At 64.3% G+C, this 111,707-nt stretch carries 102 protein-coding genes and 4 tRNA genes (1 of these 106 running past the window's edge); 64 read left to right on the top strand and 42 right to left on the bottom strand.

Annotation, left to right across the window (positions count from 1 at the left end):
- Window positions 1–809 carry the 3' portion of an ATP-grasp fold amidoligase family protein gene (locus tag MRY80_RS02185; RefSeq protein WP_293287445.1) on the top strand. Its footprint begins 184 nt before the window's first position, so the window shows 809 of its 993 coding nt (coding positions 185–993); the start codon falls outside the window, past its left edge; the stop codon is at window positions 807–809.
- 13 nt (window positions 810–822) lie between these two features.
- Here the strand turns inward: MRY80_RS02185 and MRY80_RS02180 are convergent, their stop codons facing one another.
- Together MRY80_RS02180 and MRY80_RS02175 are read right to left on the bottom strand one after the other, a co-directional pair.
- Complete coding sequence (locus MRY80_RS02180) at window positions 823–1,560, bottom strand: alanyl-tRNA editing protein (RefSeq protein WP_293287443.1); 738 nt, start codon at window positions 1,558–1,560, stop codon at window positions 823–825.
- Window positions 1,560–2,594: a cysteine synthase A gene (locus MRY80_RS02175; protein ID WP_293287441.1), complete on the bottom strand. Its 1,035-nt coding sequence runs from the start codon at window positions 2,592–2,594 to the stop codon at window positions 1,560–1,562. The genes MRY80_RS02180 and MRY80_RS02175 overlap by 1 nt, the downstream gene beginning before the upstream one ends.
- 204 nt (window positions 2,595–2,798) lie before the next feature.
- Here MRY80_RS02175 and MRY80_RS02170 point away from each other — a divergent pair, with 204 nt between their 5' ends.
- From MRY80_RS02170 to MRY80_RS02160, 3 genes are all read left to right on the top strand, one after another.
- The gene (locus MRY80_RS02170) at window positions 2,799–3,452 is read left to right on the top strand and encodes a ChrR family anti-sigma-E factor (protein ID WP_293287440.1); all 654 of its coding nucleotides are present in this window, start codon (window positions 2,799–2,801) and stop codon (window positions 3,450–3,452) included.
- Window positions 3,453–3,542: 90 nt separating this feature from the next.
- Window positions 3,543–4,376 (top strand): SDR family NAD(P)-dependent oxidoreductase, encoded by an 834-nt coding sequence (locus MRY80_RS02165; RefSeq protein WP_293287437.1) that lies wholly within the window; start codon window positions 3,543–3,545, stop codon window positions 4,374–4,376.
- An 80-nt stretch (window positions 4,377–4,456) separates the two neighbouring features.
- Entirely contained in the window at window positions 4,457–5,611 is a 1,155-nt protein-coding gene (locus MRY80_RS02160) for an AAA family ATPase (RefSeq protein ID WP_293287434.1), read from the top strand.
- A 13-nt stretch (window positions 5,612–5,624) separates the two neighbouring features.
- Here the strand turns inward: MRY80_RS02160 and MRY80_RS02155 are convergent, their stop codons facing one another.
- Together MRY80_RS02155 and MRY80_RS02150 are read right to left on the bottom strand one after the other, a co-directional pair.
- Window positions 5,625–6,851 (bottom strand): cyclopropane-fatty-acyl-phospholipid synthase family protein, encoded by a 1,227-nt coding sequence (locus MRY80_RS02155; protein WP_293287431.1) that lies wholly within the window; start codon window positions 6,849–6,851, stop codon window positions 5,625–5,627.
- A gap of 69 nt (window positions 6,852–6,920) precedes the next feature.
- Window positions 6,921–7,781, bottom strand: coding sequence for a DUF1365 domain-containing protein (locus MRY80_RS02150; protein ID WP_293287428.1), 861 nt, complete (start codon window positions 7,779–7,781; stop codon window positions 6,921–6,923).
- A gap of 345 nt (window positions 7,782–8,126) precedes the next feature.
- On the opposite strand from MRY80_RS02150, the gene MRY80_RS02145 reads away from it, so the two are divergent.
- Window positions 8,127–8,669, top strand: coding sequence for a hypothetical protein (locus tag MRY80_RS02145; protein ID WP_293287426.1), 543 nt, complete (start codon window positions 8,127–8,129; stop codon window positions 8,667–8,669).
- Between the two features lie 255 nt (window positions 8,670–8,924).
- Here the strand turns inward: MRY80_RS02145 and MRY80_RS02140 are convergent, their stop codons facing one another.
- Together MRY80_RS02140 and MRY80_RS02135 are read right to left on the bottom strand one after the other, a co-directional pair.
- The gene (locus MRY80_RS02140) at window positions 8,925–10,265 is read right to left on the bottom strand and encodes an FAD-dependent oxidoreductase (RefSeq protein ID WP_293287521.1); all 1,341 of its coding nucleotides are present in this window, start codon (window positions 10,263–10,265) and stop codon (window positions 8,925–8,927) included.
- 29 nt (window positions 10,266–10,294) lie between these two features.
- Window positions 10,295–11,761, bottom strand: a complete 1,467-nt coding sequence (locus MRY80_RS02135; protein WP_293287424.1) for a deoxyribodipyrimidine photo-lyase — start codon at window positions 11,759–11,761, stop codon at window positions 10,295–10,297.
- A 193-nt stretch (window positions 11,762–11,954) separates the two neighbouring features.
- Between MRY80_RS02135 and MRY80_RS02130 the strand changes: the two genes are divergently transcribed.
- Window positions 11,955–12,443: a hypothetical protein gene (locus tag MRY80_RS02130; RefSeq protein ID WP_293287422.1), complete on the top strand. Its 489-nt coding sequence runs from the start codon at window positions 11,955–11,957 to the stop codon at window positions 12,441–12,443.
- 11 nt (window positions 12,444–12,454) lie between these two features.
- Here the strand turns inward: MRY80_RS02130 and MRY80_RS02125 are convergent, their stop codons facing one another.
- Both MRY80_RS02125 and MRY80_RS02120 read right to left on the bottom strand, forming a co-directional pair.
- Window positions 12,455–12,883, bottom strand: coding sequence for a hypothetical protein (locus MRY80_RS02125; RefSeq protein ID WP_293287420.1), 429 nt, complete (start codon window positions 12,881–12,883; stop codon window positions 12,455–12,457).
- Between the two features lie 138 nt (window positions 12,884–13,021).
- Window positions 13,022–13,096: transfer RNA gene (locus tag MRY80_RS02120), tRNA-Asn, on the bottom strand.
- Window positions 13,097–13,264: 168 nt separating this feature from the next.
- Between MRY80_RS02120 and MRY80_RS02115 the strand changes: the two genes are divergently transcribed.
- The 9 genes from MRY80_RS02115 to MRY80_RS02075 all read left to right on the top strand — a co-directional run bounded on the left by MRY80_RS02115 (window position 13,265) and on the right by MRY80_RS02075 (window position 24,288).
- On the top strand, window positions 13,265–13,552 hold the full coding sequence (locus MRY80_RS02115) for a hypothetical protein (RefSeq protein WP_293287418.1): 288 nt from the start codon (window positions 13,265–13,267) through the stop codon (window positions 13,550–13,552).
- A gap of 94 nt (window positions 13,553–13,646) precedes the next feature.
- A tRNA-Cys gene (locus tag MRY80_RS02110) sits at window positions 13,647–13,720 on the top strand.
- 42 nt (window positions 13,721–13,762) lie between these two features.
- Window positions 13,763–14,434 carry a protein-L-isoaspartate O-methyltransferase gene (locus tag MRY80_RS02105; protein ID WP_293287415.1) on the top strand — a complete coding sequence of 224 codons (672 nt, stop codon included), beginning with the start codon at window positions 13,763–13,765 and terminating at the stop codon, window positions 14,432–14,434.
- Between the two features lie 137 nt (window positions 14,435–14,571).
- Window positions 14,572–15,936 (top strand): TolC family outer membrane protein, encoded by a 1,365-nt coding sequence (locus MRY80_RS02100; RefSeq protein WP_293287413.1) that lies wholly within the window; start codon window positions 14,572–14,574, stop codon window positions 15,934–15,936.
- Window positions 15,937–16,071: 135 nt separating this feature from the next.
- A complete protein-coding gene (locus MRY80_RS02095) occupies window positions 16,072–16,986 on the top strand; it encodes a DUF2497 domain-containing protein (RefSeq protein WP_293287410.1) in 915 nt (304 codons plus the stop codon).
- Between the two features lie 93 nt (window positions 16,987–17,079).
- Window positions 17,080–19,893 (top strand): valine--tRNA ligase, encoded by a 2,814-nt coding sequence (locus MRY80_RS02090; RefSeq protein WP_293287408.1) that lies wholly within the window; start codon window positions 17,080–17,082, stop codon window positions 19,891–19,893.
- A gap of 305 nt (window positions 19,894–20,198) precedes the next feature.
- Window positions 20,199–21,485, top strand: coding sequence for an outer membrane protein transport protein (locus MRY80_RS02085; protein ID WP_293287406.1), 1,287 nt, complete (start codon window positions 20,199–20,201; stop codon window positions 21,483–21,485).
- Window positions 21,486–21,743: 258 nt separating this feature from the next.
- Entirely contained in the window at window positions 21,744–23,468 is a 1,725-nt protein-coding gene (gene ilvD, locus MRY80_RS02080) for a dihydroxy-acid dehydratase (RefSeq protein ID WP_293287404.1), read from the top strand.
- Window positions 23,469–23,538: 70 nt separating this feature from the next.
- Window positions 23,539–24,288, top strand: coding sequence for a tetratricopeptide repeat protein (locus tag MRY80_RS02075; protein ID WP_293287519.1), 750 nt, complete (start codon window positions 23,539–23,541; stop codon window positions 24,286–24,288).
- A gap of 6 nt (window positions 24,289–24,294) precedes the next feature.
- Here MRY80_RS02075 and MRY80_RS02070 read toward each other — a convergent pair whose 3' ends face one another.
- Together MRY80_RS02070 and xth are read right to left on the bottom strand one after the other, a co-directional pair.
- Window positions 24,295–24,558 (bottom strand): hypothetical protein, encoded by a 264-nt coding sequence (locus MRY80_RS02070; RefSeq protein ID WP_293287402.1) that lies wholly within the window; start codon window positions 24,556–24,558, stop codon window positions 24,295–24,297.
- Between the two features lie 60 nt (window positions 24,559–24,618).
- Window positions 24,619–25,401, bottom strand: coding sequence for an exodeoxyribonuclease III (gene xth / locus MRY80_RS02065; RefSeq protein WP_293287400.1), 783 nt, complete (start codon window positions 25,399–25,401; stop codon window positions 24,619–24,621).
- A 173-nt stretch (window positions 25,402–25,574) separates the two neighbouring features.
- Between xth and MRY80_RS02060 the strand changes: the two genes are divergently transcribed.
- A complete protein-coding gene (locus tag MRY80_RS02060) occupies window positions 25,575–26,945 on the top strand; it encodes a nucleobase:cation symporter-2 family protein (RefSeq protein ID WP_293287398.1) in 1,371 nt (456 codons plus the stop codon).
- 48 nt (window positions 26,946–26,993) lie between these two features.
- Here MRY80_RS02060 and erpA read toward each other — a convergent pair whose 3' ends face one another.
- A complete protein-coding gene (erpA, locus tag MRY80_RS02055; protein ID WP_293287516.1) occupies window positions 26,994–27,329 on the bottom strand; it encodes an iron-sulfur cluster insertion protein ErpA in 336 nt (111 codons plus the stop codon).
- Between the two features lie 135 nt (window positions 27,330–27,464).
- Here erpA and MRY80_RS02050 point away from each other — a divergent pair, with 135 nt between their 5' ends.
- The 14 genes from MRY80_RS02050 (at window position 27,465) to MRY80_RS01985 (ending at window position 43,339) form a co-directional block, all read left to right on the top strand.
- Window positions 27,465–28,694 (top strand): deoxyguanosinetriphosphate triphosphohydrolase, encoded by a 1,230-nt coding sequence (locus MRY80_RS02050; protein ID WP_293287395.1) that lies wholly within the window; start codon window positions 27,465–27,467, stop codon window positions 28,692–28,694.
- A 54-nt stretch (window positions 28,695–28,748) separates the two neighbouring features.
- Window positions 28,749–30,497 (top strand): arginine--tRNA ligase, encoded by a 1,749-nt coding sequence (gene argS, locus MRY80_RS02045; protein WP_293287393.1) that lies wholly within the window; start codon window positions 28,749–28,751, stop codon window positions 30,495–30,497.
- Window positions 30,498–30,584: 87 nt separating this feature from the next.
- On the top strand, window positions 30,585–33,011 hold the full coding sequence (locus MRY80_RS02040; protein WP_293287391.1) for an SPOR domain-containing protein: 2,427 nt from the start codon (window positions 30,585–30,587) through the stop codon (window positions 33,009–33,011).
- An 83-nt stretch (window positions 33,012–33,094) separates the two neighbouring features.
- Entirely contained in the window at window positions 33,095–34,129 is a 1,035-nt protein-coding gene (nagZ, locus tag MRY80_RS02035) for a beta-N-acetylhexosaminidase (RefSeq protein ID WP_293287390.1), read from the top strand.
- Window positions 34,130–34,240: 111 nt separating this feature from the next.
- Entirely contained in the window at window positions 34,241–35,029 is a 789-nt protein-coding gene (locus tag MRY80_RS02030; RefSeq protein ID WP_293287513.1) for a ScpA family protein, read from the top strand.
- 8 nt (window positions 35,030–35,037) lie between these two features.
- A complete protein-coding gene (gene scpB / locus MRY80_RS02025; RefSeq protein ID WP_293287511.1) occupies window positions 35,038–35,796 on the top strand; it encodes an SMC-Scp complex subunit ScpB in 759 nt (252 codons plus the stop codon).
- A 48-nt stretch (window positions 35,797–35,844) separates the two neighbouring features.
- Window positions 35,845–36,957 carry an ABC transporter ATP-binding protein gene (locus MRY80_RS02020; protein ID WP_293287388.1) on the top strand — a complete coding sequence of 371 codons (1,113 nt, stop codon included), beginning with the start codon at window positions 35,845–35,847 and terminating at the stop codon, window positions 36,955–36,957.
- A gap of 37 nt (window positions 36,958–36,994) precedes the next feature.
- Window positions 36,995–37,225: a twin-arginine translocase TatA/TatE family subunit gene (locus MRY80_RS02015; protein ID WP_293287387.1), complete on the top strand. Its 231-nt coding sequence runs from the start codon at window positions 36,995–36,997 to the stop codon at window positions 37,223–37,225.
- A 67-nt stretch (window positions 37,226–37,292) separates the two neighbouring features.
- Window positions 37,293–38,042: a Sec-independent protein translocase protein TatB gene (tatB, locus tag MRY80_RS02010; RefSeq protein ID WP_293287386.1), complete on the top strand. Its 750-nt coding sequence runs from the start codon at window positions 37,293–37,295 to the stop codon at window positions 38,040–38,042.
- Between the two features lie 26 nt (window positions 38,043–38,068).
- Window positions 38,069–38,890 (top strand): twin-arginine translocase subunit TatC, encoded by an 822-nt coding sequence (gene tatC, locus MRY80_RS02005; protein ID WP_293287509.1) that lies wholly within the window; start codon window positions 38,069–38,071, stop codon window positions 38,888–38,890.
- A gap of 93 nt (window positions 38,891–38,983) precedes the next feature.
- Window positions 38,984–40,261, top strand: coding sequence for a serine--tRNA ligase (gene serS, locus MRY80_RS02000; protein WP_293287385.1), 1,278 nt, complete (start codon window positions 38,984–38,986; stop codon window positions 40,259–40,261).
- 25 nt (window positions 40,262–40,286) lie between these two features.
- A complete protein-coding gene (gene surE / locus MRY80_RS01995) occupies window positions 40,287–41,045 on the top strand; it encodes a 5'/3'-nucleotidase SurE (protein ID WP_293287384.1) in 759 nt (252 codons plus the stop codon).
- A complete protein-coding gene (locus MRY80_RS01990; RefSeq protein WP_293287383.1) occupies window positions 41,042–41,704 on the top strand; it encodes a protein-L-isoaspartate(D-aspartate) O-methyltransferase in 663 nt (220 codons plus the stop codon). The genes surE and MRY80_RS01990 overlap by 4 nt, the downstream gene beginning before the upstream one ends.
- 114 nt (window positions 41,705–41,818) lie before the next feature.
- A complete protein-coding gene (locus tag MRY80_RS01985; RefSeq protein ID WP_293287382.1) occupies window positions 41,819–43,339 on the top strand; it encodes a LysM peptidoglycan-binding domain-containing M23 family metallopeptidase in 1,521 nt (506 codons plus the stop codon).
- Between the two features lie 9 nt (window positions 43,340–43,348).
- Here the strand turns inward: MRY80_RS01985 and MRY80_RS01980 are convergent, their stop codons facing one another.
- Complete coding sequence (locus tag MRY80_RS01980) at window positions 43,349–44,221, bottom strand: ATP-binding protein (protein WP_293287381.1); 873 nt, start codon at window positions 44,219–44,221, stop codon at window positions 43,349–43,351.
- Between the two features lie 134 nt (window positions 44,222–44,355).
- Here MRY80_RS01980 and yajC point away from each other — a divergent pair, with 134 nt between their 5' ends.
- From yajC to MRY80_RS01950, 6 genes are all read left to right on the top strand, one after another.
- Window positions 44,356–44,706, top strand: coding sequence for a preprotein translocase subunit YajC (yajC, locus tag MRY80_RS01975; protein WP_293287506.1), 351 nt, complete (start codon window positions 44,356–44,358; stop codon window positions 44,704–44,706).
- 102 nt (window positions 44,707–44,808) lie between these two features.
- On the top strand, window positions 44,809–47,367 hold the full coding sequence (secDF, locus tag MRY80_RS01970; RefSeq protein WP_293287380.1) for a protein translocase subunit SecDF: 2,559 nt from the start codon (window positions 44,809–44,811) through the stop codon (window positions 47,365–47,367).
- Between the two features lie 6 nt (window positions 47,368–47,373).
- A complete protein-coding gene (locus tag MRY80_RS01965) occupies window positions 47,374–47,781 on the top strand; it encodes an Mth938-like domain-containing protein (protein WP_293287379.1) in 408 nt (135 codons plus the stop codon).
- A gap of 19 nt (window positions 47,782–47,800) precedes the next feature.
- On the top strand, window positions 47,801–48,640 hold the full coding sequence (locus MRY80_RS01960) for a phytoene/squalene synthase family protein (protein WP_346433372.1): 840 nt from the start codon (window positions 47,801–47,803) through the stop codon (window positions 48,638–48,640).
- 84 nt (window positions 48,641–48,724) lie between these two features.
- Complete coding sequence (locus MRY80_RS01955) at window positions 48,725–49,165, top strand: hypothetical protein (RefSeq protein ID WP_293287378.1); 441 nt, start codon at window positions 48,725–48,727, stop codon at window positions 49,163–49,165.
- Window positions 49,165–50,157, top strand: coding sequence for a sterol desaturase family protein (locus tag MRY80_RS01950; protein ID WP_293287501.1), 993 nt, complete (start codon window positions 49,165–49,167; stop codon window positions 50,155–50,157). Before MRY80_RS01955 ends, MRY80_RS01950 begins: the two co-directional genes overlap by 1 nt.
- Before the next feature lie 3 nt (window positions 50,158–50,160).
- Here MRY80_RS01950 and MRY80_RS01945 read toward each other — a convergent pair whose 3' ends face one another.
- The 7 genes from MRY80_RS01945 to MRY80_RS01915 all read right to left on the bottom strand — a co-directional run bounded on the left by MRY80_RS01945 (window position 50,161) and on the right by MRY80_RS01915 (window position 55,827).
- A complete protein-coding gene (locus MRY80_RS01945) occupies window positions 50,161–50,865 on the bottom strand; it encodes an HAD family hydrolase (protein ID WP_293287377.1) in 705 nt (234 codons plus the stop codon).
- 19 nt (window positions 50,866–50,884) lie between these two features.
- The gene (locus tag MRY80_RS01940; RefSeq protein ID WP_293287376.1) at window positions 50,885–52,405 is read right to left on the bottom strand and encodes an inorganic phosphate transporter; all 1,521 of its coding nucleotides are present in this window, start codon (window positions 52,403–52,405) and stop codon (window positions 50,885–50,887) included.
- Between the two features lie 107 nt (window positions 52,406–52,512).
- On the bottom strand, window positions 52,513–52,962 hold the full coding sequence (locus tag MRY80_RS01935; RefSeq protein ID WP_293287375.1) for an NUDIX hydrolase: 450 nt from the start codon (window positions 52,960–52,962) through the stop codon (window positions 52,513–52,515).
- Window positions 52,963–53,079: 117 nt separating this feature from the next.
- The gene (locus tag MRY80_RS01930) at window positions 53,080–53,559 is read right to left on the bottom strand and encodes an NUDIX hydrolase (protein WP_293287374.1); all 480 of its coding nucleotides are present in this window, start codon (window positions 53,557–53,559) and stop codon (window positions 53,080–53,082) included.
- A gap of 74 nt (window positions 53,560–53,633) precedes the next feature.
- Complete coding sequence (gene trmFO / locus MRY80_RS01925) at window positions 53,634–55,055, bottom strand: methylenetetrahydrofolate--tRNA-(uracil(54)-C(5))-methyltransferase (FADH(2)-oxidizing) TrmFO (protein WP_293287373.1); 1,422 nt, start codon at window positions 55,053–55,055, stop codon at window positions 53,634–53,636.
- 174 nt (window positions 55,056–55,229) lie between these two features.
- Entirely contained in the window at window positions 55,230–55,376 is a 147-nt protein-coding gene (locus MRY80_RS01920; protein WP_293287372.1) for a DUF1127 domain-containing protein, read from the bottom strand.
- A 304-nt stretch (window positions 55,377–55,680) separates the two neighbouring features.
- A complete protein-coding gene (locus MRY80_RS01915) occupies window positions 55,681–55,827 on the bottom strand; it encodes a DUF1127 domain-containing protein (protein ID WP_293287371.1) in 147 nt (48 codons plus the stop codon).
- 198 nt (window positions 55,828–56,025) lie between these two features.
- On the opposite strand from MRY80_RS01915, the gene MRY80_RS01910 reads away from it, so the two are divergent.
- The 5 genes from MRY80_RS01910 to MRY80_RS01890 all read left to right on the top strand — a co-directional run bounded on the left by MRY80_RS01910 (window position 56,026) and on the right by MRY80_RS01890 (window position 61,177).
- Window positions 56,026–57,222, top strand: a complete 1,197-nt coding sequence (locus MRY80_RS01910; protein ID WP_293287370.1) for a DUF2157 domain-containing protein — start codon at window positions 56,026–56,028, stop codon at window positions 57,220–57,222.
- Window positions 57,215–57,793 carry a GDYXXLXY domain-containing protein gene (locus tag MRY80_RS01905; RefSeq protein ID WP_293287369.1) on the top strand — a complete coding sequence of 193 codons (579 nt, stop codon included), beginning with the start codon at window positions 57,215–57,217 and terminating at the stop codon, window positions 57,791–57,793. The genes MRY80_RS01910 and MRY80_RS01905 overlap by 8 nt, the downstream gene beginning before the upstream one ends.
- A gap of 111 nt (window positions 57,794–57,904) precedes the next feature.
- A tRNA-Leu gene (locus tag MRY80_RS01900) sits at window positions 57,905–57,989 on the top strand.
- 77 nt (window positions 57,990–58,066) lie between these two features.
- The gene (gene tig / locus MRY80_RS01895; RefSeq protein WP_293287368.1) at window positions 58,067–59,506 is read left to right on the top strand and encodes a trigger factor; all 1,440 of its coding nucleotides are present in this window, start codon (window positions 58,067–58,069) and stop codon (window positions 59,504–59,506) included.
- Window positions 59,507–59,644: 138 nt separating this feature from the next.
- A complete protein-coding gene (locus MRY80_RS01890; protein ID WP_293287367.1) occupies window positions 59,645–61,177 on the top strand; it encodes a cryptochrome/photolyase family protein in 1,533 nt (510 codons plus the stop codon).
- Here MRY80_RS01890 and MRY80_RS01885 read toward each other — a convergent pair.
- Window positions 61,158–62,297, bottom strand: coding sequence for an FAD-dependent oxidoreductase (locus tag MRY80_RS01885; RefSeq protein WP_293287365.1), 1,140 nt, complete (start codon window positions 62,295–62,297; stop codon window positions 61,158–61,160). The genes MRY80_RS01890 and MRY80_RS01885 overlap by 20 nt on opposite strands.
- Before the next feature lie 5 nt (window positions 62,298–62,302).
- On the opposite strand from MRY80_RS01885, the gene mnmD reads away from it, so the two are divergent.
- Window positions 62,303–63,001, top strand: a complete 699-nt coding sequence (gene mnmD / locus MRY80_RS01880) for a tRNA (5-methylaminomethyl-2-thiouridine)(34)-methyltransferase MnmD (RefSeq protein ID WP_293287363.1) — start codon at window positions 62,303–62,305, stop codon at window positions 62,999–63,001.
- Here mnmD and MRY80_RS01875 read toward each other — a convergent pair.
- Window positions 62,998–63,828, bottom strand: a complete 831-nt coding sequence (locus tag MRY80_RS01875) for a methyltransferase domain-containing protein (RefSeq protein WP_293287361.1) — start codon at window positions 63,826–63,828, stop codon at window positions 62,998–63,000. The two genes, mnmD and MRY80_RS01875, sit on opposite strands and share 4 nt — an antisense overlap.
- Window positions 63,829–63,968: 140 nt before the next feature.
- On the opposite strand from MRY80_RS01875, the gene MRY80_RS01870 reads away from it, so the two are divergent.
- Complete coding sequence (locus tag MRY80_RS01870) at window positions 63,969–64,970, top strand: hypothetical protein (RefSeq protein ID WP_293287359.1); 1,002 nt, start codon at window positions 63,969–63,971, stop codon at window positions 64,968–64,970.
- Window positions 64,971–64,973: 3 nt separating this feature from the next.
- Here the strand turns inward: MRY80_RS01870 and MRY80_RS01865 are convergent, their stop codons facing one another.
- From MRY80_RS01865 to MRY80_RS01845, 5 genes are read right to left on the bottom strand one after another with little or no spacing between them, the layout of a single operon-like run.
- The gene (locus tag MRY80_RS01865; protein ID WP_293287357.1) at window positions 64,974–65,360 is read right to left on the bottom strand and encodes a helix-turn-helix transcriptional regulator; all 387 of its coding nucleotides are present in this window, start codon (window positions 65,358–65,360) and stop codon (window positions 64,974–64,976) included.
- A 10-nt stretch (window positions 65,361–65,370) separates the two neighbouring features.
- Window positions 65,371–66,216: an S-formylglutathione hydrolase gene (gene fghA / locus MRY80_RS01860; protein ID WP_293287355.1), complete on the bottom strand. Its 846-nt coding sequence runs from the start codon at window positions 66,214–66,216 to the stop codon at window positions 65,371–65,373.
- A 25-nt stretch (window positions 66,217–66,241) separates the two neighbouring features.
- Entirely contained in the window at window positions 66,242–66,706 is a 465-nt protein-coding gene (locus MRY80_RS01855; protein WP_293287353.1) for a YaiI/YqxD family protein, read from the bottom strand.
- A 23-nt stretch (window positions 66,707–66,729) separates the two neighbouring features.
- Window positions 66,730–67,752 carry a methionine synthase gene (locus tag MRY80_RS01850; RefSeq protein ID WP_293287351.1) on the bottom strand — a complete coding sequence of 341 codons (1,023 nt, stop codon included), beginning with the start codon at window positions 67,750–67,752 and terminating at the stop codon, window positions 66,730–66,732.
- On the bottom strand, window positions 67,752–68,876 hold the full coding sequence (locus MRY80_RS01845; RefSeq protein ID WP_293287349.1) for an S-(hydroxymethyl)glutathione dehydrogenase/class III alcohol dehydrogenase: 1,125 nt from the start codon (window positions 68,874–68,876) through the stop codon (window positions 67,752–67,754). Before MRY80_RS01845 ends, MRY80_RS01850 begins: the two co-directional genes overlap by 1 nt.
- A gap of 63 nt (window positions 68,877–68,939) precedes the next feature.
- Here MRY80_RS01845 and MRY80_RS01840 point away from each other — a divergent pair, with 63 nt between their 5' ends.
- Window positions 68,940–70,334, top strand: coding sequence for a site-2 protease family protein (locus MRY80_RS01840; protein WP_293287347.1), 1,395 nt, complete (start codon window positions 68,940–68,942; stop codon window positions 70,332–70,334).
- Here the strand turns inward: MRY80_RS01840 and lipB are convergent.
- Entirely contained in the window at window positions 70,325–71,086 is a 762-nt protein-coding gene (gene lipB, locus MRY80_RS01835; protein WP_293287345.1) for a lipoyl(octanoyl) transferase LipB, read from the bottom strand. The genes MRY80_RS01840 and lipB overlap by 10 nt on opposite strands.
- A 133-nt stretch (window positions 71,087–71,219) precedes the next feature.
- Between lipB and MRY80_RS01830 the strand changes: the two genes are divergently transcribed.
- The 9 genes from MRY80_RS01830 to MRY80_RS01790 all read left to right on the top strand — a co-directional run bounded on the left by MRY80_RS01830 (window position 71,220) and on the right by MRY80_RS01790 (window position 83,037).
- A tRNA-Leu gene (locus tag MRY80_RS01830) sits at window positions 71,220–71,304 on the top strand.
- A gap of 493 nt (window positions 71,305–71,797) precedes the next feature.
- On the top strand, window positions 71,798–72,793 hold the full coding sequence (locus tag MRY80_RS01825; RefSeq protein WP_293287344.1) for a glycosyltransferase: 996 nt from the start codon (window positions 71,798–71,800) through the stop codon (window positions 72,791–72,793).
- Window positions 72,794–72,822: 29 nt separating this feature from the next.
- Complete coding sequence (locus MRY80_RS01820) at window positions 72,823–74,595, top strand: ABC transporter ATP-binding protein (protein WP_293287342.1); 1,773 nt, start codon at window positions 72,823–72,825, stop codon at window positions 74,593–74,595.
- Window positions 74,596–74,698: 103 nt separating this feature from the next.
- Window positions 74,699–75,862: a hypothetical protein gene (locus MRY80_RS01815; RefSeq protein WP_293287340.1), complete on the top strand. Its 1,164-nt coding sequence runs from the start codon at window positions 74,699–74,701 to the stop codon at window positions 75,860–75,862.
- A 75-nt stretch (window positions 75,863–75,937) separates the two neighbouring features.
- Window positions 75,938–77,005: a hypothetical protein gene (locus MRY80_RS01810; protein ID WP_293287338.1), complete on the top strand. Its 1,068-nt coding sequence runs from the start codon at window positions 75,938–75,940 to the stop codon at window positions 77,003–77,005.
- A gap of 268 nt (window positions 77,006–77,273) precedes the next feature.
- Window positions 77,274–79,658 carry a glycosyltransferase family 2 protein gene (locus MRY80_RS01805; protein WP_293287336.1) on the top strand — a complete coding sequence of 795 codons (2,385 nt, stop codon included), beginning with the start codon at window positions 77,274–77,276 and terminating at the stop codon, window positions 79,656–79,658.
- On the top strand, window positions 79,655–80,311 hold the full coding sequence (locus MRY80_RS01800; RefSeq protein ID WP_293287334.1) for a sulfotransferase family 2 domain-containing protein: 657 nt from the start codon (window positions 79,655–79,657) through the stop codon (window positions 80,309–80,311). Before MRY80_RS01805 ends, MRY80_RS01800 begins: the two co-directional genes overlap by 4 nt.
- Before the next feature lie 5 nt (window positions 80,312–80,316).
- The gene (locus tag MRY80_RS01795; protein ID WP_293287332.1) at window positions 80,317–81,573 is read left to right on the top strand and encodes a sulfotransferase; all 1,257 of its coding nucleotides are present in this window, start codon (window positions 80,317–80,319) and stop codon (window positions 81,571–81,573) included.
- A gap of 57 nt (window positions 81,574–81,630) precedes the next feature.
- A complete protein-coding gene (locus MRY80_RS01790) occupies window positions 81,631–83,037 on the top strand; it encodes a sulfotransferase (RefSeq protein ID WP_293287330.1) in 1,407 nt (468 codons plus the stop codon).
- Window positions 83,038–83,086: 49 nt separating this feature from the next.
- Here the strand turns inward: MRY80_RS01790 and MRY80_RS01785 are convergent, their stop codons facing one another.
- Window positions 83,087–84,073 carry a sulfotransferase gene (locus tag MRY80_RS01785; protein ID WP_293287328.1) on the bottom strand — a complete coding sequence of 329 codons (987 nt, stop codon included), beginning with the start codon at window positions 84,071–84,073 and terminating at the stop codon, window positions 83,087–83,089.
- Window positions 84,074–84,323: 250 nt separating this feature from the next.
- Here MRY80_RS01785 and MRY80_RS01780 point away from each other — a divergent pair, with 250 nt between their 5' ends.
- The 3 genes from MRY80_RS01780 (at window position 84,324) to MRY80_RS01770 (ending at window position 88,290) form a co-directional block, all read left to right on the top strand.
- The gene (locus MRY80_RS01780; RefSeq protein WP_293287326.1) at window positions 84,324–85,211 is read left to right on the top strand and encodes an alpha/beta hydrolase; all 888 of its coding nucleotides are present in this window, start codon (window positions 84,324–84,326) and stop codon (window positions 85,209–85,211) included.
- Between the two features lie 106 nt (window positions 85,212–85,317).
- Window positions 85,318–87,309 carry a threonine--tRNA ligase gene (gene thrS, locus MRY80_RS01775; protein WP_293287324.1) on the top strand — a complete coding sequence of 664 codons (1,992 nt, stop codon included), beginning with the start codon at window positions 85,318–85,320 and terminating at the stop codon, window positions 87,307–87,309.
- A 117-nt stretch (window positions 87,310–87,426) separates the two neighbouring features.
- On the top strand, window positions 87,427–88,290 hold the full coding sequence (locus tag MRY80_RS01770) for a lysophospholipid acyltransferase family protein (RefSeq protein WP_293287499.1): 864 nt from the start codon (window positions 87,427–87,429) through the stop codon (window positions 88,288–88,290).
- Here MRY80_RS01770 and MRY80_RS01765 read toward each other — a convergent pair.
- The gene (locus MRY80_RS01765) at window positions 88,284–89,126 is read right to left on the bottom strand and encodes a hypothetical protein (protein ID WP_293287322.1); all 843 of its coding nucleotides are present in this window, start codon (window positions 89,124–89,126) and stop codon (window positions 88,284–88,286) included. The genes MRY80_RS01770 and MRY80_RS01765 overlap by 7 nt on opposite strands.
- Before the next feature lie 213 nt (window positions 89,127–89,339).
- Between MRY80_RS01765 and MRY80_RS01760 the strand changes: the two genes are divergently transcribed.
- The 3 genes from MRY80_RS01760 (at window position 89,340) to MRY80_RS01750 (ending at window position 91,765) form a co-directional block, all read left to right on the top strand.
- The gene (locus MRY80_RS01760) at window positions 89,340–89,930 is read left to right on the top strand and encodes a nitroreductase (protein ID WP_293287320.1); all 591 of its coding nucleotides are present in this window, start codon (window positions 89,340–89,342) and stop codon (window positions 89,928–89,930) included.
- Between the two features lie 4 nt (window positions 89,931–89,934).
- Window positions 89,935–90,537, top strand: coding sequence for a flavin reductase family protein (locus tag MRY80_RS01755; RefSeq protein WP_293287318.1), 603 nt, complete (start codon window positions 89,935–89,937; stop codon window positions 90,535–90,537).
- An 88-nt stretch (window positions 90,538–90,625) separates the two neighbouring features.
- Complete coding sequence (locus tag MRY80_RS01750) at window positions 90,626–91,765, top strand: DUF2336 domain-containing protein (protein WP_293287316.1); 1,140 nt, start codon at window positions 90,626–90,628, stop codon at window positions 91,763–91,765.
- A gap of 14 nt (window positions 91,766–91,779) precedes the next feature.
- Here MRY80_RS01750 and MRY80_RS01745 read toward each other — a convergent pair whose 3' ends face one another.
- A complete protein-coding gene (locus MRY80_RS01745) occupies window positions 91,780–92,952 on the bottom strand; it encodes a GNAT family N-acetyltransferase (RefSeq protein ID WP_293287314.1) in 1,173 nt (390 codons plus the stop codon).
- A 93-nt stretch (window positions 92,953–93,045) separates the two neighbouring features.
- Between MRY80_RS01745 and MRY80_RS01740 the strand changes: the two genes are divergently transcribed.
- On the top strand, window positions 93,046–94,098 hold the full coding sequence (locus MRY80_RS01740; RefSeq protein ID WP_293287312.1) for a polysaccharide deacetylase family protein: 1,053 nt from the start codon (window positions 93,046–93,048) through the stop codon (window positions 94,096–94,098).
- Window positions 94,099–94,103: 5 nt separating this feature from the next.
- Here the strand turns inward: MRY80_RS01740 and MRY80_RS01735 are convergent, their stop codons facing one another.
- Window positions 94,104–94,319 (bottom strand): DUF2842 domain-containing protein, encoded by a 216-nt coding sequence (locus MRY80_RS01735; RefSeq protein ID WP_293287310.1) that lies wholly within the window; start codon window positions 94,317–94,319, stop codon window positions 94,104–94,106.
- A 190-nt stretch (window positions 94,320–94,509) separates the two neighbouring features.
- Between MRY80_RS01735 and MRY80_RS01730 the strand changes: the two genes are divergently transcribed.
- Window positions 94,510–95,586: a COX15/CtaA family protein gene (locus tag MRY80_RS01730; RefSeq protein ID WP_293287496.1), complete on the top strand. Its 1,077-nt coding sequence runs from the start codon at window positions 94,510–94,512 to the stop codon at window positions 95,584–95,586.
- Window positions 95,587–95,689: 103 nt separating this feature from the next.
- Here MRY80_RS01730 and MRY80_RS01725 read toward each other — a convergent pair whose 3' ends face one another.
- From MRY80_RS01725 to MRY80_RS01705, 5 genes are all read right to left on the bottom strand, one after another.
- Entirely contained in the window at window positions 95,690–96,340 is a 651-nt protein-coding gene (locus MRY80_RS01725) for a hypothetical protein (protein ID WP_293287308.1), read from the bottom strand.
- 211 nt (window positions 96,341–96,551) lie between these two features.
- The gene (locus MRY80_RS01720) at window positions 96,552–98,255 is read right to left on the bottom strand and encodes a VWA domain-containing protein (RefSeq protein ID WP_293287306.1); all 1,704 of its coding nucleotides are present in this window, start codon (window positions 98,253–98,255) and stop codon (window positions 96,552–96,554) included.
- Window positions 98,256–98,466: 211 nt separating this feature from the next.
- Window positions 98,467–98,787: a tautomerase family protein gene (locus MRY80_RS01715; protein ID WP_293287304.1), complete on the bottom strand. Its 321-nt coding sequence runs from the start codon at window positions 98,785–98,787 to the stop codon at window positions 98,467–98,469.
- Window positions 98,788–98,830: 43 nt separating this feature from the next.
- The gene (locus tag MRY80_RS01710) at window positions 98,831–99,574 is read right to left on the bottom strand and encodes an SDR family oxidoreductase (RefSeq protein WP_293287302.1); all 744 of its coding nucleotides are present in this window, start codon (window positions 99,572–99,574) and stop codon (window positions 98,831–98,833) included.
- Window positions 99,575–99,613: 39 nt separating this feature from the next.
- Window positions 99,614–100,009, bottom strand: a complete 396-nt coding sequence (locus tag MRY80_RS01705; RefSeq protein WP_293287300.1) for a cupin domain-containing protein — start codon at window positions 100,007–100,009, stop codon at window positions 99,614–99,616.
- Window positions 100,010–100,113: 104 nt separating this feature from the next.
- Here MRY80_RS01705 and MRY80_RS01700 point away from each other — a divergent pair, with 104 nt between their 5' ends.
- Window positions 100,114–101,007 (top strand): LysR family transcriptional regulator, encoded by an 894-nt coding sequence (locus MRY80_RS01700; protein WP_293287298.1) that lies wholly within the window; start codon window positions 100,114–100,116, stop codon window positions 101,005–101,007.
- A gap of 48 nt (window positions 101,008–101,055) precedes the next feature.
- On the opposite strand, the gene argC is transcribed toward MRY80_RS01700, so the two are convergent.
- The 4 genes from argC to MRY80_RS01680 form a co-directional block, all read right to left on the bottom strand.
- Entirely contained in the window at window positions 101,056–101,982 is a 927-nt protein-coding gene (gene argC, locus MRY80_RS01695; RefSeq protein ID WP_293287296.1) for an N-acetyl-gamma-glutamyl-phosphate reductase, read from the bottom strand.
- Window positions 101,983–102,110: 128 nt separating this feature from the next.
- Window positions 102,111–103,061 carry an agmatinase gene (speB, locus tag MRY80_RS01690; RefSeq protein ID WP_293287294.1) on the bottom strand — a complete coding sequence of 317 codons (951 nt, stop codon included), beginning with the start codon at window positions 103,059–103,061 and terminating at the stop codon, window positions 102,111–102,113.
- A 72-nt stretch (window positions 103,062–103,133) separates the two neighbouring features.
- Window positions 103,134–104,639 (bottom strand): mechanosensitive ion channel family protein, encoded by a 1,506-nt coding sequence (locus MRY80_RS01685; protein WP_293287292.1) that lies wholly within the window; start codon window positions 104,637–104,639, stop codon window positions 103,134–103,136.
- Window positions 104,640–104,744: 105 nt separating this feature from the next.
- Window positions 104,745–106,370, bottom strand: a complete 1,626-nt coding sequence (locus tag MRY80_RS01680) for an MFS transporter (protein WP_293287290.1) — start codon at window positions 106,368–106,370, stop codon at window positions 104,745–104,747.
- A 279-nt stretch (window positions 106,371–106,649) separates the two neighbouring features.
- Here MRY80_RS01680 and MRY80_RS01675 point away from each other — a divergent pair, with 279 nt between their 5' ends.
- Both MRY80_RS01675 and MRY80_RS01670 read left to right on the top strand, forming a co-directional pair.
- A complete protein-coding gene (locus MRY80_RS01675; RefSeq protein ID WP_293287288.1) occupies window positions 106,650–108,176 on the top strand; it encodes a glucosyltransferase domain-containing protein in 1,527 nt (508 codons plus the stop codon).
- Window positions 108,177–108,370: 194 nt separating this feature from the next.
- On the top strand, window positions 108,371–109,192 hold the full coding sequence (locus tag MRY80_RS01670; protein WP_293287286.1) for a hypothetical protein: 822 nt from the start codon (window positions 108,371–108,373) through the stop codon (window positions 109,190–109,192).
- Between the two features lie 188 nt (window positions 109,193–109,380).
- Here MRY80_RS01670 and MRY80_RS01665 read toward each other — a convergent pair whose 3' ends face one another.
- Both MRY80_RS01665 and MRY80_RS01660 read right to left on the bottom strand, forming a co-directional pair.
- Window positions 109,381–110,835, bottom strand: coding sequence for a PLAT/LH2 domain-containing protein (locus tag MRY80_RS01665; protein WP_293287284.1), 1,455 nt, complete (start codon window positions 110,833–110,835; stop codon window positions 109,381–109,383).
- A 268-nt stretch (window positions 110,836–111,103) separates the two neighbouring features.
- The coding region (locus MRY80_RS01660; RefSeq protein WP_293287282.1) for a hypothetical protein at window positions 111,104–111,707 on the bottom strand (604 nt) is incomplete at its 5' end.

The raw sequence follows: 111,707 nt of genomic DNA, 5'->3' as shown, positions 1-111,707 counted from the left end.
GCAAGGTGTTCGACCGCAACCCGGTCTACGCCCGTTTCTGCGACAAGCTGGCGACGAAGGACTACATCCGCGAGAAGGCGCCCGACCTCAAGCTGGCGAAGACGCTGTGGGTCGGCGACCGGCTGGATGACGAGGCGCATGCGCTGCTGGAGCAGGGCGCGGTGCTGAAGGCCAATCACGGCTGCAACTTCAACTACATCCCGGCGCGCGACAGGCTCGAGCGGGCTGCCGTGGAGCGGCTGGCGCGCAAATGGATGCGCCGGCACTACAACCGCCGCAACTACGAATATCTCTATTCCAAGGCGCGGCGGACGCTGTTCATCGAGGAATTCCTGAGCAAGCCGGGCGCGCGTATGACCGAGATCCAGGCGCGCGTCGTCGATGGGGAGCCCTTCCTCCTGTCCTCGACCACCAACCAGAAGACCGAGAACGAGCGGATCGCCTATTTCGACCTCGACGGCAATCGCCGCCGGGAGATGGAAATCGGCGAGGATGGCTGGGAGGATGACGGTTTCGAGGTCCCGGCATCCTATCGCGAGGTCATTCGCCAATGCGCGGCGCTCGGCGGCGGTCTGGACTATGTGCGCGCCGATTTCTTCGACCTCGGCGGCGAGCTCTATGGCGGCGAAATCACCGTCTATCCGACGGCCGGGCTGTCGGCGAACGACCGCAAGCCGGACGGGCTGACGCGGACGATCGCCTCACGCTGGAACTTGCGGCTCAGCCACTTCTTCACCGTGCGGCACGGGCCGCTGATCGAAGTCTACAAGCGCGCGCTTCTCGAGGCGCTGGACGCGGAAGGCCGGTAGGCGGCCACGCCGATCAGGGCTGCGGGCCGAAGCGAATGCGGAAGCGGCGGTTCTCGCGGCCCTTTTTCTCGATCTTGCCGATATGGATCTCGCCGACCTCTTGCGTCTCGGTCACATGCGTGCCGCCGCAGGGCTGGCTGTCGACGGAGGCGTCCTTGCCGATGCAGACGAGGCGGATTTCGCCGGTGCCGGTCGGCGGGCGGACGTTCTTGGATTTGACCAGACCGGAATTGGCGGCCAGTTCGGCGTCGGTGATCGTTTCGGTGTAGATCGGGTGGTTGGCCGCGACCAGCTCCATCAGCTTCTCGCTGATCGAGGCCTTGTCGCCGTCGAGTTCGGGGATGTCGAAATCGACCCGGCTTTCCGTTTCGCCGACGGACGCGCCGGTGATGGGGTAGGGGCAGACGACCGTGAGCAGGTGACAGGCCGTGTGCATGCGCATCAGATTGTAGCGCCGGTCCCAGTCGATATGCAGGGTCAGCGTCTCGCCGATGCCGGGGACCGGCTGGTCGGGCGCGGGGACGTGGATGATCTCGTCCTTGGTCTCGCCGCAGACCGTGGCCGCGATGGCGATCCTGGTGCCGTCGGCGCGCTCGAAGAAGCCGGTGTCGCCGGGCTGGCCGCCGGACGTGGCGTAGAAGCAGGTCTGGTCGAGGATGATGCCGCCGCGATCGTTGATCGCGACGACCTTGCCCTCGGCGACGGACAGATAGGCGTCGTCGCGGAACAGCGCCTTGACCGAATGCGCCATCACTCGGTCTCCTCGAACGGGACGTCGATGTCGGTGGTCTTGTCCATCCATTCAGGCACGGGCAGGTCCTTGCCGCGCAGGAATTCGGGGTTGAAGAGCTTCGACTGGTAGCGGTTGCCGTAATCGCAGAGCACGGTGACGATGGTGTGCCCGGGGCCCATTTCCCTGGCCATGCGGATCGCGCCGGCGATGTTGATGCCGGTCGAGCCGCCCATGACCAGGCCTTCTTCCTCGGCCAGCGCGAAGATGATCTTCAGCGCCTCCTCGTCGGGGATCTGGTAGGCGAAATCGGGCTTGAAGCCTTCGAGATTGGCGGTGACGCGACCCTGTCCGATGCCCTCGGTGATGGAGGAGCCTTCGGATTTGAACTCGCCGGAGGTGTAATAGGAATAGAGCGCGGCGCCCATCGGGTCGGCGAGGCCGATCTTGACGCTGGCGTGCTTGGAGCGCAGCCCCTCGGCGACGCCGGCCAGCGTGCCGCCGGAGCCGACGGCGCAGATGAAGCCGTCGACCATGCCGCCCGTGTCGCGCCAGATCTCAGGCGCGGTCGTCTCCACATGGGCCTGACGGTTGGCGACGTTGTCGAACTGGTTGGCCCAGATCGCGCCCTCGTCGGCGGTTGCGGCGATCTGTTCGGCCAGGCGGCCGGAGACGCGGACATAGTTGTTGGGATTGCGGTAGGGCACCGCCGGGACCTCGACCAGTTCCGCGCCGTAGAGCCGGATGGCGTCCTTCTTTTCCTGCGACTGGGTTTCCGGGATGACGATCACGGAACGATAGCCGGAGGCACGCGCGACCAGGGACAGGCCGATGCCGGTGTTTCCGGCCGTGCCCTCGACGATGACGCCGCCCGGCTTGAGCAGGCCTTTTTCCTCAGCGTCGCGGACGATGAACAGCGCCGCGCGGTCCTTCACCGACTGGCCGGGATTGAGAAATTCGGCCTTGCCCAGAATGGTGCAGCCGGTCTCCTCCGACGCGCGCTTGAGCTTGATGAGCGGCGTGTTGCCGATGGCCTCGAGCACCGATGTGAGCATATCCCGTTCCTTGCATATTTTCGCGCGACAGTATGTCCTCGACTCGCGTGCTTCAAGGCACAACTATTTCGGCTGGAAGGCGTGATCGCGGATTCAGCTTCTCGAAAAAACCGGTCACGTGGCATAATTCTTGTGATCCGCATTGCGGCAACGCGCGTAGCAATGGCATTGAAGCGCCTGGAACGGGCGTGACGACATTCAACCATGAGCGACAGCAGATTCGAAAACATGGATGCCCTGATGGCCGGCTTTGTGGCCGGGACGCTGCCAAGGCCGGTGGCGGTCATGGTGGCCGCGCATCTGGAATTGTCAGCGGGAAGCCGCGCGCTTGTGCGAGCCATGGAGGCTTCGGCCGGCGACCTGCTCGAGGCCGAAACACCCGTGCCGCTGACATCGCGTGATGCGCGCCTGGAGGCGATCTTCGCCTCCAAGGACGAAATTTCCGGAATGACGACGAGACCGCGCGAGCCGGGCGCAGTGCTTCCGCACGCGCTGCACGACTTCGTCGGCCACACGATCGAGACCATTCCCTGGAAGACGAAGCTGCCGGGATACCGCGAATACGACCTCGGTGAGGCGGATGGCTGCCATGCCACGCTGATGTGGATCAAGCCCGGGCGGACCATGCCGGCGCACACCCATGAAGGCGCGGAGTTGACGCTCGTGCTCGACGGCGCTTTCACCGATGTGAACGGGCGGTTCGGCCGCGGCGACATCTCGTTTGCCGACGAATCGCTGGACCATCGTCCGGTCGCAGAGAAGGGGCGGGCCTGCATCGCCTTTGCCGTCACCGACGCGCCGCTGCGGCTGACGGGCCCGCTGTATCAGCGGATCTCCGACATTCTCGGCACGACCTGAGCCCAAGTCGCCGATTTCTTTGCGGAAAAGGCAAACCGGGCGAGGCGGGTCTGCGTAGACCGGCCAGACACAGCAATCGGAATGAAGACCATGTCGCTTTATCGTGCGACGCCGGGTGACGGCGTTGCCTGGATCACCGGTGCGAGCACCGGGCTCGGCCGCGAACTGGCGCTGCAGATGGCGGCGCTGGGCTATGACGTCGCGGCGACGGCGCGCGGCGAAGACGCGCTCAGCGCGCTGGAGCGTGACAGCGCCGCGCTGGAGGGAACCGTTCGGGCATTTGCCTGCGACGTGACCGACCGGGCCGCGATGGCCGAGACCGTCGGCACGATCGAGGCGCAGGCGGGGCCGGTCCGGCTCGCGGTTTTCAATGCCGGCATCTACATCCCGACGCATGGCGAGGCGCTGGCGCCCGACGATTTCGACAAGACCTTCGCCGTGAACCTGACCGGCGTTCTCAACGGGCTCGCGCCGGTCGTGGAGCGGATGAAGGCGCATGGGTGCGGGCAGGTGGTGATCGTCGCCTCGGTGAGCGGCTATTCGGGCCTGCCGTCGGCCTCGGCCTATGGCGCGACCAAGGCGGCGCTGATCAACATGGCGGAATCGCTGTCGTTCGACTTCTCCAAGATGAACATCCGCATCCAGGTGGTGAATCCCGGCTTCGTCGACACGCCGGCGACCGAGCAGAACGCCTACGAGATGCCGTATCTGATGCCGGTGGAAAAGGCGGCCGCGCGCATGCTGGCGGGTATCGAAAACGGTGGTTTCGAAATCACTTTTCCGCGCCGCTTCACATGGCAGTTGAAGCTCCTGCGCATGCTGCCGCATCCGCTCTATTTCGCGATCATGAACCGCGCGACCGGATGGAGCACGCGGCCGCTCGATTTCCGCGACACGACGCCCGCGGCGAACCGGTCGCGATAGGCGTCGACGGTCCGCCGCGATTGCGACGGCAGGGCGTTCGCCTATAGTCCGCCTGACCGCGATGCGCCGGGAGGGCGAGCATGATCATCACACTGGCCGTTTCGGGCTATCGCTCGCTCCGGAACCTGGTCCTTCCGCTGGATCGGCTGACGCTGATCACCGGCGCGAATGGCAGCGGGAAGTCGTCGCTCTATCGCTCCATCCACTTGCTGGCCGATGTCGCGCAGGGCGGCCTCATCGGGGCGCTGGCGCGCGAAGGCGGGCTGACATCGACGCTTTGGGCGGGGCCGGAAACCATCTCGCGGGCGATGAAGACCGGGGAACACCCGGTTCAGGGCACGGTCCGCGACGGGCCGGTCAGCCTGAAGCTCGGTTTCGCCGAAGAGGATTTCGGCTATGCGATCGATCTCGGCATGCCAGTGCCCGCGCCGGCCTCGCAATTCAATTCGGACCCGGAGATCAAGGCCGAATCGCTGTGGTTGGGCGATTGCCTGCGGCGGTCGAACGAGGTCGCCAACCGGTCGGGTCCGCATGTCCAACTGCTGACCGAGGAGGGGCGGCGCAAGACGGCCTTCACGGACCTGCCGGGCTTCGACAGCATGATGACCCATGCCGCCGACCCGCGTGGCGCGCCCGAATTGCTGGCGGCGCGCGAGCGCATGCGCGCCTGGCGGTTCTACGATCATTTGCGCACCGACCGTGACGCGCCCTCGCGCGTTCCGCAGACGGGCACGCGCACGACGACGCTTTCGGCCGACGGGGCCGATCTCGCCGCGGCGTTCCAGACGATACGCGAGATCGGCGACGAGAGCGGGCTCGAAGAGGCGATCGAGGATGCGTTTCCGGGCAGTGCGCTCGACGTGCGCGTCACCGACGGGATGTTCGAACTGGAGATGCGGCAGCCGGGGCTCCTGCGGCCGCTGCGCATGGCGGAGCTTTCGGAAGGCACGCTGCGCTACCTCTTGCTGGTCGTCGCGCTGCTGACGCCGCGCCCGCCGCCGCTCCTGGTGCTCAACGAGCCGGAATCCAGCCTGCATCCGAGCCTCCTGCCGGCGCTGTCTCGGCTGATGGCGAAGGCCGCCCGCCGGTCGCAGGTGATCGTGGTGTCGCATTCGGCGCTGCTGATCGAGCCGCTGCAGGGCCAGCCGGACACGGCCTGCTACGAGTTGCGCAAGGAGCTCGGCGAAACCGTGGTCGATTGCGATCCGCCGCCGTGGAACTGGCCCAAGCGATGATCCCGCTTCACGCCTACCGCGCGTAGACGATCTGGCGGACGTCGATGAACTCGTCGCGGAAACCCGCCTCGCAATAGTGGAGATAGAATTCCCACATGCGCTTGAAGCGGGTGTCGAAGCCGAGATTGGCGATGTCTTCCCAGGCGTGCTGGAAGCGTTCGCGCCATGCGGCGAGGGTGCGGGCGTAGTCCTGAGCGAAGACGCGTTCGGCGACGCGGGAGAGGCCGCGCTCGGCGGTTAGCGCGTCGAGGATCTGCGGCGTCGGCAGCATGCCGCCCGGGAAGATGTAGCGCTGGATGAAATCCGGATTGGCCTTGTATTCGGGAAAGGCGCGCTCGTTGATCGTGATGATCTGGAGGCCTGCGCGGCCGCCCGCCTTCAGCACGTCGCGCAGCTTGTCGAAATAGGTCGGCCAGTACTGCTCGCCGACCGCCTCGAACATCTCGATCGACACGACCCGGTCATAGGTCTCGGTCTCGTCGCGGTAATCCTGGAACTTCAGCGTCACCTTGTCGTCGAGGCCGGCGCGGCGGATGCGCTTGCGGGCGAAATCGAGCTGCTCCTGGCTGATCGTTAGGCCGGTGACGCGGCAACCGATCTCGGTGGCCGCGAATTCGGCGAAACCGCCCCAGCCGCAGCCGATCTCCAGCACATGGTCGTCCGGGCCGATGCCGGTCGCGCGGGCGAGCGCCCGGTACTTGGCGGCCTGGGCCGACGGCAGGTCATTGGCGCCTTCGCCATAGAGGGCGGAGGAGTAGGTCATGCTGCTGTCGAGCCAGCGCGAATAGAAGTCGTTGCCGAGATCGTAATGGGCCGAGATGTTGCGCTTGGAATTGGTCTTGGTGTTGCGGTTCAGCCAGTGGCGGAACGTGTTGAAGGCGCGGAACAGGCGGTTGGCGCGGGCGATCTGGTACCCGAGCGTCTCGTTGGCGACGAAGAGTTCGAGGAAGGCGGTCACGTCCGGGCTGTCCCAGTCGCCGTCCATGTAGCTCTCGCCGACGCCGACGGTCGCTTCGGACAGGGCGCGGCGGGGCAGGTTCCAGTTGTGCAGGATCAGTTCGGCGTCCGGTCCGGGCGCGTTGCCGCCGACGCTGATTCCCCGCCCGTCCGGCAGTTGCACGGTCAATGTGCCGTGCGGAAGCTGCATCGCGGCGCGCAAGGCCAGCTTCGCCTTCAGCGGAATGCCCTGAAGGGTCCGGCGGATGTTGTCCGGCGTTAGCCGCACCGCATCCGTCTTCAATGTTTCCGCGAATCCCCCTTGTGAGGCGGATCCGCTCGTCAATTCGTAATCTGCGCTCATGGCGCGACACTAGCCGGATTGTTTCACCGGTGCCAGAGGGGCGTCGCCATCACGGTAACTGACCGCTTGCGGCGGTGCGCCGCGCGTATGGAACTTCGCGCCCTTCAGCCACAGCTTCGCCGCTTCGAGGTGGATGCCGGCCATGACCTTGAGCGTCATGAAGGGCAGGCGCGTCACCAGGGCAAGGAGCGTCGCGGAGGTCAGGGGCCGGGCCTCGCCGGCGAAGGCGGCCGACAGCAACGGCGTTCCGTGTTCGGTTTCGAGGATGCGCAATCGTACCGCGTCGCCCGGCGGCAGGACGCGGAAATGGTAGCGCGCGCCGAGATCGATGAAGGGTGAGACGTAGAAGATCTTGGTGCGTTCCTGGCGCAGGCCGGCGGCGCTCATCTGGCCGTCCTCGACCGGGCAGACATAGCTGTGCCGCTCTCCGAAGGTGTTGCGCACCGCGTAGATCACCGCCGTCAGGGCGCCGTCCGCACCGTAGCAGTAATAGACCGACAGCGGATTGAAGACGTAGCCCAGGATGCGCGGATAGGCGAGGAGATGGACCTTGGCGGGACGGTCGAGGCCGGCGTCGGCGACGAGCGCGTCGACGGCGGCGCGCAGGCTGGCCTGCGGCGTCTCGCCGGGGAGGTGATCCATCTCGTGGAAGGCGACGAGGTTGGCGCGATTGACCGAGAACGCCGCGGACAGCCGATCGGCGTCGTCAAGCCGGTCGAGATCGATCAGCAGCGAGAAGACGCGATAGGTGAAGCGGTGACCGAACGGATTGAGCCGCGCATGCATCACCTGGCCCGGGTAGAGCCGCGCGGCTTCGGCCACGGGCGGGAAGGATTCTCGGGGGTTCGATTCGGCGTGCAGGGTCGTCATGCTGGCTTGAGTATTCGCGCTCGCATTATTCGTCATTTATCCTACGCGTTTCGGCGTTTTCCGGATCACTTCAGAGCGATTTTTTCTTCAGAAACATGGGGATAATGGATTTCGGCATCGCGTACACGAAAATGTGATCGCCTAGTAAAGTTTCTAGCTAGTTTTTGAATTCTCATTCAAAACAGGTATTTGAGATGCCCCTTATCGTAGATAGTTTTACAGTTTAGAATTTTACAGATTTGAGAGGCTTTCCTTAAAGCGCCGCGGGGACGATTTTTACATTGCAGACACTCCGGGAGGAGGACGTCGAGCAATGACGAAAGCAGTAACCAGCGGAGTTTTGACATGAAATCGTTTCAGATCCAGGCGCCTTTCCGGATCACGGCAGCGGCGCTGTTTTGCCTGGCCAGCGGGAACGCCTATGCCATTGATCTCGGTGCCTCGGTCGGCGGAACGAGCGTCAGCGCGTCCGTTGGAGGCGGTGGCCGCAGCGGCGGCGGTGTGAGCGCCAGTGTCGGCGTGTCCGGCGGCGGTGGCGGCAGCGCGTCGGCGAGCGCCTCGCTCGGCGGATCGGGCGGCGGCGGGCTCGGAGCCTCGGTCAACGCTTCGATCGGCGGCTCGGGTGGTTCGGGCGCCGGCGTGGGCGTCGATATCGGCATCGGAGGCGGTGGCGGCACCGGTGGCGGTGGCGGCGGTGCTGGCGGCGGCGGTGGTGCCGGTGGCGGCGGCGGAGACGGTGTCGTTCAGCTCGTCCGCGGGTTCAACGCAATGTCCGGATCGAGCCAGGCGCGAGTCAAAAAGACCTGCCGGCAGGCCCTCGGCGTGAACGGCCGCGGATACGACCGCGACCTCGTCGCCTTCTGCAGGCTGCTGCAGAAATACCTCTGATTCGGACTGTGCGTATGGCCGGAGCGTCCGCTTCGGCCATACGTGGCATTTCAGCTTGCGCCGCGCCGATGCTGTAATCGTAGATCGGGTGCGGCGCTCTTGCGTGGGCCAGATGGTCGAAGCGTCCCGGACTCCTAAGCTCCGCCGATCTCGGGTCATCTCTACTTCATGTCCCGCATGGGCCTGGACGCCGTTCTTCAATCAGCATTTTCCAAGAGAGATCCACGATCGCGCCAGGCGTGAGAAGCGCTAGGGCTATTCTGCGGCTTCGACGAATGCCGGCCATGACTCATTGGCGGGCGCGGTGTCGTGGCGGGATCGCCAGGGGATGACGCCGCCGAGCGCCTCCGCCACCGACAGGCCGGAGCGCAGGCCGTCTTCGTGGAAGCCGTAGCCTGTCCACGCGCCGGCGTACCAGAGGCCGCCATGGCCCTGGATGCGGGCGAGGCGGGCCTGCGCGGCGAAGGCGGCCGCATCATATTGCGGATGATCGAAGGTCCATTCGCCGAAGATCGTGCCGGGCGCGGGTTCGCGAACCGGGTTAAGCGTCACGAAGAGCGGCCGGGCCGGGTCGAGGTTCTGCAACCGGTTCATCCAGTAGGTCACGCAGATTTCGCTCTCTTCGCCGCGATTGGCGTCGCGCAGATAGTTCCATGCGGCCCAGGCCGGGCGACGCTTCGGCATGAAACCGGGATCGCGGTGCAGGACCACGCGGTTCGGCTTGTAGGGGATCGCTTCCAGGATGGAGCGCTCCTCGGCCGAGGCCTCGGCCCGGCGCATGGCCAGTATCTGGTCGCTGTGCGCGGCCATGACCACGTCGTCATAGAGCGCCGTTTCGCCCGAGGTTCTGGTCACGGCGACCCCGCCGGCGACACGCGTGACGTCGCGCACCGCGGCGCCCGTCAGGAGGCGTCCGTCGAAATCCGCGATCATGCGGTCGAGATAGTTTCGCGATCCGCCCGACACGGTCTGCCAGAGCGGCGGTGCGATCTCCAGAAGGCGGTGGTTTTCGAAGAAGCTGACGAAGGCGCGCGCCGGGAAATCCAGCATGCGGACGCGCGGCGTCGACCAAATGGCCGCCGCCATGGGGATAAGGTAGTCGTCGCGAAAGCGCATGGAAAAGCTGCGCAGCGCCAGATAGTCGCCGATGGTGACGCGGTCGAGCAGGCCCGCCTGCCGGTCGGCCAGGCACTGGCGGTTGAAGCGCAGGATGTCCTTCAGCATCCACCAGAAGGAGGGAGAGACGAGGTTGCTGCGCTGCGCGAAGAGCGAGAGCAGGGTCTCGCCGCACCATTCGCGCGCGCCGCCGTCGAGCGACAGGGCGAAGCTCATGTTCGAGACTTCGCTCTTCACGCCCAGATGATCGAAGAGTGCGGTCAGGTTCGGATAGTTGCGCTCGTTGAAGACGATGAAGCCGACATCGACGGCCATCTGCTTGCCGTCGTAATCCACGTCGACCGTGCAGGTGTGGCCGCCCGGCCGGGTTTCGGCCTCGTAGAGCGTGACGTCGTGGCGCTTGGACAGCGCCCAGGCCGCCGAGACGCCGGAAATGCCGCTGCCGATGACGGCGATCCTTCTTCTGCCCGGCAGGCGCATGGCTGTAGCGGGCGGGACGACATTGACGGTCACGCGGCTTTCCCTTTCATGTCTTTATAGGCGACCATGGCGCGCTCGCGCGCACCGGCGTGTTCAACAAGGGGACGAGGATAAGTGTCGCCGAGTTTCACGCCGGCCTTGGACAGAACCGATTCCGGCGCGTCCCAGGGCTTGTGCAGGTATTTGTCGGGCAGGGCCTCGAGCTCGGGCACGAAGTGGCGGACATAGGCACCGTCGGGATCGAATTTCTCGCCCTGCAGGATCGGGTTGAAGATGCGGAAATAGGGGGCGGCGTCCGCGCCGGAGCCGGCGACCCATTGCCAGCTCGCCGCGTTGGAGGCCGGATCGGCGTCGACCAGCGTGTCGCGGAACCAGCTCTCGCCGTGCCGCCAGTCGATCAGCAGATGCTTGATCAGGAAGGAGGCGACGATCATGCGGACGCGATTGTGCATCCAGCCGGTTTGCCAAAGCTGACGCATGCCGGCGTCGACGATCGGATATCCGGTGCGGCCCTTCTGCCAGGCGGTCAGGTCCTCGCCCGGTTCGCGCCAGGGAAAGGCGTCGAAATCCTCGTTGAAGTTGGCGGTCGGCAGGTCGGGGAAGTTGACCAGCAGGTGCCAGGAGAATTCGCGCCAGACGAGTTCCTTTCGAAATTTGGTCATATCGGACGAGGGAGCGTCGCCGCGCCGTTCCTCCGTCGCCTCCCAGATCTGGAACGGGGTGATTTCGCCGAAGGCGAGATGCGGCGAGAGTTTCGACGTGGTCTCGCCGTCCGGGCAGTCGCGCGCGTCGCCGTAGCCGTCGATCGCCTCGTCGAGAAACCGCTCGAGCCTCTCGGCCGCGCCATCCTCGCCGGGCGTCCATTCGTCGGCGATGCCGCCCGACCAGTCCGGCTTCGTCGGCAGCAGCGACCAGTCGACAAGTTCGTCAGAGGCGGTGTCGCCGTCATGCGCGATCAGGCTGTCGGGCGCGTCGAGAGGCGGGCGCGGGGGCGGCGTCTCGGAAAAGGCGCGCCAGAAGGGCGTGTAGACGCGATAGGGGCCGCCGGAGCCAGTCTTCAGGCGCGTCGGTTCGTGCAGCAACGGCCCTTCATGGCTTTCCACCGTCCAGCCGGCGGCGCGCAGGTCGGATTTGATCTCGGCGTCGCGCTTCGTCAGGGTCGGCGTGTAGCGACGATTCCAGAAGACGGTGTCGGCGCCGGTTTCGTCCGCGATCTCCTTGAGGATCGCCAGCGGATCGCCCCGGCGAAGAATGAGCGGTGCGCCAAGTTCTTCGAGCGACTTGGAAAGTGCGGCAAGGGAATGATGCAGCCACCAGCGCTGCGCGCCGCCAAGCGGGATCGCATCCTCGGCGTCTTCCAGCACGAATAGCGGAACGACGGGACGCCCCGATTCTGCTGCGGCGTCGAGTGCCCGGTTGTCGGCCACGCGCAGATCGTTGCGGAACCAGACGATGACCGGTGCGGTGGCCTTGTCGGATTTTTTCGTGCTGGTCATGTCTGTCTTGGGAGCGTGGTTCCGGTCATGGTGATCGATACGCGGCATGCGCGCATTCGGATCAGCCGAAATTCGGACCGCCGGATCCGGCCCTCGCGGGGCGATCGGCGCGGGAAAGAGGAGGGGCGGTCTTGGTCGCGGAAGCGGGTTGATGTATCTGCGATGATGCAAACGCAGGGGGCATGGGACAGCGATGACGATTGGCACAGGGTCCAAGCGAGCGTGTCTGCGCGGCATCCTTTACGGGATCGCGGCGACGGCGGTCGCGTCCGGGCTTCTGGCCGTGGAGGCGCGGGCGAGCGACGGCGCGAGCCTCTACCTGGACAGTCTCGACCAGCCGCTGGAGGATGTGCGCTACGGCGACGCGATGATCGATTGTGCGGCCAGGATGCTGGCGAGCCGGGAGATCGCCTGCGATCTGGTGCCGGCGGAGAAGGAAGTTCAGCATTCCTTCTGGGTCTGGCGCAACGAGGGCGGCGCGTTCATCAACCGCACGCTCGACGGAAACTACAGGCTGCGCGAGGAGGAGTGCCTCGACGGCTTCTGTCGCTGGCAGGGCTGCCGCATCACCGCGTGGCCGACATTTGCCTGCGACGACGGATCGACGCGCACCGGCAGCGTGCAGGACCGTGTCCGCCTGATTCTCGACGAAATAGCCTATGAGCGCGTGCGCCAGGAATAGCGCCCCGGCGCCTAGCAGCCGTTGGCGCCGCGGGTGACGGAAATGTTCATCTGGCGGACCGTGCCGAAATCGGTCGTGTTGGTCGCGAAGCCGGTGCCGTCGCCCTTGCAAAAGAGCGCGTTGAACGGAAAATTATCCAGCATGCCCGCCTGCCGCATCGCGGCCATGGCCGGCGTTTCCTGGAGGGCCCATCCGGCATCCTGAAGCGCCTGCTCGTAGAAGGCGCGCAGTTCGCCATAGGAGGCGCCGGTTTCCAGCGTCACGCTGATGCCGTCTTCCAGAGTGTCGTTCGAACGCCCGATCTCCGTGACGGTCGCGCCCGGATATTCCGGCAGCGCCATCTCGAGGTAGAGCGGCGGATAGTCCGCCGCATGGGCCGGCGACAGGCCGGAAAGCGACAGGGCGGTGAAAACGGCGAATGTCGTCGTCGCGGATTTCATGGCAGCTCCTCGGTTCAGCATTTCTGAAGAGCCATTCTGCCCGACGAGTTTGACGTAACGTTAAAGGCAGGAAAGCGGGGAGCGGCGGCGCCGGAAACCATAAAGGGCCAGCAGTGAAACTGCTGACCCTTTTGAAACTGGCTCCCCGGGCCGGATTCGAACCAGCGACCAACCGGTTAACAGCCGGTTGCTCTACCACTGAGCTACCGGGGAATAGCGCTCAGGCTGAGCGGAGCGTATATCAAAGGTGCTTCCGATTTGCCAAGGCGGGAATCAAACTTTTTTGAGCCTATTTTTCGCGGGCGTCGCCGGCGGTGGCTCCGCCTGTGGAAAGAGGGGCCCGCGATGCCTATCTGCGGGGCGAAACCGGTAACCGACATCATGGCGAATGCATCCGGCGAGACCGGCCGCGCGAGCGACCGGCCGACGCGCAGCACGATCAGGGTTCTCAACAGGACAATGCCGCTGCCTGCCTCAAGGGCCGGGCGGATCGCGCTCGGCTCGGCGCTGGTCGTCGGCGGAGCGCTGGGATTCCTGCCGGTGGTGGGCTTCTGGATGCTGCCGCTTGGCCTTCTGGTGCTGGCCCATGACGTCGCCCGCGTGCGGCGCTGGCGGCGCAGATTGATCGTGCGATTCGCGCGCCGCGGGCAAAGACGAACGGATCGATAAAGCGATCGTTGAGGATAGTGCCGCGAACTTCTCAGAATGCCGCTTGACCCGCTTTCGGAAAATCCCTATCCGATCAACGACAACGCACCCGGACGGCCTCGTGGCGGAGTGGTTACGCAGAGGACTGCAAATCCTTGCACCCCGGTTCGATTCCGGGCGAGGCCTCCAGCGTTCGGGTGACCGGCGATACGACGAAGGCGGGCTATAATCATGGGGCACAAATTCGACGAACTGCGCCAGGCGATGGTCGACAGTCAGGTTCGTACAACAGACGTGACCGACCTGCGGGTCATCGACGCGCTGCTCTCCGTGCCGCGCGAGGCGTTCGTTCCCGATCAGCGCAAGCCCTTCGCTTACATTGATGACGACATCGAGGTTACCGGCCCGATGGCGGACACGCGGCGCTTCGTGATGAAGCCGTCGCCCTTCGCCAAGCTGGTGCAGCTCGCCGACGTGCGCGCAGGCGACCTCGTTCTCGATGTCGGATGCGGCACGGGTTACTCCTCTGCGGTGCTCTCGCGGCTGGCCAATGCGGTCATCGCGCTTGAGAGCGATTCGGAGCTGAGCGACCGGGCGACCGACCTGCTTCTTGAAAACGGCTTCGACAATGTCGCGGTCGTCACCGGCCCGCTGACCGAAGGCTATGCGGCCGAGGGTCCCTATGACGTGATTTTCGTCGGCGGCTCCGTCGATGCCGTGCCCGAGGCGCTTTTCGACCAGTTGAAGGACGGCGGCCGGCTGGTCGTGGTCGAAGGGCAGGGCCTGAGCGGCTTTGCGACATTTTATCTCAAGGAAGGCGATTACGTTTCCGGACGAAAAGCCTTTAACCTGAGCGTCAAGGCATTGCCTGGTTTCGCGCGGAAGCCGGAATTCTCGCTCTAGCGCCGAAGGGTTGCCGCTCGGCAACACCTCGCTTTTTGTTCGGGCGCTTGTCAGGGCTTGGTATTGCCGACACACAAGGCGGTTAATAAAACGTTTGGACCGACGACAGGTTGGTCATTTCAGTCAGGATAGTTCGGATGCGTTATTTCCTTGTAGCCGCGGCCCTCGCCGTTTCCGTTTCCATGGCGCCGCAGGCCACGCAAGCCGAGACCATCTTCGGTGCGCTCGCCAAAGCCTACGAAAACAATTCGGAGTTGAACTCGGCGCGAGCCGGGGTGCGGGTGCAGGATGAAAACGTCGCGCTGGCGCGCTCGGGCTACCGCCCGCGCATCCAGAGCACTGCGGGCATCACGAATTCCTGGAGCGAATCGTCGGCGGTCGGCGTCGGCGTGACGAGCGCCAGCTTCGGCGTGGAGATCAGCCAGTCGATCTTCGACGGCTTCCAGACCGGCAACAATGTGCGGGCGGCGACGTCGGGCGTGCTCGCCCAGCGCGAGAATCTGCGCAACACCGAACAGAACGTCCTCTTCGACACCGCGCAGGCCTATATGGACGTGCTGCAGAACCGCCAGATCGCGGTGCTGCGCCAGCGCAACCTGGCCTTCCTCGACGAGCAGGTGCGTGCCGCGCAGGCGCGCTTCGACGTGGGCGAGGGCACGCGCACCGATGTCGAGCAGGCCAAGGCGACCCGTGCGGCCGCCCAGGCGCAGCTCGAGGCGGCCCGCGCCGCGGCGCTTTCCAGCGCGGCGGTCTACCGCCAGCTCACCGGCTCGGAGCCGGACAATCTTCAGGCCGCGTCGGCGCTGAGCAAGGGCATGCCCGGGTCGCTGCAGTCGGCCCAGTCGGTCGCCTTCGCCGAGCATCCGGCCATCATGGTCAACAATCACCTGGTCGATTCCGGCCTGTTCAGCGTCAAGGCCGCCGAGGGCGCGTTCCTGCCTCAGGTCGGGCTTTCGGCCTCTGTGGGTCGCAGCTACACCAGCCGCACCGCCGGCGGCGGCTCGTTCACGGGCAACTCCGCTTCGATCGGCGCCCAGGTCACCGTGCCGATCTATCAGGGCGGTCAGGCCAGTGCGAATGTGCGCCAGAAGAAGGAACAGCTGGGCCAGGCACGCATCAATGTCGATGTCGCGCGCGATCAGGTGCGCGCCGCCGTCGCCTCTGCATGGACGCAGCTTCAGGCCTCCCGCGCCGCGGTCTCCGCCAACCAGGAGACGCTGCGTGCCTCCCGCCTGGCGCTTGACGGGGTAGTGCAGGAGCGCGATGTCGGCCAGCGCACGACGCTCGACGTTCTGAACGCCCAGGCCGACGTGCTGAGCGCCCAGATCGCCATGGTGCAGGCCGAGCGCGACGTCGTGGTCTCCAGCTATGCGCTGAGATCCGCCACCGGTCGCCTGACCGCCAGGAGCCTCGGGCTTCGTGTCGCGCTGCACGACCCCAAGGAGCATTTCGACGCCGTCCAGGACAAGTGGTTCGGACTGCGGACGCCGGACGGCCGTTAACCATAAGCAATTGCGATTCCTGTGAGTTGGCTCGGCGGCTTCCGCCGAGCCGATTCTCATCGTCCGGATCATCGGCTACCCTTGCAGGATGATTCGCCGGATGATTCGGCGTTCCAAGGGTTATGGTAGTCTCGAATGGCACACGGCAGCGCGCTTCGCGAACAACCCTCGATGGACGAGATTCTCGCGTCGATCCGCAGGATCATCGACGCCGGGGATGCCCGTTCCAAGCCGCCGGTGAAGCCGGTCGAGGAACGTGTCGAGCCCGCTTCGACGGCGGTTCCGCCGCCGGCCAACGATCCGGGCTTCACCCGGATGCGCGCGCCGCAATCCATGTCGCCGCAACAGCCCCAGACACGTCGTGCGCCGGAGCGCGTCACGCCGCGTTCGAACACCGCTGACGGGCTGGACGACGACATCGAGGCGGCGGTCAGCGCCTATCTCGCCGAGGAAAGCCTGAGCCGCAAGCCGGCGCGCATCGAGCCTGAGCTGCCCGATTTCAGCGCGTTTGAAACGCCGTTGCGCGATTCGGGGCTGCGGCTGTCGGCGTCGCTGAACGGGCGCGTGGACGACGATTATTCCTCTCCCGCGATGGATATCGATCCGACGCCGGCGGAGCCGGACATGTCGGAGGCCGAGGCCGTGCTGCTCGGCGACTTCTCCGATGTCGACCGCGACCTGCTTGCCGAGAAGCGGGCGAAATACGACGCCCGGTTCAGCGAGGCCGACAACGGGACATTCCAGAAGGTTGGCGATCTCTTGCGCGGCACGTTCGAGGTCGAGGCCAAGGCGCCGCCGGCCGGTCGCGACAAGCAGACGTCGCTGGTTTCCGAGGCGGTTTCGAACAGCGTCTCGCAATCCCTGTCCAGCCTCTCCAGCCTGGCCGAAGCCCTGCCGCAGCGCGCCGCACCGGACCTCGACGCCATGGCGGAAGAGATGCTGCGGCCGATGCTGCAGGAATGGCTCGACAACAACCTGCCGTCGCTGGTCGAGCGGCTGGTTCGCGCGGAGATCGAGCGCATCGCACGCGGCGAGCCGCGCCCGGCCTGATCGCCGGTCCCAACCGCGCCTTTGTTGACAGGCCACCGTGCTTCGGATTTACACGGGCGCTGATTGACCGACATCGCTCGCGGACGTTTCCACATGCTCGACAAGACCTTTGACGCGACCAGCGTCGAACCGAGAATTGCCAAAATCTGGGAGGAGGCCGACGCTTTCGCCGCCGGCGCAGGCTCGCGCGAAGGCGCCGATCCCTATTGCATCGTGATTCCGCCGCCGAACGTGACCGGCTCGCTGCATATGGGCCACGCGCTCAACAACACGCTGCAGGACATCATGATCCGCTACCAGCGGATGAACGGCAACAACGTGCTGTGGCAGCCGGGCATGGACCATGCCGGCATCGCGACGCAGATGGTCGTGGAGCGGCAGCTTGCCGAGAGCGGCGAGAACATGTCGCGCCGCCAGATGGGCCGAGAGAAGTTCATCGAGCGCGTGTGGCAGTGGAAGAACGAATCCGGCGGGATGATCTTCAACCAGCTGAAGCGCCTCGGCGCCTCCTGCGACTGGTCGCGCGAGCGCTTCACCATGGATGACGGCCTGTCCGAGGCTGTGCTGGAAGTCTTCGTGCGGCTCTACAAGGAAGGTCTGATCTACAAGGACAAGCGGCTGGTCAACTGGGATCCGAAGCTGCACACGGCGATCTCCGATCTCGAGGTCGAGCCGAAGGAAGTGGACGGCCATCTGTGGCATTTCCGCTATCCGTTGGCCGACGGGGCGACCTATGAGCACCCCTACAATCTCGACGACGAGGGCAACCGGATCGCCTGGAAGCCGTCCGACGGCGAGCCCGCCGGATACGAGACGCGCGACTATCTCGTCGTGGCGACGACGCGTCCCGAAACGATGCTCGGCGACACCGGCGTCGCGGTGCATCCGGACGATCCGCGCTACCAGGGCATTGTCGGAAAGCACGTGATCCTGCCGCTGGTCGGCCGGCACATTCCGATCGTCGCCGACGAATATCCCGATCCGGAAGCGGGCACCGGCGCGGTGAAGATGACGCCGGCGCACGACTTCAACGATTTCGAGGTCGGCAAGCGGCAGAACCTCGCCGCCGTGAGCGTTCTCGACGGGGAAGCGCGCGTGGTCCTGAAGGGCAACGCCGATTTCCATTACGGCGTCGAGCAGACGGAAGAGCTGGCGTCCACGATGAGCGAACTCGACGGGCTCGACCGTTTCGAGGCGCGCGATCGCATCGTCGCGATGCTGGAGGCGAGGGGCCTGGTCGACCGGATCGAGCCGCACAAGCACCAGGTCCCGCATGGCGACCGCGGCGGAGTGCCGATCGAGCCGTTCCTGACCGACCAGTGGTATGTCGATGCGGCGACGCTGGCCAAGCCGGCGATCGCATCGGTGCGCGAGGGGCGCACCGAGTTCGTGCCGAAAAGCTGGGAGAACACCTATTTCAACTGGATGGAGAACATCCAGCCCTGGTGCGTCTCGCGCCAGCTCTGGTGGGGCCACCAGATCCCGGCCTGGTACGGGCCGGACGGGACCGTGTTCGTCGAGAAGAGCGAGGAGGACGCAGTCGCTGCCGCCAGCCGGCATTATGGCGAAGCGGTTGACCTGACGCGCGACGAGGATGTTCTCGACACGTGGTTCTCTTCTGCCCTGTGGCCGTTCTCGACGCTTGGATGGCCGGAGCAGACCAAGGCGCTCGAGACCTGGTATCCGACCAGCGTTCTGGTGACCGGCTTCGACATCATCTTCTTCTGGGTCGCCCGTATGATGATGATGGGCCTGCACTTCATGAAGGACGAGAAGGAGGTTCCGGTCGAGCCTTTCCACACCGTCTATGTGCACGCGCTGGTGCGCGACAAGCACGGTGCCAAGATGTCGAAGTCGAAGGGCAACGTCATCGACCCGCTGGAGCTGATCGACGAATACGGCGCCGATGCGCTGCGCTTCACGCTGGCGATCATGGCCGCGCAGGGGCGCGACGTGAAGCTCGACCCGGCGCGCATCGCCGGCTATCGCAATTTCGGCACGAAGCTCTGGAACGCGACGCGGTTCGCGCAGATGAACGGCGTCAAGCAGGATCCCGATTTCGATCCGGCGGGCGCGACGCTGCAGGTCAATCGCTGGATCCTGACCGAGTTCGCCCGCACGGCGGCGAATGTCGCGACGGGGATCGACCAGTACCGCTTCAACGAAGCGGCGGGCGCGGCCTACAGCTTCGTCTGGCACACATTCTGCGACTGGTACCTGGAACTGCTGAAGCCGATCTTCAACGGCGACGACGAGGCGGCGAAGACCGAGGCGCAGGCCTGCGCGGCCTATGTGCTCGACGGCGTCTACAAATTGCTGCATCCGTTCATGCCGTTCATGACCGAGGAATTGTGGGCGCTGACCGCCGATCGTCGCGACACGCTTCTGTGCCACGCCGAATGGCCGCGTCCGGAATTCGCGGACGACGAGGCGGCCAGCGAGATCAACTGGCTGATCGAACTCGTCAGCGGCATCCGCTCAGTGCGCGCCGAAATGAACGTTCCGGCATCGGCCAGCGCGCCGCTGGTCATGGTCGGCGCGAGCACCGAAACCTGCGAGCGCCTGCTGCGCCACGATTCCGCGATCAAGCGGCTCGCCCGCGCCGAGGACATCCTGGCCGAGAGCGAGGTGCCGAAGGGCTCGGCGCAGATCATCATCGGCGAGGCGACGGCGTGCCTGCCGCTCGGTGGCCTGATCGACGTGGATGCGGAACGCGCCCGGCTTGCGAAGGCGATCGGCAAGGTCGAGGCGGATATCGGCAAGTTGCAGGGCAAGCTCGGCAACGAGAAGTTCCTCGCCAACGCCAAGCCCGAAATCGTCGCAGGCGAACGCGACAAGCTGGAAGACGCCTTGAGCGAACGCGATTCGCTGAAGGCGGCACTCGGCCGCATCGAGCAGATTGGCTGACGCAACGGCCGGCGGTTTGTCGCATGGCCGACGGTTGTGCGCAGAAAGCCGTCGGTTGTGTCGATTTTGCAACAACGCGCATTTCGCGCAATTTTATCAGGCAGACGACGCGGAAGTTGCCGAAAAAATGCCTTTTCGGCCCCTTCTGCCCTTAACGTAAACGTAAAAAGCGTCAGTTCGACGCAGATTGCCGTTTTCGGGGTCGAGGGCGGTCCGAAATGTGGCGTTTATTTGGCTAAAATCTGCTTGAAATTTGAGCGCATCCTCCGTCAGAACTATGGAAAAGCATGGTTTGGAGGACAAGAATGCGTAGGGGCACAAAAACAATAACGATCGGTCTCTTTGGCGCGACGGTGCTGAGCAGCGCTGCGCTGGCGGGGGGATTCAGCCGCGGCAGCGCCAATCTCGACGGGCTGTATGGCGACGGCTTCGAGTTCTACAGCGGCGTGACGTTCGTCTCGCCGGGGCGGTCCTACGAGAACATCTCGGGCTACAGCCTGGAGGGTTTCCTGGACGCACCCGACCAGACCTTCTCCAATGACTATTTCATCCCTTACGTGTCCGTGGGCGGAAAGCTCGCCGGGAACCTGAATTGCGTCGGTTCCTACACGCAGCCCTATGGCGGCGACTCGGAATATTCGGGTGCCATCCAGTTCGACACGGCCTATCAGAATTTCGTCGTGGACGAGCTCGGCCTGACCTGTTCGGTCGGTTTCGACGCCGGTCCCGGCCGCGCCTATCTCATCGGTGGCGTGTTCCATGAGAGCCTCGATTACAACGAGGCGCAGGACTTCCAGCTCTACGACGGCATCCCGCTGCCGAACCCGTTCTTCGACGACGGCGTCTACGGCCCCAATGCCGGCGACGTCAGCAGCCTCAACCTGACCGGCGAGTCCTGGGGCTACCGGATCGGCGTCGGCTTCGAAATCCCCGAGATCGCGCTGCGCGGCAGCCTGATGTACCGCTCGCAGACGGATTACGACGCGACGGGCATGTACAGCAGCACGCCGTTCGCGACCATCGCCGCGCACCAGATCGCCGGCGATCCGGACAGCCCGTTCTACGGCAACTATGCCGGCGCGCTGGGTTATGTTCAGGGCAACCTCTACCAGTCGCAGCTTTCGACCACCGCAAGCGCGTCGGCGTCCCTGCCGCAGAGCGTCGAATTCGCCCTGCGTTCTGGCATTCGTCCGGGCTGGCTGGCTTTCGCTTCCGTCAAGTGGACCGACTGGAGCGTGCTGCAGCAGATCCAGGTTGTCGAGGGGATCGCGGGCCAGGATTTCTCCAGCTCGAGCTTCTTCTTCAAGGATGGCTGGACGGTCACCGGCGGTCTGGCTCACCAGTTTAACGAAACACTGGCAGGATCCTTCTCCGTCACATGGGACAAGGGCGTTTCGGGCGGCTACGACACGCTGACCGACACCTGGACGGTCGCGAGCGGTGTGCGTTACGCCAAGGACAACATGACCTTGAGCGCCGGCGGCGCCGCCATCTACCTGTCCGAAGGCCAGAAGACCGAGGGCGACTACACCGCCTACTCGCCGGGTGAGTGGGGCTACGCCCTGTCGCTGTCCGGCAGCCTGAAGTTCTGATATCGGCCACGCCGATCCTTTTCGACCCCGCCGCACGTTCATGCGGCGGGGTTCTTCTTTGAGGCCCTGCCAGACACCGCAAGGCCGCCAAATCTCCTGAAACCGCGGTCTTTGTGACGATTTGGCAACACCTTCGTTCTAAGATTTCCTCTAGAAGCCCTGCCGGGCGAGATGCCCATTTGCCGCCATAAACCGGGCGCATCGCAGCGGTGTCTCGCCGCGGGGCGCATGCTCACGGCAGGCAAGGGACAGGAATTCATGGACGCCAAGGTCATCTCGAAGGACAAGCTGCCGAGCCGTCATACGACGGTCGGCCCGGCGCGCGCGCCGCATCGCTCGTTCCTCTATGCGATGGGGCTGTCCGAGAAGGAAATCGCGCAGCCTCTGGTCGGCGTGGCGTCCTGCTGGAACGAGGCCGCACCCTGCAACATCGCACTGATGCGCCAGGCCCAGGTGGTCAAGAAGGGCGTTGCGGCCGCCAACGGCACGCCGCGCGAGTTCTGCACCATCACCGTGACCGACGGCATCGCCATGGGCCACCAGGGCATGAAGGCGTCGCTGGTGTCGCGCGACGTCATCGCCGATTCTGTCGAGCTGACGATGCGCGGGCACTGCTATGACGCGCTTGTCGGGCTCGCCGGCTGCGACAAGTCCTTGCCGGGCATGATGATGGCGATGGTTCGCCTCAACGTGCCTTCCGTCTTCGTCTATGGCGGCTCCATCCTGCCGGGCTCCTTTCGCGGCCGCGAGATCACCGTCCAGGACGTGTTCGAGGCGGTCGGCCAGCATTCTGTCGGCGGCATGTCCGACGACGACCTCTTCGAGATCGAGCAGGCGGCGTGTCCGTCGGCCGGCTCCTGCGGGGCGCAGTTCACCGCCAACACCATGGCGACCGTGGCCGAGGCGATCGGCCTTGCCTTGCCCTATTCCTGCGGCGCGCCGGCTCCCTACGAGCTGCGCGACCGTTTCTGTTTCGCGTCCGGCGAGAAGGTGATGGAACTCGTCGCGCGCAACATCCGCCCACGCGACATCGTTACGCGCAAGGCGCTGGAAAACGCCGCAGCGGTGGTCGCCGCGACCGGTGGGTCGAGCAACGGCGCGCTGCACCTGCCGGCGATCGCGCATGAGGCGGGCATCGAGTTCGACTTGTTCGACGTCGCCGAGATCTTCCGCAAGACGCCCTACATCGCCGACCTGAAGCCGGGCGGGAAGTATGTGGCCAAGGACATGTTCGAGGCCGGCGGCATCCCGCTTCTCATGAAGACGCTGTTCGAGCACGGCTTCCTGCATGGCGACTGCCTGACCGTGACCGGTCGCACTTTGGCCGAAAACATGGATTACGTGCAGTGGAACCCGGATCAGGACGTGGTCTACCCGGCCGACAAGCCGATCACCACCACCGGCGGGGTTGTCGGGCTCAAGGGCAATCTGGCGCCCGACGGGGCCATCGTGAAGGTGGCCGGCATGGCGAACCAGAAGTTCTCCGGCCCGGCGCGATGCTTCGATTCGGAAGAAGAGTGCTTCGAGGCGGTGACCAACCGGACCTACAAGGAAGGCGAGGTGCTGGTCATTCGCTATGAGGGACCGAAAGGCGGTCCCGGCATGCGCGAAATGCTGGCCACGACGGCAGCGCTTTACGGGCAGGGCATGGGCGACAAGGTCGCGCTGATCACCGACGGCCGGTTTTCCGGCGCGACGCGCGGCTTCTGCATCGGTCATGTCGGTCCGGAAGCGGCGGTCGGCGGCCCGATCGCATTATTGCGGGACGGCGACACCATCACGATCGACGCGGTGGCGGGAACGCTGGACGTCGATCTGAGCGAGGAGGAGTTGGCGGCGCGCCAGGCCGAATGGGCGCCGCGCGAGACCGCCTACACCTCGGGCGTTCTCTGGAAATATGCGCAGACGGTGGGCGATGCCCGCCGCGGCGCCGTGACACACCCCGGCGGAGCTGTGGAGACGCTCTGCTACGCCGATATCTAGGATGTAAACGAGTATCATGACCGCGATCTGGTCTGACAAATCAAGCACTTCCGGCATGCGCGCCGCCTCGATGGCGGCGATCGGGGGCCTCGCGCTCGCTCTTGCCGTCTTTCAGCCAGCGTCCTGTGCCGCCCAGTCTTCGGACGGGGAGCGCAAGGGGCCGTGGGCAATGTTCCGCTTCGGTTTCTTTGCCTACAAGGACGGGCGCAAGGACGAGGCGTTGAAGGCCTATCGCGACGCCGCCGAGCATGGCCATGCGGGCGCCCGTTGGAAGCTGGCGACGATGTATGCCTCCGGCGACGGGGTCAAGGAAGACGATTACGAGGCCTTCCGGCTGTATGAGGGCGTCGTCAACGAAGGTGCGGCGCCGGGCACGCGCGACGAGACCTTCATCGCCAATTCGCTGACGTCGCTGGCGAGCTATCTGCGCCGTGGCATTCCCAATTCACCGATCTCGGCCGACCCGTGGCGCGCGCGCCAACTCTATTTACAGGCGGCGAGCCAGTTCGGCGACGCCGGCGCCCAATTCGAGCTCGGACGCATGTACATGTCCGGCGAGGGCGGTCCGGTGGACCTGGTCCAGGCGGCGCGCTGGTTCAATCTGGCAATGCGCAAGGGCCATGTCGGGTCGGAAGCGCTGCTCGGCAAGATCCTGTTCGATTCCGGCAAGACCGCGCGAGGGCTCTCCTACCTGACGAGTGCACTCAACAAGGCGTCGGAAGCGGACAGCCTCTGGATCCGCACATTGCAGGAAGCAGCCTTCGCCGTTGCCTCGGAAAGCGACCGTCGCACCGCGATCGCGTTGGCCGGACGGAACTGACCTCGATCAGCTCTTGACGGGGAGCCAAGTGGAGAGCTGCGGCAGCGCGGCTGTCGGGCAGTCTTCTTCGAGAATGGTCCAGGACGTGTTGTTGAGCACCCGCTCGCAGCGCGCCAGCTTCGCGCCCGCCGACGTCTTCAGGCAAATCGTCTGGCCTTCCGGAACGTCACTGCCGTTGCCGCGACAGGTGCAGTTCGAAGCCGCCGTCGCGGATTGCGCGAAGACGCCCAAGGCAAATGTCAGTGAGATGCATGCGAGGCGTTGGGTCATGGCCGGTCCCTCCGCCGTGAAGCGTATCACGGGTCCGGCGTTCCGGCAAAAGGCGTCGCGTCACGCAGCGTAATCGATCACCACGGGTACATGGTCTGAGGGCTTTTCCCAGGCCCGCACATGCTTGTCGATCTCGGCGGCGCGCAGATGGACGGCGGCTTCTGGGGAAAGAAGCAGGTGGTCGATGCGGATGCCGTTGTTCTTCTGCCAGGCACCGGCTTGGTAATCCCAGAAGGTGTAGGTTTCGGGTGCGTCGGTGACCGAGCGGATCGCTTCCGTCAGGCCGAGATTGACGAGCCGGCGGAACGCGGCGCGGGTCTCCGGCCTGAACAGCGCATCGCCCTCCCACACCTTCGGGTCGTGGCAGTCCTCAGCCTGCGGGATCACGTTGTAGTCGCCCGCGAGAATGAACGGTTCCTCCAGCGCGAGGCGTTCCTCGGTCCAGGCGTGCAGCCGTTCCATCCAGCCGAGCTTGTAGGGAAATTTCGGGCTGTCGACCGGATTTCCGTTCGGCAGGTAGAGCGAGACCACCCGCAGCACGCCGCTCTCAACCGAGAAGACGCCTTCGATGAAACGCGCCTGCACATCCTCGTCGTCGCCGGGCAGGCCGCGATTGACCTCGTCGAAGGGCAGCTTCGACAGGATGGCGACGCCGTTGAACCCCTTCTGCCCGTGGGTCTCGACCTGATAGCCGAGCGCCTCGAACTCGCCGCGCGGGAAATTTTCGTCGACCGACTTGATCTCCTGCAGGCAGGCGATGTCGGGGGAGGCCTGTTCCAGCCAGCTCTTCACCGTGTCGAGCCGTGCCTTGACGCCGTTGATGTTCCAGGTCGCGATTTTCACGAAGAAGGGTCTCCAGATTCTGCCCGTACGGGGACCTCGTTGGTATCGCCATGCGGCGGGCGCGTAAAGCCGGCAAGCGTCTGCGCGGCATCTGGCACGGATCATGCGTTGCCTGTCTGTGGCGAGGGGAATCGCGTCAACAAGCACGTTTGAAGTGATGAGAGGTTTCAAAAATGGCTAATAATCAGGCACCTGCGGATAGTTCGCTGGTCTATACACTTAACGATACACCGCCGCCGGGGCCGGCTTTTCTGGCGGCCGCACAGCATATCCTGGCGAGTATTGTCGGCATCGTCACGCCGACCCTCGTGATCGGCGGGGTTCTGGGGCTGGGCGAGCACGTGCCCTATCTGATCGCGATGTCGCTCTTCGTGTCCGGCGTCGCGACGTTCATCCAGTGTCGTCGCATCGGGCCGGTGGGGTCCGGTCTTTTGAGCCTTCAGGGCACGAGCTTTGCATTTCTGGGCTCCATCCTGGCGGCGGGCTTCGCGGTGAAGGGCAGGGGCGGCACGCCGGAGGACATCCTGGCGATGATCTTCGGCCTTTGTCTTGTCGGCTGCCTGGTCGAGGTCATTCTCAGCCAGTTCATCGACAGGATGGACCGGATCATCACTCCGACCGTGACGGGTGTCGTGATCACGGTCATCGGCCTCAGCCTCGTCAAGGTCGGCTTCACCGATTTTGCCGGCGGTGTCGGCGCCGGTGAGTCCTTCGGCAGCCCGGTCAATCTGGCGCTCGGCATTCTCGTGGTCGCGGTCATTCTGGTCATGACCTTCCAGAAGAACCCGATGATCCGCATCTCGGCGATCATGATCGGCCTTGTCGCTGGGTTCATCGTGGCGGCCATTCTCGGGCAGGTGAATTTCTCGGCCTTCGGCTCGCAGCCGGTCTTCGCGATCCCGGTGCCGTTCAAGTTCGGGTTTTCCTTCGATATCGCGCTCTTCATCCCGATCGCCTTCGTCTATCTGATCACCGCGATCGAGACGACGGGCGACCTGACGGCGAACTCCGTGATCTCGGGCGAGCCGGTGGAAGGTGACGTCTATATGGGACGCATCAAGGGCGGCGTTCTCGCTGACGGCGTCAATTCGGGCATCGCCGCGATCTTCAACACCTTCCCGAACACGACCTTCAGCCAGAACAACGGCGTCATCCAGATGACCGGCGTCGCGAGCCGTCATGTCGGCTACTACATCGCCGGCATCCTGGTGGTGCTCGGCTTCTTCCCGATCATCGGCGGCATCTTCCTGCTGGTGCCTAAATCGGTGCTTGGCGGGGCCACGCTGGTGCTGTTCGGCTCGATTGCGGTCGCCGGCATCCGCATCCTGGCGTCACAGGAGATCGATCGCCGCAAGATCTACATCATGGCGGTGTCGTTCGGGCTGGGGCTCGGCGTGACGCTGGTGCCTGACGCGATCAAGCAGTTGCCGGACATCATGCAGAAGGTGTTCGCGACGCCGATCACGCTGAGCGGCCTGACCGCGATCATCCTGTCGCTGATCATCCCCGACAGCGTCGGCAAGACTGCCGAGGCGGCTGAATAGGCGCCCGCATGAGATGAAATCCGGCGGTCCGCCCCCGGGCGGGCTGCCTCAGATGCTGAACGAGGTGCCGCAGCCGCAGCTCGCCACCGCGTTCGGGTTCCTGATCTGGAAGGACTGGCCGATCAGGTCGTCGACGAAATCGATCTCCGATCCGGCCATGTAGACCATCGACAACTCGTCGATCAGGACGGTGGCGCCGTTTTTCTCGATGACGATGTCGTCGGCTTCCGCGGGGCCGGGCACGAGGTCGAACTTGTAGGAAAATCCGGAGCAGCCGCCGCCTTCCACCGTGATGCGCAACGCCTTGTTGTCGGCTTCGCCCTCGACGATCTTCGTCACGCGGGCGGCGCAGGCGTCGGTCATGGTCACGGTCTTGTCTGCCATCGGTGCATGGGCGGTCATGGTTCGCGTCCTCGCCGGCTTCGGTTCACACGGTGTTCAATGCTTTGCTTCATAGGTATGAAGCGGTGCGGAGCGCGTCAATATGGCGGTGTGGATGCGCGGCAGGGGACTTGAACGATGCAGCCGGTTTCGGATGCGACATTGCAGGGCATTGGCTTCGGCCTGGGCGAGCGCGCGCCCTATGCGACGGTGTCAGAGCGCAGCCGCGGTCGGCTGGTCGAGGAGCCGCGCAGCCGGACGCGAACGGAATACCAGCGCGACCGCGACCGGATCGTGCATTCCACGGCGTTTCGCCGGCTGAAGCACAAGACGCAGGTGTTCTTCAGCCATGAGGGCGATCATTTTCGCACGCGGCTGACCCACACGATCGAGGTCTCGCAGATCGCCCGTGCCCTGGCGCGCGCGTTCCGGCTGGACGAGGATCTCGCCGAGGCCGTGGCGCTGGTGCATGATTTCGGCCACACGCCCTTCGGTCACACCGGCGAGGACGTGCTCGACGCCTGCATGGCCGAGCATGGCGGCTTCGACCACAACGCCCAGGCGTTGCGTGTGGTGACGAAGCTGGAGCGCCGCTACGCCGAGTTCGACGGCCTCAACCTGACATGGGAGACGCTCGAAGGTCTCGTCAAGCACAACGGGCCATTGCGCGACCCCGTGACGGGCGAGGGGCTGGACGGGCCCGTGCCGGTGACCATTCTCAATATCTGCGAGGCCTTCGACCTGGAAATCGACCGGCACGCCGGGCTCGAGGCGCAGCTCGCGGCGATATCCGACGACATCGCCTACAACACACACGACATCGACGACGGCCTCCGCGCGGGCCTGCTGACCTTCGACATGCTGCGCGAGGTGGCGTTGCCGCGCGACATCCTGGCCGAAGTCGACAGCCGTTATCCAGGCCTCGACGACAGCCGACGTGGCCATGAAATGACGCGACGTCTAATCACGCGGATGGTCGAGGACGTGATCGGGCGCACCGCCGCCAATCTCGACGCGCTTCGGCCCGGCACCGTGGCGGACATATACGGCGCGGGCCGGACCATGGCCGAATTCTCGCCGGAGATGGCGGCGCTCGAAAAGGAACTGAAGGCGTTCATGTTCGCCAACATGTACCGCCATCCCGACGTGATGCGCGTTCGGGCGCAGGCGGAAGAGGTCGTGCGCGACCTGTTCGGTGCTTTTCTCGCCGCACCGGAGCGGATGGGCGGCCACTGGTCGGAGCAGCTATCGCAACTGGACGACCATGCCCTGGCGCGCCGCGTCGCCGACTATCTCGCCGGCATGACCGACACGTTCGCCCTGTCGGAACACAGACGGCTGTTTGACCGCACTCCCGATTTGCGTTAGCGACGCCTCCGCAGACCGGACACCGGTTCTTACAGATTATCCAGGACAGCGCTCATGAACATTTTCACCGAGTTCAGGCATCGGGTCGTCAAGGCCGTGGACGCACTCGGCGTGGAGGCGAAAGACGGCGGCGCGCTCGATTTCGCCAAGCTGGGCATCGAGCCGCCGCGCGATGCGTCGCATGGCGACATCGCCACGAATGCCGCCCTGGTTCTGGCGAAGCAGGCCGGCATGCCGCCGCGCGAACTCGCCGAAAAGATCGCCGCGAAGCTGGGCGAAGACGCCGACGTCGAATCCTCCGGTGTTGCAGGGCCGGGCTTCGTCAATCTGAAGCTGTCGGACGGGTTCTGGCGCAAGCAGCTCGCGACGATCCTCGAACGCCAAGACGACTACGGCCGCTCGACGCTTGGCGATGGCGCCAAGATCAATGTCGAATATGTCTCGGCCAATCCGACCGGCCCGATGCATGTCGGCCATTGCCGTGGCGCCGTGGTCGGCGACGCGCTTGCCAATCTTCTGGCTTGTGCGGGCTACGAGGTGACCAAGGAATATTACATCAACGACGCCGGCGCACAGATCGACGTGCTGGCCCGGTCGGTGATGTTGCGTTACCGCGAGGCGCTCGGCGACGAGATCGGCGAGATTCCCGAAGGGCTTTATCCGGGTGACTATCTCGTTCCCGTGGGCGAGGCGCTCGCGGAGGAATATGGCCGCGATCTCTTGCAGATGCCGGACGACGAGTCGCTGGCCATCGTCAAGAACCGGGCCATCGACGCGATGATGACGATGATCCGCGAGGATCTCGACGCGCTGAACGTCCATCACGACGTCTTCTTCTCGGAGCGGGATCTGCATGCCGACGGCGCACGGCGGATTCGCACCGCGATAAACGAGCTGACGATCAACGGGCATGTCTACAAGGGCAAGCTGCCGCCGCCGAAGGGGCAGTTGCCGGAGGACTGGGAAGACCGCGAGCAGACGCTGTTCCGCTCGACAGCCGTCGGCGACGACATCGACCGCCCGCTGGTGAAGTCGGACGGCTCCTACACCTATTTCGCCGCCGACGTCGCCTACTTCATGGACAAGTACAAGCGCGGCTTCTCCGAGATGATCTATGTGCTGGGCGCCGACCACGGCGGCTATGTGAAGCGCCTTGAGGCGCTGGCGCGCGCGGTGACCGGCGGCAATGCGAAGCTGACGGTGCTTCTGTGCCAGCTGGTCAAGCTCTACCGCGACGGCGAGCCGGTGCGCATGTCGAAACGGGCCGGCCAGTTCGTGACGCTGCGGGACGTGGTCGACGAAGTCGGACGCGATCCGGTGCGTTTCATGATGCTGTATCGCAAGAACATGGAGCCGCTCGATTTCGATTTCGCCAAGGTCACTGAGCGCTCCAAGGACAATCCGGTCTTCTACGTGCAATATGCGAGCGCGCGCTGCCATTCGGCCTTCCGGCAGGCGGCCGAACAGTTCGGCGCGCCGGTGGAGCCCGATCCGGATGCGCTGGACCTCTTGTCCGACGAGGGCGAGATCGCACTGATCAGGAAGCTCGCCGAGTACCCTCGCGTCATCGAGGCGGCGGCGCAGGCGCACGAGCCGCATCGCATCGCGTTCTACCTCTACGATCTCGCCAGCGTGTTCCACAGCCAGTGGAATCGCGGCACGGACAATGACGACTTACGCTTTGTTAAGGTTAACAATCCACAATTGACCCGTGCCAGATTGGGTCTGGTGCAGGGTGTGCTCCATGTACTTCGGTCGGGCCTTGCCATCGTCGGGGCTGATTCCCCGACGGAAATGCGGTAATACCCTGTCACCTTTTGCCCATAATGCGCTGGCATGGAGCGTGTCGAAGGCATGAAGTCTTCGGGGTGAAGAGTACAGGGAAGTGGCATGGCGGACGCAACCAATCGCAAGCCGGACGTCAAGAATAGCGATCGGGACGAGATCTCGCGGGACGACCCGCTGTTCGAGCTGTCCCAGATCATCGGCTATTCGAGTTCGGACGATATGTCGCACCGGCATGCCGAACCGGAGGACGAGATCGATTTCGAGAGCGATCTGATCCGCGAGCTCGACGAGCAGGTCGAGCCGGAGCCTTCGTTCGAGCGCGAGCCTGTCGATCTTCAGAAGAGTTTCGCCCCCGAGCCGGTGTCCACTCCTTCCGCGCGGCAGTTCGATGAGAGGGCGTCGCGCGATGTCGATCTCGAGCGCGAGCTAAGCGACATGTTCGCCGAACCGGAAGCCGCAGAGCCGGCTCCCGACGACGCGTTCGACGCCGACGCGATGGAAGCCGAACTGTTCCAGTCCGATTTTGAAGCCGAGCCTGCACCGGCGCCCGCTCCGGCTGCGCGGACGGTGGCAGCGCCTGCGCCCGAGCCGGCGGTTCAGTCGCGGCAGGCCACGCCGACGCAGCAGGTGGACACCGAAACCCTGGAAGACGAACTGCTCGATCTCCTCGGTAGCATCGGTGCGCAGGCGGGCGAATCCTGGGAGGGTGCGCAATCATCCGCCGAGGCGTCCGTGGCAGAGGATCTCAACGATCTCGCAATGCTGTTCGGCCGCCCCGAGGAAGCGCAGTCGTCATCCCCCGCCGCTGAAGCGCCCGCGACGGCGCCGAAGCCGTTCTGGCTCGAAGACGACGACAGTGAGCCGGAGGCGCCGATGGCGGCCCCGGAGGACAACGCCCTGCTCGACGCCTTCGAGAGCGAGTTCAATGCGGGTCTCTCTGCGACCTTCGATGAGATGACGGGCGAGATCTCGCGCGCTTCAGAAGAGGCGGATGAAGACGTCTCGATCGAGGACGAGCTCAATCTCGATCATGCCTATGAAGAGCCTGCGGACGATGATGTAGGCTTGGAGCCGGTGGAAGAGGAAGCCCCGGCGGTCGTGGCGCGGATGGAACCGCCGGCGATCGACACTGCCGATCTTTCCGTTGCCGAGATCGAGGCCATGCGCCCGCTCAGCCTGCCGGACATGCCGGCCGCCGAGGAGGTGCGCAGGCCGCCGGCGCCGGACATCGAGCGTGAGCTCGACGTCGCGCTCTCGGACTACAATCACTATGACGAGCCGGGCGTGCCGGAGCCTGTCATCGAGGACAGCGCCGAGGAGATGTTCGCGGAAGAGGACGACTTCGACGTGTTCGAGGACGACCTCGCCCGTGACATGGAAGACGATCTCGCACGGGATCTCGAATATTCCACCCATGATTCGGACCTTCATGGCGAAGAGGACGATCTCGGCCATTATTACGACGATGGCGCCTTGGACGACGACCGTGCGCCCGCTTCCCGAGGGTTGATCATCGCCGCCGTGGTCGGCGGGATCGCGATCCTTGGGGCAGTTGGGGCGTTCATGCTGTCGGGTGGCGATGTTGGTGGCGAAAGTGGTCCGGTGCTCGTGCAGGCGGATTCGGATCCGGTGAAGGTCGTTCCGGAGGATCCGGGCGGCAAGCAGGTGCCGAACCAGAACCGCGTCGTCTATGGCGAGGTCGATGGCAATGGCGAGACCGCGCCGACGCAGGAAACGCTCGTCACCACGGCCGAGGAACCGATCGACCTGACCGGAACCGGCTCGCAGATCCTGCCGAACGGCGTCACGGAAACCGCCAAGGGCGAGGATCGCCTTGCGCCGGATGCCAGTGGGGACACCAGCACGCTGACCGGCCAGTCCAGCGCCCAGGTGCTGCTGCCGCCGCGCAAGGTGCGCACAGTGACGGTCAAGCCGGACGGCACGATCGTGAGCACGCCGGCAGACGTGTCCGAACAGGCAACGGAAGACCCGCGCGCGCCGTCGCTGCAGGCCAGAACCGAGCCGGCTGCGGCCGCATCGACCGAACCAGGCCTGACGGCACCTTCGACGACCATCTCGCAACAGGAAACGGAAGCGCTGCAGGAAATGGCCGCTGTGCCCGCTCCGAACGCATCGACGGACACGACACCCTCGCAGGGCGTGCAGATCGGCACCGGCAACGTGCCGACGCCCGCCGCCATTCCGCAGCGGCCCGAACCGGCGACGGTGGAAGCCTCCGCGCCCGTGCCGGCGCCTGCGACCGCGCCGGAACCGACGGTCCAGGCGAGCGCCTATTCGGTGCAGATTTCCTCGCAGCCGTCGCGGGAACTCGCCCGGTCGGCCGTCGTCGATCTGTCGCGCCGCTTCGGGAGCATCCTCGGCGGACGTGCCATCACGATCCAGCAGGCCGAGATCGAGGGTCGGGGAACCTTCCACCGGGTCAGGGTGTCTGCGTCGAGCAAGGAAGACGCGGTCGCGCTTTGCGAGTCGCTCAAGCAGGCTGGGGGGAATTGCTTCGTGGCCCGCTAACGGCGACGGCTCAACAGCACACCGGATCAGGGCGGCGCGAGGCCGCCCTTTTTCGTTTCGGCGGATTGTGACTATGATTCGCAATGACCGATTCGAAAGCCATGATCGTGGGTTGCGCCGGCAAGAGCCTTTCGCCGGAGGAGGCAGCCTTTCTTGAGCGGGAATTGCCCTGGGGGCTGATCCTGTTTGCCCGCAACATCGGAACGGCGGACGAGATCCGTGCGCTGACGTCGCGGTTCCGCGAGATCGTCGGGCGAGGAGACGCTCCGGTCTTCATCGACCAGGAAGGCGGACGGGTGCAGCGCATTCGCGAGCCGATCACGCAGTCCTATCCGCCCGGTGCTTCGATCGGCACGGTTCATGCGCGCGATACGGAGGCGGGGCTGCGCGCGGCGCGCGCCATGTCGCGCCTGCATGCCGCCGACCTGCTGCCGCTCGGCATCAATGCCGATTGCCTGCCGGTGCTGGACGTGCCCGTGGCGGGCGCGCATGACGTGATCGGCGATCGGGCCTACGGCACTGATCCGGAAGCGGTCTCGGTGCTCGGACGAGCAGCTGCCGAGGGGCTCCTGGAGGGCGGCGTCGCGCCGGTCATCAAGCATATTCCGGGGCATGGGCGCGCCTTCTCGGACAGTCACCTGGCGCTGCCGGTCGTAGACACCCCTCTGGAGGAATTGCGCCGGCACGACTTTCCGCCCTTCGTGGCGCTGGCCGACATGCCGATGGCGATGACCGCGCATGTCGTCTATTCGGCAATCGATCCGCAGCGGCCCGCGACCACGTCGCCGATTGTCATCGAGGAGATCATCCGCGGCGAAATCGGTTTTGACGGCCTGCTGATGAGCGACGACGTCTCGATGAAAGCACTTTCTGGGGATTTCGGCGATCGGACCGAAAGCATCTTTGGCGCGGGCTGCGATGTTGTCCTACATTGCAACGGCGTGATGGACGAGATGCTGGCTGTCGCCGCCCGGACACCGGCCTTGCAGGGCAAGGCGCTGGAACGGGCAAGCCGGACACTGGCACGTCTCTCGGACCATGACGGCCGGCTCGACGACACGGCGCATATCGCCGGATTGCGGGACGAATTGAACGGATATTTCACGCCCGTCGCCTGACCTCGACGGGGCGGGAGCGGCGGTTTCGCCGCGCAACGGGAGACAACGCCCTTGGGCGCGACGGGAACGCATGTGACGGGCGGAAAGGGCGGTGCCGCGAAGCCGGCGCCGATGGACGCCGTCTGGCAAGACAATACCGCCGAACGCGCCGCGGCTGAGCCCGCGCTCGTCGTCGATGTCGCCGGGTTCGAGGGGCCGCTCGACCTCCTTCTGCATCTTGCGCGCAACCAGAAGGTGGACCTGACGCGGATCTCGGTTCTCGAACTGGCGCGGCAATATCTCGCCTTTATCGAGCAGGCCCGCGCCTTGCGGCTGGAACTGGCGGCCGACTACCTGGTCATGGCCGCCTGGCTTGCCTTCCTGAAATCGAAGCTGCTGATCCCCGAGCCGAAGGTCGAGGGCGAGCAATCGGGCGAGGAAATGGCGGCGCTGCTGCAATTCCGGCTGAAGCGGCTGGAAGCCATGCGCGACGCGGCGGCGCGGCTGATCAATCGCAACCGGCTGGGCCGGGACGTGTTCGCGCGCGGCATGCCGGAAACGGTGGTGGTGGAGAAGACCTCCGAATATCACGCATCGCTCTACGACCTGCTGACGGCCTACGCCCAGCAGCGCCAGCGCGTCGCCATCGACCATGTCGAGATCGCCAGGCGGGCCGTCTGGTCACTGACCGAAGCGCGCGAGATCCTGCGCAAGCTGGTCGGCGACATGGGCGAGTGGACCGAGCTGGACAGTTTCATCATCGCCTATGCGCCGACGCCGCAGATGCGCCGTACGGCACTGGCGAGCGCTTTTGCTGCAAGTCTTGAACTGGTGCGCGAGCGGGTCGTGGAAATCCGCCAGGACGCGCATTTCTCGAAGCTCTACATGCGGGACGTGGCCCGCACGGGATCGAAGCAATGACCGATACGATCGACGACGTGGACGGCGCCGAGGCGCTGGACGGCTATTTCGAGGAGTTCGGCGGCGACGATCAAGGCCAATCCGTGATCGAGGCCGACAATCCGGCGCGGCGGCTGATGGAGGCCGAAGCGATGCGCATGGCCGAAGCGCTTGTGTTCGCCTCCAGCGAGCCGGTGAGCGAGAAGGCGCTTGCGGCGCGGCTTCCCGACGGGGTCGACATTCGCGCGCTCATGACGGAACTGCAGGACTTCTACGACAAGCGGGGCGTCAATCTCGTGCGCATCGAGGACAGCTGGGCGTTTCGCACGGCGGGCGATCTCGGCTTCCTGATGCAGCGCGAAGAGGTGCGCCAGAAGAAGCTCTCGCGCGCCGCTCTCGAAGTGCTGTCGATCATTGCCTACCACCAGCCGGTGACCCGCGCCGAGATGGAAGACATCCGCGGCGTCGAGACGTCGAAGGGCACGCTGGACGTTTTGATGGAGACCGGCTGGGTGAAAATGCGCGGCCGTCGACGGACGCCGGGGCGCCCGGTGACCTACGGGACGACGCTGGAATTCCTCGACCATTTCGGCCTTGCGGAGATCCGCGACCTGCCGGGCATGGAAGAGCTGAAGGGGGCCGGCCTTCTGTCGACGCGCATGCCGGCGAGCTTCTCGATGCCGATGCCGGCGGCCGATCCGGACGAACTGACCGAGGACGAGGACGAACTGACAGACATCGATCTGGAAGAGCTTGGTCTGTTGACACCCAAGGGTGGCGATGATTGAGACAGGCAGGGCGCCTGACGTCCGTCCGTTTCATTCCCGATCGCCTTGATGGTTCAAAGCCCGCACAAATCGCTTCCACGCACCGGCGTCACCTTTGCGGCTGAACTCGCCTTCGAAGACATCCACCTTCATTACGGCGACGTTCACACGCTGAAGGGCATCTCTCTGGTCGCCAGTCCGGGCGAAATCCTCTGCCTTCTCGGTCCGTCAGGCTCGGGCAAGACCTCGCTTCTGCGGCTTGCCGCGGGGCTGGAGGCGCAGAGTTCCGGCCGGGTGCTGATGAACGGGCGCGAGATCGCCGGCGAGAAGGTGTTCCTGCCGCCGGAGAAACGGTCGGTCGGCCTGATGTTCCAGGACTTCGCTCTGTTTCCGCACATGACCATCTTCGACAATGTGCGGTTCGGCCTGCGCAACATGAGCGCGGCCGACACCAATCGCGAAGCGCTGGCGGCAATCCGCCGGGTGGGACTCGAGCACCACCTCATGAGCTTTCCGCATGTCCTGTCGGGGGGCGAGCAGCAGCGCGTCGCGCTGGCGCGCGCTTTGGCGCCGAGGCCATCGGTGATCTTGATGGACGAACCGTTTTCCGGCCTCGACACGCGGCTGAAGGACAGCGTGCGTGCCGAGACGCTGGCGATCCTGCGCGAGACGCGGGCGACCGCGATCGTGGTGACGCATGACGCCGAGGAGGCGATGCGCATGGGCGACCGCATCGCGCTGCTCGACAGTGGCGAGATCGTGCAGGCGGGCACGGCGCAGCAGATCTATCACGCGCCGCACAACCTCTTCGTCGCGGGCTTCTTCTCGGAACTGAACGTGTTCGCGTCGGTGTGCCGGGCGGGTCAGGCGGAAACGCCGCTCGGGACCTTCGCCTGCAGCACTGGCGGGGAGGGTGCCGACGTGACGGTTGCCGTTCGCACCGCGGGGCTGCGCGTGGAGGCGGGATCGGGCGACGGCGAGCCGGGCGGCGTACCCGGACGCATCGTCAGCCGGCGGTTCCTCGGCGTCACCGAAAGCCTCGTGCTGGCGGTGCCGGGAACCGATCAGCCGGTGCGTGCGCGCATCCGTGCCGACGAACTTCCCTCCGGCGTGCGTGATGTGACGATTTATGTGCGCCCAACCGACACAATGCTGTTTGAAACTGGTGTCGAAAACGCATAAGTGTCACGTGACAAGATTGGACTAGGAGTTCGTTTCAATGGGTATGTTTGGCTGGTGGCAGTGGGTCATCGTGCTGGTTATCGTGTTGCTGCTGTTCGGCCGCGGCAAGATTCCGGATCTGATGGGTGACGTTGCCAAGGGCATCAAGAACTTCCGCAAGGGCCTTGCCGACGATGCCCCGGACGAGAAAGCCGACTCTGCCAAGACGGTCGAGCACAAGTCCGAAGAAGGCGTCGACACGACCACGGCCGCCAAGAAACAAAGCTGATCAGCCTTTGAAAGTCGCGGCGCTGCCGGGTTGTTCGGCCGTGCCGTGACGCAGATGGATAGCTGCCATGTTGCCGGATTTCGGCTGGAGTGAACTGCTGGTCATCGCGATCATCCTGATCGTGATCGTCGGCCCGAAGGATTTGCCGAAGATGCTGCGCACCTTCGGCAAGACGACGGCCAGCCTGCGCAAGATGGCGGGCGATTTCCGCCGCCAATTCGACGATGCGCTCAAGGAAGCGGAGCTGGACGATGTCCGGCAGCTTGCGAGCGACATGAAGGGGCTGGATCCGCGCGGAACGATCAAGGAGGCGCTTGGCCCCCTTGGCGATGTCGGCAAGGACATCAACAAGGAACTCAAGAAGGCGGCCAGCGACATCGAGAAGTCCGACAAGGCTTCGACGGCGAAGGCCGCCAAACCGGCCCAGACGCCCGCCGCGGTGGGCCCGGGAGAGCCCGAGCCGGTGAACCTCGCGGCCAAACCGGCCGCGGAGCCTGCCGCGAAACCAGCCACCACGACGAAGAAGGCTCCGGCCAAGTCGGCCGCGAGCAAATCCGCTGCCGCCAAGCCGGCCGCTTCGAAGCCCGCTGCGGCCAAGAGCACGACGGCCAAGGCCTCCGCGCCCAAGGCTGCCGCATCCAAAGCAACCGCCGCCAAGACGACCAGTGCGAAGAAGCCCGCTGCGAAGAGCACGGCGAGCAAGAGTGCCGCGCCCGCAAAGGATGGTGACGCCGGTGCGGCCAAACCGAAGGCGCGGGCGACCCGAACGAAGACCGCGGCGAAGGCAGCCGAAACGACTGGCAAGGACGAATCGTGAGCAGCAGGTCCGATGAAGAAGCGGAGATGGAAGCATCGGCCGCTCCGCTGATGTCGCATCTCATCGAGTTGCGGCAGAGGCTGATGTGGGCGGTGGCGGCGTTCTTCGTCGCCTTCATCCTGTGCTACGCGCTCTCCGCGCATATCTTCAACCTGCTGGTCGTGCCGTTCCAGTGGGCCGTCGATTGGCATGGTCTCGGCAATGACGAAGTGCGGTTCATCTACACCGCGCCGCAGGAATTCTTCTTCACGCGCATCAAGATCGCCGCGTTCGGCGGTCTCGTGCTCGCGTTCCCGGTGATCGCCGGCCAGCTCTATCGCTTCATCGCGCCCGGTCTCTACAAGAACGAGCGCCAGGCCTTTGTGCCCTATCTGGTCGCCACGCCGGTTCTCTTCCTGCTTGGCGCCGCGATGGTCTATTTGATGGTCATTCCCATGGCCATGTGGTTCTTCCTGTCCATGGAGCAGACCGGCGGCGACGGGATGGCCTCGATCCAGCACCTTCCGAAGGTGTCCGAATATCTCGGCCTGATCATGACGCTGATCTTCGCCTTCGGGCTGGTGTTCCAGCTTCCGGTGGCGATCACGCTTCTGGCGCGGGCCGGGATCGTCTCGGTTCAGGGTCTGGTCGACAAGCGCAAATATGCGATCGTGTTCGCCTTCGTCGCGGCGGCTATTCTCACGCCGCCCGACCCGCTGACCCAGATCGGGCTCGCCGTTCCGACGATCCTTCTCTACGAGTTGTCGATCCTGTCGGCGCGCCAGATCGAAAAGCAGCGGCGCAAGGCCGGGGAAGAGACGGCGGACGAAGGCGCCGGGGGCGAAGGCGACGATAGCGCGTCGTCCTGAGGGCGGCGCGGCGCGCGCTGCTCTTGACCGTCGCCGGCTTTCAGGCGACACCCCACCCGATTCCCGATAATCCTTTCGCACAGGACTTGAGCCATGCTCGACATCCGCTGGATCCGTGACAATCCGCAGGCGCTGGACGCGGCGCTGAAGAAACGTGGCGCCGCGCCCGAGAGCGCCGCGCTGATCGAACTCGACGAAATGCGCCGGGCGCACACCACCAAGGTTCAGGAAGCGCAGATGCGCCGCAACGCCGCCTCCAAGGAGATCGGCGCGGCCATGGCCGCCAAGGACATGGAAAAGGCGGAGGCGCTGAAGGCCGAGGTCGCCGAGATCAAGTCGTTCCTGCAATCCGGCGAGGAGACCGACCGCGAACTGACCGCAAAGCTGCAGGACGCGCTGTCGCGGCTGCCCAACGTGCCGCTGGACGACGTGCCAGTCGGCGCGGATGAAGACGACAATGTCGAAGTCCGCCTGACCGGGCAGAAGCCGGCGTTCGATTTCGCGCCGAAGGAGCATTACGAACTCGGCGAGGCGCTCGGCCAGATGGACTTCGCGACGGCTGCGAAACTGTCGGGGTCGCGTTTCGCGGTCGTCCAGGGCGGCCTGGCGCGGCTGGAGCGTGCGCTCGGCCAGTTCATGCTCGACATGCACACGCAGGAGCATGGCTACACCGAGGTCAACCCGCCGCTGCTGGTGCGTGACGACGCGATGTACGGCACCGGCCAGCTGCCGAAATTCTCCGAAGACCTGTTCCAGACCCGCGAGGGCTTCTGGCTGATCCCCACCGCCGAGGTGTCGTTGACCAATCTCGTGCGCGAGGAGATCGTCGATGCCGCGACCTTGCCGCGCCGCTACACGGCGCTGACGCCTTGCTTCCGCTCGGAAGCCGGGTCCGCCGGGCGCGACACCAAGGGCTATCTGCGCCAGCACCAGTTCTACAAGGTCGAACTCGTGTCCGTCACCGATGCCGAGAGCTCGATCGACGAACATGAGCGCATGACGAAATGCGCGGAGACGATCCTCGACAAGCTCGGCCTGCATTTCCGCACGGTGGTGCTGTGCACGGGCGACATGGGGTTCGGCGCGCGCAAGACCTACGACATCGAGGTCTGGCTGCCGGGCCAGAACGCCTATCGCGAGATCTCGTCCTGCTCGGTCTGCGGCGATTTCCAGGCGCGGCGCATGAATGCGCGCTATCGCGCCGAGGGCGAGAAGGAGACGCGTTTCGTCCACACGCTCAACGGATCGGGCGTCGCGGTCGGACGCGCGCTCATCGCCGTCATGGAAAACTATCAGAATGCCGACGGATCGATTCGGGTGCCGGAGGCGCTAAAGCCGTATATGGGCGGGATCGAGGTCATCGGCGCCTGAACGGCGCGGGCGGAAGGGGCTGACCATGCGCATTCTGATCACCAATGACGACGGCATCCATGCCGAGGGCCTCGCGGCCCTCGAGCGCATCGCGGCGACGCTGTCCGACGAGGTTTGGGTGGTCGCGCCCGAAACCGATCAGAGCGGGTTGGCACATTCGCTGACGATCAACGATCCGCTCAGGCTGCGCGAGATCGGCGAACGGCGCTTCGCGTTGCGAGGCACGCCGACCGACTGCGTGATCATGGCCGTGACGCATGTGATGCCGGAAAAGCCGGACCTTGTCCTGTCCGGGGTGAATTCCGGCCAGAACCTCGCCGACGACGTGACCTATTCGGGCACCGTCGCCGGTGCCATGGAAGGCACGCTGCTGGGCATCCGCTCCATCGCGCTTTCGCAGGCCTACAATTTCGAGAACCAGCGCCGGTTGGTGCCCTGGGAGGTCGTGGAGACCCATGCTCCGGCGCTTCTGAAGAAGCTCATCGCCGTGGAAATGGATTCCGGCACGTTCCTGAACGTCAATTTCCCCAATTGCGCGCCGTCGGAGGTGGAGGGCACGCTCGTCACCCATCAGGGCAAGCTCCTGCACGGATTGTTCGTGGAGGAGCGCAAGGACGGGCGCGGTTTTCCCTATTTCTGGATCCGGTTTGGCCGCTCCCCGGTCGAGGCGCCGGAGGAGAGCGACATCACCGCGTTGCGGACCAATCACATCTCCGTCACGCCGCTGAAGCTCGATCTGACCGCGCGTGAGCTTTCCGCGCGGCTGGAGGAGGCGCTGGCATGAGCGACACGCGGCAGGTTTCGGAAGCCGAGCGCGAAGGGTTCGCCGCTTTCGTCCTGCGCATGCGCTCCGCCGGTGTCGACGACAAGACGCTGATGGCGGCGATGGAATCGGTGCCGCGGCGGAACTTCGTCGCCGCCGAATACCACCATGTCGCCCTCGGGCCGGGCACGATCCCGATTGCCTGCGGAGAGGCGATCGAAGGGCTGGACCTGCAGGCCCGGATCATCCATGCGCTGCAGCTCGACGGATCCCAGCGGGTTCTGGAGATCGGAACGGGCACAGGCTACACGGCCGCCGTCATGTCGCGGCTCGCCAAGCGGGTGCACACGGTGGAGCGCTACAAGACGCTGCATGGGGAGGCGGTGCAACGGCTGCGGCAGCTGGGCATCACCAATGTCGTCGCCACGCATGGTGACGGATCGGCGGGCGACGACGCTGGGCCGTTCGATCGGATCGTCTGCTGGTCGGCCTTCGATTCACCGCCGCGCAGCTTTGCCGACCACCTCGTCTCGGCCGGTGTGATGATTTGCGCGATCGGCGGTGGCGAGCAGGCGCAGATCCTCGTGCGCATGTCCAAGATCGGGAGCCGGTTCGAACGCGAGGACATCGGTACGGTGCGTTTCCAGCCGATACAGCGCGGTTTGCCGGCCGTTCTGTGAGGATGGCGTGCCGGAATCGGCCGGCGGACTCCAAAACCCGAACATAGGCTTAACCGGACAGTAACATTAACCCGCTTTAATCATGCCGTGAACGGCAGGGTTATGAGTGGCGTGATGCGTAAGATTTTCTCAGCTCCGGAAATGCTGCGCCTTCTGAAGGCGGCGACCATATTGTCCATCGGCGGGCTTGCCGCCGGTTGCAGTTCGGATGTGCTCCGCTTCAATGACGGCTTCTACACAGGCGCGGTGCCGCAGCAGACGGGGGCCGCCCCGGCAGCCGGCTACGGCCAGCCCAACTACAATCCCGATATCGACCGATCGACGACCGGAAGCGTCGCGACGCAGACCGTTCAGCGCACGGCGCTGCCGCGTCCGTCCGATGCCTCGTCGCCGGTTCCGCAGCCGACCAACGTCGTCGGCGCGAATGGCGCACCGCTAGCGGCGCCGCAGACTGCGGCAGCGACCTACACTGCGCCTGCCTATACGCCGCCCGCTGGCGTCTCGTCGGAGACCACCGCCTCCATTCCGCCCGCGAGCGCTTCGACCGCCCCTGCAGCCGCAGCAGGGAAGAACGGCTGGTCCACGGCCGGTGCGACCCAGGTGACGATCGGCGAGAACGAAACGCTCTACAATCTGTCGCGGCGCTACGGCGTGCCGGTCGAATCGATCATGCAGGCCAACGGCATCTCCGACGCCAAGACCGTGCATGTCGGCCAGCGCATCCTGATCCCGACCTATGTCTATTCGCGCAATGTCGGTGTCTCGGCGCCCGACAAGAACCCGTCCGTCGCCAAGGCGAGCGCCACGGCGGGAAGCCGTCTGCCGACCGCTGCACCGACACCGGCTTCGCGTCCCGCGGCACAGGTCGCGACGCTGCAGAAGCCGCAGGAATCCGCGCCGGCCCGGCAGCAGGCGATCAGCGATGGCGGCCAATACACCGTCGTGGCTGGTGACACGCTGTCGGCGATTTCGCGACGGACAGGTGCGAGCATCTCCTCGATCAAGCGCGTCAACAGCATGACGAGCGACACGGTTCGCCTCGGCCAGACGCTGATCATTCCGGGTCTCTCGTCGCAGGGCGTGGCGCAGGCCGCGGTGAAGCCCGTGGATCCGATCAAGACGAGCTCGGTGGAAAAGGCGCCGGTGCGCAAGGTCGATGTTGCCGGCTACACGCCGCCGAAACAGTCCGCCTCGACGGAAAGCGGCTCGATCCAGAAGATCGAGACCCAAGAGACGGCCAAGGCGCCGGAAGCGACGGGCGTCAGCACCATGCGGTGGCCGGTGCAGGGGCGTGTCATCAGCGCCTTCGGTTCCAACAATGGCGGCAAGCCGAATGACGGCATCGACATCTCCGCGCCGAAGGGAACGCCGATCAAGGCCGCGGAAAACGGCGTCGTGATCTATGCCGGCGACGGGCTGAAGGAACTCGGCAAGACGATCCTCGTGCGCCACAGCGACGGCGTCGTGACCGTCTACGGCCATGTCTCTGCGATCGACGTGAAACGCGGTCAGGAGGTCAAGCGCGGCCAGCAGATCGCGTCTTCGGGCATGTCCGGGGCCGCCAAGCAGCCGCAACTGCACTTCGAGGTGCGCAAGAACTCCAAGCCGGTCAATCCGGCGACCTATCTGCAGTAGTGATGCAGATTATTCGGCGCGTGACAGTTGCGCGCCGAGACGGCCGGCGAGGTCGTTGACATATTGCCAGGCGACGCGGCCAGAGCGGCTGCCGCGCGTCGTCGCCCATTCCAGGCAATCGCGGCGCAGTTCCTCGGGATCGATTTCCAAGCCGAAATGCGCGGCATAGCCGCGCACCATCTCCAGATAATCGTCTTGGCTGCACTTGTGGAAACCAAGCCACAGCCCGAACCGATCCGACAGTGACACTTTCTCCTCGACCGCCTCCGACGGATTGATCGCCGTCGAGCGTTCGTTCTCGATCATGTCTCGGGGGAGGAGGTGGCGGCGGTTGGAGGTGGCGTAGAAGATGACGTTGTCGGGCCGCCCCTCCACGCCGCCGTCGAGGGCGGCCTTGAGCGACTTGTAGGACGTGTCGTCCTGGTCGAAGGAGAGGTCGTCGCAAAAGACGATGAAGCGCGAGGCCGCCGGCTTGAGCAGATGCATGAGCCGGGGCAGGGCGTCGATATCCTCGCGGTGGATCTCGATGAGCTTCAGCGGCGTGCCTGTTTCGGCCCCGATCGTGGCGTGCGACGCCTTGATGAGCGACGACTTGCCCATGCCGCGCGCGCCCCACAGGAGCACGTTGTTGGCGGGCAGCCCCTCGGCGAAGCGGCGCGTGTTGTCGAGCAGGATGTCGCGCACGCGATCAACGCCACGGATCAGCGCGATTTCAACGCGGTTGACGACCGGGACCGGAGCGAGCGCACCGATGGCGGCGTCCCACACGAAGCAGTCGGCGGCGGCGAAGTCGGGCGTGGGCGGCGCGGGCGGCGCGAGGCGCTCCATCGCGGCGATCAGGCGGTCGAGTTTCGCATTCAGCGCGTCGATTGCGTCGGACATGGCGGGCTCCCTTGGCGGGCCTTTTGCGATCCGGCTTTGGACCGCACCCGTGGATGGTTGCAATGGGGTTTTTGCTGACTATATTCGCGACAAATTTTCAAGGCGTGCTTCGGCACGCGTCCACGGAGTTTTTCATGTTCGTAACCCCCGCTTATGCGCAGGCTGCCGGTGGCTCGGCCGGCGGCGCCGATGTCATCATGAGCATCCTGCCGTTCCTGCTCATTTTCGTGGTGATGTATTTCCTCATCATCCGCCCGCAGCGCAGCCAGATGAAAAAGCGCGAGGAAATGCTGAAGTCCGTTCGCCGCAACGACACGATCGTCACCGGCGGCGGCATCATCGGCAAGGTGACGAAAGTCGTCGACGACGCCGAAGTCGAGGTCGAGATAGCACAGAACGTGAAGATCCGGGTGGCACGCGCCATGATCGCCGAAGTGCGGGTGAAGGGTGAGCCCGTCGCCGCGAACGACACGACGAAGAAATAAGCCGTCTCATGCGTCGCGCCTTGCCCAGGGCGTATTGCAGGCGGCAGATAGCGTAATTCGATCGGCCGGTCCGGCGATCAGCTAAGGCGAGACACAGGCGACATGCTCTATTTTTCACCCTGGAAGACGGCGCTTATCTGGCTGGCGGTGCTGGCCGGTATCCTGTTCGCGCTTCCCAACATGTTTTCGGCCGGCAGCCTTCCGGGCTTCCTGCCGCAGAGCAAGCTCGCCCTCGGTCTCGACCTGCAGGGCGGCGTGCATCTGCAGCTCAAGCTCGACCGCAAGGAACTGGCCGAGAATCGGCTCGAATCGGTTCGCGACGAAGTGCGTCGCCTGCTGCGTGCCGAAGGCATCGGCTATACCGGCCTGAGCGGCCGTGACCAGACGGTGACCGTGCGCATTCGCGACGATGCGGATGTGGAGAAGGCAAAGGAAGCCGTGTCGACCCTGACGGCGGTGGAATCGGCCGGTCTCCTGGGCGGCGGCATCGTGCAGGAAGTGACACTTGAGGAACCCGAGACCGGGCTCTTCCAGTTCACCATCACCGACCAGGGCCTCGATTTCCGCATGGCGCAGGCCGTGTCGCAGACGGTGGAAGTGATCCGCGGCCGTATCGACGAACTGGGCACTACCGAACCGGTGATCCAACGTCAGGGCACGGACCGCATCATCGTGCAGGTGCCGGGTCTCGACGATCCGCAGCGCCTGAAGGACCTGATCGGCACCACGGCGCGGCTGACCTTCCAGATGGTGGATGTGAGCACCCCGGTGGAGGACGCGCTCAACACCCGGCCGCCGGCAGGAACCGAGGTTCTCTATTCCACCGACGATCCGCCGGTGCCCTACCTCATCGAGACCCGTGAAATCGTCACGGGCGAGAATCTCGAGGACGCGCAGGCCGGATTCGACCAGCGTACCAACGAGCCGATCGTTTCCTTCCGCTTCGACGGCACCGGAGCGCAGCGCTTCGGACGTGCGACGCAGGAGAATGTCGGGCGTCCCTTCGCCATCGTCCTCGACAACCAGGTGATTTCCGCTCCGGTCATCCGCGAGCCGATCCTCGGCGGGTCTGGCCAGATTTCCGGCAATTTCACCGTCGAAGGCGCAAACGACCTCGCCATCCTGTTGCGGGCCGGCGCGCTGCCGCTGACGCCCACCTTCGTCGAGGAACGGACTGTCGGCCCGAGCCTCGGTGCGGACTCGGTCGAGGCGGGCGAAGTGGCCGGTCTCATCGGCTCGGCGCTCGTCATCGTCTTCATGGTGTTGGCCTACGGGCTGTTCGGGGTCGTCGCCAATATCGCGCTCTTCATCAACGTTGTGCTGATCCTGGCGGCGCTGTCCGGCCTCGGCGCGACGCTGACCCTGCCGGGTATCGCCGGCATCGTGCTGACCGTCGGCATGGCGGTGGACTCCAACGTTCTGATCTTCGAGCGAATACGCGAGGAAAGGGCGGGCGGACGATCCGTGATCCAGGCGATCGACACCGGCTTCCAGAAGGCATTAGCGACGATCGTCGATGCCAACCTCACGACGCTGATTGCTGCCGTGATCCTGTTCTATCTCGGCTCCGGCCCGATCCGCGGCTTCGCGGTCACGCTCGCCATCGGTATCGTGACGACGGTCTTCACCGCCTTCGTGCTGACGCGCTGGCTGATCGCCTTCTGGGTGCGCCGCGCCAAGCCGAAGCAGTTGCCGCGCGGTCCCGTCACCTTCGTTCCCGAGGGCACAAAGATCGGCTTTATGTGGCTGCGCCGCATCACGTTCTCTGCTTCGGCGGCGACTGTGATCGCATCCATGGTGTTGTTCGGCACGGTCAACATGAACCTCGGCATCGACTTCAAGGGCGGTTCGCTCATCGAAGTTCAGGCCAAGGGCGACCAAGCTGATACCGGCGACATCCGCAGCCGTCTGTCGGCGCTCAATCTCGGCGACGTGCAGGTTCAGGGCTTCGGCACCGAGAAGGACGTGCTGATCCGCGTCGAGGCGCAGGGCGGCGGCGAGAATGCCGAGCAGAGCGTCATCACCAAGGTGCGCAGCGAGCTGGAGGCCGATTACGACTTCCGGCGCGTGGAAGTGGTCGGACCGACCGTCTCCGGCGAACTGGCGCGGGCCGGCACCATCGCCGTCGTGGCGGCGCTGTTCGCGATCCTCGTCTATATCTGGCTGCGCTTCGAGTGGCAGTTTGCCATCGGCGCGATCGTTGCCACAACGCATGACGTGCTGTTGACCATCGGCATGTTCGTGGTGACTGGGCTGGAGTTCAACCTGTCGAGTATCGCGGCGATCCTGACCATCGTGGGTTACTCGCTGAACGACACCGTCGTCGTGTACGACCGAGTGCGCGAGAACCTCAGGCGCTACAAGAAGCTGTCGCTGCCCGAGTTGCTCGACCTGTCGATGAACCAGACGCTGCCGCGGACGATCCAGACGTCGCTGACGACGCTTCTGGCGCTCCTGGCGCTGTTCTTCTTCGGTGGCGAGGTACTGCAGTCCTTCGTCGCGGCGATGATCTTCGGCGTGGTCGTCGGCACCTATTCGTCCATCTTCATCGCGGCGCCTCTGCTGATCCTGTTCAGGTTGCGGCCGGGGGCGTTCGAGAAGGACGACACGGAGAAACAGGCCACAGCGAACACGCAGGCCGTCGACCTAGAAGCGTCCTGATCGCCAATGGCGAAGGGAATCGAGTTTCGTGAGGCGCACTATCCCGGACGCCCGCCGATCGACGCCTATGGCGCCGGCGGGTTCCGCTTCGCGGACATGTCGCATCGCGGCTCGATCCTGTGCCTGCCGACTGGTGTGCATGGTTGGGATGTCACCGAGCCTGAAGGGCTGACCAGCGAGGCGCTTGCGCCGGTGCTGGCCGAGGCGTCGGGGATCGAGGTGCTTCTCGTCGGCATGGGCCACGATTTTCGCCGGGTGCCCAAGGAGCTTCAGGCGCTGTTGCGCGAGCACGGGATAGTCACGGATTCCATGAGCACCGGATCTGCGGTTCGGACCTACAACGTCCTTCTGGCCGAGGACCGGGCCGTGGCCGCCGCGCTCATCGCCGTGGACGACGCGGGACACCGGGCCTGAGCGGCCTATATTGCCGCCCATGAACGACACCTTTGATCACTGCATGGATCTCTTGCGTGCCGGCGACCGCGAGCGCTACACGGCCGTGCTGTTCGCGCCGCAGGACAAACGTCCGGCGCTTGCCGCGCTGCAGGCCTTCGACCTGGAGACCGCGCGAATTCGTGATCTCGTTTCCGAACCGATGCCCGGCGAAATACGGTTGCAATGGTGGCGCGAGGTCGTCGATGGGTCGCGCGATGGCGAGGCGCGGCAGAACCCGGTCGCTGCGGCTCTGGTCGACGCGATCGGACGTTATTCCCTGTCCAGGCAGGCGTTGACCGGCCTGCTCGATGCGCGTGTTTTCGACCTCTATGACGACCCGATGCCGGACCGCGTGACGCTGGAGGGTTATCTGGGCGAAACGGTTTCCGTGCTGATCCAGATGTCGGCGCAAGTGCTGGCAAACGGCGACGATCCCCGCTCGGCGGATGCCGCGGGGCATGGTGGCGTGGCGCTCGGGATCGCACGGATCCTGCGCGGGTTGCCGCTGGACCGTTCGCGCGGCCGGGTGATGGTTCCGGCCGACATCCTGTCGGCTGCGGGGCTCGATGGGGCGGGCTGGGTGGCGGGTGAAGACCGTGCGGGCATGGGCCGTGCCGTCGCGATCATGGTCGAACTCGGCCGTGAGCACCTCGGCAAGGCCGAAACCGCGCTTTCGGCGCTCGACTCATCGGTGCGGCCCGCTTTTTTGCCGCTCTCCACGGTGGGGCCATTGTTGGCCAAAGCGGAGCGCGCGGGACCGGATGCGGCATCCTCGCCCATCTCGCTTTCGCCGCTTGCCGTGCAGTGGCGCTTTCTTCGCGAGGCTCTGCGCGGATAACGCCCAGGCAAGGCGCGTCATTGACGTTGACGTCAAAGTCATACGCGCTAGGATCGCTGCGGGAGCCAGGGGGAGGAGCCGCCTTTGCCGTTACCCGTACTTGTCGCCGTCGTGGCGAGCGGCATCGCCGTGATCGTTCTGGTTGTGCATCTGACCGGCGGTTCGCGCGTTGCCGAGATCGCCGATGAACGCGCCGCGCTGGAACGTTTCGCGATCGATTATCCGGACGTCGATGTCACGCGTTGCATCCTGTCGCAGGATCGGTGCGACGCCGTTCTCGAACTGGATGACGGCCATGTCGGCCTCGTCCATGCGATCGGCAGCAAGTATCTGACGCGCTTCGTCAATCGCGGCGAGATGTCGGCGACGACCAGTTCGAGCGAGGCCGGCGCGGTGGAACTGAATACTGGCGACATCACATGGCCGCGCGCCCGGCTGCATTTCGCCGATGACGAGACCGCGGTGACGGTGGCCGGGCTGTTTGCCGACGAGATCGGGCCGATGACAAACGAAAGGGCCGCGTGATGGATCTGAGCCAGATCATTCCGAACTATCCCGACGTGACGCAGATCGCAATTCCGTTCTTCATCATCGCGATCCTGGCCGAACTGGCCTATCTGAAACTCACTCATGCCGAGCGCAAGGCCGGGTTCGAGACGCGCGACACGCTCACCTCCCTGCTGATGGGGACGGGCAATGTCGTGTCCGGCCTGCTGCTCGGCTTCGTCGCCTTCGGCGTCCTGATGTGGGCGTGGCAGTTCCGGATCCATGATTTCGGGTTTTCGTGGTGGGCGGTGGCCCTGTGCTTCCTGCTCGATGATTTGCGCTACTACTGGTATCACCGCATCGCGCATCGCTCGCGCTGGGTCTGGGCCGAGCACGTCAATCATCATTCCTCGCAGCATTACAATCTGTCGACGGCGCTTCGGCAGAGCTGGACGAGCACCTTCACGGGCATGTTCGTGTTGCGCATACCGCTGGTGCTGATCGGCTTTCATCCCGTGATGATCGCCTTTGTCGGCGGCCTCAACCTCGTCTACCAGTTCTGGATCCACACCGAGGCGATCGGCAAGATGTGGAAGCCGATCGAACTGATCTTCAACACGCCGTCGCATCACCGCGTCCATCACGCGACCAATCCGCGTTATCTCGATGCCAATTATGCCGGCACGCTGATCGTCTGGGATCGCATGTTCGGTTCGTTCGTTGAGGAGCGCGAGGAGGACATGCCGCGCTACGGCATCGTGAAGAACATCGGCACGTTCAATCCGTTCAAGGTGGCGTTCCATGAGTGGGTGAACATGCTGCGCGACGCCTCGCGTCCCGGGCTGACGTTGCGGGCGAGACTCGGCTACCTCTTCATGCCGCCGGGCTGGAGCCATGACGGCAGCCGCAAGGGTTCTGAGGATCTGAAAGCAGATTACGTCCGGCTGCATCCGGACCAGGCGGGCATGCCGGGCCTGCCGGGGCGCGACGTCCTGACGGCGCCGGAGAAGGCGCTGGCGCCTGGTGAGTGAGCGTCAGCCGTCAGCAAGTTGCGCGATGAGCGCAGGTACGCGATCGAGCGCGCCGGCGCGGCGATAGCGCGGATGATCGGCTGGCTCCACGGCATGTTCGAGTGCCCAGGTGAGGTCGTGCGGCACATGCACGGCCCAGCTTCCGGCTTCCAGCGCGGGCAGCACGTCCGACTTCAGTGAATTGCCGATCATCATGGCGCGGGCGGATCCGTGGCCGTGGCGGTCGAAGATGCGGCGATAGACGTCCGGCGTCTTGTCGGAGACGATTTCCACATGGTCGAAATGGTCGGCGAGGCCGGACTGGACCAGCTTGCGTTCCTGGTCGAAGAGGTCGCCCTTTGTGATGACCAGCAGGGTGAAGTCGTCCTGCAGCGCCTGCAGGGTCTCCACGACGCCCGGCAGCAGCTCGACGGGGTGCTCGAGCATCGCCTTTCCGAGGGCGAGGATGTCGCGCACGACGGAAGCCGGCAGGGCGTTGCCTGCAAGCGCCGTTGCCGTCTCCAGCATGGAGAGCGTGAAGCCCTTCACTCCGAAGCCGTAGAATCCGATGTTGCGCCGTTCCGCGGCGAGGAGTTCGCCGTCGATCGTCTCGGCGTCGGCGAAAGGTTCCAGCAGGGCGGCGAAGCGCTGCTGGCTCTCCTGGAAAAAGCGTTCGTTGTGCCAGAGGGTGTCGTCGGCGTCGAAGGCGATGGTGGTCAACTGGCGCATGGGATGCGGTATAGCGCCGTCAGAACGTGGCATCCAGCAGAACGAAGGTGACGGCCGAAAGGATTGCGGCGGCGGGGACGGTGATGATCCAGGCGGCGACGATGGTGGTGAAGTGGGCGCGGCGCACCAGCATGCGGCGGCGGGCTTCCTCCGGCGGAGCGGAGCGCGCGGGCGCAGGCTCTCGCGCTTCCTTGCCGCGACGCTTGTCGTATTTGCGGCTCATATAGTCGCGGCGGCGCTGCGACCGGGAGGTGTACCACTCCCTGAAGAAACCGACGCCGAAGACCGCGCCGACGGCGATATGGGTGGAGGAGACCGGAAGGCCGAGCCAGGACGCGATGATGACCGTCACGGCCGCCGACAGGGCGACGCAATAGGCGCGCATCGGGTTGAGCTTGGTGATCTGTTCGCCGACCATGCGGATGAGCTTCGGGCCGAAGAGCAGCAGGCCGAAGGAAATGCCAGCCGCGCCGATCAGCATCACCCAGAAGGGGATCGTCACCTTCGCCGTCACCTCGCCGGCGGCCGCGGTGTGGACAACGGCGGCCAGCGGCCCGACTGCGTTGGCGACATCGTTGGCGCCGTGCGCGAAGGACAGAAGCGCCGCCGAGCAGATGAGCGGGATGTTGAACAGCTTGCGCACCGACTGGTTGCGGTTCTCCATCCCCTCGGACTGGCGTCGGATCATCGGCCGGGAGACCAGATAGGTGAGGATGCCGGCACCGATACCGATCAGCAGAATGACGCTGCCATGCAGGTGAACGACCTTCTTCAGCCCCTTCATGGCCAGATAGGCCGAAAAGGCGGTCGCCATCACGGCCAGCAGAACGGGAACCCAGCGCCGCGCGGCGGCGATCTTGTCGTCCTGATAGATGATGTTGATCTTGATGAAGGCGAGGAAGGCGGCGCCGATCACGCCGCCCAGGATCGGCGAGATGATCCAGCTGGCGGCGATCGCGCCCATGACCGGCCAGTTGACGGCGGACATGCCGGCCGCGGCGATGCCGGCGCCCATCACGCCGCCGACGACGGAGTGGGTGGTCGATACCGGCGCGCCGAGGACGGTCGCCAGATTGACCCAGAGCGCCGACGAGATCAGCGCGGCCATCATCGCCCAGATGAAGACATCGGCTTCGGCGACGGTTGCGGGGTCGATGATCCCCTTGGAGATCGTGCTGACGACATCGCCGCCGGCGATGAGTGCGCCGGCGCTTTCGAAGATCGCGGCAATGGCCAGCGCGCCGACCATGGACAGCGCCTTGGAGCCCACGGCGGGGCCGACATTGTTGGCGACGTCGTTGGCGCCGATATTCAGGGCCATATAGCCGCCCAGCATGGCGGCGATGACGATGAAGGCGCTGTTCTGCGCGTCGCTGACATAGAAGGCGGCAAACAGCGCGGCAGCCGCGATGAACAGGATGCCGAAGCCCGGCCGCGCGAAACCGCGCGACACATGGCCGGCGGCTTCCTCGAAGCGGACGATCTTGTCGAGATCCTTGTCGAGGGTCGCCTTCTTCTGCGATCCGCTGGTGTCTGTCATGCGCGAGAAGCTTTCATGGGCTTCCCTGTAACAGTTTGATGACAGTTTCCACAATCGGCTGTCGGGAAAAGCTCCACTGCTTTTGCCGCCGTTCCCGCAAAACGGCGTCAGGCGTAGGGCAGGGACGGCGCGTAGGAGACAATCAGGTCGCGCAGTTCCGGCTCTTGCACATGCTCGGCGGCGGTTGCGCGCGCAAACCATTGCATGTCGCGCTGGCCCTTCTCCGGCCAGTCATCGAGTTGCCGCGTGACGTGGAGGGCGTGGACATAGACCACGCATTCGACCGCGGCGCCTCCGTCCCGGAGCTTGTCGTAGCGATAGGTGCCGATCGCATCGCGGGTGACCCGTCCCTTGATGCCGGCCTCTTCGAAGGCTTCCTGCGCGGCCGATTGCGCTGCGCTCATCGAATGATGCGGCCAGCCCTTGGGAATGACCCAGCGCCCGGTTCCGCGGCTCGTCAGCAGCAGAACCTCAAGCGTGCCGTCGGCGATGCGCCAGGGCAGCGCGCCATATTGCACGCGCGGAGGCCGGGCCATGAGCCCGGGAAGATTGAGCATTCCGCTCGCGCGCTTCAGCAGCAGAAGCTTTTTCCGATCAGCCAGCATCAGGCGGATATGGGGCGATTCGGCGCGATTACGAAGTGAATTGCCGCGGCTTTCAACGAAATCGGCGGTTCAGGGCGTAAATTCCAACATGATGGCGCGCAATTCCGGTTCATCGACCTGTTCGGCGGCTTCCGGGCGGAGGAACCACCGCCGCGTGCGCTGGTTCTTTTCCGGCCAGCGCGCAAGCTCCTCCTCCACCTCCATCGCATGGACGTGGACGACACATTCCACCGCGTCATTGTCGCCGTAAAATTTCAGATAATGAAAGCGGCCGACGGGCTTCTTGGTGATGGCGCCTGTGATGCCGGCTTCCTCGAAGGCCTCCTGCGCTGCCGAGCGGGCTGGTGACATGTTGTCATGTGGCCAGCCTTTCGGAATCACCCAGCGCCCGGTCTCGCGACTGGTGACCAGCATGATCTCAAGCGTTCCGTCGACCCATCGCCAAGGGAGGGCACCGTGCTGGACCTTGGGGGCCGTGCTCAATGCCTTTGCGATCTGGAAGTGCTGGCGCTGACGTCGACGAACGCGATGTCCGCCATTTCCGCTCATCCGCAAATATTGGAATCGCTGGCACTCGGGCGAAACCCCCGAAAACTGCAATATTCGCGATTAAGTGGGGAAAACTACTCGGCGGCCAGTGTCGAATGCGCGGACGACAGCCATTTCGCCACGTCATCCTTTGCGCGCTGTGTCACGGCGCGCTTCTTCGCGATCGTCTTTTCCTTGCCGCGCCAGCGGCCCTGATGCCCCTCGGGCTTTTTCAAGGCGCCGTCTTCGAGCGGCGGGAACAGGCCGAAGTTCACATTCATCGGCTGGAACGAGCGCTTCGCCTCGTCTTGAGAAACGATGTGCCCGCCGGTGATGTGATTCAGGAGCGCGCCGAACGCCGTCGTTTTCGGTGGCAGGGATACCGGCTCGCCAAGGCGCTCGGCGGCGGCGAAACGACCGGCAAGCAGTCCGATCGCCGCGGATTCGACATAGCCTTCGCAGCCGGTGATCTGGCCCGCGAAGCGCAGCCCGGGACGGCTCTTCAATTGGAGGTCTTCCCCGAGCAGGACGGGCGAGTTGAGATAGGTGTTGCGGTGCAGCCCGCCGAGCCGGGCGAATTCGGCGTTCTCAAGCCCGGGAATCAGGCGGAATATGTCTGTCTGCGCGCCGTAACGAAGCTTCGTCTGGAAGCCGACCATGTTGTAGAGCGTGCCAAGCGCGTTGTCCTGGCGAAGCTGCACCACGGCATGGGGCTTCTCGTCCGGCTTGTGGGCGTTGGTCAGGCCCATCGGCTTCATCGGCCCGTGGCGCAAGGTCTCGCGGCCGCGCTCGGCCATGATCTCGATCGGCAGGCAGCCGTCGAAATAGGGCGTGCCTTCCCATTCCTTGAACTCGGTCTTGTCGCCGGCGATCAGCGCGTCGATGAAGGCCTCGTACTGGTCGCGGTTCATCGGGCAGTTGACATAGTCCTTGCCGGTGCCGCCCGGACCGGGCTTGTCGTAGCGCGACTGGAACCAGGCCACGTCCATGTCGATCGTGTCGAAATGCACGATCGGTGCGATGGCGTCGAAGAAGGCGAGCGCATCGGTGCCGGTTTCGCGCGCGATCGCATTCGCCAGAGCCGGTGCGGTGAGCGGGCCGGTCGCGATGATTGCGATATCCCAGTCCGCGGGCGGCAGGCCGGTGATTTCCTCACGCCGGACCTCGATCAGCGGGTGGGCCGCGATCGCCGCGGTGACCGCGTCGGAGAAGCCGTCGCGATCGACGGCGAGTGCCCCGCCGGCAGGCACCTGGTGCGAGTCGGCAGACCGCATGATCAGCGAGCCGGCCATGCGCATCTCCGCATGGATCAGCCCGACGGCGTTCTGCTCGGAATCGTCGGAACGGAAGGAATTGGAGCAGACGAGCTCGGCGAGCCCGTCGGTCTTGTGCGCGTCGGTGCCGCGCACGCCTCGCATCTCGTGCAAGATGACGGGAATACCGCGATCGGCGATCTGCCAGGCGGCTTCGGACCCGGCGAGACCACCGCCGATGACGTGAATGGGGCGCGTGTTCATTTGGGGGAAATACCGCGTCGCGCGCAGGGCTTCAAGAAACGAAAACACCCGCCGCGGGAGGAGGTGCGACGGGTGTCTTTCTGTCGGAGCGGGTCCTGGGAGGAGGAGCGGACCGCGCTCCACATGCCGCCGGAAACCGGGAGGAGGATGATTCCCGACGGAAACTGTGTCTGATCAGGCGCGGGCGGCCTTACGGGCAACAAACGGGATGTCGCCGCGGGTGAAACCGATATCTGCGAGTTCGCGATTGGTCAGGCGGCTCAGCTCGATGCTGGTTTCGCGGTAGCGGCGCCATTCGGCGAGGGTGCGTGCGATGCTCATTGACTTATCCACTTCGTGGCTCTTGGGGTCTGCGATGTTCTGTTGTCGTTGTCGTGACCTGAAGATAATCGATTGAACCCGATTGATAAGTCTCGATGCTGCATTGCAGCCATGCGCATTGTGCAACGCACAAATCGTCGGTTTGTGCGCCTGGTGTATGTCTGCATCTGATGCAAAAACGCCCGCCGCTCAAAAAAGCGGCAGGCGTCTTGAAGGGCGGAGCAGCGGCCAAAGGGAGTGAAGGCCGCGCTCCCTACGTCGTCGGAGCCAAGAGGGGAGGAGCGCTCCGACGAAGAGCTTCGGATCAGGCGCGGGAAACGCGGCGTGCGACGAAAGGAATGTCGCCGCGGTTGATTCCAAGGTCATCCAGCTCACGTGCGGTGAGCTTGTTCAGTTCGTTGCAGGTCGCGCGGTAGCGGCGCCACTCCGTGAGAGAGCGTACGATGTTCATTGTCTCGTCCTTGAGGTGACTGGTATTACGTTGTCTTGTTGTGACGCGTAGATAGGCAGTATCTGGCGCTTTTTTAAGCGATCTTTGCGCATGGGTGCCATGCGTTTTGTGCATTGCACACTGTTGCCGTATTTCTTGACGTTTGGTCAGCGTCGCGTTCCGATGCTAAGAGGTTGGAGCAGGGGGACTTCGGGCGCCGTGGCGACGTTCATCGACAGACAGATCGACGACTGGGAAAAGCGGGGCGTGATCGACGCGCAAACCGCTTTGAAGCTGCGCGAGGACGTCGGTGCGGGCCTGTCTCGCGCGAACGGGACGAGTGCGGCGAAATCGGCGCGCCGGTTTTCCTTCTTCCAGGTGGTCGCGTTCTTCGCCGCGATCTCGCTTGCGGCGGCGGTGCTCATCTTTATCGCCGCAAACTGGGAATATGTGCCGCGCCTGGTGCGGGCCATCGGCGTCATGGTGATCATGGCGGTCGGCTATGTCGGCGGCGCGCTCGTCAACCGGCGTTACGGCGTGCGACGCGGGCTGGTGGAGGAGGCGTGCTATCTGGTGGGCGGTGCGGCCTTTGTCGGCGGCGTCGCGCTGATCGGCCAGATGTACCATATCTCCGGCGACGCGCGCGAAGCGGCGCTGCTCTATGCGGCGGGGCTGGGACTGAGCGGATTTGCGATGCGCTCAAGGGCGCTCGTCGCGGTCGCGGCCGGATGGATGCTCTATTGGCATCTGGACGGGCCGGACGCCGACAATCTCCTGTCCCTGCAATTCGTCATCTTCGCGGCCGCAGTCGTGGTGGGAATCGCCTTTGCGACCATCATGAAGGCTGTCTGGTTGCGCCGGTTCCTCTACATCGTCGGCATCGTCGGGCTGCTGCCCTTCGTCGGCCAGTTCCTCGACGACGTTCTGGAGTTCCTCGTCGACGTCTACGAATCGATCCCGGAGACGATCCGCGTCCTTGGATGGCTCGCGCTGCTGGCGCTGATGTCGCTCGCCATGCTGTTCGCGCGCCTGAAGCCGGCTTCCGCCGGTGGGGCGCCCCTGGTGTCCGGACGGGGCGCGGGCGCCACCTTCGCCCTCGGACTGATCGCGCTCGCCTTCCTGCATGGGGAGTTGCAGAGCGATGGCGGGTTGATCCTCGCCTCAAGCCTCGCTGTCGTCTTCGTTCTTGTGGCGCTGTTTGCGCATGGGCGCGACAGGCGGGTCATCCGTTACATTTCCTATGTGATCTTTGTCGGCGAGATCTTCGTGGTCTACGGCTCCACGGTCTATTCCATGCTCGGCACCTCGGGCTTCTTCCTGGCGCTCGGTCTGGTGCTGGCGGTGATCGCGTTTGCGGTCTATCGCCTCGAACGGTTGTGGAAGGCGCGCAAGGCGCGGGAGGCAGGCGATGCATAAGAAGCCGTTCGTCATCCTCGCCGCGATCCTCAGCGTCGCCTGCCTGAGCGCGGTCCTGTTCTGGATGATCGCCGACCGCGCGACCATCCTGCGCGACGGGCGCGAGGTCGTGCTCAAGACAAGACCCATCGACCCGCGCGACCTTCTGCGCGGACGCTATGTGCGGCTGGACTACGGCATCTCTCGCGTTCCGCCGATGCTGTTCGCGCCCGGCGCGATCGACTATTTCGACAGCGGCACGACGATCTTCGTGCGGCTGGAAGAAGGCGATGACGGGTTCTGGGAGGCGACAGCCGCCGCCGTGGAAACGATCCCGGACGACAGCCCCGCGGATGCGGTGTGGATTCGCGGCGAGACGCAGTTCCGGATGTCCTCGACCGACAATCCCGCGAATGTGAAATACGGCATCGAGCGCTTCTACGCGCCGGAAACGGCGGCGCCTGAAATCGAGCGGCGGATGCGCAGCGGCGACGTCACCGAGATCGTCGTGGCGATCGCCGAGGACGGCCGGGCGCAGATCAAGGCGCTTCGGCAGGCGGGCGAGACGATCTTCACCGAGCGCCTCTATTGAGGTCCCGCCCGGCCCGGATGGCGCGAATCCGGGCATTTTTTCATTGATCGGCGTGCAAGCGGTGGTATAGACGCGCGTTCAAGCGGCATGCTCGTCATGTCCTCGGACAATGCGGATATGGCGGAACTGGTAGACGCACTGGATTTAGGTTCCAGCGCCGCAAGGCGTGGGGGTTCGACTCCCTCTATCCGCACCACCAACCCGCCCGAAAAGGCAACAACGCATGCGGATCGCACCGACGGTCTCAGGCGGCAGGAAGACGAAGGTTGAACTATGCAGGTAAGCGAAACCCTCAATGAAGGGCTGAAACGGGAAATCAAGGTCGTTGTGCCGAAGGCCGACCTTCAGTCCAGACTGGGCGCGCGCCTGGAAGACGCCAAGGGCAAGGTGCAGCTCAAGGGCTTCCGGCCGGGCAAGGTGCCGGTCAATCATCTGCGCAAGATGTACGGCAAGTCCTTCATGGCCGAGATCGTCAACGAGATCCTGAACGAGACGCCGCGCTCCCTGCTGGCCGAACGTGGCGAGAAATCCGCCACCCAGCCGGAAATCGACATGACGGAAGACGAAGCCGAGGCACAGAAGGTGCTCGCCGGCGACGCTGATTTCGAATTCTCGATGAAATACGAAGTCATCCCGCCGATCGAGATCAAGGACTTCTCCTCGATCTCGGTCACCCGCGAAGTGGTCGACATTCCGGATTCGGAAGTCGAGGAGCAGGTGCTGCGCATCGCCCAGTCGGCGGTTGAGTACGAGACCAAGGACGGCGCGGCCGAGAACGGCGATCGCGTGACCATGGACTATCTCGGCAAGGTCGATGGCGAGGCCTTCGAGGGCGGCGCCGACACCGACGCCAACCTGGTTCTCGGTTCCGGCCAGTTCATCCCGGGCTTCGAGGATCAGCTCGTCGGCCTCAAGGCTGGCGATGAGAAGCAGATCACCGTGACCTTCCCGGCCGATTACGGCGCAGAGCATCTTGCGGGCAAGGAAGCGACCTTCGACGTCACCGTCAAGGAAGTCGCCAGCGCCGGCGAAATCACGATCGACGACGAACTGGCGAGCAAGCTCGGCGTCGAGAACGCGGAGCGCCTGCGCGAGGTCGTGCGTCAGCAGATCGAGAGCCAGTACGGCTCGATGACGCGCCAAAAGGTGAAGCGCCAGCTTCTCGACGCGCTGGACGAGCAGTACAAGATCGAAACGCCGTCGCAGCTCGTCGACGCCGAGTTCAACAACATCTGGAACCAGATCACGACCGAGCTGGAGCAGGCGGGCAAAACTTTCGAAGACGAAGAGACGACCGAAGACGAGGCACGCGAGGAGTATATGCGCCTCGCCGAACGCCGCGTGCGGCTCGGCCTGGTCCTGTCGGAGATCGGCGAAAAGGCCGGCGTGACCGTCAGCGAGCAAGAACTGCAGCAGTCGGTCATGAACCATGTCCGCCAGTATCCGGGCCAGGAGCAGCAGGTTTTCGAGTTCTTCAAGAACAACCCCGATGCGGTCGCCAATCTGCGCGCGCCGATCTTCGAGGAGAAGACCGTCGATCACCTGCTCGAGCAGATCTCGGTCACCGACAAGACCGTCAGCAAGGAAGAGCTGATGGCCGATGACGAGGAAGAGACGGCCAAGGAAGCCGCGCCGGCCGAGAAGAAGAAGGCTGCGCCGAAAAAGAAAAAGGCCGCTCCGAAGAAAAAGAAGGACGAGGAAGCCAGCGAGTAATCGCCTCCAGCCGATCCGACAAGAAACCGCCGGCGAGCACACGCTCCCGGCGGTTTTTTCATGTGCGCAGTCGTGACATGCGCCGCGGTGAACCAACCGGCCCGCCATGCGTAAGCAGGGCATGGACAGGGTTCGGACATGACGACAACGATCCGCTTCATACTGGGCGATCAGCTTTCGCGTGACATCAGCAGCCTTGCCGATATCGGCGGGGATGACGTCGTGCTGATGTGCGAGGTGGCCGAGGAGGCGGGCTACGTCCCGCATCACAAGAAGAAGATCGCGCTGGTCTTCTCGGCGATGCGGCATTTCGCCGAGGAACTGCGGCGCTCCGACATCCGTGTCGATTACCGCGACTACGATGAGAGCCTGGCCTCATTCACCGAGGCCTTGCGCGATGCCGTGGAACGGCATGGAGCTGACCGGGTGGTCGTGACTGAGGCGGCCGAGTATCGGGTCCTGGAGATGCAGAAGGACTGGGCACGAGATCTTTGTGTCGAGGTCGAGCTGCGGCCGGATGACCGCTTCATCGCTACGCAGAGGGAGTTTGCGGACTGGGCGGACGGTCGCAAGGAACTTCGCATGGAGTTCTTCTACCGCGAGATGCGCCGCAAGACCGGACATCTCATCGCCGCCGACGGAGGCCCGGAGGGCGGGGATTGGAATTTCGACAAGGACAATCGCGAGGCGCTGCCGGACAACATCGCCATACCGGAGCGGCCGACCTACACGGTCGATGACACGACCCGGGAGGTGCTGGATCTCGTGGAAGCGCGCTTTGCGGACCATCCTGGCGACCTGGAGCGGTTCACCTACCCGGTCACGCGGCGCCAGGCGCTGCATTATCTCAACTGGTTCGTCGACGAGGCTTTGCCCTGTTTCGGAACCTACCAGGACGCCATGCGACAGGGCGAGGCGTTGCTTTTCCATTCGCACCTCTCAGCCCTGATCAATTGCGGCCTTCTTGGTGCGCGTGAGTGCTGCGAGAGAGCGGAGGCCGCGTACCGGGACGGCGAGGCGCCGCTCAACGCCGTCGAGGGGTTCATCCGTCAGATCATCGGCTGGCGGGAATTCATTCGCGGGATCTACTGGCATCAAATGCCGGGTTATGGCGCGCGCAACGCGCTGGAGGCGAAGCGCGACCTGCCGGATTTCTTCTGGACCGGCGACACGCAGATGAATTGCCTGCGCCAGTCGATTACGGAGACGCTGGAGAACGCCTATGCGCACCACATCCAGCGGCTGATGGTGATCGGCAATTTCGCGCTTCTGGCGGGACTCGACCCCAAGCAGGTGCAGGATTGGTATCTCGCGATCTATCACGACGCCTACGAGTGGGTCGAAATGCCCAATGTGGTGGGCATGATCCTCTACGCCGATGCCGGTCTCGTCGCCTCCAAGCCCTATGCGGCATCTGGCGCCTATATTCATCGGATGTCGGATTACTGCGAGAACTGCCGTTTTGCCGTGACGAAGAAGAACGGGCCGAAGGCTTGCCCCTTCAACTACCTCTATTGGGATTTCATCGGCCGCAACCGCGAGCGGTTCGCCGGCAATCGGCGAATGGGCATGATCGACCGGACGCTTCAGCGGATGAGCGACGACAAGCGTGACGCGATTCGAGACGATGCGGCGCGCTTTTTCCGGGCGCTCAGCAAGGGAGAGGTCTGACGCGGTTTTCCGGCAGGAAGGCTTGCGGCAGCGTGTCCGGGGTTTCCCCGCGCGACAGAGACACAACGGCTTTCGCCATCAGATGTGCGATCGCGAAGCTGATCTTGAACCCGCCGGTGGCGACGGACACGCCACTCAAACCGGGCAGGGGCCCGACAAGCGGTTCACGACCCGCTGCCTTCGGCCGGACGCCGGCCCAGCGTTCGATGACCTCCGCGTCCTTCAGCGCCGGGCACAGGGAGGTCGCGTGCTTGATAACGGCCTCCAGCCGCTCGTCAGTGGTCAGCGGGTCGCCGAAAGTGTTCTCCGATGTCGAGCCGATCGCGACGTGGCCATCCGCATGGGCAATCACATAGGTGCCGTTGTCGTAGAGGATCGGCAGTGCCGGATCGACCGGTATCGCGGGCCGCAGAAGCGCAGCCTGGCCTTTGACGCCGGTTCCGGCCGGGGCAGCGAGAAGGGCTTCGATGAGGCCAAAGGTCTGCCAACCGGCGGCAAGTACGACATGGCCTGCAGCGATTTCATCATCGGTTGTCCTTAGCTTACCATCCGCTTCGATCTGCTCGACGGCGACGCCTTCACGGATCGTCACGCCGGACATCTCCGCTGCCTGACGCAGGGCGGAAAGCAACCCTCGCGGGCTCACCCGGGCCGAAAGCGTGTCGGCGTTGATGCCGAAGGGCATTTCGGCGGGCGGAAGCCAGGTTGCATCCGGCGTCTCGTCGGAGACGTCCCAGCGAAACGGCGCCGGCCAGCGTTCCCGCGAGGCTTGCGCCCAATCGCCGCTCTGGCGGCGCTTTTCGGCGTTTCGGATCGGCATGATCCGGCCGCATCGTCGGTATCCGGTGGAGATGCCGGTCAGCGCTTCAAGTTCGGCGATTTCCGTCTCGAGCGAAAGGAGACCGTCCAACTGAAACTGCTTCTTGTCCGTCCATCCGGTTGGCTGATGCGGCATCAACGCGCCCAGCAACCCGCCGCTTGCGCCGGCACCGATGGTGCGTTGTTCCAGAAGCGTGGCCGAAAGGCCTTGCCGCGCGGCCTCGAATGCCGTCCATAGGCCGACAATGCCACCGCCGACGACGACGAAATCGGGAGAGCGGGTGGTGATCGATGGCGGCATGGGCGATGGCTGATCTGAAACGCGACGAGGTGACATGGTTTGACGGCGATATGCCGTTTTCGCAGAGCTTTGGCGACCATTTTTACTCCCGTGCCGACGGCCGGGCCGAATGCGGGCACGTGTTCATGGGCGGCAACGGCTTGCCGGAACGCTGGGCGGAGGCCGAAGACTTCGTCATCGGGGAACTGGGTTTCGGCACCGGATTGAACTTCCTTGAGACCTGGAGACTATGGCGGAATTGCCGCGAACCGGGCCGCTCGCTAACCTTCGTGTCCTTCGAGGCCTTTCCGATGACGGCCGACCAGATCGCCCGGGCGCTGACCGCCTGGCCAGACCTTGGGGATCAGATGCAGGTGATGCTGGATCACTGGCCGACCTTGTCGGACGCGCCGGCGGCATGGCGGATGGACGAGCAGACGACGCTGACGGTCATCGTCGGCGAGGCGCTGGACGGGGTGCGCGGCTGGGAAGGTGCGGCGAATGCCTGGTATCTCGACGGGTTCGCCCCCGCGAAAAACCCGGACATGTGGTCGGAGGAGCTCATGCGCGCCGTCGTGGATGCAACCAAGCCGGGCGGAACCTTCGCGAGCTATACGGCGGCCGGCTGGGTGCGTCGCAACCTCCAGGCGGCGGGTTTCGCTGTCGAAAAACGGCCGGGCCACGCCGGCAAGCGCGAGATGATCTGCGGCGTGAAGGCCGGCTAGTCCTTCCAGGCGATGACCAGCCATCCGGGAATGGGTTCGCCTTGTTCACTGCGGACAGTGATCGGATCGAAGGCGGAAATGCGCGCAAAACCAAAGCGTTCCAGGCACGCCTTCAGATAGTCGGCGCTGTGTGCGAATCGCTGGTTGGGCGTGACCCGCCAGCTCTTGCCGGCGAACGCGTCGCCGGGCAGTGTCTCTGACGAAAAGGCGAAACACGCGCCCGGGCCGGTGTTGGCCGCAACGCCCGCGAAGAGCGGTTCCAGCGCGCCGACATAGGGCAGAACGTCAGTCGCCACGACGAGATCGAAGGGCGCGTAGTCCGCGCCATCATCGGTGCTCCGGGCCTTTTCCCACTCTTCGAGGAAGTGCACGGCCTCGTTGACGAAGAGCGCGTCGTAGACGGCGCGTTCGTCGGCCATATCGACCATGTTCTCCGAAATGTCGACGCCGGTGGCGTGTTCGCAGAACGGGCCGAGCGTCATGCCGGACAGGCCCGTGCCACAGCCGAGATCAAGCATGCGCGCGAAATGCAGGTCAGGCTCTTGGCCGAATATCCCGGCGAGCTGCATCGGGACCGCGTAGCCGAGATCGCCCGTCAGGATGTCGTCGAAGACCTCGGCGTGCTGGTCGAACAACGTGGCGACATAGGCGTCGGGCGCCTTGTCGGGCGCGTCTCCCAGCCCCATGGCGGCCAGTCGCACGGAGGCGCCGCAGGTGTCGGCCGGGTCGATCTCCAGGCAGGTGCGGTACAGTGTGGCGGCCTTTTCGCTCTCGCCGGCCTTTTCCATCTCGAGTGCCGCGTCATAGGCCTCAGAGAGCCGTTCCATCTGTTCTTCGGAGATCATCGCCGGGGCTTGCCTGCGCCGTTTCGGGAAGCGCTGCTTAACCATGGCGCTTAGCCAAATGTCAAAGCGCAAGCGGTAGTGTGCGACTGAAAAGGCCTGCCTTTCAATCCGCGGAGACGCATATGAACACCCAGGACAACGCACAGCCGATCGCCGAATTGATGGCGCGCAAACGCATCACCGACGAGGATGTGCTGCGTCTGCGGCGCGAGGTCTATCGCGACGGCATCGTCAGCCGCGACGAGGCGCATGACGTTTTCGCGCTGGACCACGCGGTCGACGAGAAGCCGGAGAGCTGGCGTGAATTCTATGTCGAGGCGCTGGCGGATTTCCTCGTCAATCGGGAAGCGCCGCGTGGCTACATCTCTGCGGAGAACGCGTCCTGGTTGATCGACTGGATCGCCCATGACGGCGTGGTCGATCATCGCACCGAACTGGAACTGCTGGTCAAGGCGATGGAGAAGGCGACCCGCGTGCCGCCGCCGCTCGCCGGTTTCGCGCTCGACCAGGTTGCGCTCGCAGTCGTAGACGGCAAGGGCGTTCTGGCGCGGGGCCGTGTGCTGACGCCCGGCATGGTCGGCGAGGACGAGGTGGAGCTTCTTCGGCGCATTCTCTATGCGGCCGGCGGAGACGGCAGTATCGCGATCACGCGCGACGAAGCGGAGGTGCTGTTTCGCATCAACGACCGGACCAGCGAAGCCGACAATCATCACTCCTGGACGGAGCTCTTCACCAAGGCGATCGCCTGTTCGCTGATGGTGGCGTCGGGCTACGCGCCGCCGAGCCGGGAAGAAGCGCTGCGGCGCGAGGACTGGCTGAACGACACGTCGGTCAATCTCGGCGGCTTCTTCTCGCGGATGTTCTCCGGCAGCCTCAGCGCTCACATGGACGCAGTGCGGCTCGAGACCGGGTCGGAAGCCTATTACGGGCAACGCAATGCCGAACAGAGCGGCCTGCGCACCTCAAGCGAGCGGATCGACGAGGGCGAAGTCGCATGGCTGGTGGAACGCATCGGCCGCGATGGCGTGCTGCATGACAACGAAAAGGCATTGCTGGGTTACCTGAAGCGGGAATCGCCGGACATTCATCCGGCGCTGCAGCCGCTCCTCGACAAGGTTGCCTGATCGTCAGATGTCGCTGCGGCGCTGCAGCCGCAGCAACTCGTCCTCGATACGGCTCAAGGTCGCGCCAGTGTCCTCGTGGAGCTGGCGCAACTTGTCCACCTGACCGCGCAGAATGGTGATCGCGTCGTTGCGCGGATCGTCCGGCGGCGCTTCGCCGACGCCGTGGAGCAGCCAGGGCATGCTGACATTGAGAATGCCGGCGATCATCGACAGCCGGTTGGCGCGAGGCTCCGAGCGGTCGCTTTCCCAGGCCTGAACGGTGGCGGTCTTGACGCCGAGCCGGCGCGCGAACTGCGCGGCGGACATGCCGCTGGCGTCGCGGGCGCGCGACAGCCGTCCGCCGAGCGTGTCGGAATCAGGCGTTGCGGTGAAGATCGTTGCTTCGGTCATGTTTTTCCCGTCATGTCTTTGGAGCGCCGAGCCTCGCGGCATGCCAGCGCAGGTGATCCTCCATGAATGTGGAGATGAAATTATAGGAATGATCGTAGCCGGGCTGCATGCGGAGCGTCAGAGGGATGCCCGATTTGCGGCATGCGTCCTCGAACAGCCAGGGTTTCAGGCCTTCGTCGAGGAACTGGTCGGCGTCGCCCTGGTCGATCAGGAATTCGTCGAACCGCTTGCCGTTCTCGACGAGGGCGCAGGCGTCATGCGCGCGCCAGGCTGACTGATCCGATCCCAGATAGGTGGTCAGCGCGTTCTTGGCCCAATCGGCCGTCGAGGGAGAGACGATTGGCGCGAAGGCCGAGCAGGACCGGAAACGGTCTGGATGGTTGAGCGCGATGGTCAGCGCACCGTGGCCGCCCATCGAGTGGCCGAAGATTCCCTGGTGATCCATATCGACGGGAAACTGGCCGGCGACGAGCTGGGGCAACTCCTCCGTGATGTAGGAGTACATCTGGTAGTTCGGCGCCCATGGATCCTGCGTCGCATCGACATAGAAGCCGGCGCCTGTTCCGATCTGCCAGTTGTCCTTCTCGTCATGAATTTGATCACCACGGGGGCTGGTGTCGGGGCAGATGACGACGAGGCCCAACTCCGCGGCCATGCGGCGGTATTCGCCCTTGTCCATCACGTTTTGATGGGTGCATGTGAGGCCCGAGAGGTACCACACGACCGGGCAGGGGCCTTCAGCGGCCTGCGGAGGCGTGAAGACCGCGAAGGTCATCTCGCACTGAGTTGAGGTGGCGTCGTGGCTGTAGACGCCCTGGACGCCCCCATGGGCCTTGGATTGGGAAACGGTTTTCATTCTCGGTCGGTCCAATCTATTGTCGTCATGCGCGCAGGGCGCGGCGGCAGACGCGGTCGAGCGCCTGAAGGAAGGTCGAACGGTCCTCGCGCGAGAAGGACCGGTTGAAACCGCGATCCTCGCCGGTCTCGCGAAGATGTTGCTTCAGGTCGCGCATCGCCACCGCCATGCCGATGGTTTCCGGCGTGTGTTCGCGGCCGGTGTTGCCGAGGACATGGACGCCCTTTTCCACGCAGCGCGCGGCGAGCGGAATGTCCTGCGTGACGACGATGTCGCCGGGGCCGGCTTGTTCCGCAATCCAGTCATCGGCCGCGTCGGCGGATTTAGGCACGACGACATGGCGTATCATGGGATCGCGTGAAGGTCTAAGCCCGCCATTCGAAACCAGTGTGACAACAAGGTCGTGGCGCTCTGCGACCCGTATGATCTCCGCCTTGACCGGGCAGGCGTCGGCATCGACATAGATGATCGGGTCCGAAGTGTCGGTCATGGTGCGAGGCTTGGGCGGTTCGGTCAGGAATGGCGCTGGCGGGCCAGCGCCGCGCCGGCGCCGAGGGCCTGCAGCTTGCCAACCGCGACATCGCGCGAGAGCGGCGCCAGGCCGCAATTGGTGCAAGGGTAGATGCGTTCCGCATCGGCGTATTTCAGGGCCTCGTCGATGACGGTGGCGACGGCCTCCGGCGTTTCGATGTCGGTGGAGGCAACGTCGATGCAGCCGACAAGGACATCCTTGTCCGGCAGCAGGCCGATCAGCGAGATCGGCACATGCGAATTGGCGCATTCGAGCGAGACCTGGCTGATCGACGACGCGTTGATCGCCGGGAAGGTTTCCTCATATTGCCGCCATTCGCCGCCGAGCGTCTTCTTCCACTCGATATTGGCCTCGATGCCGTAGCCGTAGCAGATGTGGACCGCCGTCGTGCATTTCAGGCCGCGCGCGGCGCGATCCAGCGCCTCGACGCCCCATTCCTTCACATCCTCCATGAAGACGTTGAAGGCGGGCTCGTCGAACTGGATCGTGTCGACGCCGGCGGCTTCCAGTTCAAGCGCTTCCTCATTGAGGATGTCGGCAAAGGCCATCGCCATGTCGGCGCGCTTGCCGTAATGGCCGTCAGCCAGCGTGTCGCAGATCGTCATCGGGCCGGGCAGGGTCCATTTCAGGCCCTTCTTCGTATGCGCCCGGCAGAAGGCGGCCTCGTCCCGGTGGACCGGACGGCTGCGCTTCACCGGCCCTGTCACGGTCGGGACATCCACGACATAGCGGTTGTTGCGGATGCCCATCTTCGTCTTTAGGTCCCAGTCGATCCCTTCGACCGTTTCGAGGAAGCCGTGCACGAAATGGGTTCTAAACTGCTCGCCGTCGGAGACGATCTCGATGCCGGCATCCTCCTGCAGCTTGACCCAGACGAGCGCTGCATCCCGCTTCGCCTGATCGAGCTCGGCAGCTTCGAGCTTCCATTTCGGCCAAAGCTTTTCAGTCTCCGCCAACCAGGACGGTTTCGGCAGGCTGCCGGCGACTGTCGGGCGGAAGAGCATCAGAATTCCACGACGGCCCGGATCGATTTGCCCTCATGCATGAGATCGAAACCCTTGTTGATCTCCTCAAGCTTCAGCTTGTGGGTGATCATCGGGTCGATCTCGATCTTGCCGTCGACATACCAGTCGACAATCTTCGGCACGTCCGTGCGGCCGCGCGCGCCGCCGAAGGCGGTGCCTCTCCAGGAGCGGCCGGTGACAAGCTGGAACGGACGAGTGGAGATTTCCTGGCCGGCGCCGGCGACGCCGATGATGATCGATTCGCCCCAGCCGCGATGCGAACATTCCAGCGCCTGGCGCATGACTGTCGTGTTGCCGGTGCAGTCGAATGTGTAGTCGGCGCCGCCGATCTGGTCGGCGCCGCGCTTGGTCATGTTGACGATCTCGGTGACGACGTTGTCGACTTCCTTCGGATTGACAAAGTGAGTCATTCCAAAGCGTTCGCCCCATTCCTTCTTGGAATCGTTGATGTCCACGCCGATGATCATGTCGGCTCCGGCCATCTTCAGGCCCTGGATGACGTTGAGGCCGATGCCGCCGAGGCCGAAGACGGCAGCCGTCGCGCCGATCTCGACCTTCGCCGTGTTGATGACCGCGCCGATGCCGGTGGTCACGCCGCAGCCGATGTAGCAGATCGTGTCGAAGGGGGCGTCGGGATTGACCTTCGCCACAGCGATTTCAGGCAGAACCGTGAAGTTGGAGAAGGTCGAGCAGCCCATGTAGTGGTGGATCGGCTTGCCATCGAGCGAGAAGCGGCTGGTGCCGTCCGGCATCAGCCCCTGGCCTTGGGTCGCGCGGATGGCGGTGCACAGATTGGTCTTGCGCGACAGGCAGGACGGGCATTCGCGGCATTCCGGCGTGTAGAGCGGGATGACGTGGTCGCCCTTCTTCACGGTGGTCACGCCCGGGCCGACATCGACCACGACGCCTGCGCCTTCATGGCCGAGAATCGCGGGAAACAGCCCCTCGGGATCAGCGCCCGACAGGGTGAATTCGTCGGTATGACAAATGCCTGTGGCCTTGATCTCGACCAGAACCTCGCCGGCTTTCGGGCCTTCGAGATCGACTTCGACGATCTCCAGCGGTTTACCTGCTTCGAATGCGACGGCGGCGCGTGTTTTCATTGCGGAGCCTCTCCCGTTTGACCGGGGGGACAGTCTCAGGATTTGGCGCGGGATTCAACCCGCATGGGACGCCTGGGGGTCGATACCGGCGTCGTTGATGACGCGGGCGGCACGCAGGTCGAGCATGGCGGGCCACCCGATTTCATCGGTCGCGGTTCAGCATATCGAAACCGGTTCCTGTCATGCTGGGGCGCATCGAGACTGGAGACACACGTGGCCGGCATTCTTGGACTGTTGTTTTTTGTCGTATTCCTGCTGTGGTTCATCATGTCCGCGCCGATCGGGACGAGAACCGTCCGCAGGACCGTCAGGACAAGCGCCGATCCGACGCGCGTGTGGAACGCGCTCTACCCGTTCGGAACCGATTACGACTGGGATCAGGGTGTGACCCAGGTGATCGAAACGGGGCCGGAGAGCGGCCGCGAGGTGACCACCTATCTCGGCCGCGACGGACTTCCCGTCGAGAAGGATTTCGTCGTCAGCGACCTCGAGCCCGGCGAGCGCTTCACGATGCGTTACACCAATGACACCGCGCTGGCACAGAGCTTCTGGGACCATTACGTGATGACCGTGCGGCTGGAAGAGACGCCGGATGGCAGCACCCATGCGGAAATCACGGAGACCGACCGCTATCACGGGGCGGCTTTCCTGCTGTTCCGGTTCTTCGCCCTGCGCCGGTCAGCGGGCAAGCTCAAGCGTTGGGCGGAAACAGGCGTCTACAAGCCCGGCGGGCTGTTCGAACGCCCGGCGACCCAATTCGCGATGGCCGGGGTTTCGGCCCTGATCCTCTGGCCGCTGTTCGGGCTGGATCTCAAGGGCGCGGTTCTTGCCACGACATTGACCATCGTGGTCGGCATGCACGAGATCGGCCACATGGTCGCGTTCAAGATGATGGGGCACAAGACGGCCCGCGTGATCTTCCTGCCGCTACTCGGCGGCATCGCGATCGGCGGGCGGCCCTATGATCGGCATTTCGAGGTCGGTTTCGCGGCGCTGATGGGGGCGGGGTTCTCAGCCTTTCCGGTTGCCGCGCTGACCTGGCTTGCCTTCACGCTTCACATGCGGCCGATCGCGACAGGCGCGCTGGCGGTGCTTCTCATGATCATGTCGCTCTTCAATCTCGGCAATCTGATGCCGGTTTGGAAGTTCGACGGCGGCCAGGTGCTGCGGCAGATCTTCAGGACGACCTGGGGTATGGCCGGCGCGGCCTTCGCCACGCTCATGATCATGGCAGCCGCCGGCGTCGCGGCCGGATTGCCGCTCGGCGTCCTCGTCATTTGCGGGGCGGTCATCGCCATGCTTTCGGTCATGACGTCGCGAAGCGGAGTGGCGCCGAAGACCGCGCTGACGCCGATGACCGAGAAGGAACGGATCGCGCTTGGCATGGCCTTCATCGCCGTCCTGGCGGTTCACGCCATCGCCCTGTCCTGGAGCATCCGCCGGCTGTTCTATAGCTGAGTGGCGTCCGCGGGGCCGAATACGTCTCGAAAGGCGTCCAGCAGGGCCAGGTCGAGATCGTGCATGGTCACGGGCAGTCCGAGATCGACCAGGCTGGTGACACCGTGTTCGGCGATGCCGCAGGGCACGATGCCGCCGTAATGGGAGAGGTCAGGCTCGTGATTGATCGCGATGCCGTGGAAGGACACCCATTTGCGCAAGCGAATGCCGATGGCCGCGATCTTGTCCTCGGCGGGCTGGCCCGGAACCGTCGAGGGTTTTTCCGGTCGAACGACCCAGACGCCGACGCGGTCCTCGCGCCGTTCGCCCATCACATTGAAACGGTCGAGCGTCTGGATGATCCATTCTTCAAGCGCGGCGACGAAGGCGCGCACATCCTCGCGGCGGCGTTTCAGGTCGAGCATGACATAGGCGACCCTCTGGCCGGGGCCGTGATAGGTGTATTCGCCGCCGCGCCCGGTCTTGAAGACAGGAAACCGGTCCGGCGCGACGAGATCCTGGGGATCGGCACTGGTGCCGGCCGTGTAGAGCGGAGGGTGTTCGACGAGCCAGACCAGTTCGGGCGCGGTGCCGTCGCGAATCGCTGCGGCGCGCGCCTCCATCGCGGCGACCGCTATGTCATAGTCTGTGAGCCCGTCGGCGATCCGCCACTCGACCGGTGGCGATCCGCCGGCCGGCAGGAAGAGGTTCGTCGCGGCGAGCTGATCGCGTGCGTTGGAGGGATCGGCTGACATGTTGCAGATTTGGTCCATCGGCAACTGCGTTGCAAGGCCGTGTGGAAAGACCGTGCCGCCCGCATCAAATTTCTCTCGCACAGGCTTGTGCGCCGATATTCGATTTGCTAAACGCGCCGAGCCGGTTTTGCCGGCCTTTCGTCTTTGGCTTGCGGTCGTGGCGGAATTGGTAGACGCGCAGCGTTGAGGTCGCTGTGGGGCAACCCGTGGAAGTTCGAGTCTTCTCGACCGCACCAAAGATCAGCTCTCTTGAGCGGGTTCTTTCCCCTAGATTCATTGAAACCTTCATGGCTTGCGCTTTTCGGGCGACTGGCGTTGGTCGAGCTGCGTCTCGAGACAACTTTTGCGTCCTCAACACACACCATGCGTAACCGTCACTCCCTGGCTCGGAGTCGAGTAGCTCAATGGTGAGGCCATGGGCTGCTTGCGCCGAGCATGGACATGCATTGAGCAGGCCGAAGGCCGTAGATGCACCAATCATCGGGGTGGTTCACTCAGGTGGGCTGAGCAGTCGCTTGTGCGGCGCTTGAAGGGCCTTTTCCCAGGGGAATGTGAGAGATTTGGGATTTCTCGGGTCGTTGGGCTAGGCTAGACTCGAAACGTCGTAGTTCATACGACGCCTCCGCGCTCGGTTGTCTGGTTTCGGGCGCCAATAATAAGAACAAGGGAGCCAGAGGGCTGAACACGTTAGAGGGGCATCATCCGGAGGCACCTTTCCCTTCTGTCGTCGTGGCTGTGCTGACACATCGGCGACCCAAGGGTCTTGACCGGCTGCTATCCAGTTTCGACACCCTGACCAGGCCAGATTGTGGACGGTTGGCCATTCTGGTGGTCGACAACGACCTGAACGAAAGCGCTCGAGACGTTTCCTTGGCGAGGAGGACTGGCTTCGCCAAAATTCATTACGTTTGCGAACCGCGTCGCGGAATACCCGTGGCACGCAACCGCGCCCTTGATGAAGCCCAGGCCATGGGGGCGGACGTCCTCTGTTTCATTGATGATGACGAGTATCCAGACAGTCAATGGCTGACAAATCTCGTGGATTGCTGGAAAAAGACTGAAGCCCATCTGATCGGGGGACCGGTGGAGGTTACGCCCTTGTCCGATAGAGCGGGAACCTGGGCGCGTTTTGTCAATGCAAGCCTTGTTGGGCGCATGCGTCGCAAGAACCGAAGAACGGCGCGCGCGGCGGAGTGCGGACGGCCGTTTACGGTGGTGACCAACAACTGGCTCTGCGACCTCGGATGGCAGCGTAGAAATGGAGTACGCTTCGACGAGAAGCTGCTTTTCTCTGGCGGTTCGGATACCGCGTTCCACCGCGACGTGAAGGCCGCAGGCGGGAGAATTGCCTGGTGTCCGACTGCCAGAGTTCACGAGACGATGGCGCCATGCAGATTGTCCTTTCCCTATCAATTTCGCCGGGCGGCGGCCCAGTCGATCACGAATTTCCGGATCAAGAACAGGAAAGTTTCCTCCACGGTTGTGCTGCGGACAGTAACCATCGCTTCGGTCAGGGTCGTCTTGGGCGTGATGCTCGTTTTGGTGCCGGTCTTCGGGATTGCTTCGCCTGTTGTCGCCATCCGGTCGCTCGGCTGGTCGACGGGACGCATCCAGGCACTGCTCGGGCGAGAGTCGGAACTCTACAAGTGGAGTGAAGGCGGACACGGTTCCTCGGAGACGTTCGTTGATTTGGCGGCAAGCGAGGCACCCCGGTGCGAGGGATGACGCTGGCAGGTCTCCGGGAGAAACTCTCCATGCCGGACGGTGCGTTCGTGCTTCTCAAGAGGCTCTTCCGCGACAGTCTCAGCAAGGACAGGGCGGGAACCTACGCCCTGGCCTTCGCATGCATGGTCATTGTCGCACTCACCACTGCGTCGAGCGCAGCATTGATGCGATATGTCGTAAACGACATTTTCGTGGATCAGAATGCCGCCAGGATCGCGGGGCTCGTGTTCGCGGTGGTTGCGATTTCGATGGCCAAGGGGTTCGCCGCCTACGGCCAGGCACTGACACTCGAGCGGATCGGCAATGCGATCACGGCGGATTTCCAGATCCGTTTGATCGGCAAGATCACGTCGCTGCGTCTGGACTACTTCGCGCAGAACCATTCCAGCACGCTCATCATGCGCATCGCCAAAGCGGCCGCGGCGCCGAAAGAGGCGATCCTCCTGTGTGCGGCCTCGCTTGGGCGCGATTTTCTGACGGTCGTCGCCTTGTTCTGCGTCATGCTCTATCAGGAGCCGCTGATGGCGCTGGTCGTCTCTGTCTTCGCGCCGATCGTGGTTTTTGCTGTCATCAGGCTGGTGCGCAAGATCCGCGCTCTGGATTCCGAGGAATTCGCGACAACGGCTGCCGTTGTCGCCGCGACGCACGAGGCCAGCCAGGGTATCCGCGTGGTCAAGGCATTCTCGCTGGAAGATACGATGCGGGACAAGGTCGCCGAAGCCGCGCGGGGTGCCGAGAAGCGCGGCAATGCGATCACGGCGATCCAGGCGACGACCAGTCCCGTCATGGAAACGCTGGGCGGCATCGCGATTGCCATCGTCATCCTCTACGCGGGGTGGCAAACGACATCGATGGGCAAGACGCCGGGCGAATACATGGCGTTTCTGACGGCGTTTCTCTTGGCCTACGAGCCAGCCAAGCGTCTCGCGCGATTGAACGTCAGCCTGCAGCGCAGTCTCAACCGGGTCAGGATGATCTATGAGGTGCTGGACGAGCCGGATACCGAGGAGGCGCGCAGCGGAACCCGGCGTCTCGACCGTATTGCCGGTCATCTTGCACTCGAAGGCGTCGATTTCGGTTATCGCGACAAGCGACAGATCCTTCACGACGTTTCGCTGACTGCTGCCCCTGGAACGGTGGTCGCCCTGATCGGACCTTCCGGTGTTGGCAAGTCCACGATTTCCAACCTGATACAGCGTCTCTATGACCCTTGGTCCGGGCGTATCACAATCGATGGCATGGATATTCGCGAGATCGACAATGCCAGCCTTCGCGCGAACATCGCGGTTGTGAACCAGGACACCTTCCTGTTCACGGGCTCGATTCTGGAAAACATCGGTCTGGGCAACCTTCGTGCAGACGACGACGCTGTCCTTGCGGCCGCGGACGCCGCATTGGTGAGTGATTTTGCCCGGGAACTGCCGGACGGGCTCGACTCGATGGTGGGGGAAAACGGCATTCTGCTCTCGGGTGGACAGCGTCAACGGATCGCCATCGCCCGGGCCATGCTCAAGGATGCCCCAATCCTGTTGCTGGACGAAGCGACATCCGCTCTCGACAACAAGTCCGAACGCAAGGTGCAGCAGGCGATTACCGAACTGATGAAGAACAGGACGACACTGGTCATCGCCCATCGCCTGTCCACGATCATGGCGGCGGACCGCATTTACTTGATGGACAAGGGAACTGTCGCCGAGAGCGGCACACATGAAGAACTCATTCAGCGGAACGGTGCCTACACAACGCTGTTCGGAAATGACGAGCGGACGGAGCGATTGAGAACCCAGTGGGAAGTCGCATGAATTGGGGTTCGCACGAGCGGCGGCTCGGCGCGCGCGATGCGATGTGCGGCGGAGCCAGCCCGGATGAGGCGCTCCGTGCATTGATGCAAGATCACTTTGTTCAATGCGGCTCAGGATCTGGCGGATCATCGAGGCCATGAACGGCGGCACTGCGCGGCGGCTCGTGCTGCATGTCGGCACGGAGAAGACCGGGACAACAAGCATTCAAACTGCACTCGCCGACAGTCGCGAAGACCTCGCCCGCGCGGGCATCCTGTTTCCGAAATCCCTCGGTCCGGTCAATCACACCTGGCTGGTTGCTGCCAGTCTGGACGACGGCGTGTTCGACAATGTCAAAGCACATGTGCTCGCGTCGAAGAGAACGAATGAGCTCAGATACCGACGCGCAATCAGGAGGCGCTTCCGCAGGGAACTGGAACGCAACCCCAACTGGCGGGTGCTGGTTGTCAGCAGCGAACTGGTACACAGCCGCCTGACTACCTCCAGCGAGATCGAGCGGTTGCTCGGTTTCTTCGCCCCACTGGTCGATGAGATCACCGTGGTCATGTGCCTTCGGCGTCAGGATCGCCTGGCGGTCAGCCGTTTCAGCAGCGTGTTGCGTGCTGGGTACGCACACTTCGATGGCGTCTTTCAGGATTTGGCGTCGCACTGCTTCCTCGCGGCGCCTCCGGATCGCGTGCTGGACGATATGGGCAACTACTACGACTATCGGGCGTTGATAGATCGGTTCACGCCTCATCTCGATCGAGCGGACATCAGGATCGCGACCTACACGGGCGACCGCCGGGAAAACATCGAACGCTTCTTCCAGTTGGCGGGTCTTCCGCTCGGGACCATCAACGTACCCGATGTCGCGCTGAACCCTTCCTTGAGCGCGGATGCGCAATATGTGCTGAGCCGGGTCAACGGCGTCAGAAAACCCTGGATGCCCAATGGATTGCGCGACAAGGTTGTCAAAGAGATTCACACTGCGGTCGAGGCCGAACTGAAAGGAAAACCGAGACGTGTGCCCCGCGGCGAGGCTGAAGAATTCTTCGATCGCTTTCGTGCCTCAAACGAGTGGGTGCGCGAGAGGTACTTCCCGCAAGAGGATCGCCTGTTCGGTGAAGATTTTTCGGATTACCCGGAGCGGACCGACTACGATCTACTCGAAGACCGATTGTCTGGCGTCACGGCGGAATATCTGCGGCGTCTTGAAAGCCTCGTCCCTCGCAGATGCAGACGATCGCTGTTTTCCTTCGCATGGGGAGCGTCTCGGCGTTTCTGAAATGCGTTTAGGAGGGCGAGCGCCACAGCAGCAACCGAGGGCAGTCAATTGCCACTGAGTTCACTCTGGAGAAGGATGCGCCGGCAGCGAGAAGCGTTCGAAGAAAGCCGGGACGGTAAGGGCGATGCCGATCTGTCCGCCTCCGTGCGCGATCGGCCGTCGGCGCACGAGCTTTTTGGTGACACGCGCAAGCATGAATTCCTGATCACACGGATCCTCGGGAATGATCTGCACCCTCGGCACGACGCGCGTCAAACCATCGAGAATCTTCGCTTCATTCTCGACACCGAGGCTGAATTCCCTGGTGCGAAGAAGCTGTTCATCGTCAACAGGATTTTCAATCCGGACTCTGAAAGTGCAGTTCTCGATGCGCTTTCGCGGGCTGGCGCGGAATATGTTCATCTTCCCTTCGAGCCTTCTGAATATCGGGCCAAGCGATGGGACGAAGACGGTCCTGGCGGTGAGACCGCACTTGGGTTGATCGCCGGCAGGGGGCTGTCTCGGCAGGAAGTGCTTCAGGTCAGACTGCTTTCCGGCGCGAGCAAGATTCGCTACGCGATGAACGTAAACGGCGCCAGGAATCTGGCCCTGAGCATTGGCAAACCCTTGGCGCGATGGACTTTGCCGCTCGATGGCAACTGCATATTGACCGAAGAAGCGTTTTCACGTCTGGCCGAACAGGTTCGGTCTGAACCGCTCGCCTCCCATGTCGTCCTGCCTTTCGAACGCCTGGAGCACAACAGCCAGTTTCATCAAAGGGATCCGATCGGTCGAAGTGACGAAGAGCCGCAAATCGCCTTTCATCACCGTTCGCCTTTGGAGTTCGATGAACGATTTCCTTATGGCCTGCGTGACAAGGCCGAACTGCTGATCCGGCTCGGCGTTCCGGGTGCCTGGCATGATTGGCCGACGATCCGCTGGTTACCGCAAGAGCATCCGCAGTCCTGCCTTGGGGATTTCAAGCTGTCGGACGCCAAGATTTTCAGACTCTCATCCGGTCAGCACGGGCTGGAGCGAAAGTCGGCGCAAAAGCAAAGATACCGGACGCGAAACGAGGCCATCTTCTCCACGCTGCTCTATCTGGACGAACTGACGGACGCACCGGATCGAGATTTGGGACAGCGCATCGTCAATGCGGGATAGCTCGGTCAGCTGCATCACGGTCAAGGGCTGCTCAAAGACGACGTCCCAGACGATTTTTTTGTTGGTGTGGGCGTTAAGGGGACCGCAAGCCTCCCGGCGAAGCAGCCGAACGGCCGGCGCAACGCCGAAAATCTGTGGTTGGTGCGGCTCAATGCTCACCAGGCATGGTCAATTTTCCTCGTTTCGCTATGCTAGTGGTGACTTTGACCGGCGCGACGTCAAACCAAGAAGAATTCGCCGGCAATGTGAGGGACCGAACGTTTCAGTCATGCCGATCGCCGCGCGAGAAAAGAATGGCGTCGCAGGGAAGCTCTGGAGCAAGCTACGCGGAATGGCACGGCATACGCCGGATCATCGCGAAAGGCGGGTTCGAAAGCTGATAAGGGCGGGTGATCTCGAAGCCGCACGACAGCTTGTCGCGCAGCTTCCTGATGGAAAACTGTCCACCGGGCTGGTGCAGGCCAGACTGTTACGCGCTGAACGCAGACTGAACGATGTCGTCACACATCTAGGTGATCTCTTCGAACGCCATGGTCCGGATCCGGTTCTGTGCGTGGAATATGATGTCGCGCTCCTGCAAACCGGTCAGTTCGCCCCAGCGGAAGCATTGTTTGCAAGAGTGTTGCAGGAAGAGCCGGATGCGCTCGACGATCTGACGAGCATGGCGCGTTCCGCCGTCGAGGAACAACGCTTTGGAATCGCCGTGGGCCGCTGGAAGGCTTTGTGCGAGCGAGCGCCTGACCGGGGCGACTTTCACAGGGGCCATATCAGGAACCTGTGCAAGATCCTCGAAACCGAGCAGGCCATGGCTCACTTCAGAGCTGTTGCAGACGCGTTCGACACCACCGAGTTCCAGTTGCTGCGGGTGGAGATCCTTGAGGCGCAGGAGCGATTTCGCGAAGCCCTTTCGGCTCTGGACGAAATCGCCCGCGACCGGGGTGAGGTTCCCGAGATTTCGATCAAGCGCGGCGTGTGCCTGCGGGGCGAGGGCCGCTACGACGAAGCGGAAGAGCTATTCCAGGCATTGAATCGGCGCGAGCCTTCAGACGAATTGCTGGCTTCGGAGCTGGCGAAAACGGCCTCGGCGTCCAAGCAATACGAGGTTGCGGCAGAGCGCTGGCGCGCGCTTTGCGAAGCGCATCCCCGCAACGCGGCGATGCATTCCGGCTATATCGACGCGTTGTTGAGCCTTCCCGATTTCGAGCAGGCGCGTGCGCATTACGACTCTGTCTGCGACTCGATCGACAAGGAACCGTTTCGCTATAATCAGCTGATCAAGATCCTTCATGCGAGCAATGATCTGGAAGGTGTGGAATCGCTGGTGGAGGCCTATCTCGAACGGCTTCGGCCCGGAGAGGCTCCACTGAGGCTGCGTGCGGCACTTCTTCACAAGAAGGCACATATCCTTCTGCGCAAGAGCCTCGACGTCGGAGATCCGTCAACATTTGTGAAGATCAGGGAGATCCTTGAAGATCTCGTCGCCAGCCAGCCATGGGACGTGGCCGCAAAGAACCAGTTGTGCAGACTGCTCGTCGCCATGCACATGGAAGACGAGGCGGCGCAGATCATCGAGGACATGCCCCGCACGTTGCATCCCAAGATCGTTGAATTGGAGATGTGGCGCGCGAGCCGCCTTGGCGATGATGAAACCGCCAAGGCAAAGTGGAATCTCAGAAAACAAATTCACTTCGTCCCCCACATCCAACCTTGCCACCCCGAAGCGCTGCAGCGCCGTGACGAGAACCCGATCGCGCCGGTCGAGGACGAAATAAGGGTGTTTACCGCCATTCGAAACGAGAAATGGCGTTTGCCCTGGTTCCTCGACTATTACCGCTCGCTCGGCGTGAACAGGTTCTTCTTTGTCGACAACGCTTCGAACGACGGGAGCGGCGAATACCTGCTGGACCAATCCGACGTTCATGTCTTTTGGACCGACGAGAGCTATGCCGTCGCCAAATCGGGCATGCAGTGGATCAACCAACTGGCGCGGGAACATGGCGCTGACGGTTGGGTGAGTTATGTCGATGTGGACGAAGCTCTGGTTTTTCCCGGCATGGAGATGAAGAGTCTGCGTCATCTGACCGACTACATGAGCGCCAGGAATGAGGAAGCGCTTCCTGCGTTCATGCTTGACATGTTTGCCGAGGAGCAACCCGTGCATGGGGAAGGGGCGTTCGTCGATTTTCCGGAAAGCTACCCTTTATTCGACAGTCGGATCGACCGGCACCCAAGCGTTCTCTGTCCGTATTCCGTTTTTCGCGGCGGTGCCCGGCAAGCGTTCGGGTGTGGGGAGAACCTGACCAAGACACCCCTGATACGGGGCGGGCGCGACATCAGTTTTTTGATGAGTAGCCATGTCATCTCGCCGGCCCGGGTCTCGGACGTTTCCGCGGCGCTGCTTCACTTCAAACTGTCGGGGAAACTCCGGGAGACGTTCAGGGCGGATCTTGCCGACAACGCGCGCATGCCTGCCTGCCGTCGCCGGTACCTGACCTATGAGAGATATCTGGAGGCTCAAGGGGAGGGGGTCCGGTTCTCGAATGCCCATACCAAGCGCTATTCGGGGAGCGATCAACTGCTTCAACTCGGACTGATCGATGCGCCCGACCACTATCTTTCGACGTTGGTCGAGGCTGATGGGGTCGTCACATGATGGACACGGCCTCCCTGAGCGGACCACGAGAGCGGGCCGGTTCGAAGAACCTGTTGGGCAGGTATTCGCTCACGGTCTGCTCTTCACCGAGGCTCGTTTGGTTTCGCAATGCAAAAGTGGGGACGCGCACTCTTTACCACCTGCTGAAGGACGCGTCTGTCTCCTTCGAGATCGAACACGAATTCAAGGTTCCGTTCGATCCTGAGCAATATGGCGCGTATTTCAAGTTTGCATTCGTGCGCAATCCTTGGGACCGGTTCGTTTCCGGATGGAAGAACAAGATCAATCCGCGCAAGGTCGGCTTCATGAAGCTCTCGGCGGAGCAGATCGACACGTTTCAGGACATCGGCAAGTTTGCCGAACATCTCGCTACGCTCGATCCGCAAACCTGCAATTCGCACTTCCGCAGCCAGAGCGCGCTGATCGAACCCGATGCGGTCGACTATCTTGGTCGGTTTGAAAGCTTTGAGGCCGATGTCAGGGCGATCTTCGGCAGGCTTCATCTGACTTTGCCGGACACGTTCCCCCATCGGAACCGCTCGAAGCGCGAGGGTTCCTATCAGGATTACTTCACGCCCCGGGTTCGTGACTTGATCGGACAGTTCTACCGGGATGACATCAAGCGCTTCGGCTACTCCTTCGAAAGAGGATGAGACGCGTGGATTTGTCCGTGGAAACAGGCGATCGCCTGCTGGAGCAAAACCGGTACGACGAAGCGGACCAGCACTTCGAGGCGGCAGCGTCGGCGCGCCCAAATGACCCCGAACCGCTTGCCGGTCTGGTTCGCGTGGGGCGAAAGCGCAAGGACATGGAGGAACTGCGCGCAAGGCTTGAACGCTTTCTTTGCTTGTGCCCGGATTCACTGGACGAAAAAGCCAACCTTGTTCAGGTCATAGCCAGAAGAGGTGATCAGAAACGAGCCGAATCCGAATTGCCAAGTTTGTTGGCGCTCGCTGAGCGCGTGCATTTCAACCGGGTGACCGGCCAAAGGTTGCTCCATCTGATCCAGTTTTGCTTCAGGGGCAGCCAGTGGTCGGAAGCCATGATCCGATTGCGCGATCGCGTGATCGAGTGTTCGGCGGAGGCCGCTATTTGCGGGACAGATGCAAGCTTGCCGGGGAACGATGCAGACACAGCTGACAGTTCCGATTCGGCGCATTCGCCGTTGCAGATCCTGCTGTGCGAGATCTACCTCGCGCTCGGCGATCACGACGCGTTTTGCAGAAGCGTCGCGTCCCTGCCATCGGGGGCTGGCGGGAAAAGGCAACTTCGCGATTTGCTCAGGGTCCGCGACAAGATCGTCTCGCCGAACTTTCCGGACTTCGAACGCGAGAAGGTCTTCGGTATCGGACTGAGCCGAACCGGGACGACGTCCTTGAATACAGCCCTCAACCGTCTCGGCTTCCATTCCATTCATTGGAGCAATCCGATGACGATGGATCTGATCGGGCAGTCGGATTTCGTTCTCTACGACGCGTTCACCGACATATCTGTGAGCAGTCAGTTCGAATCGCTCTACCACGCGTTTCCCAACTCGAAGTTCGTTTTCACGACGCGCGACGCCGAGAGTTGGGAGACCTCGATAACCCGGCATTATCTTCGCAATGCAGGCGAAGACTCCATCGATGGCGTTGCACGGTCGGCGTCGCGCTGGAAATTTCGCAACAAGGCCAGCTTCGTTCATCACGGCGTCTACGGCGCCTTCGACAATTGGCTGGATGCCAGGGAGGCCTATTATCGCAGGGTTCACGACTTTTTCCGGGACAAGCCGAAAGAACGCTTTCTGGAGATGAACATCGTCGATGGCGACGGCTACGAGAAGCTCTGCCCCTTTCTCGGCGTTTCCGATCCTGGGAAACCCTTCCCGAACAGCAACTCCGGAGCGTTGCCCGCTGCGGTCTCTGCGCAGCGTTGAGGCTCAGGGAGGCATGAGGATCCGGACCATGTGCGGGGTTGTCGGTTCGAGACGCACATGCGCCGCACAGTCATGAAGCGCCTCAAGGATATCTTTGCGCGGAAGCCGGGGCGGGAAAAAGCGACCGCCTTCGATCGGGCTGCCGGAAAGTTGCGCAAGACATTCTCGAAACTGGGGGGCGATCCCGCGGTCCTCTACAAGGTCCTCGGCGAAGAGCTTTCCGAGGCCGGGCGCCACGAGGAGGCGGCAGAGGCATTCATGGCCGCCATATCGGCACACCCGGACGATGCGGCAACCCACATCGCCGCGGCAAACGCGCTGCTGCTCTCGGACAATCCTCAAGAGGCTGCGAAACTATGGGGCACGGTTCGGCGACGCTTTTCTTCCTGCTACACCGAAGACGAACAGCGCAAACATGGGCAGGCCCTTTTGAGATCCGAGGCCTTCGACCAAGCGAGTACTGTGTTTGAGCACTTGCTTGAGGCCCGGCCGGACGTGCCGTGGGGCATTGCGGGCCTCGCACGGGTCGCCGAAAAGTCCAGGCGCTGGGACGAGGCGGTCAGGCTTTGGGAACGATGCCTTGTTGACCATGCCGACCGGGCCAACCCGTCCTGGTCGAAGGCCCTGGAGCGCTGCAAGAGCATGGCGCGGGGCGAAAGGACTTCGCCTCCCTTGAGCGAGGAAACGGCCCGCAGCGAAGCCGCAAAGGCCTATTTCCGTCTCATGTCCCGGGCCGACGACGGGGAACGAACCCGTCCGAGCGCATTGAACTTCCAGTCTGTTCTTGTGGTGACTTACGGCCGCAGCGGCTCCACTCTCCTGCAAGGTGTGCTGAACAGTATCGACGGGATGCTGCTGCGCGGCGAAAACGGCAATGCGTTTTTCTCCCTTTTCGAGGCCTACGACACTCTGTCCAGAGCCTCCGAGAAATACACGAATGCGCGAAGCCCCAATTCGCCCTGGTTCGGCATAGGTCTGGTTGACCTTGAACGGGTCTTGAACGAGCTGAGAGACGTTGCCCGCACCATCGTCTTGTCTGACCGCGCTGATGACGGCACCGTGACCTGCTTCGGCTTCAAGGAAATCAGGTATGATGAGGTTGGCGACCGGTTCGAGGACTATCTGCGGTTCCTCGAAACGTTGTTTCCTCAAGCGGGCTTCGTCTTCCTCACGCGCCGTCTCGACGACGTTCTCAACAGCGCCTGGTGGAAGGAGCGTGATCCCGAGGAGGTGCGTCGCAGGCTAGAGGAGACGGAGGGCCGGTTTGCAGGGTTCGCGAATGGCCGATCGAATTGCTTCCAGATTACCTACGAGGATATCGTTTCCCGCTCCGATCGCCTGAGATTGCTGTTCGAGTTCCTCGGTGCGCCGTACCGGCCTGGTGACCTCGACATCGTCATGGCGGCGCCGCACAGTTACGAACCGACCCGGCCGGAAATTCGCAAGCTGTTCAAGGAGTCCTGACGGGAACAGGGCAAGCCCAGGCCGAGTTCGGACACAAGGCCGATTGAGATCAGAGCCGCAGCGTTTCGCGCCATCTTTCCGGCAATGTGCCCAGTTCTTTTTCCACGGCCTCATATTGCTCCATGAGTCTGTCGCGTAGCCGAATTCGAACCTCAGGTGCGAGTGGGATGTCGATGCCGACGGCGCGGGGTTCGTCCAGGCGCGCTGGATGATGGTCGATCCCGAGAAAATCGCAGAACGCGTCAATGCGGGGCTGACTGATGAATGATTCGAAGAAATCCACGAACAAGCGCTCTGGTGGAATCGCCTTCTTGGCCCGCCTCAACATGGCGGCATAATCAGACCGCTTCGGCAAAGCATCGTTCAGACCCGCTTCGAAGCGCGCCAGGATATCCAGGGCGACAGAATGCGCGTCGTTGCTATCCGTCGCCTGCCGTCTCGCCAGCATCCGGATTTGCGACCAGAGCCGGTCGACCGGGTCACGCAAGGTCAGCACGAATTTCGGCTGTATTGGAAGGTCCGCAAGCTTTTTCAGTTTGGGGGCCGCCAGTTTTCCGTTCGCTGGCGTGAATTCCGCCACGACCTTTGTGCCGGGTGTCGCGATCGAGGAAACGAGGGTCTCGAACGCCTCGGCAGTCCGCTCTTCCTGGCCGACAAATCCGATCGCGCGCTCGATGAAAATGCGCTTCTCTTCCAGAAACCCGATGTCCTCCGGCGATTCTGCCGCCGCTGCTTCCTGCCTGTTTTCCATCAGCAAACGCGGCAGGCGCTCGGGCCTGCCGTCGAAGAAATGCACTTCCTTCAGCGGGGTCGCCGCGCATTGCGGATGTTCACGCAGATAGCGCCACAGCCAGGTCGTGCCCGCCTTCTGTGCGCCGAGGCAGATCAAAAGCGTTTCATAATTCGACATGTTCAAGCCTTCGTTCGGCGACGCAGTTTGCGACACCCATGGGCCAGGCATCGTGGCGAGGCGTTCAATAGCACGGAACTCCGGTGGTGGGAGAGATTCGCCCAACCTCTTCGTCTGAATCTGCATGGACTTGCGACCGGGCGTGCCGGGCTTCCGGGCTTGGGATGAGGTTGGAAGGGATAAACCCCGGTCAATCGGAGCGTCACCCGCAACACCAGCAGTCGAGCGGTGAAAGCACCCCTGACGCTCATTCGTGATTGTATCAAACCGTTGATTGGAACGGTGGCGCGTCTAGATCGCACCAAAGCACTCCTCCCTTGGATTGGAATATGTCGCGTTCGTTGCGCATGTTTGTCGCATCGGATATCGCGGCTGCATGACTCAGTCGACATCCCCCGAACAGCTCCGATGGACCATTGACGGCCTGACCATTGCCGGGTTGGCGTGGGGGCCTCGCGACGGGCATCCGGTGCTGACGTTGCATGGGTGGCTCGACAATGCGGCGAGTTTCGAGGTGCTTGCGCCCTTGCTGACGGGATGCCGGGTCGTTGCGCTCGATCTGACCGGCCATGGCCTGAGCGATCGGCGTTCCGAGGACGCGACCTATCTCATCTGGGATGACGTTCCCCAAATCCTTGGCGTGATCGACGAGCTCGGTTGGGCCGACTGCACCGTCATCGGTCATTCGCGTGGCGCGACGATCGCGACATTGCTGACGGCCACGATGCCGGAACGCGTGCGGTCGCTCGTTACGCTTGACGGGTTCATGCCGGGACCGAAGGCGGATGCGGCGTTCGTGCACCAGATGCGCGACAGCCTGCGCTACAAGGGGCGCATCGCGGCGCGGGCGCAGAGGCATTTCTCCTCGGTCGAAGACTTTATCGCGCGCCGCCGGCTCTATGGCGTCAGCGCGCAGATCGCCGAGCGCCTCGCAGCGCGGGCGCTCGAAAAGACCGGGGACGGATTTCGGCTGCGCAGTGATCAGCGGCTGTTCAGCCCGTCTGCCGTCAAGCTGAATGCCGCCCAGGTCGAGACCGTGCTTCGCGCGCTGTCCGTTCCGGTCCTGAACGTCTGGGCGAGCGAGGGGCTGGGCAAGCAGGACTGGATGATCGAACTCAAGGCGCTGGCTGCATCCGTGGTGGCCGATCTCACCAGCGTCACCGTGGACGGACACCACCATGTTCACATGGAACCGGGGCAGGCGCCGCTGATCGCCGGTCACATCCTCGATTTCATCGCTAGGGGCAGACCCTCCGCCGATTGAGGTCGCGCAGGACAAGCGGGTTTACTTGGCAAGGCTCTCCGCCTACATAGCGCGCGTTGTTCAACCACCCGCATTCGTAGGCGGGACTGGAAAAGGAGACCTGACCATGGCTGCGGCCGTTTCCCTGACATTTCCCGATGGTTCCGTAAAACAGTTCGACGCTGGCACGACCGGCCGCGACGTCGCGGAATCGATTTCCAAATCGCTCGCCAAGAAGGCTGTCGCCATCGCGCTCGACGGAAGTCTGCGCGATCTCGCCGACCCGGTGACCGACGGTGCGATCGAGATCGTCACGCGTGACGATCCGCGCGCGCTCGAACTGATCCGCCACGATGCGGCCCATGTGATGGCCGAGGCCGTGCAGGATCTCTGGCCCGGCACGCAGGTCACCATCGGTCCGGTGATCGAGAACGGGTTCTATTACGACTTCAAGCGCATTCATCCCGACACCCGCGAAGACTGGCCGTTCACGCCGGACGACCTGCCGGTGATCGAGAAGAAGATGCGCGAGATCATCGCCCGCAACGCGCCCTTCACCAAGGAACTTTGGAGCCGCGACAAGACCAAGGACGTCTTTGCCGACATGGGCGAGGCCTACAAGGTCGAGCTGGTGGACGCGATCCCCGAGGACCAGGACATCCGCATCTACAAGCAGGGCGACTGGTTCGATCTGTGCCGCGGACCGCACATGGACGCGACCGGCCGGATCGGCAGCGCGTTCAAGCTCATGAAGGTGGCCGGGGCCTATTGGCGCGGTGACGCGACCAAGCCGATGCTGACGCGCATCTACGGCACCGCCTGGGCAAACCAGAAGGAACTCGACGCCTATCTGCACATGCTGGAAGAGGCCGAGAAGCGCGACCACCGCCGCCTCGGCCGCGAGATGGACCTGTTCCATTTCCAGGAAGAGGGGCCGGGCGTCGTGTTCTGGCACGCCAAGGGCTGGCGCATGTTCCAGACGCTGCTCGCCTATATGCGTCGCCGCATCGAGGAAGATTATGACGAGGTGAACGCGCCGCAGGTGCTCGACAATGCGCTGTGGCAGACGTCGGGCCATTGGGGCTGGTACCGCGAGAACATGTTCGCGGTGACCTGCGCCGATGACGAGGCGGAGGATTCGCGCGTCTTCGCGCTGAAGCCAATGAATTGCCCCGGACACGTGCAGATCTTCAAGCATGGCCTGAAGTCGTACCGCGAACTGCCGATCCGTCTTGCCGAGTTCGGTTCGGTGCATCGCTACGAGCCGTCGGGCGCGCTGCACGGGCTGATGCGCGTGCGCGGCTTCACCCAGGACGACGCGCATGTGTTCTGCACCGAGGACCAGCTGGAGGCGGAAATCCTGAAGATCAACGATCTGATGATGTCGGTCTATGAGGATTTCGGGTTCCAGGAAGTCGTGGTCAAGCTGGCGACGCGTCCGGAAAAGCGCGTCGGCACCGACGCGATGTGGGACCACGCCGAGGAGATCCTGAAAAAGGCGCTTATCAAGATGGAGGCCGAATCGGGCGGTCGCATCAAGGCCGGTATCAACGAAGGCGAGGGCACGTTCTACGGTCCGAAGTTCGAATACACGCTGAAGGACGCCATCGGCCGTGACTGGCAGTGCGGAACGACCCAGGTCGATTTCAACCTGCCGGAGCGTTTCGGCGCGTTCTACATCGACAAGGATTCAGAGAAGAAGCAGCCGGTTATGGTGCACCGCGCCATTGTCGGTTCGCTCGAGCGTTTCCTCGGCATCCTGATCGAGAGCCAGGCCGGGCATTTCCCGCTCTGGTTCGCGCCGCTGCAGGTCGTGGTGGCAACGATCACGCAGGATGCCGACGAGTACGCCCAGCAGGTGGCCCGGCATCTCAAGGATGCTGGACTGCGTGTCGAGACGGACCTGCGCAACGAGAAGATCAACTACAAGGTGCGCGAGCACAGCCTTGCCAAGGTTCCGGTGATTCTTGTTTGCGGCCGTCGCGAAGCGGAGGAGGGCACCGTCAATGTGCGGCGTCTAGGCTCCCGCGACCAGGAATCGAAGACGCTGGACGAGATCACCACGTCGCTGGTCGACGAGGCGACGGCGCCGGACATCCGGCGCAAACGCACAGTGTGACGGTTCGGTGACGAAATGAACCAGGACCGGCGGCGCAAGCCGCCGGTTTTTGCTTGCAACTCGACTTCCAGATACCAGCTTTGTAGAAGGAATGCGGGTGGAGAAATCCTGCGGATGATGAGAACCGTCCGGTTTGCCGAACTGTCATATGCGCGTCCGGATGATCCGCCTTTCAAGCGGTGGGTCATACGCACGATCGAGAGTCTTTCGGGGCGCGAGCGCCTAGCGGACCTCTATGATTATTGGCGTCACGAGATCTTCGGAAAGAGCGACAGCGTCTTCACCGAGATGCTGAACCTGATCGAAGTGCAGCTCGAAGCCGACGGGCGATGGCCGCCGGAGTCCGTGCCCGATACGCCCATCGTCATGGTCGCCAACCACCCCTACGGGATCGGCGACGGGATCGCGTTTCTGGCGCTGGCCGAGAGGCTCGGACGGCCCTTTCGTGTCGTCATCAACAACGATCTCCTGAAGGTCCCGGAAATCCGGCCCTATTCGCTTCCCATCTCGTTCGAGGAGACGAAGGAGGCCGTCGCGCTCAACCTGCAGACGCGCAAGGAGGCCGTTCGGCTCTTGAAGGAAGGGGTCACGATCGTGATCTTTCCGGCTGGCGGTGTCGCGACTGCGCGCAAGGGGCTTGGCCGGGCGGAGGACCTGCCCTGGAAAATGTTCACGGCGCGGCTGATCCAGTCGGCCCAGGCTTCGGTGATTCCGGTCTATTTCGACGGGCAGAACGGGCGGCTCTTCCATCTGGTCAGCCAGTTTTCGCTGACGCTGCGCACGTCACTGCTGATTCGCGAATTCCAGCGCCTTTACGGAAAGCGGATCCGGGCCTGGATCGGTGAGACCATGACCTGGGAGCAACTGGCGGCGATCGACGACCGCAAAGTGTTGCTGGAACAGATCCACAGGGCGGTGTTTTCGCTGGATCCGTCGCCGCGGCGACGGCGGACGCCCGGTTACGTGACCGACCGTTACTGATTGAGCTGCTCGGCCGTCTCGGTATCGAGTTTGACCACGATGTCGTTGCCGGCCTGGATGTTGATCTCGCGCTGGAAGACCCGGCTCTTGTTCTTTGCGATCACCGTGTAGTCGCCGGCCGCGAGAATCATGGTCGGGAACGCGCCGACATTTTCAGTGATGATGTCGCCGGAGGCGCCGAGCACCGACCAGGCGGTGTCGGCGAGCGGGTAGCCGCCCTGGCCACGAACGAGGTTGAGGGTCACCTGGGCGGCGCGATGCTCGACCTTGGCCGTTGTCGTCTTGCCGGCTTCAACCTGGATGTCGGCGCGGATCGTGGCGTTCACTTCGCCGTAGTTGGAGACGATGTGATAGGTGCCGGCGTTCAGCCGCACGGTGCGGCCCGGGCTGACGTCGGGCAGGATCAGGCGGCGCTCGCCTTCGTCGTTCTGGTCGGCTTCGTAGATGTTGAAGCGCAGCTTCTCGTCGCGCATCGGAATGCCGCCGGGCAACACGCCTTCCAGCCGCAGCCCGCCGGCATTGAGCACCATGGTCTCATGGCGGGGTTCGTCGCCGAGCGTGATCCGCGTCGTCGCGCCGGCGCGGCCGAATGCTGCATGGACGAGATAGCTGCCGGGCGGGAGCTGAAGGCGCGTCGAGCCTCCCTTGGAAGAGGCGAGCAGCGGCAGCTTGCCCTCGGCGTCAGGTTCGGAGCCGAAGATGCGCCAGACCAGCCCGGTCGTGATGGCTTGTGATTCTTCGGTCAGAAGCGCGTCGAGGAAGAGATCGATCGGCGGACCGTCGCCGCTGAGGCTCGATCGCAAGGCCGCCGGCGCGTAATTGATGACGCCGGGCATGTCGATGATACCGGAGAACGGCGTTTCCTGGGCCTGGACGCCGGCCGCGGAGCAAGCCGCGAGGACTGCGGAAAGGAGACCCTGTCGGAGAAATGGGCGGCGCATCATGTCGATCGTGTGTTTCCTGCCCAGCGATGAACCCGAAGGCGCTGGATAATTCAACCCTCATGCGCCATATCGCGTGCGAACATTATCGAAAAATCGAGCATTTTCATGACCACTGCCAATCCCGTCGTTGAGTATTTGAAGACCCGCCAGTCCATTCCCCTGACCATGATGCAGGGACCGGGACCGAACGAGGAGGAGCTGGGCGCGATCCTGGAGATCGCGGCGCGCTCGCCCGATCACGGGCGGCTCGAGCCATGGCGCTTCATCGTCTATCGCGAGGTGGCCGGCCGGGCGATCGGCGAGAAGCTCGTCGCCCGTGCTCTCGAGATGAACGGCGAGATGCCGGAGGAGCAGGTCGAGCGCGAGCGCGGACGTCTGTTGCGGGCGCCGGTCGCGATCGGCGTGGTTTCGGTCACCAAGGCGCATGACAAGATCCCCGGCTGGGAGCAGTTTCTGAGCGCAGGCGCGGTCGCGATGAACCTCGTCCATGCAGCGAACGCGTACGGCTTTGCCGCCAATTGGGTGACCGGCTGGTACAGCGACGACGAGCGGGGCCGGGCGATCCTCGGGCTTGCCCCGGACGAGCGAATGGCCGGCATCGTTCACATCGGCAATTGCGACCGCACGATCCCCGAGCGTCCGCGCCCGGACGTCGCGTCGCTGACATCGGAATATGCCGGCGAGTTCGAGGGATAATCTTATGTTCTATGAACCGGGCGAAGGCCACGGCCTGCCGCACAACCCGTTCAAGGCGATCGTGGCACCGCGGCCGATCGGCTGGATTTCGACGCTGGCGGCGGACGGAACGGCCAATCTGGCTCCCTATTCGTTCTTCAATGCGGTGTGCGACCAGCCGCCGATCGTCATGTTTTCCTCTTCCGGCTACAAGGACAGTGTGCGCAACGCCGAGGCGACGGGGGAATTCGTCTGCAATTTCGTCGGCGAGGCGCAGGTCCAGGGGATGAGCCAGACGTCGTTTGCCTATGACAGCGACATCTCGGAATTCGAGAAGGCGGGACTCGAGGCGGCCGGATGCAATCTCGTGAAGCCGCCCCGGGTCGCCGACGCTCCGGCGGCGCTCGAATGCGTGGTGACCGATATTCGGCGGGTACAGGACCGCGCCGGTGGGGTGACCGGGAACTGGCTGGTCTTCGGCGAGGTCATCGGCGTTCACATTGACGACGCGATGCTGACCGACGGGCGATTCGATCTGGAAAAGGCGAAGCCGGTCACGCGTCTCGGCTATCTGGATTACGGTCTGACGCCGCCCATCATCGCGTTGGCGCGGCCCACCAACGGGTAGGCCGCGAAGTGCCAACAAACATGGTGAACGGATCGTAAACCATTTCCCAATAGCGTGTTTCGGGCAAGTCGTACCGGAGTCGCGCGCCATGATCGTTCAGCATTTTCTGAAATGGAGCCAGGCAGCCGACGTGTCCAAACGGGCGTCGGCGGCGGCGGCATTGGCGCGGGCCTATCTTTCCACCGAGATGGAATTCGACGAGCGCTGCGCAGCCGATGCCGCGCTCACGGTGATGCTCGACGATCCGTCGCCGAAAGTGAGGCTCGCGCTGGCAGAGGCGGTCGCGACGAGCCGGTTCGCGCCGGTGCAGATCGTCACGGCCCTGGCGGGCGACCAGTACGAAATCGCAAGCCTCATCATCGCGCGGTCGCCGCTCCTTCGCGACGGGGACCTGATCGCCCGCGTGGCGATCGCGGAACCGCGGATCCAGACGCTCATCGCGAACCGACCGGAGATTTCTTCAAACCTGGCGCTCGCTATCGTCGAGCACGGACATGCGGGAGCCGTGGCGGCGCTTCTCGACAATCACAATGCCGAGGTGACCGAGGCGGTTCGTGCGCGGATCGTGGAAACGCATCTGGGCGACGCGGGTGTTCGGGGCGCTTTGCTGCGCGATCCGGACCTGTCGCCGGTGCATCGCTTCAAGGTGCTCGAGGCTTCCAGGCAGGCGCTCGCGGCTTCGCCCTTTGTGGCGCGGCTTCTGGGCGAGGCGGGGGCGCAACGGGTCGGCGGGGACGCCGCGGCGAACGCGCTTGTTCTCTTGGCGTCCGGCCGGATCGACGACGGCGTGCATGAGCTGATCGGCGAGTTGCGGGCGAGCGGGGCGCTGACGACGCGGTTGCTGATCCGGGCCGTCTGTGCCGGCAAGATCGATTTCGTCGCCCGGGTTCTGGCGGACCTTTCCGGCCAGTCCTATGCCCGCGTGACCGCCATTCTTGTGGCCGAGCGGGAAAACCAGTTGCTCGCGCTTCTGGACGCGGCCGGGATCGCGCGGACGGTGCATGCGATGTTTTCCTCGGCGATCAGGATCTGGCGCGACGTCGCCAACGGCCGGCTGCAGATCGGGGCGCAGGAAGTCACCCGCATGGTGATGGAGGCCTTCGAGGCGGAGACGCTGGCACGGCCGCATCACGACAATGACGACGTGCTGGCGCTTTTGCGGGCGATCTATCTTGAGATGATGCGCCAGAACGCCCGCCGGCACGCGGCCGACCTCGCGGCTGCCTGAGTCATACACTTACCTCAGCGCAGGATCGGGATCTGCCGGCGCAGCTGCTTGACGGCTTTCCAGATCCGCTTGTTGTGCTTGACCGCGCGGACCAGGGCGCAGCGGATGCTCATGGCGGCTGCGATGAGGCGGCCGCGCGGGGTGAGCGGTATGACGGTGTCGTGGTGCAAGGTCTCGATTTCGCACCAGGCGCGCTTGAAGGGCTCGTCACCGACGCCGAAATCGAAAATGCCGATCCCGGATTCCGTCGCGTCGCAGATCGACAGGTGAAACAGCATGTCGCCCGGGCTGAGATGGCGGTATTCCGGATCGTAGCTGCTGAATTCGACCGTGATCCGGTCGTCGTGAATGGTGCAGGCATTGATCGCGATGACCTTGCCGTCGGCCTCCAGGCTCTTGAGCACATGGGTCGGCGGTTCGCGGCGGGTGCCTTGCGAGAACAGCTCCGCGAAGAAGGTCTTCACATGGGCGTCGGCGAAAACGTCGTGAATGCCGGCGGCCTTGAAGTGGCGGGACTTCAGGTCGAGGCAACGGGCGAGCGTTTCGGGAACCTCGTCGGCCGGAACGGCGCCGACGAAGCGATAGCCGCCGAGCCGCGCCAGTTCGCGCTCCTGGCTGCGGAACCGCTTGCGGCGGCGCTTGCCGGAATGGCGTGACAGCACGGCCTCGAAGCCGCCTTCCAGCGACAGGGACAGCGCCGGATTGGGGCTGATGCGCGAATGTTCGAAGACGAAGGGATTGGCGATGCCGCCATAGTCGGGCAGCTGGCGCTCCAGCACGATCGCGTCGCCATGCGCTTTCAGGGGCCGAAGCGCCCTGAGAATCGCCTGTTCGCCGGCAAGGGCCAGCGCCTGGATGTCGGCGGCGCGGCCGACCGGGAAATTGCCGTTCGCATGGCGCTCGCCGACATAGGCCAGGCCATGGCCCTTGACGAGTTCCAGCGGCAGCAGGACCGGGCCGCATCCGGCCGCGCGCAGCGTCACGAAGACCGGCATGTGCGGGGTGTGACGGAGCCATGCGCGCAGGAAGTCCGGATGCTGGTAGCCCGAGCACAGGACATCGGCGGGCAACCCGTCGATTTCGGCCAGCGCGGAGTCGCGATCGGTCGTCACCTTGACATCGACGGTCTCGGCGTGACGCTCGGAAACTGCAGACAGGGTTTCGGCCGATGCCGCCATCTCAACCATGTTTCAATCCTTTGGTGGCAGGGATTGCACGCATAGGTTTCGAAATCACTTCGTTGCCCCGATTTGTCAGGCTCTGAGTTCAGGATTGGATGGATGTCGGTTATCAAAACCTTAATGCGCAAGGCCTACATGCAAGGCGCCCGCTACAGCGGACTTTCGACCTTGCTGAGCCCGGTCCTGCGCGGGGTTGGGGCGATCCTGATGCTGCACCACGTTCGCCCGGACGAAGACGGCATCGGGCTGAACAAGCTGCTGCATGTCGATCCCGACTTTCTCGACCGGCTTCTCGACGACCTGAAATCGGAGATGCGCTTCGTCAGCATGGACGAGGCGGCCGACCGGCTGCGCCGCGGCCATTTCGACGAACGCTTCGTGGCGGTGACGCTCGACGACGGCTACCGGGACAATCTGGAGCATGCCGCGCCGGTGTTTCGCGCCCATGACGTTCCCTACATGATCTATGTCAGCCCGGGGCTCGTCGACGGCGAGGCGGATCTGTGGTGGGAATTGCTGGAGCAGATCGTCGAGGCCAATGACGAATTGGCTTTCGACACGGGCGAGGGGCGCCGGGTGTTCGACTGCGGCTCGGATCGCGAGAAGCATGCGACCTACGCCGCCCTGATGGAATACACCCGCCTGCAGATCGACGAGGACCGGCAGCGCGAGCTTACCCGCAACCTTTGCGCGACCTACGGCATCGACCGGGCGGCCCATGGCCGCGCGTCGCTGATGGACTGGGACGAGTTGCGCAGCCTTCGGGCCGACCCGCTGGCGAGCGTCGGCGCGCACACGGTGGGCCACTACCAGCTGCGCCGTCTGCCGGCCGAGCGCGCCCGCGACGAGGTGGCCCGCTCGCGCGACATGCTGGCCGAGAAGCTGGGCGAGCGGCCGCGGCATTTCGCCTATCCCTATGGCGACGATTGCGCCGTCGGGGCCGAGGAGGTGGGGATCGTGCGCGATCTCGGTTTCGAGACGGCGGTGACCACGCGCCACGGCCTGCTGATGCCCGGCCATGCCGAGGCGATGCAGGCGCTGCCGCGGGTTTCGGTCAACGGCCACTATCAGCAGGTCGGCTATATCGAGACCATGCTGAGCGGGATCACCGTGCCGGTCGCCAATGGCGGCCGCACCTTCGTCACGGTCTGATGCGATCAGCGCGGCTGCTTGGGCCGGCGCTCCATCCAGCTGATCACGGCCATGGCCGGCAGCACCCAGACCAGGCCCGAAATGGCGAAGAAGGCCAGGTGCACGTACCAGGGGCTTTCGGCCAGGCGATAGCTGGCGACCGTGGTCGCGATCAGGGCGTAGAACACGACCAGCGCGACGAGGATCACCATGCCGATGAATTTTCTCAGACGGTAGGGCATCGGGGTTCTCTTTTTCGACAGGCCGGCTATTTAGCATCACGACGCGACAAGCCAAGGCCGCGGATGCGGCATTCGGCCGCTTTTCACGAAGCGCGCGCGGCTTTATGTCTCCCGAAAACAGGCGGCACTGATGACGGACACCACACTCGACCCGGCGGCACCCGACCGGCCGGTCGCCCTCGACACCGAGATGCGCGAGATGCGCCACCGCGCGCAATTGCGCGTCTGGCTCTATGCGATGCTGCTCGTTCTGATCGCGCTGGTGGTCGTCGGCGGGGCGACGCGGCTGACCGATTCCGGCCTTTCGATCACCGAATGGAAGCCGATCCACGGCGCGATCCCGCCGCTGAACGCGGCCGAATGGGCCGAGGAGTTCGAGAAGTACCAGCAAATCCCGGAATATGAGCAGGTCAATCACGGCATGACGCTGGCCGAGTTCAAGGGCATCTTCTGGTGGGAATGGGCGCACCGGCTGCTGGCGCGGGGCGTCGGCCTCGTCTTCGCGCTGCCGCTCGCCTTCTTCTGGGCGACGGGACGGATCGACAGGCGGTTGAAACTGCCGCTTCTCGGCATTCTGGCGCTGGGCGGGTTCCAGGGTTTCATCGGCTGGTGGATGGTGTCGTCCGGCCTGGTCGAGCGGGTCGATGTCAGCCACTACCGGCTGGCCGTCCACTTGATCACGGCGAGCCTGATCTTCGCCAGCGTCATGTGGGTGGCGCGCGGGATCGCGCCGCATGCGGGCGACCTGAAGCCGACCGCGCACTCCGACCGATACGCCGCGATCCTCGTGCTGATCGTGCTGTTCCAGATCTATCTGGGCGCGCTGGTGGCGGGGCTCGATGCCGGGCTGGTGTTCAACGAATGGCCGACCATGGATCGCGGCTTCTTCCCGTCCTCCATGTGGGAGCCGGCGCTGGGCTGGCGCAATGTCTTCGACACGCCGGCGATCGTGCAGTTCGTGCATCGCACCTTCGCCTATGTCGTCTGGGTCGCGGTGCTGGCGCATGCGATCGCCTGCTGGCGCTGGGCGCCCGGTTCGACCCATGCGCGCCGCGCGGCGATCCTGTTCGGCCTCGTCACGCTGCAGGCGGTGTTCGGCATCATCACGCTCCTGACCTATGTGCCGCTCGGCTGGGCGCTGTTGCATCAGGCGACGGCGCTCGTGGTGCTCGGCTTCGCGGTCGCCCACTGGCGCGGCCTCGTCGGGCCGATGCCGCTGTCCGACGGCACGCCGCACCGGCTGACCCTGGTGGGCGAGCGGAACTGAGTTCTTCTCTTGTCCGGAGTGGCGCCCATGGGGCGCGGGCATGGGTGAGCGTTGCCGCGCCTCGGTGAAGGGCGGGCGGGGCAAGCCCGGTTCTGCGTCGCGCTCATGACGTGTCGTGGGGTTGCCAAGCGTAGAGCGCGAGGGCGTGGCACTCTTTCAGCACCTCTTCCACCGCGTTCTTCGGCCGGGCCTGCCAGCCGGGCGGACGGCCGGGGCGGATGGGGCGCCAGCGTTTCGGCCGGCGGGTTGCGCGATCCCGGCGCGCCTGCCAGCGGGCGAGGCGGGCCGCCTGGGCCTCCATATCCTGCAGGACCCGTTCCAGCGCCCTGATGCGGCGAACGAGGCCGGCGGCATTGACCGGCTGGCCGGGCCACAATTCGTCCTTGTCGATCGTCCAGGCGCCGTCGTCGCCGGGCTCCAGCCATGGCGCGCCGAACTGCCTGAGCGGATCGAAGAGGGGGAAGGCGGGCAGGGGCGCTTTGCGCGTCTCGGGCTTCGCCGCGGCGGTTTCCTTGCGTGTCGGGTTTGCTTCGCGCTCCCGGGCGGGCGTGACGGACAGCCGGCACGCGGCCATGACGATCAGCCGCCGGACCGCGAATTCGGCCGGCCGCAGGATGCCGAGGATGCGGCGATACAGGCCGCGCGGCAGCATGGTGACGACGCGCCCGGTGCGCAGCCCCGCCAGCATGAACAACCGCCCGACAATGACGAGCAAGTCTTCCCGGTTCCTGTCGATCGCGCGTGGCCAGTCCATCGCCGCTTCCCGTTGTTGCGCCGGGGATCAGGGTACCGGGCTGCGCGCCGGCGGTGGATGGACGGTTGAGGGAGAGGGCGGAAAAACAAGGGGTTGGCGGGAATGCATGACGAATTGATTCAACGTTTTCGAGGACAGGATCCGTCGAGTGTCACGCACGCCCTGTGTGACGAGCCGGCGCCGGGCCTTGGTGCCCGGGCGCCCGAAGCGGTCACCTGATGGTCACCTTCACGTTGGTCGTCTGGCCGGCGGTGATGTCGAACATGTCGGTGTCGAAGGTCTCGCCGCCGCTGATCAGGATGCGCAGGTGGTAGCGCCCCTCGGCCAGCGCGAGCGTGTGGGTGCCGCCGAGATTGTAATTGGCCGCGCGCTTGCCGTCGCTTTCGCGGACATAGTCGATGTTGAGCAGGCTCTTGCCCGTCTCGTTGGCGATTTCGTGGGCCAGCAGGCCGGCCTGCATGTCGAGCGTCGGCGTGGCGGTTTCGTTGCCCCTGACCGTCACCGGGAAGGTTCGCACGACAGAAATGGGCGGCCGGTTGTTGTAGTCGAGCAGGGCGCGGATCACGTAGTCGCCGGCGCGCAAGGCTTCGGGGTTGTTCTGCCCGCCGACCATGAAGGCCAGCCGACCCTTGCGGGCGTCGGCGTCGGCCTGCGTGCGGTAGACTTCGTAATCGATGCCCCTGGCGGGCGCGCCGCCGGCGCTCAGGACGGCCGTGGGCAGCAGGAAGCCGACGCGCATGTCGAATTCGTACCGCGTGACCTGACCGGCGACGATCTCGATATCGGCGGTCTCTGCGATGTCCTGATGCGTGGCGCGGACCTGGTAGCGCCCGGAGGGCAGATAGGTGTCGGCATCGGAGCTCGCCTGAACCGCGAGCGCTTCGCCCGCCGGTCCGTTTTCGCCGATTGCGAAGAATTCATAGTGGATCGGATCGGCCGCGACCGTCTTGTCGTCGGAGGCATAGGCGAACATGCGGGCGCTGCCGCCGTCGAGGTTGAAGGGTTCGGCCTGCTTGCCGTCGGCGCCGATCGTCAGCGTGCCGGTGCGCACCAGGGCGCTGGAACGGTAGCGCACGGTGACGTCGTAGCTGCCCGGCGCGAGCTGGGCGTCGGCCTGGTAGAAGATGCCGAGGCCGTCATGGAGGACGGTGTCGCCCTGCCTGACGATCCAGTGGCTGCCGCCGCTCGTCGCCTCGCAGGTCGCGCAGAGCTGCGTGTCGAGGATGAGGGTCGGCACCTTCGGGTCCGGTTGCGGCGTGGCCGGGACCGGCGCGGGCGCGGCGGCGACGGTGGCGCGCAGGGCCGTCAGCAATTCGCTGGCGGAGTTCGCCCGGTAGAACTGGCCGCCCGTCTCGGTGGCGATGCATTGCAGGGCGGCAAGCTCCTCGTCGGTCACGTCGAAGCCGATGACATGCACGTCGAAACCGGGATTGACGACCTCGAAGGAGCGCGCCTGGGCGCAAGGGTCGGCCTCGCAGGTTTCCAGCCCGTCGCTGACGAGCACGACGGAGGCGTTGTCGCCGGCATAGTAGCCGACGGTGGCCGCGGCGAGCAGCAGGGAATCGGAGATCGGCGTCTTGCCCTTGGGCGAGATGGACCGGACCTTCTCGATCAGGCTCGCGCGGTTGACCGGGCCGGGCAGGGCGACCACCTCGATGTCGCTGCAATCGTCCTTGCGGCGGTGGCCGTAGACCATCAGCCCCATGTCGACGTCGTCGTCCCAGGTGGTGATCAGGTCGGTCATGACCTCCTTGGCGATGGCGATCTTGGCCACGCCGTCGATCTGGCCCCACATGGAGTTGGAGCCGTCGAGCACCATCATGACGCGGGATTTGTCGGACTGGGCGGCGGCGGGGGCGGCGAAAGACAGAGCAAGGACGATGGCTGCGACGCAGCGGAAGACAAAACGGACCATGTGGGAAAATCTATGAAGTTGGGCCTATATCGCGGCCGGTTGAAACGTGCCGCGCAAGGACGCAACGAAAGCTGGTGATGAAAATGGGCGGGGCATGGCAAATCCACGTCGAGCTGCTTTTCGCGCACCAAACTAAATGGAAATCTCCTCCGATCAACTCATAATTGCGCGACGCTTACCTAAAGTTCGTCCCGTTGTGCCTTCCGGCGTCCTACATCGTGTAGCCGGGCTTCTTGTAGATGCGCTCGGGCTGCTCAACGATGTCGGGGATGTGGACGTCCTCGCGCCAGCGCGCCTGTTCGACCTCCTCGACGGCCACCGAGACGGATTTCTCCTGGTAGTCGAGCGTCTCCATCACCTGTCTGGCGATGGCCTCGGCGAGTTCCTTCTTCTGGGCGTCGGTCTTTCCGGGCCAGAGCTTGACGACGATGTGCGGCACTGTGTGTTTCCTTTTTCCGTGGTTCTTCGATGCGTTCGATCCCGGCACCGGCGGGCCGGCGTCGGGATCGTCGCGCTTTCTGTCGGCGGGCATCCTACAGGCTTCGTGCCGCGTGTGAACGACCCGGCTGCGGCCGTCACCAGGGCTGTCTGGCCGGACCGACGGTGAATTCGCTGACGGCGGTGTCTTCCGGCAGGTCGAGGGCGAAGGCGACGACGTCGGCGATGCGTTCCGGCGAAATGGCCATCGCGTCATAGAGGCCCTGCATGCCTGCCGCCGTCTGCTGGTCGGTGATCGTGTCGAGCAACTCGGTGGAGATGGCGGCCGGATAGAGGGTCGCGGTGCGGATGTTCGTGCCCTCCATGGCCGATTCCATGCGCAGGACCTCCATGAAGTTGCGCACGAACCACTTGGTGCCGCCATAGACCGACGCGCCCGGATAGTTCTTCAGGCCGGCGACCGACGACACCGCCAGGACGTAGCCCGACTTCTGCTCGGTGAAGGCGGGCATGACGGCCGCGACGCCGTTCAACACGCCCTTGATGTTGACGTCGATCATGCGGTTCCATTCGTCGGTCTTCAACGCGGAGACCGGGCTGCTCGGCATCAGGCCGGCATTGAGGAGGATGGCGTCTACGCTGCCATAGGTGTCCGTGGCGAGCTTGACTATGGCGTCGTTGTCGGAGGGATCGGTGACGTCCAGCGCCTGACAGACGGCCTTGCCGCCTTCGGCCCGGATGGCGTCGACGATCGCCTTCAGCCTGTCTTCGCGACGCGCGCCGAGGACGACGTTGGCGCCCCGGGCGGCAAGGCGTCTGGCGGTGGCTTCGCCGATGCCGGACGAGGCGCCGGTGATGATGACGGTCTTGTTGTCGATCATGATGTTCTGCTTTCCTGTTGTCTGTGGTGAGGGGCGGCGTCAGGCGCCGTATTGGGCGTCGGAGACCTTCTCCATCCAGTCGACGGCCTTGCCGTCACGGACTTCCTGGATGGCGGTGTGGGTCATGGCCGTGCCGGGCGCGGCGCCGTGCCAGTGCTTCTCGCCGGGCGGGAACCAGACGATGTCTCCGGGCCGGATCTCCTCGATCGGCCCGCCCCAGCGCTGCGCACGGCCGAGGCCAGCGGTGACGATCAGGGTCTGGCCAAGCGGGTGGGTGTGCCAAGCGGTCCTGGCGCCCGGCTCGAAGGTGACATTGGCGCCCTGGACCCGGTCCCGGTCGGCGCGGTTGAAGAGCATTTCGACCTGCACCGAGCCGGTGAACCAGTCGTCCGGTCCCGGGCCTTTGGGGTGATCGTCTGCGCGGACAATGTCCATGGCGATTGCCTTTCTTCTCGATTGCGTGTGCTGGAGATCTATGGGGCAATGCGCTATTCGATTAGTGGGCATAATTTGCATGAACTGTTGAGTGGTGTTCAGGAATGGCGCGTGACGAGCTGAGTGAGTTGAGAGCCTTCATCTGCGTGGCCGAGGAGCGCAGCTTCACCAGGGCGGCGGCGAAGCTGGCGGTTTCGGCGTCGGCGCTCAGCCACACCATACGCGGGCTGGAGGAGCGGCTCGGCCTGCGCCTCCTGACCCGGACGACGCGCAGCGTGGCGACCACCGAGGCGGGCGAGCGCCTGTATCAGTCCATCGCGCCGCATTTCGAGCAGATCCGAAGCGAGATCGACGCCCTGAGCGAATTGCGCGACAAGCCGGCGGGGACCGTGCGGGTGACGACGGCGGTGCATGCGATGGAGACGATCCTGCGCCCTCGGCTGGCGGCGTTCCTGCCGAAGTTTCCCGACATCCATGTTGAGGTGTCGATCGACAACGGTTTCGTCGACATCGTCGGAGAACGTTTCGACGCCGGCGTCCGGCTGGGGGAATCGGTCAGCAAGGACATGATCGCGGTGCGGATCGGGCCCGACTGGCGCTTCGTCGTGGTGGGTGCGCCGAACTATTTCACCCGGCACTCAGTGCCCGTGCATCCGGGCGAACTGACGAACCATCGATGCGTCAACCTGCGCCTGGCCTCGGCCGGCGGGCTCTATGCATGGGAATTCGAGAAGGAGGGCCGCGCGCTTGATGTCCGCGTCACGGGGCAGGCGACCTTCGACAGCATCGTGTCGGTGCTGCACGCCGCCGTCGACGGGTTGGGTCTGGCCTTCGTGCCCGAAGACCTGGCGCGCCCGCATATCGAGGCGGGGCAGTTGCTCATCGTGCTCGACGACTGGTGCCCGCCGATCCAGGGCTATCATCTCTACTACCCGAACCGCCGCCTGGCCTCGCCGGCCTTCGCCCGCTTCGTCGAGGCGATGCGGTATCGCGGGTGAGCGACACAGATGTGGCGCGGCCCGTGGCGGGCCGCGACCTTGGCTTTCCTAGGCCCCGATCATCAAATCCAGGTTCTGAACCGCCGCGCCGGAGGCGCCTTTGCCGAGATTGTCGTAGACGGCGATCAGGACGGCCTGGGCGCGGTCGTCGTTGGCGAAGACGTAGAGATTCATGCCGTCCGTGTCGTTGAGCGCCTCGGGCTGCAGGCCGGGCACGCGCTCGACCTTCTCGAAGGGGGCGACCTCGATGACGCTCGCGTCAAGCGACGCGTAGTGGTCGGCGATGGCCTCGTGGAGCTGCTTGCCGGTCGGGACGGTCGGCAGCGCGCCGAGCTGCAGCGGAACCATGGTGACCATGCCCTGCGCGAAATCGCCGACGACCGGGACCATGAGCGGGTCGCGCGACAGGAGGGCGTAGCGCTTCAGTTCCGGCAGGTGCTTGTGCGACAGCGTCAGCCCGTAGGGCAGGAATTCGGGCGCGGTTTCGCCCATCGCCTCGTAGTCGGCGATCATCGCCTTGCCGCCGCCGGAATAGCCGGTGATGCCGGTGAAGGTCACGGGGAAATCCGCCGGCACGAGGCCCGCCTTGACCAGCGGGCGCAGCGTCGCGATCGGGCCCTGCGGCCAGCAGCCGGGATTGGCGACGAATTGCGCGGCGCGGATGCTGGCTGCCTGGTCGCCGTCGAGTTCGGCCATGCCGTAGGTCCAGCCCTCGGCCGTCCGATGCGCCGTCGAGGCGTCGATGACGCGCGTGCCGGCGTCGCCGATCATGGCGACCGATTCACGCGCCGCGTCGTCCGGCAGGCACAGAATGGCGATGTCGGCCTCTTTCAGAAGCTCTTCGCGCAGCGACTGGTTGCGCCGTTCGGCCTCGGGGATCGACAGGACCTCGATGTCGTCGCGTCCCGCGATCCGCTGCCGGATCTGCAGGCCGGTGGTTCCGTGTTCGCCGTCGATGAAGAGTTTCGGTTTCATTGTCGCTTCGCTTCTTTGTTTTCGCTCACGCCGGTGCTCGCCGGCTATGCGGCTGCGGGCGAAAGCCCGGGCCGCGGTCGCGGCCTGTTGGAGGCCGGGCTGGTTGTTCCGGTATTCTCGCCATCGTCTTATCGTCGGGCGCGTTTCTCCGCCAGCAGGCCCAGGTAATGCTGCGCCACGGCCGCGCCTGCAATCGCCGTTATATCGGCGTGATCGTAGGCCGGCGCAACCTCCACGATGTCGGCGCCGACGATGTTCAGGTCGCCGAGCTGGCGCAGGACGGAGAGCATCTTCGCCGATGACGGGCCGCCGGCGACCGGGGTGCCAGTGCCGGGCGCGTAAGCCGGGTCGAGGCAATCGATGTCGAAGGTGACGTAGCAGGGCTTGTCGCCGACGCGCTTGCGGATGTCATTGGCGATCGCGGTCGCCGCCATCTCGTCGATCTGGTGGCCGTGCAGCATCTCGATGCCGCAATCCTCCGGCGCGTGGGTGCGGATGCCGATCTGGATCGAATGCGCCGGGTCGATGACGTCGTCGCGCACGGCCCGGATGACGAAGGAGCCGTGGTCGATGCGCCGGCCGTCGTCGAACCAGGTGTCCTGATGGGCGTCGAACTGGATCAGCGCCAGCTTGCCGTGGCGCGCCGCATGGGCCTTCAGGAGCGGCCAGGTGACGAAATGGTCGCCGCCCAGCGTGACGAGGAAGGCGCCGGAACGCAGGATCTTCGCCGCCTCGCGCTCGATCGTCGCCGGCGTCTTCTGGTGGTTGCCGTAGTCGAGCAGGCAGTCGCCGTAATCGATGACGGCGAGATGCTCGAACAGGTCGCGCTCGAAGGGGTATTGCGGATCATTGTCCATGATCGCGGAGGCGCGGCGGATCGCCTGCGGGCCGAAACGCGCGCCCGGCCGGTTGGAGACGGCCGCGTCGAAGGGGATGCCCCAGACGACAGCGTCGGCGCCGCGCAGCGTCTTGGTGTATTTGCGGCGCATGAAGGACAGCGCGCCGGCATGGGTCGGGTCTGAGGCCGCGCCGATGAGGCCGCGGGCGGTGAATGCGTGGTCGATCGTCTTGGATGGCATGGGTCGGCTCGTCCTCGGAATGCTGCTTGTGGTCGCCTTGCGCCGCGTCCGCGGCGAAATCGGGGCGGGCGGTCAGGCCTGTCGGACCATGGCGGACTGCGCCGGGGCCGACGGGCCGAGAATGCTTGAAAAGACCTTCGACATGCCGTCGAGGATGCGTTGCTTGAGCAGGCGCTCCTCCTTCTCCATGTCGGCCGGCAGGCCGGTTGCGGCAGCGCCCGCCGTCGCGGCCTGGCGCCTTGCGACGAGGCGGCTGATCGCTTCGGCGATCTCGGGCCGCTCCTTCAGAAGCGCCTCGAACTGCGCATGGGTGATCTCGTAGGCGACGACGCCGGTGGAGGCGGAGACCGTGGCGGAGCGCGGCGCGCCGGTCAGAAGCGACATTTCGCCGAAGATCTCGCCGGCGCTGATGTGGCCGACCTTCAGCGGTTTCTGGTCTTGTCCCTCGACATGCACGTCGAGCACGCCTTCCGCGACGACGAAGAGCGAGCTGCCGGCTTCGCCCTGGCGCACCAGCGCCTCGTCCGGCGCGTACTGGCGGATGCGGGCGTTCTGCGCCATTTCGGCGAGCTCGGGCTTCTTCAACGTCCCGGCGAAGAGCTCGATGCGCGACAGGATCTCCAGCCGGTCGTCCGTGCCGTCATGGTCGAGCTGCCGCTTGGGCCGCCGGTCGAGGAAGATGTCCTCCTTCGGCAGGGCGGGTGTCAGGCCGGCCAGATGAAGCTGCTTGAGGAGATGCGTCATCACCGCGTCGCGCAGGGCGGACGGCGAGCGCTCGTCGACCTTGCCCCAGAAGCGCACGAGGTAGCAGATGCCGCGTTCCTCCGGCTCGCCGACGAGGACGGTCGGCGCGGGCTGCTCCAGGATGCCCTTTTCCGAGGCCGCGGCCCGGGCACCGGCCAGAAGGATCCGGCGCGCGCGGTCGGCGGAGACGTCGAAATCGAGCACGATTTCCACCTGCAGGCGGGAGATGTGATCGGAATGGGCGAAATTGGTGACCGCCATCATGCCGAGCATGCCGTTGGGCACGACGACGACATTGTTGTTTTCGAGCTGCACGCGGCAGACGCGCCAGCCGATGCCGAGCATCTTGCCATATTGCTCGGTGGCGAAGTCCCTGTGATGCAGCGAGATCCAGTCGCCCTCGCGGATCGAGCCGTCGAGATTGAGGGCGATGCCGGTGAAGACGTCCTGGATCATGTTGCGCAGCGCCAGGCCGAGGACGATGCCGACCGCGCCCGACGTCGCCCAGATGGCGGTGACGTCCTTCTGGAAGACGAAGGAGATCACGCAGGTCACGGCGATGACCAGGATGATCAGCGCGACGGTGGTCTTGAGAAGCTGCGGCACGGGATGGCGCGCCAGGCGAGCGACGACGCCGTTCCAGAAGAACTTCTCCAGCGCCGAGATGACCAGGAACGCCCCGGCGATCCAGACAAGGCTTTGAAGGATGAGCGCGAATGCCGCCGCGGTGCCCTGCGACGTCTCCGCGAAGAGGGCGGAGGAGATCCGGTTTTCGTTCAAAGCCGCAAGCGCCACGACGACGAATATGGCGGCACGCACAAGGAGGCCCGTCATGAGTGCACTCACACACCAGAACGCCGCCGGAGGCAAGCCCGTTTTCCTGGCGTCGTTGCATCGGAGGGCGGCCGGAAACCGGGGTTCGGCCGGGATCGGCGGCGATCAATCGGGTTCGTCGGCGACGCGCGGCATGTCGTCATGCGGGGTGACGGTCTGGCGTTCGATCATGCGATGCACGCGCAACGGCGTCGGGCCCTTGTGCAGCGCCAGAAGCCGTTCCGTCACCTCGGCGTCGGACTTGGTGCGGCGCTGGTTGTGGCGGATGTACTCGACCCATGTCGGCACGTGATAGGTCTCGGTCCAGACGTCCGGGTTTTCCAGATCGCGCAGCAGCGTCCATTGCTGGGCGCCGTCGCGGATGCGGATGCGGCGGCGCAGCGTCATCAGTCCGAGGAACTCCTGCACGTCCTTCTGGGCGACCTCGTAATCGACCATGATCATGATCGGGCCGCTTCGCTGGGTGAGGTCGAGGCGCAGCGGCGGCGCGGCGAAGCGGTTGAGCGGATCGAGATTGAGCTGGGCGAAATCGGGCAGCGGCAGGCGCAGGCCGATGGCGGCGCCCAAGAGCAGGGTGAGTGCGGCGCCGGTGAGCGCGCCGTTCGTGCCGATCGATTCCGACATGGCGCCCCACAGCCAGCTTCCCGCCGCCATGCCGCCGAAGATGCCGGTCTGGTAGAGCGCCAGCGTGCGCCCGACGACCCAGCGCGGCGTCGACATCTGCATGGTGACGTTGAAGAGCGACAGGGTGACGATCCAGCAGACGCCCGCCAGCACGAGCGCGGCCGCCGACAGGACCGCCCAGGGGCTGACCGCCAGGATGAAGCTGCTCACCGCGAAGCCGAGGAAGCCGATGCGGGTGATGGTCTCGTTGTGGAGGCGGGCGCGCAACTCGGCGTTGGCGAAGGCGCCGACGACCGCGCCGATGCCGAAACAGCCGAGCAGGGTGCCGAAGACGAAGGCGTTGCCCTGGAGGTTGTCGCGCACGACGATCGGAAGCAGCGCCTGCAGGGCGACGGCGGCGACGCCGAAGATGAAGCCGCGCATGATCACCTTGGCGAGGTTCGGCGACATGGCGACGTAGCGCAGGCCCGCCTGGAAGGCGATGCCGAAGGGCTCGCGCGGCAGGTTTCGCGGCGTCTGCGCCGGCTGCCAGCGATAGAGCGCGGCGATGATGGCGACGTAGCTCGCCATGTTGACGGCGAAGGCGGCGGCCGCGCCGGCGATGGCGACGATGGCGCCGCCGATGGCCGGCCCGACGCTGCGCATGGCGTTGAAGCCCATGCCGTTCAGCGAGACGGCGGCCGGCACCTCCTCGCGGCTGACGATGTCGCCGACGGAGGCCTGCCAGGACGGGTTGTGAAGCGCGGTGCCGCAGCCGAGCAGGAAGGTCAGGCCGAGCAGCAGCCAGGGCGACAGGAGCGTCTCGAAGGCGAGGAAAGTGAGCACGATCGAGACGAGGAACATGAAGCCCTGGGCGACGAGCATCACGGTGCGGCGGTCGAAATTGTCGGCGAAGACGCCGGCGATCAGCGAGAAGACCATGATCGGCAGCGTCACCGAGGTCTGTACCAGGGCGACCATGCTTTCCGAGGCGGTGAGTTCCGTCATCATCCAGGCGGCGCCGACCGACTGGACCAGCGTGCCGAAATTCGACGCCAGGGTCGCCGTCCAGAGCATGCGGAACGTCTGGTTGCGGAGCACTCCCGTGAGGGAATCCGCCTTCGGCATGGTGTCCTCCTCCTGAGGCCCGTCGAGTCAGGCCGACACTCGTTCTACGCCAAATGGACGGAAAGCACAGGGGAATTTACGCGGCGCGATGCCGGCTGTCGCGGGATGCGCCTGCCCGCGTGTCCGAACGGAAACGACGCCGCGCCCGGCGGCCGAGGCGTGACATTCGCAAGGCGAGCAAGTATCGGTTTCGTTCACATCGAAGGTATTCCGGACTGCCCAACCGACGACGGCAGGCTGGCCCCGCGCCATGACTTGCTCGCCACAAAAGGCCGCTTCATGAATTCTCGCTTCCCGGACTTCGAAGCTATCCGTGGCATCTGGGTGCGCGACCGGGCCGTTTTCCTTGCCTGCTATCTGCTGACGCTCGTCATCTACAGCTACTTCGTCACCGACGTGCTGTTCGCCAACCACACGCTGCCGAACGCCTGGATCTACGACTATCCCTCGGTGAAGACGACGTTCGAGGGGCGGTGGTTCGCCGACATCCTGATCCGCGTGTTCGGCGGCGCCGGCATCCAACCTCTCGCGATGCTGCTGGGGGCGGCCATCCAGGCGGCAAACGGCATCGTCTTCGCGCATTTGCTGGGCATCAAGAGCCGCCGCGACACGTTCCTGGTCACCGCCTTCCTGTGCCTGCATCCGGCCTTCCTCGATTATTATTCGTTCACGGGCGACCACATCCATTTCACGGCCGGCGACACGATGGCGCTCCTGGGCGTCGTCGTCCTGCGCCGCAGCGGGCGGGTGATGCCGGTCGTCGTGGCCGGACTGCTGTTCATGCTCGGTCTGGCCGCCTACCAGCCGAAGATCGCCCTGGTGGCGCTGCTGCTGGCATTCTCGGTGCTGCTGGCGGCAAGCGAGAAGGACCGGTCGTTCGCCTCGATGGTCGAGATTGTCGCCAAGGCCGCGGCGGCCTTCCTGCTCGGTGTCGGGTTTTACCTGGCGACGTCGGCGCATGTGATCGGAGCAGACAGCCTCGGCCGGACCGACGTGAACGGCCTTCCGGAGATCTGGGCGCAGGCGGTGATGTCCTATCCGAGGCTCTATGCGGCGCTGACCGTTCACGTGGACTACATGCCGGCGGCGCTGGCGTGGCTGCCCGGGGTTCTGGTGATCGCTGGCGCGCTCTTCGTCCCTGCTGCGGCTGTCCGGAACGGCGCCGCCATGGCGGGCCTTGTCGTCCTCGTGCTGGCGGTGCTGCCGCCGCTCGTCTTCCTGTCGAGCGTGCTGAACGACAACACCTGGACGGCCGCCGGGCGGGTCAACACGCCCCAGGCCTATTACGTGCTCTTCTTTGCGGGGATCTTGCTCCTGAAGTCGTCCGTGCTGCGCATTCCGGTGGCGATTTCGCTCGCGCTGATGACGTATTTCTTCGCGCTGGTGGGGGCGCAGGAGAACAACGCAGCGGCCTTGAAGAGCATCTACGACGTCAACCGCGTCAATCGCATCGTCGCCCGGGTCGAGCCGCTGTTGTCCGACGAGATTATGCCGATCGCGGTGTTCGGCCACATGCCTCGCAGCGGCGGGGGCCGCTATCGGCAGTTCCCGAACGAATATTTCAGGCCGCATATCGCTTCCGAGATGTTCGTCGAGTACCGGCAGGTCGAGATCCTGAACTTCTTCCTCGGGCGCGAGGCGTTCGTCGCGCCAACACCGAAGGAGCTGCAGGCGGCGCGGGCCGGACTGGAAGGGCGCAAGCCCTGGCCGGACCCGAGTTCCGTCTTCGTCCAAGACGGGGTCGTCGTGGTCCTGCTCGAGCCGGAACGGGCCGACATGCCCGTCACCTGGGCGCATGAGCGGTAACATCCGGCGGCGCGCCTTCCTGAACGGGGACTGGTCGCAAGCCCCGTTGAACAGATGAAGCAGGCCGGCCGGCCGATTTGTGCCTGGGAAGCTCAAAGGACAGGGGCGCGATCGACTTTGCGTATTCCTTGACAACCCAACGTAACCCTCCAACAGTGATCGCGGTCTGGGGATTTCATCGGGGGTGGGCCGGCATGTCTGTTCGGGAATATTTGGGAGCAGGCGTTCTTGCCGCTCTCGTGACGCAGCTTTGCCTTTGTTCGCTCATCTTGACCGCGGCCGCGCAGACGGCCGAGGAGGAGCAGTGTTTCTATGCGATCGACGGGAAGGTCGCCTGGAACCGGTCCGGCGCGGTCATCTGGAACCCGCAGAATATCCGAAACCTCTGTCAGGGCGTGAAGCAGGTCCAGGCGCGGATCAGCTGTTTCCAGGCGGGCATCGCGCAGCACGGCGAATGGATGCAGGCGCTGGAAGATTGCAAGGGCGTCGGCACCGAAGTCGCCCAACAGCAGACGCCGCCAGCGCCGAACCCGCCCGCTCCAACTCCGCCTGCGCCCACGCCTCCTGCACCTGCACCTGCGCCAACGCCGCCCGCGCCTCCGCAGACGGCGCAGACGCAGAACAACAACCCCGGGGCCAGCCCGTACGACAATCAGAGTTCGCCGCAGGCGGGCGCCAGCGCTTCGGAATTCGGGCCGTGTCACACCTGCATCTACGTGATGGAGCGGATCAAGAAGGGCACCAACATGCAGGTCGCGGAGATATGCAACGATCTCTATGTGCGTCATCCCGGTTCGTACGGGCTGTGCAACGATGCCGTGAACGCGCTCGCCTTGAACCAGGAGAGTGTCCGCTACTGGCTGTTCGAGGGCTGCTACAAATACGAGGTTTACGGAGCCAAGGGATGGATCAAGCCATGCCCGTCTCACGTGGCGTGCGCGGCCTTGAAACAGATCAACCGGCAGCCGTTCTGCCAACCCCTGCCGCTCGAAAACCCCTACCTTTTCGGGAACTGAGGCAGATCTCGCGCACTGCTGTTCAGCGGCCGCGGCCGCGGCGAGACTGACGCACCCGGGGAATGTCTTGCGAGCTTGATCAATGAAAAAGACCCGAGCGCGTGAAGGGCTCGGGTCTCTTTTCGGTCACGGCCGATCGCGATCGGCGACGAAGGCAGGCGCCGTCGAACCGACGGCGCCCCTTGTCGTCAGGGCTGGCGAGAACAGTTGTTGATCGCCTCGGCCCAACCCTGGGCGCCGACATTCTGCTTGAAGCAGTTGACGCGTCCGGCGGCGTTTGACGTTCCGGCACACAGGTTGAGCGCATTGGCCCAGGCCCACTGCGTGCCGCCACCCCAGTCGACGCCGCCGAACATGACCTGCTGGAAGCAGGTGACGGGTTCGACATTGGGGCTCGCGCCGCAGAGCGCGTCGATGTTGGCCGGGTTCCAGACATTGTTGCCGTTGTAGTCGTAGGCGACCTTGCCATCGACGGAGTCCCGGCAGGCGGCCGTCATGGGCGCGTTCGGCTGCGCCGGTGCGGCGGGCGCCGACGGTGCGGCCGGAGCGACCACGCCGAAGCGGCCGCCGCCGGCGCCTTCGACAACCCAGCCCTGGCTCTTCCAGTAGGGCAGGTAGCTGGTGCGCAGCTGGTTCGCATCCTGCTGGCGCAGATAGGCGAACCATTCGGTTTCCAGTTCCTGCGTGCCGACCTGGATGATCTCCTCGCCCCGCCTCAGCGGGATTTCCAGAAACGACCCGGCATTGGAGACGGGCGTGATCCGGCCGCCGATCTTGCGGACCAGGAACTGCCGGCTTCCGTCAGACGCCTTGATCAGTTCGTCGCGATAGGGGACCTCGAAGGTCGTCTTGCGGAAGACGAAGGTGTTGCCGGGCGCGGTGTAGCTCCAGTCATAAGTCGACTCGCTCATGTTCTGGGTGGATTCGCTGCGCGCCTTCGCGACGATGTTCTCCCAGGAGGTCGACACTTCGGCGCCGAACGTGCCAGCGACCGTTTCCGGGCTTTCCCAGGTGACGGAAGCGCCCATGCCGACGCTCTGCACGTCCTCCTTGGAGACCTGAACCTCCTTCACGGTGGACCAGGTTTCCTGGAAGTTCATCACGGTCTGCTGGGTGGGGCCGCGGACGTCGGCGTAGTTGACGATGGTCAGATATTCCGGGTTGTAGCTGACCTCGCCCGACGGCAGCAGCTCGACGCGCGGCTCGACGATCTTCGTCGCGTTGGCGTATTTCACGTCGCCTCCGCCCTCGACCCAGTCATTGATGATGAATTCGGACCAGCCGTCGGCGACGGTGACGTTGTCGCAGGTCGCATCCCGGTAGACGCGCACGAACGCGACATACCAGTCATCGGCGAGGCCGGACGTGCCGTCGATCGCGATGCGGGTGATGACGCCGATATCGGATGTCGCGATCGGCGTGGGTTCGTATTCGTTTCGCTCGGAATCACCCTGCAGGCGGTAGGGACGCGACTTACCGGTTCGGCCGTAGAGCGTGATGTCGAACGTGTTGTCGGTTCCGCCACGGGTGACGTCGCCGGTCTTGGCCATGACGCAGTAATTGACGATCGACTGCGCCTGCGCCCCGTCCGTCGCCGACACGAGTCCGGTCGTCGCCGCGCCGGCAAGCAGCAGGCCTGCCATGAGGCAACCACGCCAACTTCGGGACATCTTCCCGGTCTCGGGTTTCGCATCTCTTTTCATCATCGGACCTATCCTCACAAATTTAAGTCGTGTTTGATCGTGCTTGCCCCTGCGAGACCGGAGAAATCGCCGGTCGTTCTGCCTGTTGCCTTTCGTTCGGCTCCTTTCTGTCCAGCCTCACAAGACGACCCGTCCCGACGTCGTCCCGGTCAGCACGACGCGCCGCGGACAGGCTCGTCCGGCCGGCGCCCCTGCGAGAAAATCCCTTCTATTGCCCAACCAAGCGCGCACATAGGCTGGTAAAGTAAGCCGCCGCATTGGCGGCGCCCGGCACCGTCACGACCGGCGAATCCGCGATGCCGAAGGTGACGGTGGTTGCCGTCTGCAGCACCTTCCAGACCGGATCGTCGACGCCGAGATGCAGTTGGACATCGACGCTGCCTTCGAAGAGGCCGGCGACCTTGCCCAGGCGCGTGGCCGCCTGTCCGTCGAAGACGAGATTGACCACGACGTCCTGACCCAGCGCGGCGCCGGCGGGTGCGGCGAGCAGCAGGTTGAGCTGGAAGTTGCGGCTGAGCGACGGATTGCAGCTGGCCACGGCGGCGATGGCGTCCGTTTCGGGGATGCCGTAGGTGAGCGACCGCGTCACATCGAGCCCCTGCGTGTAGGTGGCCGTGAACCAGAGCTCGCCATTCGCGTTCGGCGGCGTGTGGACCTCGCCGGGCGCGACGCCGAAGACGTCTCCCGCACCGGCCTGCGTGCCCTGGGCAGGCGGCTGCATCGGCTGCGGCGGCTGCATGGGCTGGATCTGGCCGGATTGGCCCTGGCTCGGCGCGGCGGGCGTCGGTTGCATCGGCGCGGGCTGGCCGGGG

It is taken from the genome of Oricola sp. (assembly GCF_022763245.1).
Taxonomy (GTDB): domain Bacteria; phylum Pseudomonadota; class Alphaproteobacteria; order Rhizobiales; family Rhizobiaceae; genus Oricola.
Note: the sequence above shows the minus strand (reverse complement) of the source record. Positions and strands in the feature narration are given on the sequence as shown.

What these genes read in the sequence shown, in the direction of transcription:
- MRY80_RS01725 (WP_293287308.1), bottom strand. Translation starts at nt 96,340, where the DNA reads ATGGACTGGCCACGCGCGATCGACAGGAACCGGGAAGACTTGCTCGTC.
- MRY80_RS02030 (WP_293287513.1), top strand. Translation starts at nt 34,241, where the DNA reads ATGGACGCCGTCTGGCAAGACAATACCGCCGAACGCGCCGCGGCTGAG.
- MRY80_RS01865 (WP_293287357.1), bottom strand. Translation starts at nt 65,360, where the DNA reads ATGACCGAAGCAACGATCTTCACCGCAACGCCTGATTCCGACACGCTC.
- MRY80_RS01710 (WP_293287302.1), bottom strand. Translation starts at nt 99,574, where the DNA reads ATGATCGACAACAAGACCGTCATCATCACCGGCGCCTCGTCCGGCATC.
- MRY80_RS02100 (WP_293287413.1), top strand. Translation starts at nt 14,572, where the DNA reads ATGCGTTATTTCCTTGTAGCCGCGGCCCTCGCCGTTTCCGTTTCCATG.
- MRY80_RS01720 (WP_293287306.1), bottom strand. Translation starts at nt 98,255, where the DNA reads ATGGTCCGTTTTGTCTTCCGCTGCGTCGCAGCCATCGTCCTTGCTCTG.
- MRY80_RS02090 (WP_293287408.1), top strand. Translation starts at nt 17,080, where the DNA reads ATGCTCGACAAGACCTTTGACGCGACCAGCGTCGAACCGAGAATTGCC.
- MRY80_RS02140 (WP_293287521.1), bottom strand. Translation starts at nt 10,265, where the DNA reads ATGCGCCTGCCGGGCAGAAGAAGGATCGCCGTCATCGGCAGCGGCATT.
- MRY80_RS01750 (WP_293287316.1), top strand. Translation starts at nt 90,626, where the DNA reads ATGATCGTTCAGCATTTTCTGAAATGGAGCCAGGCAGCCGACGTGTCC.
- erpA (WP_293287516.1), bottom strand. Translation starts at nt 27,329, where the DNA reads ATGGCAGACAAGACCGTGACCATGACCGACGCCTGCGCCGCCCGCGTG.
- MRY80_RS01940 (WP_293287376.1), bottom strand. Translation starts at nt 52,405, where the DNA reads ATGACAGACACCAGCGGATCGCAGAAGAAGGCGACCCTCGACAAGGAT.
- MRY80_RS01755 (WP_293287318.1), top strand. Translation starts at nt 89,935, where the DNA reads ATGTTCTATGAACCGGGCGAAGGCCACGGCCTGCCGCACAACCCGTTC.
- MRY80_RS01770 (WP_293287499.1), top strand. Translation starts at nt 87,427, where the DNA reads ATGAGAACCGTCCGGTTTGCCGAACTGTCATATGCGCGTCCGGATGAT.
- MRY80_RS02070 (WP_293287402.1), bottom strand. Translation starts at nt 24,558, where the DNA reads ATGACCCAACGCCTCGCATGCATCTCACTGACATTTGCCTTGGGCGTC.
- surE (WP_293287384.1), top strand. Translation starts at nt 40,287, where the DNA reads ATGCGCATTCTGATCACCAATGACGACGGCATCCATGCCGAGGGCCTC.
- MRY80_RS02150 (WP_293287428.1), bottom strand. Translation starts at nt 7,781, where the DNA reads ATGACGACCCTGCACGCCGAATCGAACCCCCGAGAATCCTTCCCGCCC.
- MRY80_RS01890 (WP_293287367.1), top strand. Translation starts at nt 59,645, where the DNA reads ATGACGACAACGATCCGCTTCATACTGGGCGATCAGCTTTCGCGTGAC.
- argC (WP_293287296.1), bottom strand. Translation starts at nt 101,982, where the DNA reads ATGAAACCGAAACTCTTCATCGACGGCGAACACGGAACCACCGGCCTG.
- MRY80_RS02095 (WP_293287410.1), top strand. Translation starts at nt 16,072, where the DNA reads ATGGCACACGGCAGCGCGCTTCGCGAACAACCCTCGATGGACGAGATT.
- argS (WP_293287393.1), top strand. Translation starts at nt 28,749, where the DNA reads ATGAACATTTTCACCGAGTTCAGGCATCGGGTCGTCAAGGCCGTGGAC.
- MRY80_RS02075 (WP_293287519.1), top strand. Translation starts at nt 23,539, where the DNA reads ATGGCGGCGATCGGGGGCCTCGCGCTCGCTCTTGCCGTCTTTCAGCCA.
- fghA (WP_293287355.1), bottom strand. Translation starts at nt 66,216, where the DNA reads ATGAAAACCGTTTCCCAATCCAAGGCCCATGGGGGCGTCCAGGGCGTC.
- MRY80_RS01920 (WP_293287372.1), bottom strand. Translation starts at nt 55,376, where the DNA reads ATGAGCATCGCACGCACCCTCGCCGAATGGCGCCGCTACCGCGAAACC.
- nagZ (WP_293287390.1), top strand. Translation starts at nt 33,095, where the DNA reads ATGACCGATTCGAAAGCCATGATCGTGGGTTGCGCCGGCAAGAGCCTT.
- MRY80_RS02020 (WP_293287388.1), top strand. Translation starts at nt 35,845, where the DNA reads ATGGTTCAAAGCCCGCACAAATCGCTTCCACGCACCGGCGTCACCTTT.
- MRY80_RS01980 (WP_293287381.1), bottom strand. Translation starts at nt 44,221, where the DNA reads ATGTCCGACGCAATCGACGCGCTGAATGCGAAACTCGACCGCCTGATC.
- speB (WP_293287294.1), bottom strand. Translation starts at nt 103,061, where the DNA reads ATGCCATCCAAGACGATCGACCACGCATTCACCGCCCGCGGCCTCATC.
- MRY80_RS02085 (WP_293287406.1), top strand. Translation starts at nt 20,199, where the DNA reads ATGCGTAGGGGCACAAAAACAATAACGATCGGTCTCTTTGGCGCGACG.
- serS (WP_293287385.1), top strand. Translation starts at nt 38,984, where the DNA reads ATGCTCGACATCCGCTGGATCCGTGACAATCCGCAGGCGCTGGACGCG.
- MRY80_RS02040 (WP_293287391.1), top strand. Translation starts at nt 30,585, where the DNA reads ATGGCGGACGCAACCAATCGCAAGCCGGACGTCAAGAATAGCGATCGG.
- MRY80_RS02160 (WP_293287434.1), top strand. Translation starts at nt 4,457, where the DNA reads ATGATCATCACACTGGCCGTTTCGGGCTATCGCTCGCTCCGGAACCTG.
- MRY80_RS01875 (WP_293287361.1), bottom strand. Translation starts at nt 63,828, where the DNA reads ATGGAACGGCTCTCTGAGGCCTATGACGCGGCACTCGAGATGGAAAAG.
- MRY80_RS02135 (WP_293287424.1), bottom strand. Translation starts at nt 11,761, where the DNA reads ATGACCAGCACGAAAAAATCCGACAAGGCCACCGCACCGGTCATCGTC.
- MRY80_RS01700 (WP_293287298.1), top strand. Translation starts at nt 100,114, where the DNA reads ATGGCGCGTGACGAGCTGAGTGAGTTGAGAGCCTTCATCTGCGTGGCC.
- MRY80_RS01800 (WP_293287334.1), top strand. Translation starts at nt 79,655, where the DNA reads ATGATGGACACGGCCTCCCTGAGCGGACCACGAGAGCGGGCCGGTTCG.
- MRY80_RS02060 (WP_293287398.1), top strand. Translation starts at nt 25,575, where the DNA reads ATGGCTAATAATCAGGCACCTGCGGATAGTTCGCTGGTCTATACACTT.
- MRY80_RS01960 (WP_346433372.1), top strand. Translation starts at nt 47,801, where the DNA reads ATGAACGACACCTTTGATCACTGCATGGATCTCTTGCGTGCCGGCGAC.
- MRY80_RS01790 (WP_293287330.1), top strand. Translation starts at nt 81,631, where the DNA reads ATGCGCCGCACAGTCATGAAGCGCCTCAAGGATATCTTTGCGCGGAAG.
- MRY80_RS01855 (WP_293287353.1), bottom strand. Translation starts at nt 66,706, where the DNA reads ATGACCGACACTTCGGACCCGATCATCTATGTCGATGCCGACGCCTGC.
- MRY80_RS01785 (WP_293287328.1), bottom strand. Translation starts at nt 84,073, where the DNA reads ATGCAGATTCAGACGAAGAGGTTGGGCGAATCTCTCCCACCACCGGAG.
- MRY80_RS01870 (WP_293287359.1), top strand. Translation starts at nt 63,969, where the DNA reads ATGAACACCCAGGACAACGCACAGCCGATCGCCGAATTGATGGCGCGC.
- MRY80_RS01735 (WP_293287310.1), bottom strand. Translation starts at nt 94,319, where the DNA reads ATGCCCTACCGTCTGAGAAAATTCATCGGCATGGTGATCCTCGTCGCG.
- MRY80_RS01930 (WP_293287374.1), bottom strand. Translation starts at nt 53,559, where the DNA reads ATGAGCGGAAATGGCGGACATCGCGTTCGTCGACGTCAGCGCCAGCAC.
- MRY80_RS01915 (WP_293287371.1), bottom strand. Translation starts at nt 55,827, where the DNA reads ATGAACATCGTACGCTCTCTCACGGAGTGGCGCCGCTACCGCGCGACC.
- yajC (WP_293287506.1), top strand. Translation starts at nt 44,356, where the DNA reads ATGTTCGTAACCCCCGCTTATGCGCAGGCTGCCGGTGGCTCGGCCGGC.
- MRY80_RS01810 (WP_293287338.1), top strand. Translation starts at nt 75,938, where the DNA reads ATGCGCCGGCAGCGAGAAGCGTTCGAAGAAAGCCGGGACGGTAAGGGC.
- MRY80_RS02130 (WP_293287422.1), top strand. Translation starts at nt 11,955, where the DNA reads ATGACGATTGGCACAGGGTCCAAGCGAGCGTGTCTGCGCGGCATCCTT.
- secDF (WP_293287380.1), top strand. Translation starts at nt 44,809, where the DNA reads ATGCTCTATTTTTCACCCTGGAAGACGGCGCTTATCTGGCTGGCGGTG.
- MRY80_RS01705 (WP_293287300.1), bottom strand. Translation starts at nt 100,009, where the DNA reads ATGGACATTGTCCGCGCAGACGATCACCCCAAAGGCCCGGGACCGGAC.
- MRY80_RS01780 (WP_293287326.1), top strand. Translation starts at nt 84,324, where the DNA reads ATGACTCAGTCGACATCCCCCGAACAGCTCCGATGGACCATTGACGGC.
- mnmD (WP_293287363.1), top strand. Translation starts at nt 62,303, where the DNA reads ATGGCTGATCTGAAACGCGACGAGGTGACATGGTTTGACGGCGATATG.
- thrS (WP_293287324.1), top strand. Translation starts at nt 85,318, where the DNA reads ATGGCTGCGGCCGTTTCCCTGACATTTCCCGATGGTTCCGTAAAACAG.
- MRY80_RS01840 (WP_293287347.1), top strand. Translation starts at nt 68,940, where the DNA reads ATGGGACGCCTGGGGGTCGATACCGGCGTCGTTGATGACGCGGGCGGC.
- MRY80_RS01685 (WP_293287292.1), bottom strand. Translation starts at nt 104,639, where the DNA reads ATGACGGGCCTCCTTGTGCGTGCCGCCATATTCGTCGTCGTGGCGCTT.
- MRY80_RS01905 (WP_293287369.1), top strand. Translation starts at nt 57,215, where the DNA reads ATGCATAAGAAGCCGTTCGTCATCCTCGCCGCGATCCTCAGCGTCGCC.
- MRY80_RS01850 (WP_293287351.1), bottom strand. Translation starts at nt 67,752, where the DNA reads ATGCTCTTCCGCCCGACAGTCGCCGGCAGCCTGCCGAAACCGTCCTGG.
- ilvD (WP_293287404.1), top strand. Translation starts at nt 21,744, where the DNA reads ATGGACGCCAAGGTCATCTCGAAGGACAAGCTGCCGAGCCGTCATACG.
- tatC (WP_293287509.1), top strand. Translation starts at nt 38,069, where the DNA reads ATGGAAGCATCGGCCGCTCCGCTGATGTCGCATCTCATCGAGTTGCGG.
- MRY80_RS01820 (WP_293287342.1), top strand. Translation starts at nt 72,823, where the DNA reads ATGCCGGACGGTGCGTTCGTGCTTCTCAAGAGGCTCTTCCGCGACAGT.
- MRY80_RS01935 (WP_293287375.1), bottom strand. Translation starts at nt 52,962, where the DNA reads ATGCTCAATCTTCCCGGGCTCATGGCCCGGCCTCCGCGCGTGCAATAT.
- MRY80_RS02105 (WP_293287415.1), top strand. Translation starts at nt 13,763, where the DNA reads ATGGGGCACAAATTCGACGAACTGCGCCAGGCGATGGTCGACAGTCAG.
- MRY80_RS02175 (WP_293287441.1), bottom strand. Translation starts at nt 2,594, where the DNA reads ATGCTCACATCGGTGCTCGAGGCCATCGGCAACACGCCGCTCATCAAG.
- MRY80_RS01845 (WP_293287349.1), bottom strand. Translation starts at nt 68,876, where the DNA reads ATGAAAACACGCGCCGCCGTCGCATTCGAAGCAGGTAAACCGCTGGAG.
- MRY80_RS01815 (WP_293287340.1), top strand. Translation starts at nt 74,699, where the DNA reads ATGCGGCTCAGGATCTGGCGGATCATCGAGGCCATGAACGGCGGCACT.
- MRY80_RS02050 (WP_293287395.1), top strand. Translation starts at nt 27,465, where the DNA reads ATGCAGCCGGTTTCGGATGCGACATTGCAGGGCATTGGCTTCGGCCTG.
- tatB (WP_293287386.1), top strand. Translation starts at nt 37,293, where the DNA reads ATGTTGCCGGATTTCGGCTGGAGTGAACTGCTGGTCATCGCGATCATC.
- MRY80_RS01745 (WP_293287314.1), bottom strand. Translation starts at nt 92,952, where the DNA reads ATGGTTGAGATGGCGGCATCGGCCGAAACCCTGTCTGCAGTTTCCGAG.
- MRY80_RS01670 (WP_293287286.1), top strand. Translation starts at nt 108,371, where the DNA reads ATGTCTGTTCGGGAATATTTGGGAGCAGGCGTTCTTGCCGCTCTCGTG.
- MRY80_RS01885 (WP_293287365.1), bottom strand. Translation starts at nt 62,297, where the DNA reads ATGCCGCCATCGATCACCACCCGCTCTCCCGATTTCGTCGTCGTCGGC.
- MRY80_RS02145 (WP_293287426.1), top strand. Translation starts at nt 8,127, where the DNA reads ATGAAATCGTTTCAGATCCAGGCGCCTTTCCGGATCACGGCAGCGGCG.
- MRY80_RS01990 (WP_293287383.1), top strand. Translation starts at nt 41,042, where the DNA reads ATGAGCGACACGCGGCAGGTTTCGGAAGCCGAGCGCGAAGGGTTCGCC.
- MRY80_RS01985 (WP_293287382.1), top strand. Translation starts at nt 41,819, where the DNA reads ATGCGTAAGATTTTCTCAGCTCCGGAAATGCTGCGCCTTCTGAAGGCG.
- MRY80_RS01945 (WP_293287377.1), bottom strand. Translation starts at nt 50,865, where the DNA reads ATGCGCCAGTTGACCACCATCGCCTTCGACGCCGACGACACCCTCTGG.
- MRY80_RS01965 (WP_293287379.1), top strand. Translation starts at nt 47,374, where the DNA reads ATGGCGAAGGGAATCGAGTTTCGTGAGGCGCACTATCCCGGACGCCCG.
- MRY80_RS01730 (WP_293287496.1), top strand. Translation starts at nt 94,510, where the DNA reads ATGCGCGAGATGCGCCACCGCGCGCAATTGCGCGTCTGGCTCTATGCG.
- MRY80_RS01950 (WP_293287501.1), top strand. Translation starts at nt 49,165, where the DNA reads ATGGATCTGAGCCAGATCATTCCGAACTATCCCGACGTGACGCAGATC.
- lipB (WP_293287345.1), bottom strand. Translation starts at nt 71,086, where the DNA reads ATGGACCAAATCTGCAACATGTCAGCCGATCCCTCCAACGCACGCGAT.
- MRY80_RS01715 (WP_293287304.1), bottom strand. Translation starts at nt 98,787, where the DNA reads ATGCCCGCCGACAGAAAGCGCGACGATCCCGACGCCGGCCCGCCGGTG.
- MRY80_RS01665 (WP_293287284.1), bottom strand. Translation starts at nt 110,835, where the DNA reads ATGGCAGGCCTGCTGCTTGCCGGCGCGGCGACGACCGGACTCGTGTCG.
- trmFO (WP_293287373.1), bottom strand. Translation starts at nt 55,055, where the DNA reads ATGAACACGCGCCCCATTCACGTCATCGGCGGTGGTCTCGCCGGGTCC.
- MRY80_RS02125 (WP_293287420.1), bottom strand. Translation starts at nt 12,883, where the DNA reads ATGAAATCCGCGACGACGACATTCGCCGTTTTCACCGCCCTGTCGCTT.
- MRY80_RS01675 (WP_293287288.1), top strand. Translation starts at nt 106,650, where the DNA reads ATGAATTCTCGCTTCCCGGACTTCGAAGCTATCCGTGGCATCTGGGTG.
- MRY80_RS02115 (WP_293287418.1), top strand. Translation starts at nt 13,265, where the DNA reads ATGGCGAATGCATCCGGCGAGACCGGCCGCGCGAGCGACCGGCCGACG.
- MRY80_RS02015 (WP_293287387.1), top strand. Translation starts at nt 36,995, where the DNA reads ATGGGTATGTTTGGCTGGTGGCAGTGGGTCATCGTGCTGGTTATCGTG.
- MRY80_RS01680 (WP_293287290.1), bottom strand. Translation starts at nt 106,370, where the DNA reads ATGCCGAAGGCGGATTCCCTCACGGGAGTGCTCCGCAACCAGACGTTC.
- MRY80_RS02180 (WP_293287443.1), bottom strand. Translation starts at nt 1,560, where the DNA reads ATGGCGCATTCGGTCAAGGCGCTGTTCCGCGACGACGCCTATCTGTCC.
- MRY80_RS02170 (WP_293287440.1), top strand. Translation starts at nt 2,799, where the DNA reads ATGAGCGACAGCAGATTCGAAAACATGGATGCCCTGATGGCCGGCTTT.
- MRY80_RS01740 (WP_293287312.1), top strand. Translation starts at nt 93,046, where the DNA reads ATGTCGGTTATCAAAACCTTAATGCGCAAGGCCTACATGCAAGGCGCC.
- tig (WP_293287368.1), top strand. Translation starts at nt 58,067, where the DNA reads ATGCAGGTAAGCGAAACCCTCAATGAAGGGCTGAAACGGGAAATCAAG.
- MRY80_RS02165 (WP_293287437.1), top strand. Translation starts at nt 3,543, where the DNA reads ATGTCGCTTTATCGTGCGACGCCGGGTGACGGCGTTGCCTGGATCACC.
- MRY80_RS01760 (WP_293287320.1), top strand. Translation starts at nt 89,340, where the DNA reads ATGACCACTGCCAATCCCGTCGTTGAGTATTTGAAGACCCGCCAGTCC.
- MRY80_RS01765 (WP_293287322.1), bottom strand. Translation starts at nt 89,126, where the DNA reads ATGCCCGGCGTCATCAATTACGCGCCGGCGGCCTTGCGATCGAGCCTC.
- MRY80_RS01805 (WP_293287336.1), top strand. Translation starts at nt 77,274, where the DNA reads ATGCCGATCGCCGCGCGAGAAAAGAATGGCGTCGCAGGGAAGCTCTGG.